Origin of the sequence: Exiguobacterium sp. s192, from assembly GCF_018618795.1 — a bacterium.
Taxonomy (GTDB): Bacteria; Bacillota; Bacilli; order Exiguobacteriales; family Exiguobacteriaceae; genus Exiguobacterium_A; species Exiguobacterium_A undae.
Genome location: NZ_JACSMS010000005.1, coordinates 57,672 through 173,014, shown reverse-complemented (window position 1 = coordinate 173,014; position 115,343 = coordinate 57,672). Strand labels below are relative to the sequence as shown.

The following is a 115,343-nucleotide window of genomic DNA, read 5'->3' as shown; positions in this document are numbered from 1 at the left end:
TGCGAAAAAACAAACGCCCGTCAAATTGTACGTCAATGGTGACTTGGCAGGATTGACGATTGAAGGAGCAACGGCATTCGGAACGGATCAATCCAAAATTTTCTTCGCCGATGCAGGACTTGCTTCAACTTTCTTAGAAGAGAATGCAGACCGGATTACTGAAGTGCACGTCGAATACGACCGTCGCAACAGTGCCGTTCCAATGCTCGATACACGTCATTTGAATGCCCGGATCGAACCAGGTTCATGGATTCGTGATCATGTCGTCATCGGCGACAATGCGGTCATCATGATGGGGGCAATCATTAATATCGGTGCATCGATCGGAGATGGTACAATGATTGATATGAACGCCGTCGTTGGTGCACGCGGAACGATTGGTAAAAACGTTCATGTAGGTGCCGGTGCAGTGGTCGCTGGGGTCCTTGAACCACCTTCAAAAACACCGGTCATCATTGAAGATGGTGTCTTGATCGGAGCGAACGCCGTTATTTTGGAAGGTGTCCGCGTCGGAAAAGATGCCGTCGTCGCAGCGGGCAGTGTCGTCACAGAAGACGTTCCTGCCGGTAGCGTAGTTGCTGGTACACCAGCACGCGTGATCAAACAGAAAGACGAAAAAACAGCAGAAAAGACGCAACTCGTGGATGATTTACGTTCACTCTGATTGACGTCTAAGAGGAGGAAAACACATGGCAGTGGATACACAGTATGGTGAAGCGATTTGGTTAGACGGGGTTTTTCATGATCCAAAAGAAGCAAATACGAGCGTCATGTCACATGCGATCCATTATGGAAGTGGATTCTTTGAAGGAATCCGTGCGTATGCGACACCGGATGGTCCGGCGATTTTCCAATTGACGGAACACATTGAACGTCTGTTCCGGAGTTGTGCTTTTTATCACGTGACGATTCCTTATACAGTGGAAGAACTCGTCCAAGCGACGATTGATCTTGTCGCCAAAAACGGCTTTGAATCTTGTTACATTCGCCCATTTGTTTTCCTCGGTACACCGTGGCAGGCACTGATGGCAAAAGATACGACGGTTCACGTCGGGATTTCTTGTTGGGAGCTCGGTGAGTACTTTGATAAAGGTGCCGGCATCCGTGCGAAGGTCGCTTCATACCGTCGCGTTTCGTCCACGATGATGCCGATGCAAGCAAAAGCTGCCGCCAACTACATGAACTCGCAACTCTTAAAAGGGGAAGCACTTCGTGATGGATTTGATGAGGCGATTGCCCTTGATATGAACGGAAATGTCAGTGAAGCGAGTGTCGCCAACTTGTTTATGTTGAAAAACGGCACGATTTATACGCCTTCACTCGACTGTTCGGTTCTTGACGGTATCACACGTCAAGTCATCATGCGTCTTGCGCAGGATCAAGGGTATCCGGTCGTCGAACGTCATATCGGTCGTGATGAGTTATACGTCGCAGACGAAATCTTCTTGACGGGTACAGCTGCAGAAATCACTAGTGTCGGTGAAATTGATCATATCGTCATCAACGGCGGAACACGGGCTGTCGCAGATGAGTTACTTGGTCTTTACCGTCAAGCGGTCTCGGGTCAATTGCCACAATATGCGGCATGGTTGACTTACGTGACACCTGCCATCGCAGAATAATGAGTTCACGAACTGTCGTTACAATCGATCGGGAAGCGGTGCGACATAACGTCGCATCGGTTTTCGCCCGGTCCAATAAGCAGATTTTTGCCGTGGTCAAAAACAATGCGTATAACTTAGGAATGATTGAGATGGTCGCCACATTGATGGAAGCCGGTGTCCGGCATTTCGCAGTGGCAGAAGTCTACGAAGCAATTGAAATCAAAACGAATTTTCCAGACAGTTATGTCCTGGCGATGAATCCGGCGTCGCATTTTAAAGAAGTCCGGTTGCATGGAGTAGCACTTGGAATTCCTTCACTCGACTGGCTGAAACGTCATCAGGCTGAGTTATCAGGAATTGAACTTCATCTAAAAATAAATGTCGGGATGAACCGTTTTGGTGTCAGTTCGCTTGAAGAAGCGTTAGCGGTACTTGAGACAGTGCGCGAACAGGAACTTATCCTGACGGGGCTCTACACGCATTTTCCACTGGCGGATGAGCCGGGAGCCGATCATGATGGTCAGGTCGAACGATTCCTCGAAATCGGCGGACCATTACGTGCGGAACATGACTTTACGTATCTGCATGCAGAAAATAGCGCGACGATCGTCAAACATGATCCACGTCTCGCTTTTTGTAACTATGTCCGCCCCGGTATTTTCTTGTTCGGTTACTCACCGATTGAAAAAATGGACTGGCTCGTGCCATCCCTCCGGATGACGACGGAAGTCGTTGAGATTCGTCAAGTGGAGGCAGGGGAACACGTTGGCTATGGTACGTCGTATACGGCGCCGGAAGTAATTCGTGTCGCTGTTCTGCCGGTTGGATACGGAGACGGGGTCGTCCGCGGACGCTCATCGCTTCCGGTCATCATCAACGGGAAAAGATATCCGATCATCAGCAAATTGTTCATGAGTCATACATTCATCGCCATCGATTCGACGGTTCAAATCGGTGACAAAGTTGTACTGTACGGGGACGGCATCGAAATCGATGATATCACCCGGACTGGCACAGCCAATAATTCGGAGCAGATGTGTGCCCGTTCGTGGCGTTTGACACATCGTTATTTATAAGGGGGAATCCAGATGTACGGAAGCCAATATTTGACGGAACAAGAGAATGAATTACAAATCGATGGTGTGGCGGCAACGGCGCTTGCGAAACAATACGGGACACCGCTTTATGTCATGGCAGAGCGTGAATTGACAGACCGTCTGGCGACCGTACGGGATGCCTTTTTAGAAAAATATCCGAATACGTATGCCTCGTTTGCTTCTAAAGCGTTGACGATTGGTGCCGTATATCAGCAAGTCGTCAAGCACGGCCTTGGAATCGATGTCGTAACGGGCGGCGAACTGTTTATTGCCCGCAAAGCGGGTGTACCGGCTGAACGGATCTATTTCCACGGCTCGAACAAGTCGACACAGGATTTACGTTATGCCGTCGAAGAAGGTGTCGGTAAGATTGTCATCGACCATTACGGCGAAATCGCCCAACTCAATCAGATTGCCGCAGAAGCGTGTCAAACGGTCCACGTCCTGATTCGGATCGTGCCGCAAGTCATTGGTGGGGCTCATACGAAAATTCAGACCGGTGGTGTCGATACAAAGTTCGGTTTTTCAACGCATGATGAGTCGTATCTGGAAGCGGTGGAAGCCGTTTTAGCAGCGGAACATCTGGTCTTACTCGGCATTCATTGTCACGTCGGTTCGCAAATTCAAGAGATTGAACTGTTTGAACGGACAGCCCGGACGATGATGGGGTTTGTCGAAACGATTCGTGAACGGACGGCGTTCGTCGCAAGTGAAGTCAATCTTGGCGGCGGATTCGGAATTGCCTACACGCAAGCGGATCAACCACTTGATTTTGAACAGACGATGGAGCGGGTGATGGCGATTATCGACGAAGAGACGTCCCGTCTCGCCATCGATCGTCCACGAATCGGCATTGAGCCGGGACGTTGGGTCGTCGCGAATGCAGGAACGACCCTGTATACCGTCGGGGCAATCAAAGAAGTACAAGGTGTTCGAACGTATTTGTCCGTCGACGGCGGAATGGCGGACAACATCCGTCCTGCTTTATACGGAGCAGTGTACGAAACGGTCATCGCCAATCGAATCCAGGGAGAGACACGTCACGTGACAGTTGTTGGTGCAGCGTGTGAATCAGGAGATTTGGTCGCTGAGTCAGCTGACCTAGCGGAACCGGTCAGTGGAGATACACTGGCTGTGTTCGGAACAGGTGCCTACAACTATTCGATGGCGAGCAACTACAACCAATTTTTACGACCGGCTGTTGTTTTCGTCAACGCCGGGGAGTCCCGTGAAGTCGTGCGTCGACAGACTTATGCCGACTTGATCCAGTGTGATTTGGGACTGGAAAACATTCCATCCTCTTAAAAAACCAAAAACACCTTCGTCTTTAACGGACGAAGGTGTTTTTTAGTTATTTCGGAATGACAAGGACTTGTCCCACCGAAATCAAATTGACATTGGTGATTTTGTTGGCACTGGCGAGAGCGGTAACGGTGACACCATATTTCGTTGCGATGGAATATAACGTATCTCCAGCCTTCACCGTATAAGTGACGGTCGCAGGTGGAGGTGTAGTGCCCGGGATGACGAGAACTTGACCAACGTTAATCAGATTATAGTTCGTGATATTGTTGGCTTTCGCAAGAGCTGAAACGCTGACATTGTATAGATTAGCAATTTTGTACAGGGTATCACCTGATTTAACGGTATAGGTTTTACTGCCGCTTGGAGGAAGTTGCAGTAATTCAGAAATCGTGACGAATTTGTAGCCCTTCGCTTTAAGTTGCGAAATCATAGAAGGGAGAGCAACTGGAGTACCCGGCGCCCCTACACCGGTGTGCATCAAGACGATTGAGCCAGGTACGACGTTCGGCACGACACGCGCCAGGATGGCGGTCGAACTGATGCCTTTCCAGTCTGTCGTGTCGATGTTCCATTGAATCGTTTTGGTGTAACCGGCATTTCCGACGGCAGCGAGGACGGCACTGTTGCTGGCACCAAACGGCGCACGGAAAATCGGTTTAGTCGTCCGGCCGGTCAGTGATTTGATCAATGTCTCGGTTTTGGACAATTCGCTTGTCATCTGTGATGCAGTTAACTTCGTAAAATCGGGGTGCGTGTAAGAGTGATTCCCGAGTTGATGCGTCGGGGTGGCGGTCGCAATGTTTTTGATCAGTTGAGGGTGATTGTTCGCCCCTGCGCCGGTCAAGAAGAAGGTTGCTTTGACGTTGTTACTTTTTAAGATACTGAGAATCTTCGTGATATTGCCACCATCTGAACCGTCATCAAACGTCAGTGCGACGACTTTACTCGTCGTCGATCCTTTCGTGACAAATGTCGAACTCGCTGCATCTGCTGTCAAACCATAACTGAAGAAAGGAAAAAGCGACATTAACACAATCATGATGATCCGAATCCACTTGCTGTGCATGTGTAGTTCGCCTCCTTTTTCTCGGATGACTCTGCCTCGTCTGCCTCTACTTATCTATTACCCTTTCTCAGCAAAAAAATTAAAAAAGAGGGAAATAATTCCCGATTTTTTACGGGTTCAAACTGAAAAAAATAAAATAATTGTTTAATCATGAAATGAACAGGGAAAACATGGTATATGGAAATAGTAAAAGGAGTGGAATATGGATGATTGAATTTAAAAACGTTGGGAAGCAGTTTAAAGATAACGTTGTCTTAAAAGGCTTGACCCTCGAAATTAAAGAGGGCGAACTGGTCGTCTTCATCGGACCCAGTGGTTGTGGAAAAACAACGTCTCTTAAAATGATCAACCGATTGATTGAACCTTCATCAGGTACGATTTTAGTGAACGGAAAAGACATCATGAAAACCGATACGATTGAATTACGTCGTCACATGGGATACGTCATTCAACAAACGGGTTTATTCCCGCATATGACGGTTCGGGAAAACATTCAATTGATTGCCGGTCTTGAAGGGAAAGATCATGATCAGATGGACCTCCGGACGGAAGAGTTACTTCAGATGGTTGGTCTCGATCCAAAACAATTTATTGATCGTTATCCGAGTGAACTCAGTGGTGGCCAACAGCAACGTGTCGGTTTTGCCCGGGCGTTGATGAATGATCCGGACGTCATCTTAATGGATGAACCGTTCAGTGCCCTTGACCCCGTAACCCGCAATGACCTCCAAGAAGAGTTATTTAATCTCCAAGAAGAAGTGAAAAAAACGATTGTATTCGTCACCCACGATATGGATGAAGCGATTAAATTAGCTGATCGGATTTGTATCATGCGTGATGGGGAAATCGTTCAATTCGATACACCGGAAGAAATCCTGCGTCACCCTAAAGATGAATACGTCGAATCATTTATTGGAAAAAATAAGATTTGGAGCAGTCCGGCGTTCATCAAAGCAGAAGACATCATGATTGAAGATCCTGTCTCAATCAGCGGGAAGCGTACGCTGTTGCAAGGCATTGAAATCATGCGTGGACGGAAGGTCGATAGTCTGTTGATTACGGACCGTGACCGGATTTTGCAAGGAATCGTCAAATTGAAGAATATTCAAACGGCACCGGATAAAGGGATTCGGATTGAAGACGTCATGGAAGGGGAACTTGTAGCGGTTGATGAGCAGGATTCGTTACTGGATGTGTTGGAAGTCATGAACCATGAAGAAACAGGTTATCTGCCGGTCACCAATAAAGCCGGTCAATTACGTGGACTGATTACAAGAAGTAGCTTACTTTCCGTCTTGAGTGAGCAGTTCATTCAGGAGGAGGAAGCACAATGAATGGATTTTTTGATTATGTACAAAACAATACCGGTCAGATTTTTGACCTCTTACTCGAACACTTACAACTGACCGTATTTGCTGTCGTCATTGCTGTTGTCTTAGGGATTCCGATTGGGATTTTGATCACACGGTATCAACGGTTTGCCAAACCCGTACTTGCGTTGACGAGTGTTGTCCAAGCTGTTCCGAGTCTTGCGTTACTCGGATTCTTGATTCCGTTCATCGGGATCGGTTCAACACCAGCGATCATCATGGTCGTCTTGTATTCACTTCTCCCGATTGTCAAAAATACGTACACTGGTTTATCAAGCATTCCAGGAGATATGCTTGAAGCAGCAAAAGGAATCGGGCTGACTGAACGCCAAGTTTTAGGAAAGGTTCAAATTCCGCTTGCTTTACCCATCATGATGGCTGGAATTCGGATCTCCGCCGTGACGGCTGTTGGTCTGATGACGATTTCTGCCTTCATCGGTGCCGGTGGACTCGGTTATCTCGTCTTCTCGGGTATCCAAACTGTCGATAACAACCAAATCCTTGCCGGAGCAATTCCTGCCGGTATCTTAGCCCTTGCGATCGACTTCATCGTCAGTCGAATCGAATATTCTGTTGCGCCAAACGGAATTCAGCTGGCAGACGGTCGAATTAAAAATAAAGCCCGTAAACGCCGGAAAGCGATGTCATCCGGAAAGAAAATTGCGATTGTGAGTATCATTTTCCTGTTGATTGGCGGAACGGTCGCGTACTCGTTCTTAAAAACCGATAAGATTGTCATCGGGTCAAAAAACTTTACGGAACAATTGATTTTAGGAAACATGCTGGCAGACTTGATTGAGGAGAAAACCGATCTCGAAGTCGAACGCCAACTCAATCTAGGTGGGACGAAAGTTGCCTACGGCGCTTTAGAAACGGGTGAGATTGATGCCTATGTCGAGTATACAGGCACGTTGTTGATTGATGTCTTGAAACAAGATGTCGAGACGGATCCGAACGCCGTTTATGAAAAGGTCAGCAAAATGATTCCTGAGAAAAGTCAGGTCGATGTTCTCGATTCAATTGGTTTTAATAACACGTATGCATTAGCAATGACAAAAGAAGATATTGAAAAGTATGACTTAAAAACGGTATCCGATATGGCAGCGGTCAGTAATCGTCTTATCCTCGGATCGACGATCGAATTTGCGAACCGTGAAGATGGATACCTCGGATTGAAAGAGCAATATCCTGATATGAATTTCCAAGATGTTCAACCGGTTGACGGTGGTCTTCGTTATACTGCGTTAACCAATGGAAAAACAAATGTCATCGATAGTTTCTCGACCGACGGCTTGTTGAAGAAATTTGATTTAACGGTCCTTGAGGATGATAAGGAGTTTTTCCCACCGTACTATGCAGTCCCGATTGTGCGTCAAGAAACACTGGAAGAGCATCCGGAACTGAAAGAAGTCTTGAATCTGTTGAAGGATAAAATCACAGATGAAAAGATGCAAGAACTGAACTTTAAAGCGGATGTCGAAAAAGAACGTCCGGAAGATGTCGCACGTGACTTCTTGATTGAAGAAGGTCTCATTAAAAAGTAAAAAAGAGAAAAATTTAAAAAAGAGAGCCGAGGCGGGAATCCGCTTCGGCTCTTTGTTATGCGCGCTGACGCGCTATATCGGTTTGGAAAATAGGTAATCCTGATTAGATCATTATTTTTTGATTCGACTAGCGAGCCAAGCGCGAACTGTACTTTGCTGGATCATACAAGTTCTTCCTCTCTTGATTGAATTGTTCCTAAGCTCAAGGATTTTTGCTCGGCATCACTAATGATACGTGCTTGAAGCTCTTCCGTCAACCAATCTGTTTCCTGTTCCAGTAAAGTAGGTAAACCGTAACTTGGATTGTTCGTCGATGAAAACAGCTCAACCATTAACCGTTCTTCGAATAATGGAGTCATTTCAAATCCCCCTCAGTCTCGATTCATGTCTTACACCTGTAGTGTAATCGATGGATGTAAACCATGTAGCAGGGAATTGTTAAAAACAGGCGAACTTTGTAAGCGTTTTCACAATGTCGTCAAATCTTCTTGAATCGGCTCACATTCCGCAGCGTACTGTTGTCCACGTTTCACATATTTTCGAATGGTCCGTTCCATGATAAACCGGTCATGGTCATTGATTTCGCGTACGACTTTAGCCGGTACCCCCATGACCATTGAGTTTGGCGGGATGATCATCTTCGGAGGAACGACGCTTCCGGCAGCGACAAACGACCCGCTCCCGATTTCGGCTTCATCGAGAATCGTTGCGGACATACCGATTAAAGCACCCTGACGGATAATCCCGCCGTGAATCATCGCCATATGCCCAATCGTGACATCATTTTCAATAATGGTCGGGTACCCTTCATACTGGTGAATCATCGATCCATCCTGAATATTGACGCGTTCGCCGATGGTGATCGGTCCTTCGTCGCCACGGATGACCGTATTGAACCAAACCGTTGAATCTTTCCCGATCTCGACTTCACCGATGACTTTTGCCCCGTCGGCTACATAGACACTCGAATCGACGTTCGGGACAAGTTGACCTACACGATATTTCATGTGGATTCCTCGCTTTCACTTTTAAATGTACGTTTTCATCTTGACTTGTCGAAAAATAAATTGCAACTGCTTACACACTAATTGTAAGATGGTAAAAATACCGTTCACAACAGGAGGAAACAGGATGGATCAAACAGTTCGGGCACGACTTATCGCGATTGCTGCAAAAAAAGAAAAAGCAGCGGTCGTCTATCAAGGCATTCAAGTCATCGATGTGATGACGCGTGAAACCTATCAGGCGGATGTCGCAGTGGATTCCGGCTACATTGTTGCCGTCGGCGACGGATATGAAGGGCTGGAGACAATCGACGGGAGCGGAAAGTTTATCGCGCCAAGTTTCATCGATGGACATGTCCATATCGAATCGTCAATGGTAACACCAAGTGAATATGAACAGGCGATTTTACCGCTCGGTGTGACGACCGTCATCGCAGACCCGCATGAGATTGCGAACGTGAAGGGGGCGGACGGTCTGCAATTCATGTTAGACGATGCGGAAGGACTGGCGCTGGACGTCCGGATGATGTTACCAAGCTGTGTGCCCGCGACTTCATTTGAGCACGCAGGCGCGTCACTTGATGCTAAATCACTTGAGCCGTTCCTTCATCATCCCGGTGTGCATGGTTTGGGGGAAGTCATGGATTATCCGGCAGTCGAACGGGCTGATGCGGATATGCTGAAAAAAATTGAACAGATTGAAGCCGCCGGTAAACTGGTGGATGGGCATGCCGCAGGACTCGGAGCACGTGAATTGAACATCTACGGTGTCGCCGGCATCCGGACGGATCATGAGTCCGTCAGTAAGCAGGATGCGATTGAACGCGCGCGTCGTGGGTTGTACGTCGAAGTACGAGAAGGATCAGCTGCCCGGAATCTAAAAGAGGTGCTCGACGCCGTTACAGAAAGTAATGCGAGTCGATTTTTATTTTGTACGGACGATAAACATCTCGACGATACGTTACGCGAAGGAACGATCGACTATAATATCCGCTATGCCATCAAGCATGGCATCAAACGGGAAACCGCCTATGCGATGGCTTCTCTTCATGCCGCCAACGCGTATCAACTAAACGACCGGGGAGCCATCGTACCGGGTCGTCGTGCCGACTACGTCATTTTAAGTGATGCCGATCAAGTGACAATCACTGAAGTATTCGTCAAAGGCCAACAGGTTGTGCGGAACGGGAAAACGATTATTGCATCTGAAAAGAAACTTGTTCCATCCACACTGCGTGGGGAACTGAAAACAAAGCCGATTACCGACACTGTGTTTGAGTTGGTTTTGGAAGAAGCGCGGGCACATGTCATCGGAATCATTCCCAAAAGTATCGTCACTGAACATTTGATTTTAGATGTACCCTTACAGGACGGAAAATTCGTCGCTGTGCCCGAACAGGACTTGTTGAAGATTGCTGTCATCGAACGCCATAATGCGACCAATTTTTCGGCAGTCGGCATCGTCAAAGGTTTTGGTATGAAGCGTGGGGCGATTGCCGCAACCGTTGCCCATGACTCGCATAACCTCGTCGTAGTGGGGACGTCTGATGCCGAGATGAAACTGGCTGCGGAACGTCTTGTCAAAGCAGGAGGAGGCGTCATCGCGGTGAATGGAACAGATATCTTGGCGGAGCTGCCGCTTGAGATTGCCGGCTTGATGACGAGTCGACCATTCCAGGAAGTCGGCGACACACTCGAAGCGCTGAACGACGCGCTTGATGTTCTCGAAGCAGATCGTTCGTTTAATCCTTACTTGACGATGTCGTTTCTTTGCTTGCCGGTCATTCCGAATTTGAAATTGACGGACAGTGGGTTGTTTGATGTGAAGACGTTCCAACATATTTCCGTTCAAGCTTGATTCATAGGTAAAGTCCATCGACTGGACTTTACCTTTTCTTAATAGTTTTCCGGTTGAATCATTATTTGATCCTTGTTATAGTAGGTCTTATCATCTTGATGAAAAGCGCTGATTTTTTGAAACCTTCAGCGACTATTTTCGTAAAGAAGAGTATAGAAACTAATGATTAGGAAAGGACAGATTTAATGGATAAGTCATATTTTGAAGGTCACGAACAGCTGATTTCTGATGTTTACCGTTCCTTTATCGATCGGTTCCATGAGTTACCGACGAATCGCCGGACGAAACGTCAGTTGCGTAATCTTGCGTTTTCGGTCATTCGCCAAGCGGGTCCGACCTATCAGGAACGCACCGTCTTGTACGCATTCTTTGCCGAATTTTTCCGCGCCGTCGAAGAAGGACAGCGGGAAGAAATCGAGTTTTACAAACAAATCGCACAGTAAAGACCCCGACGGCTCCGGCAGAAGGGGTCTTTGTTGTATAGAAAAACCGGTAATCAAGGAGACCTCGATTACCGGCAGAAATCCTCTTATTTAACTTCCATCCATTTGAAGCTCATATCTGCTCCGAATGGGTGACGGTATAATTTGTCGATGTTCGCCCGTTGCAAGTACGCTTCACCTTTTTGGTAGATTGGCGCAATCGCATAGTCGTCTGCTAAGAGCATCTTTTCAGCTTCCTGGAGAGTCGACCAACGTTTCGCTTCATCTGGCTCCGCTTTCGCATCTTTGATCATCTTGTCGAACTCTTTGTTCGAATACTCCATCCGGTTAAAGCTTCCGTCCGTTAACCACATATCGAGGAACGTCATTGGATCCTGGTAGTCAGGTCCCCAACCGGCAGCTGAGATATCGTAATCTCCTTTCGCCTCAAGATCCAAGAAGTTTTTGAACGGCTGTTGTTTGATGTTGATTGTCAGACCCGGTAAGTTCTTCTCAAGGTCACCTTTTAAGAACTCAGAAACCTTTTTGAAGGCATCTTCGTCACGTGACAACATGTCCACTTCGACTGTTTTGACACCAAGTTCTTTTAAGCCGGCATCCCAAGCTTTTTTCGCTTCGGTTGCATCAAAGCTCTGAAGATCCGGATATTTTTCACGGAAGTCTTCACCGTCCGGTGTGAACGTAAAGTCTTTGGCAACGATAAAGTTCGCAGGTTTTGAACCATCGTTTAAGATGACATCCGTGATGCCTTGTTTCTCAAAACCGAGTGCCAACGCTTTTCGGATGTTTTCGTTTTTGAGCGCTTTATTTTTCTGGTTGAAACGCAGGAAGTTGATCCGAGCATCCGGACGTGTCTTATAATCTTCCGACTGCTCGTACTGCGAAACGAATTCCGAAGTGATCGGGGCGAAGTCGACGTCTTTTGACTCGAACAAGTTAACGCCAGTCGAGATTTCCTTGACGACCTTCACATCGATTTTTTCCATTTTAACGTTTGCTTTATCCCAGTAATCCGGGTTCTTTTTGTATGTCCATCCTGCGTTTGACTGCCATTTATCGAGGATGAATGGTCCGTTGAAGATCATCGATTCGACGTTCGTTGCGAACTTATCACCTTTGTCTTCAACAAATGATTGCTTCAGCGGTAAGTAAGTAGGGAAGCTTGTTAAGCCTAGGAAATAAGGTGCTGGAGCTTCCAGTTGAACTTCGAGTGTTTGATCGTCAACTTTTTTGACACCAAGTGAATCCAGTTCCGCTTCACCGGCTAAGATTTTGTTGGCATTTTTCAAATCTTGAAGGATGTACGCATACTCAGCTCCTGTTTCTGGGTTGAGGGCGCGTTTCCAAGAATAGATGAAATCGTCCGCCGTAACAGCCGAACCATCCGACCATTTCGCATCTTTCCGGAGTTTGAATGTATAAGTTTTCTTATCATCGGATACTTCAACACTTTCCGCGATACCTGGAGTCGGTTTATTTTCTCCATCGAGACGGTACAGCCCTTCAAAGACGTTGTTTGTGACGATGATGGATGTCGAGTCTGTAGTTTTTGTTGGATCAAGTTGTGGGACATCCGTCGTCGAGACGAGTGTCACTTCTTGTTTCTTCTCTTTTGATGAAGAAGAATTTCCATCTGATTCATTACCTTGGCCACAAGCTGCTACTGCGAGCAACGCCGCGCTGGATAAACCAGCGAAAGCGATCTTAGTGTGTTTCTTCATTTGAAAGATGACCCCCCGATTTAATTTAAAATAATTTCAGAAAAGTGTGAACATAATGTAAATTTAAGTGAAAACGAATGAAAATGCAACACAAATTTTCTGACAATTCTTATTGATCAAGGTCTATATGCTCAATTCCGAGTGATTTCAAGTAGTCATAAAGTATGAAAATCGTTAATTTATGAGGGGAATACATCCGTAATGTCAGCTGTTGCGGATGACCGCGTAACCGGATGTTCGTAATGCGAATACCTTGTTGTTCCAAAGCTTCTTTAATCTGTTGGGCGTCCGTTTTGTTTGATAACGTCAAGTGAGCAACAATCACATTTGCTTCGAAGCGACTATTGTTGAAACGTTTCATGATCCAAGTGATGCCTTCTAAAGAAAAAAATAGAAATAGGACTAAGAATGTTGCTTCTAAGATGAATCCTGCGCCTACAGCAATTCCGATTCCGCTTGAAGCCCAGATGATGGCCGCTGTAGTCAGGCCGCTGACGATATCGTGCGGACGTCTTAAAATCACTCCTGCTCCAATAAAACCGATTCCGGCGACGACTTGAGCGACAAGTCGCATCGGGTCCATTTGAACGTTCGGAGCAATCGTGCTGTAAAGAACTACAGATTTAATGGAAACGATGGTTAACAGGCAACTGATCAGGGTAATTACGAGGCTAGTACGTATACCAACTGGCTTATTTTTAATTTCACGTTCAAAACCGATGATGATTCCAAATACTGCAGCAATCATTAATTTTAAGAAATCTTCCAGTTGGAACGAATGGATCCAATTCATGATGAACAAATCCTTTCTTTACATTAGTTCTGATTTTGTTATAATGAATTTTGTGTCTTTCGAATGAATATACGTTTGATATGAATAGATATACAGAATTAAAAGGACGTGTTTGATAATGAATCAACAAAAAATTGGCTTTTTTGCACTGGCTGCCATGGTTATCGGCTCGATGGTCGGTGGAGGTGCCTTTAACCTCCCGGGAGCAATGGCTCAAAAAGCAAGTGCGGGTCCCATCTTAATCGGGTGGAGTATCACCGGTCTTGGAATGATCATGTTGGCACTTGTGTTTCAACACCTTGCGAACAGCAAACCGGAACTGGAGGGTGGAATCTACGCGTATGCGCGTGAAGGATTCGGGCGTTTTATCGGTTTCAACAGTGCCTGGGGATACTGGGTATCGGCTTGGATCGGGACGGTCGCCAACATTACGTTAGTCTTTAATGCACTCAGTTACTTTTTCCCGATTTTCTCATCGGAAAATCGTTTATTTTTACTGGCGATGAGCGTTGTCGTCGTCTTGGGATTATTCTTTATCGTCTCCAGTGGGATTAAGGAAGCGACACTTGTCAATTTAATCACGACAATCGCAAAACTGGTGCCGATCTTGATTTTCATCCTGTTGGTTGCGATCGCCTTTAATGTGAAGACGTTTAATCTCGATTTTTGGGGAGAAGGAACGGAGCTTGGGAGCATCTTTACACAAGTCAAAGGCACGATGCTCGTCACGCTGTGGGCTTTCGTCGGAATCGAAGGAGCGGTCGTCCTGTCGACGCGCGCGAAAAAACGGAGTGATGTCGGAAAGGCGACGGTCATGGGACTTGTCGGTGTACTCGTCATCTATATCTTAATTTCTGTCTTGTCGCTTGGTGTCTTGAGTCAAGGACAATTGGCGGGTCTGCAAGAACCGACGATGGCGTATGTGTTGGAAGCGGCAATCGGCCCGTTTGGTGCGACGTTGATCATGATCGGGTTAATCATTTCCTTGTCAGGCGCCTTGTTAGGTTGGACGATTCTTGCTTCTGAAATTTCTTATTTGGTGGCGAAAGATGGTGCGTTTCCGAAATTCTTCGCGAAAACCAATCGGAAAGGGGCGCCGGTCGGTGCCTTGTTGATTACACAAATCGCGACGCAACTCGTGGCGGGCATCGCCTTGTTCTCGGCTCAAACCTATCTGGTTCTGTCGAGCATTGCCGGTATTTGTGCCTTGTTGCCTTACTTGTTGTCAGCCATCTACAGCGTTCGCTTCTCAAAAGCCGAGCGCAACAAAAAAATGCTGATTTTCTCAACGATTGCCGCGTTGTATTCCCTTTGGTTGGTCTATGCTTCCGGGATCTGGTATATCGTGATCGCAGCTCTCGTCTATGCGCCGGGTATCATTGCTTATTTGATGGCCGAGCGGGAACAAAAACGCGGCGGTATGTCGCGTTACGAACTTATTGCCAGCGGTGTACTCGTGATTTTAGCAGCAGTTGCCGTCTACGGGATGGTCGGTGGACAAATTCAATTGTGACGCAATCGAAAAATACTAACGAACGCCCTCATCCAATACGGTTGAGGGCGTTAATCTGTTTGCTGAAGGAACACGATTTTATTGCGCCGCGTCACCGAACCGGGCGGCCACTTCGTCGGCGGATAACGGCTCTGCGAAGATGAAGCCCTGCATTTGCTGGCAATCCGTCTTTTCTAAATAGTGCAGAGCACTTGACGTCTCGACGCCTTCAGCGACAAGGTTCAAGTTCAAGTTCCGACCAAGCTGGATGATTGAATCCAACAAACCGTTTTCACCTAAGTCGATGCCGTCGATAAACACTTTATCAATCTTGAGTTCATCAATCGGGAACGCCCGAAGATACTGTAAGGAAGAGTAACCTGTCCCGAAATCATCAATTGACAGGCGGAAACCCAATGATTTGATCAATTGCATCCGTTCGATGGTCCGCTGCGTTTGGAGAATGGCGATGTTCTCCGTCATCTCCAGAGTGACAAACCGCGGATGAATTTTTTTCTCAGCCACGACATGTTGCAATGTCCGGACAAAAGAGTCGCTTTGGAACTGGTGAGGTGAAATATTGATGGCCATCGTCAAGTCAGGTGAAATCTGTTGATGCCACTTGGCCAATTGATCACACGCCTCGAGTACGACCCAGTTGTTAATCGGCGTAATCAAAGCCGCTTCTTCAGCAAGGGGGATGAATTCATCAGGCGGGATGCTACCAAGTGCTTTGTGATCCCAACGCAGTAAGGCTTCAAATCCATCAACATGTTTGGTTTTTAAATTGATGATTGGTTGGTAAGCCAGGTGTAATGCTTCATCTTCGAGTGCGGTAAAAAGTGACCGTTCGAGCTGAAGTTTTCGTGTGAACTGTTCGTCCATTTCGTGAGTCAGATATTGAATCGTTCCGGTGCCGACCGTTTTCCCGGAATATAACGCCATTTCAGAACGGCGATATAAATCTTCCAGTGATTTTGCTTGAGACGGATAAACCGTGATGCCGAACGTACACGAAATAATCAAGGAATGTCCATTGATGTAATAGGGACGTTGTAAAATCTGTTGTAATTTCCGAGCGTATTGAAATAAAGAGTTACGATCTGTCACGGTAACGAGTAATCCAAACAAGTCACTTGTCGGATGGAAGGTCAACATCCGTTCCGCATGTTGAGAAAGGCGGGTCGCAAGCGATTGAAGCAGTTGATCACCTACATGCGTCCCGAACGAATCATTGATGACTTTAAAGCGGTCGATATCAAATAAAATGAGAGCAATCGGATCCGTCTCCGTCGCGTGTGTAAACAGAGCATCCCCTTCGCGAAGAAAACCGCGCCGATTTAACAGATGCGTCATCTCATTGTGATGGACAAGAAAATCAAGTTCTTGTTCGAGTTGTTCGGTTTCTGTGATGTCGGTTCCGATGAAGATATGTTGGAAACGGACACCGTTCACATCATAAATCGGGATTAGTGTCGCCTGTAAAATCTTTTCACCCGTGTCATTGGTTTGAAGCGGTAATTTACCTGACCAGGCTTTTCTGTTCTTAATTTGCGAACGGATTTCCGCTACCGCCTCTGCTGAAGGATTTAATAATTTCGTCCACGGCTGGTCGAGCAACATCCGGGGACAAAATCCGGTTACATCTGTCATGTTAGCATTGGAATACTTGATCGTTCCACGCGCATCAAAAACAAGCACACAGGCAATCTGATCAAACGCGTAACGCAAGTCCATCAATCCTTGAAACAAGGGTTTACTTCCTAATGACGCATTAGAGGTAGGAAGGTTACAGAAGAAGGCACCGGATATTTGATCTTGTGCGTCAAACAGGGGCGAGACAACCAATGTCGATGTCGTGCGTTCCCCTGATTTGTGCAAGAAAGTCGTATTAGAAAGTTGGATGGTTTGACGGCGCTCCAAAAAAGAGTGCCAAATTTGTTGACTGAAAGCGGCATCTTCTGGTTCAACGAGAGGAATCGTGAGACCTAAAATATCTTCAGCCTTCCACCCCCAGAAGGATTCAGCGGCTTCATTCCACGAATGGACGGTTAAATCCACGTTTAAAATGAATGCGGGTAAAGGAAATCCTTGCATGACGATCTCATAGGAATCAATGGTCGAACGATCCATTACAGGCGCACACTCCTTTTAGTTATCCGAGTTGACGGTTCACTTGTCTTGTCTATTCCCAATATATTCAATTCTCAAGCAAAGAAATCCTGTATTTCGATTGAAGATTATTCGTGATAATCTGTTATAATCATTTTGAAAGCGTTTTCTAAGTGAAGGGGGAATTATTTATGAACCAAACAGAAAAAATCATCACACAAACAGAGAAGTTCGGAGCACACAATTATCATCCGCTTCCAATCGTCATTTCGGAAGCCGAAGGGGTCTTTGTCAAAGATCCGGAAGGACGACAGTATATGGATATGCTCAGTGCCTATTCAGCGGTCAACCAAGGACACCGTCATCCAAAAATCATCGATGCCTTAAAACGTCAAGCGGATAAAATTACGCTGACATCACGTGCGTTCCATAACGATCAGCTAGGGTTTTTCTATGAAAAAGTGGCACAATTGACTGGCAAAGACATGGTGTTACCGATGAATACAGGGGCAGAGGCTGTCGAAACGGCAGTCAAGGCGTCGCGCCGCTGGGCATATGAAGTCAAACAAATCCCGGGTGATGCAGAAATCATCGTCTGTGAGGGAAATTTCCACGGACGGACGATGACAGCGGTCTCGATGTCGACAGAAGCGGAGTATCAACGTGGTTTCGGTCCACTCTTACCGGGCATCAAAACGATTCCGTACGGCGATCTCGAAGCTTTAAAAGGGGCAATCACAGAAAATACAGCGGCCTTCATCGTCGAACCGATCCAAGGTGAAGCAGGAATTCTGATTCCGTATGAAGGATTCCTAAAAGACGCACAAGATGTCTGTAAGGAACACAATGTATTGCTCGTCTCAGATGAAATTCAATCGGGGCTCGGTCGCTCAGGAAAATGGTTCGCATCCGACTGGGATGAAGTCACACCTGATATGTATATCTTAGGTAAGGCACTTGGTGGTGGTGTGTTCCCGATTTCTTGTGTTGCTGCGAATCGCGATATCCTGAATGTGTTTAATCCGGGATCACACGGTTCAACCTTTGGTGGTAATCCGTTGGCTTGTGCGGTATCCGTCGCTTCACTGGAAGTATTGGAAGAAGAGAAATTACCGGAACGTTCATTAGAACTGGGAACGTATTTCATGAACCGTCTGAAAGAAATCGATAATCCGTTAATCAAGGATGTCCGGGGACGTGGTTTGTTTATCGGCGTCGAGTTGACGGAAGCGGCGCGTCCGTATTGTGAAGCGTTAAAAGAAAAAGGATTGCTGTGTAAAGAAACACACGATACGGTCATCCGATTTGCACCACCACTCGTCATTACAAAAGAAGAATTGGATTGGGCATTTGAACGAATTGAACAAGTGCTTGGCATTTCCGTCGCCCAATAAAAACAAACTCTCTGCAGGAAACTGCAGGGAGTTTTAGGTTTGATTCTGTCTGATCTGGGAACATACTATTATGCGGTTAAAAAATAGGGGGTAATGAATATGTCAAACGATAGCGGATTAAACAAAAAAGTCGATGGTCTAGTTGATAAAGTTGCCGGTAAAGCGAAAGAAGCGCTTGGGAAAGCAACAGGAGATAAATCAACAGAACGCGAAGGTAAAAAAGATCAATTTAAAGGCGACGCGAAAAAAACAGTCGGGAACGTTCAACAAAATCTTGACGATACAAACCGTCGTTAATTGATACGTACAAGGTCCCTTACACAAGGGATCTTTTTTTATTTTAAAAATTTGTATAAAGGTCTAGTCATTTAGATGTGTATGTGGAATAATAATAAGTGTTAAAGCGTTTTCATCGTCATGTCATTATTTGTTTTTATTTAGAAAGGATGAAGTATATGTTGCAGTTTTTACAACGAATCGGTAAAGCGTTAATGCTACCGATCGCCGTTCTACCGGCCGCAGGAATTGTCCTTCGACTTGGTTCAGCGGATATGTTGGACATTCCGCTGATGGTGGCAGCCGGCGGAGCGATCTTTGATAACCTTCCGCTGATTTTTGCGATTGGTGTAGCGATCGGTTTATCGATTGACGCAAGCGGGGCAGCCGGTTTAGCCGGAGCCGTCGGTTACTTGGTTTTAAAGACCGGTGTCGACTCCATGAACAAGGATTATTCGGATGCCCAGATTCAGGCAAAGTATGACGCGATTGCCGCCATTGTCAATGATTCCTCGACCAAAGTCGACGGAGCCACCTTGACGTCCATTGCGAATCAGGCGACGTTAGGTTCGATGGTCAACATGGCCGTCTTCGGCGGAATCATTGCCGGTATCGTCGCCGGACTGTTATACAACCGGTTCTATAATATCAAATTACCGGATTGGTTGGCTTTCTTTGGTGGACGTCGTTTCGTTCCGATCGTCACATCAGCAGCGATGTTGGTCTTGGCGTTTATCTTCGGTTACTTATGGCCGTTCATTGAAGACGGCATTAACAATGCAGGAGAGTGGATGGTCAGCCTCGGAGCAGGTGGAGCCGCACTGTTTGGTTTCTTCAACCGTCTGTTGATTCCTGTTGGTCTGCACCATGTCTTAAATAATATTTTCTGGTTTGTTTTTGGTTCGTATGAAAAAGCAGACGGAACAATTGCGAACGGGGATATTGCCCGCTTCTTCGCAGGCGATCCGACAGCTGGAATCTATCAAGCCGGCTTTTTCCCGATCATGATGTTTGCCTTGCCGGCAGCGGCAGCAGCCATGGTCATGGCTGCCCGCAAAGAGAACCGGAAAGCAGTCGCAGGGGCAATGATTGGTTTGGGATTAACGTCGTTCTTAACGGGAATCACAGAGCCGATCGAGTTTTCATTCATGTTCTTGTCACCTGTGCTGTATGTCATCCATGCGGTCTTGACAGGGGTTTCGATGGCGGTCGTCAACCTGCTCGGTATTCTGCACGGCTTCTCCTTCTCGGCAGGATTCATCGATTATGTCTTAAACTTTGGAATCGCAACGAAACCGTTATTGTTACTTCTGGTTGGTCTCGCGTTCGCGGTCATCTACTACTTCCTGTTCTACTTCATGATCACGAAGTTTGATCTGAAGACACCAGGTCGTGAAGATGAGACGCTCGTCACAGACGCCGGACTTGTAGCAGACGTTTCGGATGATAAGTACGAGCAACAAGCAGCCCGGATTTTTGCAGGGTTACAAGGGACGGAGAACGTGACGGCGATTGATAACTGTGCGACACGTCTTCGTCTACAAGTAAAAGATGCAAGCATCATCGACGAAGCGGCAATCAAAGCAGCGGGTGCGAAAGGTGTCATGAAGATGGGGGCGAAAAATGTCCAGATCATCATTGGTACGGATGTTGAATTTGTCGCAGATGCCATGAAACGACAAAAATGATCATAAAAAAACGGCCTTTCCTGATTCGTCAGGAAAGGTCGTTTTGGCGTTGGCCGGACGTGTTGGCTTGCTTGAGGCTGCTGACATAGATGGGATAAAAGATCCCGATCAGGATGATGACGATCCCGATCCATTGTGAAGCCGCGAGGTGTTCCCCTAAAATCAGGACTGAACAGATGACCGCTGTCGGCAGTTCCGCTGCGCCGAGCAACGAAACACTTGCCGGACTGAGGTGAGGTGCTCCGGCAGCAAACAGCAGTGGCGGCAAAACTAAAGCAAAGAGGCCGAGTGGGAGAGCGTACCAAATCAATCCCTGTTCAAAGTTCGCTGTCGTTAAGAACGTCGTCGGTGGATACATGATCATCACAAACAATAAACCGCCCGTCATCATGTAAAAGCTCTTTTTGATGACCGGGACGTGATTCGCGACACGACCGCTTGCGAGCAGGAAGATCGAGAAACTGACAGCCGCGCCGAGTCCGAACAACGTTCCCCGAAGATCAAGGGCACTGGAATAAGCGGCACTGGCTAAGATAGCTCCGCCAATCAACAATAGGGCGGATAGGAAATGCGGACGTGACGGAAGACGTCTTGTCAGAAGTGAATCAATGACGACTCCAATCCATGTGAATTGGAACAGCAGGATAATGGCGACAGAAGCGGAAACGGTTTGCAGACTTTGATAATACAGATATCCGGTGGTTCCGCTGGAAATCCCGATTGCCATCAAGGTAAACGCAGTAGCGGGAGACAATCGTAAATTTTTGGTCAATAAGGCTAAGATGAAAATCATCAGCCAGCCAAAAAAGAACTGACTGCCGGAAACAGCGGCAGAGTCGAAACCAGCGCTGTAAGCCAGCTTGACAATGGTCGATAAGACGCCGTAACTGATGGCGCCGATTAGGACAAAAAGTGTTGCTTTTGAACGGTTCATACAGATTCCTCCATGTTTTAGAACGCACAAAAAAGGTTGCAACGGGGCCTTGTCCAGGTTTTTTGGACAGGGTTTGGTTGCAACCTGTGTGAGTTATTTAATGTTGAGTCCAGCCTTGTCATAAAAGGTCGGCTTTAATTCATTGTAACGGACTGTCAATTGATTAAACGTCTTTAAAGCGTCTGTCGCTTGACGAGAAGTCCGGTTTAAATCGGCTGTTGCTTCATCAATCTTAACGAAATTTGGTTTTTCGGTCAAGTAGGAAAGCACTTTCTTTTCAGAGGCGATCGCCGCTTCGTAACGTTTCAAAAAGGTATTAAAGGCTTTTTTTCGCTGATCAAAAATGTCCAGTAACGCCGTCCCATCTTTTTTGGCAGCAGCCGGTAAGGTCGCTATTTCATCCGCCAATTCCTGTCGATCGAACTCTTCGAACGCACGGCTCCGGACTTTTTGTTCTTGTTTTAATAGATCAACCCGTTCTTGATTCAAAGCAGACAATTCATCACGTTCATTTTGAGCACGTTTGATGTCGTCGGCTCCAGCCTCTAACACTGCCTGATACGTGTTAACAGAAACTTCATCTTGTCGTGTTCGTTGTTCTGCGATGGTTTCCGCTTTTTGTTCGAGCTGAGCTTGATCTTCTAACCGGTCGTAAATCGAGGAAGCCGGATCAGTCGAACATGCACTGAGTAGAAGGATGCTGAGACCGGTCAAACCACTAGCTAAAAACATCCGTTTTTTCATTATCGTAGCTCCTTACAGATTTGGGTATTTCGCAAAATTATAGGGAATATGGAAGTCTTCATCATAAATCGAGAATTGATAACCTTTTTTCTTGAGACCTGCAATGATTGCCGGTAATGCGCGCAACGTTTGCGGTTGTTCGTGTAACAGGATGATTTCGACGGGATCTTCCGCCCGATCAATGACTGTTTTAGCAACTTCCTTGGCGCTGTCCTTGTAGTACCAATCCATTGAATCGATTGACCAGTCCCAGACCCGAAGATTTGATTGTTCCATTTCTTTCGCAATTGATTTGGTGATCCCGGGAGACGAGCCGTACGGCGGACGTGTAAGGACAGGCGTTTTACTGGTCAGTTGCTTGATTTGTTTTTGAACACGCAACATTTCGGGAACATATTGCTTCTTTTCATATAACGTATCGTAGTCGTGCGTTTCACTGTGTAATCCGATGTAGTGACCGTCATTTGACATCGTACGCACCACTTCCGGTTGCTGATCGATGTTAGGACCGATCAAAAAGAACGTTGCTTTGGCGTTTTGTTCCTTTAAGGACTGTAAAATATCTGACGTCAATGCTGTCGGACCATCTTCAAAAGTCAGGTAAGCCACTTTTTTGGTAATGCCGTTCCATTTTTCGACACGCGCTTTGTCGAGATTTGCAACCGGGACCTCACTTAATGACTGCACGGACTTTACGGCAGTTTGCTGTTGGTTTGAACTGAGGTATTGATAAATGACATAACCGCCGATCGGAAGTAACAGAAGGGCTAGAAAAATAAAAAGCTTCGCAAGATATTTTCGTTTTTGTTTACGTTGTCTTGGACCAAGTCCGATTGGATTACCTGAGTTGTATGAGTCCATCGATGTCTGAGCTCCTTTGCGGAAAATCTTATGAGTTAACTGTAACATTTTGTCTATTTCATTTGTAACAAAAATATTACAAAAAGATGACTGGGAGGTCTGTTTTTTGAAAAAACTCATTTTAAATAGAAGAAGGGTGTTTTTCTGTATGAAAACAGGATCGATGGATCGGCATTCATGTGAGGTGTCGCATCACAAATCAGACGAATTGGTGTCGTTATTTTACAGATCGGCACTATCAAGACATGTAGAGGAAGTACGACGAGGAGAGAGAATACTTGATTAAGAATCGGAAAGGAGCGTTGTTCATTTGCAAGCGTCATACCGTCAGCTCATTTCGTATGTAAGTGAGATCAAGGATCGGAATCACAGTAGTGCCGCTGCGTTGCTTGTCATGCAGCATGACAACATTATTCTTGAGCATTATGAAGGGTTTCATTCCAATGAGAACTCGAGCCCGATTCATGTAAATTCCATGTTCAATATCGCTTCCGCCCGTAAAAGTTACCTGGCATTCGCCATCGGCTTCGCCTTGTATGAAAAGAAAATCCACAGTCTTGACGATTTGATCTCACACTATTTGAATACGTATGATACGGGGGTCGTTCAAGGTACGACCATTCGCCATCTGGTCACACATTCGCATGGATTGAATGAACGAGCTGACGGATCAATTTACAGGGAGTTTGCTGCTGGTGAAGGGTGGGCCTATCGTGGAATCAATGTCAAAATCATGACCGAACTTTTTAAGCATCTTTATGGGTATGATTTCCCTCGACTGTTAGAAGAGCGGATTTTTGTTCCGTTAGGGTTTAAGTACACCGAATGGTCGACGGCGGTTTCGGACACTTTAGTTAAAGTCATCGATGATCCTGAACATGCGGCAGATTTTCAGCTTTATCCTTTTGCTGACGGAATAGGTTCAAATCTGCATACCACCGCAAGAGAATTGGCCATATGGGGAAACCTGCACCTGAATATGGGACGACATCAAGGGATTCAAGTAGTCCCGGAAGAAGTCATTCGACTTTGTACATCCATTCAAAATCTGCAGTATGAGGATGCACGACTTCCCGACAATGGATTGTTTTGGTATGTACAAGACGAAGCAAAGGACAGAAGTGAGATCGGAGAACATGTGCAAAAGGGGGCTTATCAAATTCTTGGAAACACAGGTCCACTTTTACTTGTCGTACCAGAACAACAACTTGTTGTAGTGAGGATGTACAACAAACGGTATAACTACGGCGGCAGCAACTATCTGCATTATCTGCGTGAATTCAGCAATCTGGCTTCGGAGACCTTTACATTCCATTAATCATCAAACAGTTGTCCGTAGTGAAAAATTAAACGATTCATCATTCGCACATAGAAAAAAGAAGAGCGGACGCATCGTGGCGTCCGCTCTTCTTTTTCGTGCTATCCCTCTTAATGTTCCGTTACTGCACACTCATCGCACTCTGTTTTATACGATTCACACTGTTCGTCCATTTCTTTTCCGCAATGTGAACAGGTTTTGACGGGAAGTTGGCGGTAAAATTCTGGAGACGTCTCTTGATACAGGGGTTGTTCCATGATTATATTCCTCCTCTTAGTCCTCGTTGTGTCAGTGGGTAGCACTTGAATAATTTTATTGTACTAGTACAGTCTGTTAATGTCAATTATTGTTTTATAACAGAGGGCAGTTAAACAAGTCTTGTCATATGACAGCTGACACAGAGGATGATACGATAACAAAGTAAACAGATGTATTTTAAGGGGGATTATCATGAATCAAACATTAACCGAAACACTATCACTTTTGACAGAACGCCGATCAGTTCGTCATTACGACGAAACTTTTACGCTTTCGCAAACAGAAGTCGAGGAACTGATTGAATTGACGACAGCTGCACCAAGTGCCTGGAACTTGCAACACTGGCATTTCTTAGCATTCCATTCAGAAGAAGCGAAACAACAACTGGCTCCGATTGCTTATAATCAACCGGCCGTCAGTTCCTCTTCAGTCGTCATTGCAGTGCTCGGGGATCTGCAGGCAAACCGGAACTACAATCCCGTATACGGACCGGCAGTCGAGGCGGGCGGAATGACAGAAGACCTGTTTGATTCCATTAAAGGACAAGTAGAGGGAGCTTATCAAAGCGAAGCCTACGCCCGGGATGCAGCGATGTCGAATGCGAGCCTGGCTGCGATGCAACTTATGTTGGTTGCGGAAGCGAAGGGATTATCGACGCTCGCAATGGGTGGCTTCAACCATCAAGCCTTTACGGATACGTTCATCACGGATGAGCGTTATGTGCCCGTCATGTTGATTGCTGTTGGTAAAGCAGTTGAAAATGCGAAAAAACGTCCGACACTCCGATTACCGGTTGATCAGGTCACAACGATCTTATAACAGGAGACGGGACTGAAAAAAGCCTGTATTTCTTGATGCGTGGTATGCTTCAGTCCCGTTTCTCGTTCTTTTTCATATTTTTTTAGAAAAGTACTTGTCAGATTGTTAGTTTCTTGCTATATTAATACATGTCCTAGCAAGTACATAACGTACTGCATCATGATTCTGTAGCTCAGCTGGGAGAGCGCTACCTTGACAGGGTAGAGGTCGCTGGTTCGAGCCCAGTCAGAATCATACCAAAAAGCCCGTTCATCCTTTGATGAGCGGGCTTTTTTTAATTATTTGCCTGAAGTTCATTCTCTGTGACCCATTTATGATTCTTAACAGTTTTTCCACCCGACGTCGGCTTAAAATCAACCATATAGACTGTCGTCTGTTCAGCACTGTCGATTGTAGCTTCAGCACCGTCCATTCCTTTCATATGATCAGCGGCAAGTGTCACGTCGTCTCCCTTACTTAAAGTCGAAGCAGGGACAGGATCGAGTTCTTCCTGGATGATCCATTTATGATTGGTGACTTTTTTTCCGCCGGTCGTTGGCGTATAACTGACCGCATAGACCGTTGTGTCGAAGGCATCGACGACCGTTCCTTTCGCACCATCCATCCCTTGCATATGATCAGAGGCAAGAATGACTTTACTGTTATCCTCGAACTTCGGATTTTCAGCTTGTTTGATTCCTTCTGGAACTTTTCCGTCACTTGAATGCATCATTCCATCATGTGAGCTGCTTTTATCGGCGTCATGCATGTCGTGCGAACCGGAGGAATCAGAGTCGGTTCCACAAGCGCCGAGACCTAAAACGGCAGTGAGAGCCAGTGTTGTAACAAACAGTTGTTTCTTCATGTGTCTACCTCCTGTATGAATCTGATTACATTACGACTATACCCGTTGCGTGTGCAAAAACCGTGCAGAAAGCGTGACGATTTGTATTTCCTGTGTCCTGACATACATTTTCGAATCAAAAATCCTTATACTTAGCAGAAGGAAGATAAGGAGGGGGAGTATGCGGCATATTTCTCATTACATCGGTCTGCTGTTTTTAACAGCGCTCTTTCTGATAGGGAGTATTCTTTTTAGTACGTTGTATTTGAATCTTGTGAATCAACGTACCGATGAAGTGTTGTCCGGATTATTGAATCGCGGAAATACGCATCGAGACGTTTTGGAGAAATCATTTGATCAAGAAACAATCGATCACGTCAGTTTAATGGAATCTGCTTCTGAATTTACTGTCGTCGTGACCGATCAAAAGGGAAAAATCCTGAAATCTTCCAATCGTTTAACGGAAGAAATGAAAACAGAATTGACGCATACTGAATTTCAAGATCAACGAAAGGATTTAGTGCTACAGACGCCGACGGAGCATGGAAACTTTTTGATGACGGATAGTCCGATCACCGTTGCGGGCAGTCATCGCGGGCATGTTTTTATGTTTGCTCCTGAAAGATTGATTCAACAAGTCGTCAAACCGTTGCAGCAACAGTTCATTCAGGTAGGAATCATCGCGGTTCTTCTATCACTGGTCACTGTAGCGCTCTGTACACGTTTAATCTCGAAACCGCTCATTAACATGGAACGGGCGACCGCAAAGTTGAGGGACGGAAACCTGGAAGTGGATTTACCGATTGAGCGTTCAGATGAACTGGGTGCATTGGCACGATCCATTACCCAACTGGCAAAAGATCTCGACTACGTAAACCGTGAACGCACAGAATTTTTAGCACACATCTCGCATGAATTGCGAACGCCACTGACGTATGTCAAAGGGTACGCTGATATCTTGAGTCGTCCCGATTTGCCCGACTCTGAAAAAACAATGTATCTGTCCATTATCAAGGAAGAAAGTAATCACCTCAGCCAACTGATCGAACAATTGATGTTACTTGCTCGTCTGGACGAAAATCAATTTTCGATAGATCGTTTGCCGCTTGCACTTGACGAGGTGATTTTATCGATTGCCGAAAAAATGAGACCGGCGATTGAAGAAAAGGGACTGCGTTTTGTGGTGTCAGGTCATCCTGTAACTGTGATCGGAGACAAAATCCGGCTTGGTCAAGTCCTGTTAAATTTGTTGGATAACGCACGGAAATACACGGAAGTCGGTCAAATTGAAGTAGAGTACGGAAAAAATACCGCTGGAGCATATTTTCTGGTGAGGGACACGGGAATGGGAATTTCGGCAGAGGCGTTGCCGCATGTGAAAAAGCGATTGTACCGGAGTGAACCATCCCGTTCCAGAAGCCATGGTGGATCGGGTCTCGGGTTAACGATTGCGACGGCAATCGTCCAAGCGCATGATGCGACACTCGACATAAAAAGCGAATGGCATGCCGGGACATGCGTCACAGTTCAATGGAAGGCGTGAAAAAATGGCACGAATATTAATCGTAGATGATGAACCACGGATGCTTCAATTGATGAAGTTATATCTGGCACCTTATGGGCATACCTGTCATTTGGTCGATTCAGCCCAAAAAGCGTTAGAGCTTGTTCGAACCGTACCGATCGACTTGGCCTTGTTGGATGTCATGATGCCTGAAATGGATGGATGGATATTATGCCAAAAAATCCGACGGGTTGCTGATTTTCCAATCATCATGGTGACGGCACGTAATCAAAAAGAGGACATTTTACGAGGTCATGAAGTAGGGGCAGATGACTACGTCGCGAAACCGATCCATGAAGGAGAACTACTGGCACGTATCGAACTATTGATTGGTCGAGTCAAACAGGAACAAGAGACATTTCATGGATTGTCTTATGATGTTGCTGCGTACCGTTGTGAATTCAACCAGCAAAAAATTCTCCTGACCAAAACGGAATTTCAACTGTTGGGGAAATTGCTCGGCTCGAAGAATCGTATTTTATCGAGAGAGCAGCTCGTCCTTTCACTGTGGGGAGATGATCAATCAATCGAACCCCGAACCATCGATTCACATATCCGCCACCTGCGCGAAAAATTACGCCGTGCCGGGTTTCCAATCGATGTTCATTTAGAGACGGTTCGTGGAGTGGGGTATCGATTGCTCGAAACAACAACTGAGAGTTGAGAAGGGAGACACCATGACAACCATCTATTTAGTAAGGCATGCTCATTCAACCTATTCACCGGACGAAAAAGCACGACCTTTATCCAAGCGGGGCATGGCTGACGCCAAACAACTGATTTCACTTTTTCGAGAGGTTCAACCGGATTACATCTATGCGAGTCCGTACCGGCGGGCAATCGAAACCGTTCAACCGGTAGCGGAACATTATGGACTGCCGATCGAGGAGGCGGAAGCATTTCAAGAACGATTACTGGCTCCCGGTCAATTGGATGATTTTCAGCAAGCTGTCGAGTACGTCTGGAATCACCCGGACAAAAATCCATACGGCGGAGAATCAAACGACATTGCACAGCACCGTGTTCTTGCAGGTGCGCAGCAGTTGGTCAGGAAACACACAAATGAGACAGTTGTCGTCGGGACACACGGGAATATCATGGTGTTGTCGATGCAACATTTTGATCCGGCATACGATTATTCTTTTTGGTCGCGTTTAGCGATGCCAGCCGTTTATCGTTTAGTATTTGACGGCGAGACATGTCTTCAAATCGAAGAAGTATCCCTAGCTTCATCATCAAAATAAAAACAGGAGATCATCCCTCGTAAGGGACGGTCTCCTGTTTTAGTAGTTATCACGCTTTGACGGGATTTTCATGTTTCTGGATTAAATCAGCCGTGAGCTGACCAGACAATGTGACCATCGGTACGCCTCCGCCCGGATGCGTCGATCCACCGACAAAATAGAGCCCTTCATACAGATCACTTTTCGAAGGGATTTTGAATCCACCATTCTTTTTCCGGTCGGCAGCCACTCCATAAATGGAGCCGCCATTTGGACCGTACAACGATTGTAAATCTTCCGGTGTGAAACGGTATTCGAACTCGATCGCTTCCCGTAAATCGGTTACCCCCATGCGTTCCAACTTGTCGAGAACAACTTCGCGGTAAGCATCCCAATCGGTTTCTCCACCTTGTTTCGTCAGAGGCGGAACGTGTGTCAGGACAAACAAGTTATCCTTTCCTTCTGGCGCCTGCGAAGCATCGGATTTAGACGAAACACCGACATAAATCGTTGGATCTTCCGGTGGTACACCGTCCTTGAACATTTGCGCGAATTCACGCTCCGGATCGTCGGAGAAGAAGAAGTTATGATGTTTTAAGTCTTTGTATTCGCGATTGACACCAAGGAGGAGAACAAGACCTGAGACAGATGGGACAAACGATTGATTTAGTTTTTTAGCCTGTTTCGGTCCTTTTTTGTCAGCAACGAGACGCTGATACGTCGGAATGACTTCAAGATTCGACACGACGACGTCAGCCGGATAGAAAGTACCGTCTTTTGCTTCCACGCCAACCGCGCGTTTTCCTTCCGTGACGACCCGCTCAACCGGTGTGTTGACGTGAACCGTCACACGAAGCTCATCAAGGACGGTTTTCATCGCACGGGCAATATTGTACATGCCGCCTTTGACGTAATAGATGCCGAGCCCCATCTGAACATAAATCATTTGATTGAAGACAGCAGGTGCTTCGTACGGGTTAGATCCGACGTACATGACCATATAGTTGAACAACTGTTCGAGATACTTGTTATTGAGATGTTTTTTTGTACCACTTGCAACAGTATTAAGTGGATCCATCTTCAGTAGTTCCGACATCGTATGGTATTTTTTTAAGTCTTTTAAATCTTCGAGACTATATTTATAAAAGCTGTCTAAGCAGAGATCATACATTTTTTTCGAATAGCTGAACAGTTCGACGAAGTCAGCTTGATCAGAGACTTTTTTAAACTCTTCGAGCATCCCCGGCAAGTCACCTTTGACATCGAGCTGTGTACCGTCTTCGAAAAATGTCCGCCATTGCGGTTCGATTCGTTCAATTTCTAAGTAATCGTCCAGGCGACGATGCACACTCGTAAAGAGTTGTTCGAGCACCCAAGGCATTGTCAAGATGGATGGACCGGTATCAAAGGTAAACCCTTGACCGCTCCGTTGGTTCAACTTCCCGCCAACATTTCCATTTTGCTCAAGCATCGTGACGTTGTATCCGTCTCCTGCGAGGCGAATTGCGGCGGACATACCTGCTAAACCTGCTCCAATGACTACAGCTTGTTTTTTCAAAAAAATCACATCTCCTTATGTGTTAGTAAATGAACGGAATTAATCGTTTTCTTTTACGTGCCCATGCAGTGTAAGCCGGTCCGAAGCCTTCTGTTAACAGCCGTTCTTCGATTCGAATGCGATGTAATAAAGCAAAAAACATCAGCACTGTCGCGAATAACGTCAATATCACGTTTCCGAAGTACAGGGGAAAGCCGGCCGTGATGAAAAGTAAACCGGTGTAAAGCGGGTGGCGTAAGGCACGATAAGGACCTGTACTGACGAGTTGATCTCCCGGATTGACTGCAACGTGACGGGTAAATTGATGTTTCAGATGATAAATTCCCCAATAACGCAACAGAACCCCAATACTTAAGAAGGTGAGTCCGATTTGTTGTAATAGGACGGATGGTTCTGATCTGCTGAACAAAATGGACAACAGAATCGTAACGACTAAAGTAGCCAAAATGGAGTAAAAACTTCGTCGTTCTTCAAGTGGAGACGGTTCTTTCTGCCGGTTTCGAAAAAGAAACAGTTCGAGCAACCAAAATACGGAGACGGCGATGAATACCCCATCTAAAATGGTCATGAAGATTCGCCCCCTTGACTGATGCCAATCATTATTCAAAGAAAACGCATACAACCGATATTTACCCGAACCAGACGAGATTCAATCATCGAGAACGCATTCATTTGAATAAAACAGGGAATTAATTCATTTTGATTACACCATGAACAAAAAATGGTGACGTCTTGAAATGAATGTTATTCTAAAATCAAAGATTCATTACCCTGTTCTTGAAAAAAGGAGTTTATACGAACCATGAAAAAGATGAAACAAACGGTGCTCGTTTTATTAGCAGTCGTCACGTCAACGGTCAGCTTTTCTCTCGCGGCAGAAGCTTCGAGTTACCGTCAAGCGAAAACACCCCTTAACCTGCGGGCCGGTGCATCGACGGAAAAAGCGGTCGTCACGGTCATTCCGACGGGCGTCTATGTAAACGAGATCAGCCGACTCGGAACCTGGTCGAAAGTACGGTATGGAACGAAGACAGGCTATGCCAGCTCAAAATATTTACTGACCGATCAACAAATCGGCGGATTACGCATCGGTAAGACGTTGATCGTCAATCCGAATTACCCACTTCGTTCATCATACGCTCCCGGCGAGAGTACGGTGGCGCGAGCTGCCTTTGAAAAGATGAGGCTCGCTGCCAAAAAAGAAAAAATCACTCTGGTTGCATTCAGTACATACCGTTCGTATGCCTATCAAAAAGCCCTCTTTGACAAGTATGTGGCACGGGATGGTTTTGAAAAAGCAAGTACGTACAGTGCACAACCCGGGAAAAGTGAGCATCAGACAGGACTTGGTTTTGATATCGGCGGAGCAGACTCTTCCAAATATGCGAAGTTCAGCTTCTCGAGTACAAAAGAGGCAAAATGGCTGGCTGCGAATGCCCACCGTTACGGGTTCCATCTCCGCTATCCGCTCGGTAAAGAATCATGGACCGGCTATACGTATGAAAGCTGGCATTTTCGTTATGTCGGGGCGACGCTTGCTGCCCAGTTGAAGGTGAGCGGCTTGACGATGGAAGAATACTACAAGTTGGAACCGGGGAAACCGATGACGCCGTAACAGGTTTCGTTTCAAGCGACGAATGGTAAATAAATGGTGTGTCACTCATCGTCAACAGTTGCGGTCTGTCTTGTGTGAAAGAGGTGGAAGCTGTGGCTAAAAAAGAAGAGAAGCATCATATCATTACCTTTACATTCGAAGAAGAGGCGACATCGTATCAAGTGTTCAGTGAACTCAAAAAGTATCACGCTAACGGTCAAGTTGATTTTGAACAAATCGCTGTTATTAAACGAAGTGAAAGCGGAGCGTTTTCGTTTGAAGATGCGGTTGATTTAAGTGGCTCCAATAAAGCCTTCAAAGGTTCCTTAATTGGGATGGCTGTCGGGATTCTTGGAGGACCGTTCGGCATTCTGTTAGGCTCGATGACAGGAATGTTGATTGGCGGCTCGAAGGATTTAAAAGAAAATCAAGCTGTCCAGGAAACGTTTAAACGCACACTCGGTGTGATTCCACCCGGAAAAACAGGAATCATTGCGATTGGTGAAGAATTTGAATCGTCTGTACTGGACGGTCTTGTCGCTAAGCATAACGGAACGATTGATCGAACCGATGAAGTACTCGAAAAATAAATAAAAAAATCCTTCCCTCATGAATGAGAGAAGGATTTTTTGTTAGGACTGACGTTCTTTTTTCACTTTTTTGAAGAAGAACAGTTCGTAGACGACAGGGACGATGATCAACGTCAAGAGCGTTGAAGTCGTTAATCCACCGATGACCGTCAAGGCGAGACCTTTTGAAATCAATGTGCCGGATGACGTAGTGAGTGCCAGCGGAACAAGGGCCATGATGGTTGCGAATGCTGTCATTAAGATTGGGCGAAGTCGTGTTTTACCGGCTTCGATCAACGATTCGCGGATTGGTAAACCACGTGTGACATTCTGTCCAATCCGGTCGACGAGTACGATGGCATTGGTCGTTACGATACCGATGAGCATCAAGAAACCAATCATAACACTGACGGATAACGGCTCGTTTGCCAAGAACAAGGTGACGAGTGAGCCGATCGGAACGAAGATGAGCGATGACAAGATGATGAACGGAATCCGTGCTTTTCCGAACGTGATCAGCATCGTCAAGTAGACAAGTCCGATAGCGACGACGATGGCAATACCAAGCGATTGGAAGATTTCGACTGTATCGTCGTTTCCGCCACCACTCGTTAACGAGACACCGTCTGGCAAGTCGATTTTTTCGACGTCTGCTTTGACGTCGCTTGAAACCGTTTGGACGTTATCGCCCTTCACTTGTCCAGAAACACGTGCGTACACTTTTCCATCCAGTTTCTGAATCGACGTGAATGTCTCGACTTCGTTTACTGTTGCGACATCTTTTAAGGAGACAGGACCAGCTGCCGAGAACAATTGTACGTTTTCAAGATCTGCTTTTGATGTCAAATCTTCTTGGTAAGACAATTGAACGTTTTGGTCTTTATCGTCGAGGTTAAGCGTTCCTACGGTAACCGGTTTGGTTTGATCGTTGACCGTACCAAGAATCTGGAAGCCGGATAAACCACGATCACTTGCTTTTTCAGAATCAATCTCAACGAGGAACTGTTTCTGTTTCTCGCTGAAGTTATTCGTGACGTATTTCAAATCGTTGTTTTTAGTCATGTTATCTTCAACGAGTTTTGCTGCTTGTTGTAACGCTTCAAGATCCGTTGAGAATAGGTCGACGTCGACATTGTTGTTCGATGGCGGACCACCTGTCGAAAGTTCAGCGATACTGATTTTAACATCAACGTCGTCTTCTTTCGCAATGTCTTCCATCTGTGTTTCGAGCGACTTGATCGTCTGTTCGACATCAGCGCCGTCTTTTAGATTCAAGAAGTAACTTGCTTTGTTATCAAGACGCAGACCTGTCGTGAAATCACGGGCACCGACTGAAGTCGTGACATCCGCAATCGCGTCTTCCTGGTCGAACATCTTTTCCATGTTAAGCGAAACATCACTTGTTTTCTCAAGAGACGTTGCAGCGGGAAGTTCAAGCGAAGCCGTCAATGTTTTGGAAGCTTCGTTTGGAATGAACGTAAACCCGAGTTGCGGCACGATCGCAAGCGAACCGCCAAGCAATAGGAATGAAACGACGAGAATGATCGCTTTATGCGACAGTGATTTTTCAATCAGTTTTCCGTACCAACGTTGCAAGGCACCTTCTTTTTCTTCAGCAGGTACTTTTTTGAAGGCAAATTTCGCTAAGATCGGTACAATCGTGATCGCAACGAGAAGCGAAGCGAGCAACGAGAAGATGATCGTCAAGGCGAATGGCAGGAAGAACTTCCCTGTAATACCACCGACAAAACCGATTGGTAAAAAGACAACGACGGTCGTCAAGGTAGAAGACGTGATTGCTTTTAAGATCTCTTTCGTCGATTGCTCGATGATTTCATTCGTCATACCTGAATCTGATTTTCGGACCCGTCGGAAGATATTTTCAATGACAACGATACTATCATCGACGACACGACCGACCGCAACCGCCATACCACCAAGGGTCATGATATTTAACGAGATGTCCTGCCAGTTCAAGAAGATCGCCGCAATTAAAATCGACAGCGGGATTGAGACGATGGCAATGATGGTCGCCCGGATGTTTCGTAAGAAGAGGAGGACGGCAAGAGAAGCAAACAAGGCACCGAGTAATCCTTCTTTTACGAGAGTGGCAACCGATTCCTCAATATCTTTAGCTGAATCGATTCCAATCGTATAATCGATTTGATCATCGTATTTGTTCAAGATGTTTGTGACACCATCTGCAATTTCAACAGTGTTGGCATCTTGTTTTTTCGTGATGGCCATCGATAACGAATCTTTTAAATTGTAACGTGTTTTTTCACTTTGCTCGGAAACGGCTTCGATTTCTGCGATATCTCCGAGACGGATTGGTTCTGCTGGTTCTGCTTCTTCTGGTGCACCTGTTGCACCCGGTGCTCCGGCTTCTGAACCGGATCCTCCTGCAGGAGGACCTGATGGGGCGCCTGTTGCCGGACTTGACGCAACAGTAGATGTCAGCTGAAGATTTTTTAACTTATCTAAGTTTTCCAGCTTTTCTTCGACCCGAATCGGGATTTTTGAATCACCTTCTGCAAGTTGACCAGACGGGAACGATACGTATTTGGCATTGATTTGTTCTTTGATGCTGGTTAACGACAAGCCGGCAGCGGTCGCCTTATCATTGTCGACAGTGATTTGAACGAGGTCGTCTTTGTAACCACCAACGGAAACACTGTTGATGCCGGGAATTTTATTGAGTTCTGGTTCGATTTCATCCTTTAATAAGGATTCAATTTCTTTTCCATCTTTACTAAAGAAGGAAATGTTGTAGATCGGGAACGATCCGAATGAAAAACGATTTAACTTTGTTGTTGCTTCTTCCGGAAGATTTGCATCTTGGATGGCAGCATCAATTTGTTGCTCGACCTTGTCCATATCCGTATCAAATGGGAATTCGATATTGATGATCCCGATACTTTCATAGGCAGAGCTTGTAATTTTGGTGGAGCCTTCGACTCCTTTGAGTGCGGTTTCCAGTTTTGAGACGACTTGTTTGTCGACATCATCTGGGGATGCACCTGGATAAACGGCTTCTACTGAAATTTGAGGAAATTCGATTTCAGGAAACTGATCTACTTTGAGTTGAGTAAACGAATACACGCCGCCTAAAATTAAAAGAATGGCAATAATAAACACGGCAACTGAGTTCTTCAAACTAAATCTTGTTAAAAAATTCAACGGGTACCCCTCCTTTATTTTATATGTGCTTATTTACATAGTAGAGGACGGAGGAAAACCCTGCAACTTTGAACTGTTGCCGCAGAAGAAAAAAAATAAAAGAAAATCATAAAAAATACTTTACACATTTCGATATGTTGCTATAATAAACATATACCCAGTACGACATCACATGATTCTGTAGCTCAGCTGGGAGAGCGCTACCTTGACAGGGTAGAGGTCGCTGGTTCGAGCCCAGTCAGAATCATACCAAAATCCCGTTCATCTTTTGATGAACGGGATTTTTTTTGTATAAAAAAGCTATTCCTTCATTAACAATGAAAGGAATAGCAACTGAGCCTTATTGGATCTCTAAACGAAGATCGCCCATTTTTGTCCAACCGGCCATCGTCGTCATCCGGTAAAAGACGAGCGTCAAAATACCGGGAAGAAGCACGCCGGTTGCGAAAAAGACAAGGAAGGCATTGAATCCTTGATTGACGAAGATGTTGAGCGGCGCAATCATTGAGTTTAGACCAAGTCCCGCTAATTCGTAGGGTACTTCTAGTGAGAGAACAAGTGTCGCGATCGGCGCTGAAATCATGGCAGCCAAGAACGGAGCGACGACAAGTCGTGGATTTTTGACGATATTTGGGAACTGGACTTTTGGTGTGACGAAGAAAGAAGCAATCAATCCACCGGGATCGGTCTGACGATATGCCATCAACGTAAAGCCGACGAACTGGGCGGAGCAGCCGATCAAGGCGGCAGCACTGGCGACGGGATCGAGCTGAAGAGCAATCGCGAGTGCAGCAGATGAAGCAGGTGACATCAATAAGACACTAAAAATAAGGGCGATGACAAGTGATGTCGCGATTGGAGAAGATTCGACGGATGTCGTGACCATAGCACTGAATCGTGTTAATAAAGGTGTCGTAACAGCAGCGGCAGCGATGCCTGTCACACCACCGGCAAGAACGGCGCTGACGGGAATGACCATCATATCGAATTTGGTTTTTCCGGTCATCCGTTTACCGACGAATACGGCGACGGCAGCAGCGAGCAATGCACTGATTGGTTGACCCGGCACGAGGACAAGTCCGGCGTCCGTTGGCTGAAGTGCCGCTCCGCCAATCGTTGCGGCAATCATGGCACTGAATAAAACAAGTGTATTCCCGCCAAGTTGATAAGCGATGCCGGCTCCAAGAGCAGGTGCGAGCAGGACCTTGGCAACACCGCCAATCGTCAACAGCATCTCAATATGTAACAAGTTGCCGAACGTTTCAATCAATAATCCTACTCCTAACGTCACCAAGACGGCATTCGCCATACCGGCAGACACTTTCACCATTCGATCCATCGCATATTCCTTCAACTCACTCATCCTCTCTCTTTTTCGTTTTGCCATTAAAAAAACCTATCCGGTATCGGATAGGCGCCATCATTCCTGCGGGCGCCTCATTCGATGCATCGAAAGGAGGGCCCAAAATCAATTCCGAAATGTAATCGGAAAGGTTTCAGTCCCTCGAGCATAGAATAATCAGTCGGCCTGCAGTTTGGTGTAAAGACATAAAGGTGTTCTCCTCTCCGTGAATTTTTCTAAGCCTAACATGGCTAAAAATAATAATCAATATTTTCTGACAATTTATTTTTCATGAATTTTTCGCATGAAACAAGGGGAAAGACAGGAATGGCGTTAAATTAGTAATGGAGGCGTTTACATGAAATTTGCAGTAATTACAGATATTCACGGCAATGCAACGGCATTAGAAGCAGTTTTAAAAAGAATAACGGAAGAAACAGGCGTCTTAGAAATTTTCTGTCTCGGAGATTTGATTGGTATCGGACCACAAACGAATGAAGTCATCGAAATTGTGCGATCGACACCACAAATGACGACCATCAGCGGGAATCATGACGAGAATGTCCTTGCGTTGATACATGGTCAAAAATATCCGGATAGTTACCGTCATGCGAAAAACCATCATCAATGGATTGCCGATCAGTTAACCTCGGACAATCAACGTTTTTTGGAGCAGCTCTCAAGAACCGTCCGAAAGACATTTTCGAAACAGGAAGCATTGTTTACACATTATGCGTATCTGGATGAACAGAAGCCCATCGGAGAGGAACCATTGGCGGAAGCGGTTGACGGAACAGAACAATCCTTGCCAAATCTGTTTAAAGGACACCAGGCGAGCCTGATTTGTTTTGGACACCATCATCCGGAACAAGTCATCCGGGCAGAGGGCGTAACGTACTTAAACCCGGGAGCGCTCGGCTGTCAGCCGGAAGCTGTGGCACCATTCGCCTTAGTCGAGCGGAGCGGCGGAGAGTGGAAGGTGGATGTCATTGAAGTGGAGTATGATGACCGACCGTACTTAGAAGCGTTTAATGCGGCACCGATGCCAGAAAAAGAACTGTTGCGTAAACTTTTTTTAGGTGGGAGAACATGACAAAATGACCCGCACAAAAAGTTACGGGTCGTTTCGTCAGGAACGCTTGTATTATAAAAAGCGACTTACCAGAACAAGAGTCAAAGGGATACCAATCAGTAGAATCCCGATGACCCGCTTCGCCCGGCTTCGTTTCCACTGAAAAGCAAGTGCGAGAAAAGGGGATGCAAGAAATCCGATAAATAAGGTGATTAACGTCAAAATAAAAAATAGAAAATCTGTTTTAGAACTGGTACGGGTGTAAGCTTTCCACATATCAAAAAGCGAAACAACGACGTAGACCAGTAAAGCTAACGTAAAGAGAAGATTGGACAGTAAAAGTTGAGACAAATAAAACACTCCATTCAGGTACGATTGGGAATCGATAACGCAAAAATAGCCTCTCAATTTATTGAGAGGCTATTTTATTATAACAACTTTAACATCGCTTGGCTGATTGTTTTCAAATCGAGTGGCGGGCCGATCAACGGCCATTCAGAAATCAACGCAATATAGGTCTTGAACAGTAAGAAAGCCGTCACTTCGACCGGAACTTCCGGAGAACGTTGCTCGAGTTCTAAACGTGTCTCGAGCAAGTTCTTGATGTACTCGACGATATGCTGCTCAATCCGTACGCGCAACTCAAACATTTCCTGTAATTTTAAAGTGTGTGTCTCTTGGGTGATTTGCAGAATGAACAAATGTTGCTGTTGATGATTGACGATCGCATCAATCATCGCCTGTTTGTTCTCTTCGACAGAAGCTGTTTTTGTATAGGCATTCTCAGCTTCGGCCTTCATTTCTTGCAGGACACGTGTAACAAGCGATTCAAATAAATCGAGTTTACTTTCAAATAATTGATAGACGGTCGGCTTACCGACGTGAGCGCGTTTTGCGATCCGTTCAATCGTCGTTCCTTTATAACCCAGTTCAGAAAAACAAGCCATTGCCGCATCTAAAATCAAATGTTCCTTATCAGACAGTGTCATGGCGTTTTCTCGCTTTCGTCGAAAGTAGGATCCGTTTCCCGCCTAAAGCACCAGCAAAGCTGATCGCAAGGGCGGAGAATAGAATCAAACCAAGTACCTGACCGTTTGAAATAAGTGTGTCCGTCACACCGATGCCGAGTGCTTCCCGGAAACCGGTCACCGAGTAGGTCATCGGAAGGAAGCGGTGAATCGCCTGGAAGAAGCTTGGTGTCATTTCGACCGGGAATGTTCCGCCACTGCCGCCGATTTGCAGTAACAGCAGTAAGAAAGCACTGAATTGGCCGACACGACCGAAGAGCATCGTTAAAGTAAACAGCAGTGTGATGAACGTCATCCCGGTCAATGCAGCAAAGCCGTACAGGGCAGGAGTGCTTGCGACGTCAGCATCCAGAACGTAGACGATGGCGGCGGAAGCAGCAATTCCCTGCAAGGCGCCGATCGGTAAGACAAGCGATAATTTCCCGACAAGGAAACGCCATGTCAATGTTTCTCCGTGTTCCGGACGGATTTGATAGACCGACGAGAACATTAAGGCACCGGCAAATAACGCAATGCTGAGAATATAGGCTGCCAGACCAGAACCATAGTTGTTGACGGTCGAATAGTCATGTTCTTTTAAGACAACCGGTTCAGCGAGCATATTGTCCCGTTCGTTGGACGGCTTGACGGTAGCATCCTTAGCGCCCTTACCGAGCTCTGTTTTTAAGGTGTTAGCACCGTCGACGAGTTTTGAGTTCCCGTCCGCGAGACGGGAAGCACCGTCTGTTAATTGTCCTGCACCGGATGACAGAGAAACTGCACCGTCAGATAATTGACCAAGTGCTGATGTCAATTTGCCGGATGCCGTGCTCGCATCATTTGTACCGGTTGCAATTTTTTGTGCACCAGCCGTCAGCTGTGTGCTTCCTTCGGCTGCTTTATGAACACCGTCAGTATAGGTGGTCAAGCCTTGAGTGAGCGAGTTTTGTCCTTGTTCTAAGCTTTTAGCTCCAGTGAGCAGTTGAGCTTGTCCTTGTTCCAAACGTTTTGAACCGGCAAGCAGCTCTGCTAAACCACCATCCAGTTGCGAGACACCGGATGCAATTTCTTGTCCACCAACCGCCAGTTGATTAATTTTATCTGTGGCGTCATTAGCTGCAGCAAGACTTGCATCAAGTGCGGTTTCTTGTTGCGATAGATTTTGTACATCTTGTTCCATGGTTGCAATGGATGCAAGTAACGCATTTTTTTCTTCTTCAGATAAAGTTTCGGAAGCCGAAATGACACCTTTGATTTTAGCGACATTGGCTTCAATCGCTTCACGACGTGCACTTAAGTCTGTTTTTAACGTCGCAGCTGCATTGTTTAAGTCTGTAATCGTCGCATTGACCTCTTGCGCTTTATCGTTTAGTTGATTAAGGCCAGCAGTAAATTTCGGCAGGTTATTGTCGAGCTTCGATGCTCCGGCAGAAGCCGTCTCAAGACCTTGGCGAAGTTCAGTCGTTCCACCGGAAGCTGTTTCGATGCCTTGACGCAGTTTAGTCGATCCTGCCTGCAGATCTGTTGATCCTTTAATCAGTTTGGCGCTGTTGTCATCAAGTTGGTTCAGACCACTTGATAGTTCACCGGACTTTTCTGCGAGCGTTTGTGTTCCATCAGTAAGTGTGTTCAAACCGGTTGAGATTTGAGCAGAACCCTCATTCGCTTTCGTTAAATTCGTTGATAGAGTATTAGTTCCGCTCGTCAGTTTTCCGAGGTTGGTCGTAAGCGTCTTGGCGCCGTCTGTCGTTTTTTTGGCACCGTCCTCGAGTTTAGCAGAACCTTCCGAAGCATCTTCGAATCCTTTAGCGATTTTTTTTAGTGATCCAAAAATCGCGCTACTGTATTGTTTGGTTACGGATTTACGGATTTTTTCATTTAACTGTTTAGCAGCGGCACTTGAAATTTGAGTACCGGAATAGTTTTTTGCTGGATTGAGATAATACTCCAACTCGATTTTTTTCGGATGATCGTCCAGTAAAGTCGTTGCGTTATGCGAAAACTTCTTTGGGATGACGACTGTCATGTAAATATCCCCGGAGCGCAATTGTTTTGCGGCTTCTTTACGGGACAGATACTGCCAATCAAAATCGTTGTTTTTTTTCAGCTTTTTGACGAATTGATCCCCGATATCAATTTTTTCGCCTTCAAATTTCGTCGCCTTGTCTTCGTTGACAATGGCTACTTTAATGTTCTCTGTTTGACCGTACGGATCCCAGAACGCAGATAAAAAGATCGAATTGTAAAGGAACGGCACAAGGATGAGAGCAAGAATCACGATAATCATCATCGGGCTTTTTAATTTTTTCCATTCTGAGCGAAACATAAATCAGATCTCCTTCTTGAAACTAAAAACTAATTTGAGTTTCTGGTTTTGATGAGATTTACTTTACGCCTTTTAAAAGTGGAATGCAACTACTTAAGCAAATGAATTGCTGAGCAAGAGAACTGTTTCCTGTTTGTAATCATTAAGAACAGAAAACATCAAAAAACTCCCTTCACCAAAGTGAGGGAGTGATCATGATTCAGTGATTAGTTGGCAGTCATGGGATCAACAAAATTTTGCCGGTACTTTGCCGGCTCTCGAGGTAATCGTGCGCCCGTCGACCATCGGAAAGCGCAAAAAGTGTAGGGGAAGCGAGTTGTAATTGATCTGATGCAATCCAACTGAATAATTCGCCGGCGCGGCGAATCCGTTCTTCCCGAGTCGTCAAGACATTCCAAAGGTCGCCACCCGTCAACGTTTTGGAACTGTCCATCAACAAGCGGGGATCGACGGCGACAGGATCGCCACCCGCCATACCGTAAAAGACAACTGTCCCGTGGATTTTTGTTGCCCGGAAGCTTTCCATCAGCGTGGAACCGACAGACTCATAAACAACATCAGCCCCTCGTTGATGCGTCAGCGTGAGAATCTGTTCAACCCAATCGTCTGCATACAGGAGCACATGCTCACAGCCATTTTGTTTCGCGATGTCTGCTTTTTCCGTCGAGGATGTCAGACCGATTGGAACCGCACCGCGTAACCGGACGATTTGTGTCAACAGTTGCCCGACACCACCAGCTGCTGCATGAATCAACACCAGATCACGCGGGTGGATGTCATAACTGTCCCGTGTCAAATAGTGCGCGGTCAATCCTTGTAATAAGATCGAAGCAGCTGTTTCATAAGAAATCGAATCCGGTAACGGAATGACTTTATCAAATGGTGCCGCGACGAACTCGGCATTGGCATTTGGAACATCGGCGAAGGCGACCCGTTGACCAATCTGCAAATCCGATACAGCGTCTCCAAGTTTGGTAATGATACCTGCCCCTTCATATCCTAACAGATAGGGTGGTGTTCCCTCTAAATGATAATTTCCTTTGCGACGGTAGATGTCGGCAAAATTCAGACCGATGGCTTTCATCTCAATCAATACTTCATTCGGTCGAAGTTCAGGCGTCGGATGTTCTTGATAGGTCAGGACACTGGAATCTCCGAAGGAGCGAAACGTAAGAGCCTTCATAGGTACACTTCCTTTTTAGTAGTTGTCAGAAGTAGTATAATTCACTCAAACAGAAAATCCTTTTGATATGCGTTACAGTTAGGAAAAGAAGGTGGGAAAAAATGAAAAAAATCATGCTTGGCGGTATTCACTTTTATCAGAAAGTGATTTCACCGATGAAACCGGCGACGTGCCGATTTTATCCGACGTGTTCTCATTACGGGAAAGAAGCAATCGAAAAACACGGCGCCATTAAAGGCGGCTATTTAACGACCCGACGATTGATGAGGTGTCAGCCGTTTCATCCGGGTGGTCTTGATTTTGTGCCGGAGACCTTTGACTGGAAGGCACCGGTACAACGCGAAAATCCGGCAGAACAACAAAAGTAATTGGAAAAGGAGTCTGAACTCGGCATCCACTCGAGTCCAGACTCCTTTTTATAAAGGCAAAAACGTTTTAAAGATCACCTGTTAAAAATTGTGCTTTGCCGAGACCAAAGCTCCAATCTGCAGCGTCATTTTCAACAATGGAAACCATTAAATCACTTGGCGCCAATCCGCATACCGCTTCTAGCCGCTCAGCGAGTAAACGGTAGAGTGCCTGTTTCTTTTCCTCGGTTCGTGTCTTACTCGTCACACTGATCAGGACGACACGATTCGTTCGTGTGAGTCCAAGACCGGTATCTTGGATGACCATTTCGTTTGCTTTGTGGGTATGAACGATTTGATAGCGGTCCCGTTCCGGCACATCAAACGCTTCGAGCATCGCTTCATGTGCTGTATCGAGTAATAACTTTAATTCTTCATCCGAGCGTCCTTCGATGACATCAAAACGAAGTAATGGCATTGTACATCTTCCTTTCATATGTAGAAGTACGGGAGAACCCGTACTTCATGTCGTAAGATGATTATCTTATTCGAAAAATGGTTTGTATTGACGGCGTTCGTGCATGACAGATAACCATTGTACCGTCGAGAACTCTTCGAGGACCCATTCTCCGTTAAAGCGGCCAAGCCCAGAATCTTTTTCGCCGCCAAACGGCATGTGTGGCTCATCGTTAACCGACTGATCGTTGATGTGGATCATGCCTGTTTCAACTTGAAGCGCAAATTCTGTTGCCCGTTCAATAGAAGAACCGTGAACAGCACCACTTAATCCATAAGGAAGTGAGTTGGCCAGTTCCAGTGCTTCTGCATCATCTTTGAATGGAATGATGACAGCGACCGGTCCGAAGATTTCGTTTTTAGCGAGCGGCATATCATTTGTAACACCAGTGACGACAGTAGGTGCGATGACGTTACCGTCTGCTTCACCGCCGACACGAACTGTTGCACCAGCAGCTTTTGTTTTTTCGATTTCTTCCATGATGCGATCAACTTGCGATTGGTTGATCAGTGGACCAACTTGTGTCCGACCGTTTGAAGGGTCACCAAACTGAAGTTCTTTGACTCGAGCGACATATTTTTCGACGAATTCATCGTGAATCGATTGAGCAACGAGAATTCGGTTCGTTGACATACAGATTTGACCTTGGTGATAGAATTTGCTGTAAACAGCGGATTCGACCGCACGATCTAAATCTGCATCATCAAGAACGACGAAGACGTTGTTTCCACCGAGTTCAAGAGCAGTTTTTTTCAAGTGTTTCCCGGCCAGTTCACCGATATGGCGGCCCACTTCCGTTGAACCTGTAAAGGAAATCAAACGTGGGACCGGGTGCTCGACGATGGAATCGCCGATTTCTGATCCGCGACCGACGATGACGTTTAAGACACCTTTCGGAAGACCCGCTTTTTCGAAGAGACTTGCAAAGATCAAGCCGCCTGATACCGGTGTATCGGTTGCCGGTTTAACGACGACCGCGTTTCCGATTGCGATAGCCGTAGCGATCGAACGGATGGCGAGGTGGAACGGGAAGTTCCAAGGACTGATGATACCGATGACACCAAGTGCTTTCCGGTAAATCCGGTTTTCTTTGCCCGGAACGACAGATGGACGAATTTCTCCGTGCATCCGCAACGGGAATGTGGCGGCTTCTTTAACGATCAAGACAGATGCGAGAAACTCGCCTTCTGCTTTAATCCGTGTACTGCCGGATTCTTTGATCAGCCAGTCGATGATTGTTTCTTTTTCTTCGTACATGACTTTTAAGAACTGTTCGATGAGTCCTTGGCGTTTCAATGCCGGAACTTTCGCCCACTCTTTTTGCGCGACTTTCGCAGATTGATAAGCATCATCCAAGTCGTCGTTGTTTGCTGCTGAAATCTCAAATAATGTTTCACCTGTGAAGGGATTTGTGTTTGTCATATTGCTGTCACTTGCGCCTTTGCGCCACTGACCGTTAATAAAAATCTTCGTGAAATCTGTATGGATTGTTGATTCTGTTTGCTGTTGCATGGATATTCATCTCCAATTCGTTTTTGATAACAGTTAAGTTATTCACGTTATGTGGAGAAGTAAAACACAAACTTACACTTTCACAAAATGAATTGACTCGGCAAGTTTTAAAAAGATAAATCGAACACGTTTTACTAGATGAAGAAACAGGAATTAAAAAATATAGCGGTATATTTAAGAGTGGAGTGATTGAGGCATGCAGAAGTTGAAGTTATTGTATCGAGAGACAAATTGGTGGTGGCCTCTCCTGTATGGTGTGGGGGGAGCGCTTTTGACCGCGTTGGTCCTGGTCATCGATTTATATGCAAAAGAGCTGTTCCCGAAGGATTGGAAAACAACACTCGGGCTGGCACAAACCATCCACAGCGCTGTATTTACGGGCTTACTGACGATGATGACATTCACGTTCTCGACGATTTTAGTTGTCCTGACGACCTATTCATCCCAATTTTCACCCCGGACTTTACCGAATTTCATTGAGAACCGGCAAGTCCAACACATCTTTGGAATTTTTATCGGGACCGTCACCTATTCGATCACGATGCTGTTTTTCATGCGGCCTTCGCTAAAGGACAGCGTCGTTGCCTCGGCTGTTGCGGTCATCGTCGTCTTGATTGCCATCATTGCGTTTGTTGCTTTCGTCCACATCGTCAGTCAGTCGATCAGGGTGACGACATTACTCGATCGCCTGCATGAAGAAGGATGTACACTGATTACCGAACACATCGATGCCATCAAAGAAGGGGACTATCAACTGGTATCGAGTCAGGAAGAGTCTTACCCCTTCTATGTGACAGCCGCGCAAACGGGTTATTTACAAGCCATCGATTATGATGTCGTAATGAAATCGGGTCAACGGGTGACAATCGATGTTGCGATCGGAAGTTACGTCACACAAGGACAGCGCATCGGCAGTGCCGCTCAACAAGAAGTGGAACAGGGAATCATCATCGGACCGACTCGCTCAGCTCAACAGGACTTTCCATTTGTTATCCAAAAGCTGACGGAAGTAGCACTTCGGGCGATTTCACCCGGTATCAACGATCCAAACACGGCACGTCATGCGTTGCGGCAAATCGGAGATTTGTTGAGACGCTACACCGTCTTGCAGGACGGGGATTTGTTGGTGACCGGAGAAGGGACTGTTACGGTCAATCGATTAGCGTTTTCAGACTTCCTTTATCTGACGTTTTACCAACTGAGACATTACGGTGAAGAAGATATTTCAGTCCTTGCGACGATGCTTGAAGCCCTTGAAATCATGAAACGGGATGCCCTGCCGGAACATAAGGCGAGCATTGACCGATTCATTCCGTTTGTTTGTTCGGAAGTGAACTGGTCCGCGTTAAATGAGTGGGATCGTCGACATCTGGAACAGGCACAGGAAAAAGCTCTTTTATGAAACCTGAAGAAGACACTGAACGTAATAGAAAAAGGAAAGAAATCAGAAAGTAGGAGATTGGCATGACGACCTTATTGTGGATTTTAATTGCATTATGTTTTTTAGCGGCCTTCGCCGGGCTTGTGTATCCTGTCATACCAAGTGCACCATTACTCATCGTCGGATTTTTAATTTACGGATTTGGATTCAGCTTTACGGAACTGACCGTCAGCTTTTGGATCATCCAGACAGTGTTTATCGTCTTGCTCTTTACCTTGGATTATCTGGTCAGCTCGTATACCGTCGACCGGCGTGGAGGATCACAGGCGGCAAAGATTGCAACGACCGTTGGTTTGATTACAGGACCGTTTATCATCCCGGGAATCGGTCTGCTGATTTTCCCGTTTGTGTTTGCCATCTTGACCGAAAAAATCATCAGTAAAAAGACATGGAAAGATTCGGTTTCCATCGGGATCGGAACGGTGCTCGGAATTCTCTCGAGTGCTTTACTGAAAGGGATTGCGATGTTGTTGATGATTGTTGTGTTTATCATGTACGTCGTCTAAACGAAAAGAAGATTTGCCTGCAAGTACACATTTTGCAAGAGTTCCGTTATAGTATGAATATGAAAAAGTAGAGAAGCTTGTTACTTAAAACAGGCTTCTTTTTGATGGAGAAGACCGGCATAATGCATGCCGGCTTAATTAAATGGAGGTGAATCCCCTTAGTTTGGGGAAACGATTGGACAGTACACACGCAGTGGAGACATTCGATACAACAACGATTATCATTCGGCTTTTGATCATTGCACTATTAATTGTGTTGACCGCATTTTTTGTCGCAGCAGAATTTTCGGTTGTCAAGATGAGGATGTCCCGAATCGATCAATTGATCACAGAAGGCAGTAAGACCGCAAAGACGGCGAAAAAATTAGTGGAGAACCTCGACTATTATCTGTCTGCCTGTCAGCTCGGGATCACCGTGACGGCACTTGGTTTAGGATGGTTAGGCGAATCGACGGTAGGGGCTATTCTTGAGATGCTCTTCAAGGAAATTGAACTTCCGCAATCCGTTTCAACCGTCGTTTCGTTCACTTTGGCATTTTCCGTCGTAACGTTTTTACACGTCGTCCTCGGCGAACTTGCACCTAAGTCATTGGCGATTCAAAAGACGGAAGCCATCACGATGTTACTGGCACCACCACTCTACTGGTTCGGTAAAGTGATGAAACCGGTCATCTGGTTATTAAACGGATCGGCCCGTGTATTCTTACGTTTGTTTGGTGTCGAACCGGCCGGACATGAAGATGCCCATTCGGAAGAAGAAATCAAAATCATCATGACACAAAGCTATAAGAGCGGTGAAATCAATCAAACCGAATTGTCTTACATGCAGAACATCTTTTCTTTTGACGAACGAATCGCAAAGGACATCATGTTGCCACGGACGGATTTGATCACCATTTCAAATGACGCATCGATGCAGGATATCATCGCCTTGGTCGAAGAATATCAGTTCACGCGATATCCTGTCGCGGAAGAAGGCGACAAGGATAAAATTCTTGGCTTCATCAATGCGAAACAATTGTTTACGGATCATATGGCAAACAAAGGCAAGGCGTTGAGCTATTATGTGCACAATTTACCGATTGTTTCGGAATACTCCCCATTGCAGGACGCCATGCTGAAAATGCAAGTCGAACGGACACCGATGGCTCTTGTCATCGATGAGTACGGTGGGACAGCCGGTGTCATCACGATGGAAGATATACTGGAAGAAATCGTCGGCGAAATCCGGGATGAATTTGACAAAGATGAAAAAGCCGACATCGAACAGATCCATGAACGGTTGTATCGGATTTCTGGTCGTGTCTTGATTGATGATTTAAACGAACGTTTTAATCTCGGAATCGAGGAAGAAGATATCGATACGATCGGTGGATGGGTGATGGCACAAGATACGGAAGTATCAAGTGGACAGGAGTTCCGTTACAAAAACCATACGGTCAAAGTGATGGAGGTCGACAATCATCAGGTGAAATCGATTTATCTCCAATTACCGGAGAAAGAACCGGTGACGGAAGACATCGTCTGAACAAAAAAAGGTTGCGCGCATGCGTAGCCTTTTTTGTTCGCTTCAAGATATTTGATTGTTTATTCTCATGCTGACAGTGGTATTACTGTTTATGTGGCCAAAACATGCTACTAAAAATTAGCTGATAAAGGGGTTCTTATTCATGACGAAAACAATTCTTACTTCACGCGCAACTGCAGTAGGGGGACGCGATGGAAAGGTCGCCTCTGACGATAACGTAATTAATTTAGATCTCGTAATGCCTGGTACAAAAGGCAAAGAAAATATACCAACATCGAATCCGGAACAATTATTTGCGGCCGGATATGCGGCTTGTTTTGATGGAGCCTTTAACTTAATGGCACGTCAAGATAAAAAGCGAGTAGAAACACGTACGAATTCTGAAGTCAGCCTCATCGAGGACGAAGAAGCGGGCGGCGTAAAAATCGCAGCGAAACTTGTCGTTGAAGTGGTTGGAGTAACAGAAGAAGAAGCAAAAGATTTACTCGAGAAAACACACCAGTTTTGCCCTTACTCAAAAGCAACACGCGGCAACATTGATGTTGACTTATCGGTAAAAGTAGTAGAGTCCTTAGGCAACTGATTTTGTCTTGAAGAGGGAGGAAAGCAAAATGGCTCCAAAAGAAACCGATCGACCAAATGAGAAGTTCGAAGACGAACGAAAACGTTTGACGGACAAGGAGCAGGAGCTTTCTCCTGAACAACAAGAAGAAGTGTTGAAGGGGAAAGATCAGATGCCAGACGATCCGGTATCACCTAGAGATCGTGGCATTGACAAATAATTTAACGATTACTTTTGGGGGATGGATAAAATGAGTAAAAAAGTAGCAGTCGTACTTGCCGATCATTTTGAAGATGTCGAATTCACTGGACCTGTCGATGCCTTAAAAGAAGCGGGGCATGAAGTGACAGTCATCGGAACAGAAAAAGGTGCAGAATTAGTCGGGAAACAAGAGGAAGCAAAAGTCACAGTTGATGTAACCATTGATGAGACTTCTTCTTCAGACTTTGACGCATTATTGATTCCGGGTGGTTTTTCACCGGATCTACTCCGTGAAGACGATCGTTTCGTCACATTTACGGAAGAATTTGATTCATCGAAAAAGCCAATCTTCTCGATCTGTCATGGTCCACAATTGATGATTAACGCAAAAATCGTCAAGGGACGTAAAATGACAGGCTATAAATCGATTCGAGTTGACTTGGAGAATGCGGGCGTAACGTTTGAAGACGAAGAAGTCGTTGTCGACGATAACTTCGTGTCCAGTCGTCAACCGGACGACATCCCAGCGTTTAACCGTGAAATGTTAGCAAAATTGTCTTAAAAAATGTTCAAACAAAACGAGCGTCTAGACCTTAAAAAGTCTAGACGCTCGTTTTTTTAGTTTTCCGGATAATCGCACAGCTCTGTGATCACACCATGAGAATGACGGGGATCCATATAAATCAGTCGTCGTCCGAGTGGTGTCGTTCGATACGTATCTTCTAAGAACGTAATCCCGCGTTCCTTGGCTTCTTGAATGGCTTGATCTAAATCATCAACGCGATAAGCGATATGGTGAACCCCTTTTCCACGTTGTTTTAAGAATCGGGCAATCGGGCTTTCAGGACTTGTTGGTGTCAACAGTTCGATGTGGGCATCCTCAAAGGCGATGACAGCGATATTTGAGGCAACACCTGGAGTTGGGTTCGAGTATTCACGAATCAATGTCCCGCCTAAGATAGTAGTATAAAACGTAATGGCTTCTTGCATGTCGCGAACGGCAATACCGGTATGATCTAAATGCATAACTAGTTCCTCCTTTACTTCCATAGTCTTAGTGTGTCAAACTCTTCCACAACACGCAACGACGAGGAACCAATCTAGATATTACCAAGACCCGAAAAGAGAACTTATTAAAATTGACATATCACTGAAATATAATAGAGGTAAAATGAATGCTATAATCAAAAACGTTCTTATAATTTTTAAAAACTATTATGAAATTTAAATAAAACTATCGAATTATTTATATAAACTACACAGAAAAAGAGGGATTACTACATGAAAAAAACGTTCGCGTCGCTCATCGTTTCCGCACTTGTCCTTTCATCAACTCCTCATTTTGCATCAGCAGATGATTTAAGTGAACAAAAAGCCAAAAACGAACAAAAGCAACAAGAAAACTCTAAAACTCAGAAAAAGTTAGAATCCTCCGTTAATCAAGAAGGTCAAAAAATCTCAAAAACACAACAAGAAGTGAATCGTTTAGATCAAGCATTAAACGAAAAAATGTTTGCCGTTGAAGCAAAAGATCGTCAGATCAAAGCAACGGAAGCTGAAATTGTTGAACTGGGAAAACAGATCGAGAAGTATAAAGCAAAACTGAAAAAACAAGAAAAATTATTGGGTGACCGTTTACGCGTCATGCAGGAAAATGACGGAAACTCAATTAAATGGGAAGAAGTCATCTTCGGTTCTAAAGACGTAGGCGATCTCGTCAGCCGTGTTTTGGCAGGAAAATCGATTTCACAACAAGATGATAAGATGATCACTGATTACCAAAACACGCAGAAAAAATTAGCAGCTGCTCAACAAGAGCTAAAGGATAAAAAAGCAAAACTAGTGACAGAAAAACAAGAACTGAAACGTCAACAAGCAGAACTTGAACAACAAATCAAAGAACGTAACCAACGTTTGAAAGAACTCAGAAAACAGAAAAAGAAATTTGAAACACAATTGATGGACGCTAAAGAAGTTCAACAAATCTTGATTGCACAGGAACAAGCGATTGCAGCGGAAAAAGCAGCACGCGAACGTGAAGCGCGAATCGAGAAGGAACGTCAAGCTCAAGCAGCACGGGAAGCCAAAGCACGTGCGGAAGCTCAAGCGGCACAAGCGGCAGCAGAACAAGCGGCGGCAGAGCAACAGGCGGCTGAAGCAGCGGCAGCAAAAGCAGCAGCTGAAGCTAAAGCGAATCAGAAATCGTCGGCACCTGCGACAAATTCAACGAAACAATCTGCACCAGCCGTAACAGTACCAAAAGCAACGCCAGCACCGACACCGGAACCGGCACCTGCTCCATCATCATCTTCTCTGTTCATTCATCCAACAAGTGGATCAATCACACAAGGATATGGTTCAGCGAATGGTTCAAACGGCTACTCGTTCCACAACGGAATTGACTTTGGTGCACCAGTCGGAACACCAATCGTTGCAGCAGCAACGGGGACTGTCATTACAGCATCAAGTGGTGGACCATACGGAAACCACGTCATGATCGCACACCAGTTAAATGGAAAAACGTATACGACAGTGTATGCCCATATGAGTTCATTAAATGCTCGTGCAGGACAACGTGTCAGTCAAGGGGAACAAATTGGAGCCCTTGGTAGCACAGGGAATTCAACAGGTCCTCACCTGCACTTCGAGATTCACGTAGGTGGATACAGCTACAGTGCTTCCGGTCCAGCAAATACAGTTAATCCAATGTCTATGTTATAAAAATTCACAGAAATCCTTGCTTCGGCAAGGGTTTCTTTTTTTATGCGGTTTGCTGTCAGACGTTAATATGACAAAAAAACGTTTTCACTTGAAACACAAATGAAACGTTACTGAAACTATCGCGGTGCTATAATCAATCTCAGAGAGAAATACTTCGAATTAAATGCTTTTCAAATAAGAAATTATACATAAGTGAGGAAACCATACATGTTAAAAAAATTACTTTCAACGGTATTATTCGGAACATTACTGTTTACAAGTGTACCGATTTCAGGACATGCTGCGACGATTAAAGAGAAAAAATCGCAAAATGCAGCAGAACAGCGCAAGCTGGAAAAAGCCATCAAAAAACAGGAAGCTAAAATATCCAGCGAACAACAAGAAATTAACAAGATTGATGCTGCGATTAATGAAAACATCTTCCGGATTTCGGAAAAAAATAAGCAAATTCGTCAGTTGAATGTGCAAATCGAAGATCTTGAACAAGAGATTATTCGTTATGAAGAAATGTTAGCCAAGCAAGAGGAATTGCTAGGAGATCGGTTACGGGTTCTTCAAGAAAATGATGGGAATTCAATTAAATGGGAAGAAGTCATTTTTGGTTCAAAAAACTTAGGGGACCTGTTCAGTCGTGTCATGGCAGGAAAAAAGATCGCTGAACAAGATGATAAGATGATCGTGTCGTATTTGGAAACACAAGAAAAATTAGCTGAAGCAAAAGCTGAACTTGTTACGAAAAAAGCAGAACGTGTTCAAGAAAAAGAAGCTCTGCTCGTTCAAAAGAAACAGCTCAAACAGCAGATGAAAGAGCGAAGTGCAACGTTGAAAAAGCTGCGTAAAGGGAAAGTGAAATTTACGACAGAGCTACTCGATGCAAAAGAATTACAAGCGACACTGGAAGCACAAGAACGTGCCATTGCGGCAGCGAAAGCCGCAGCGAAAGCAGCGGCAGAAAAAGCGGCGGCTGAACAAGCGGCGGCTGAACAAGCAGCAGCTGAACAAGCCTCAAAAACAGCGGCTGACACGACACGTAAGTCGACTGGAAAAGCAGACAGTCCTGCACCGGTCGTCAGTGTGCCTGCTGGATCGGCGAAGTTTATTCGACCGGCAGCAGGTGGTGTCTCACAAGGCTTCGGACCAGCAAGTGGTGTAAATGGGTATACATTCCATAATGGAGTCGACATCAGTGGTCCTGTCGGTTCGCCGATTCGCGCAGCAGCAGCAGGAACGGTCATTACAGCCGGAAGTGGCGGACCATACGGAAATCATGTCATGATTTCACACTTCCTGGATGGACAAGTGTATACGACGGTTTATGCGCATATGAATTCGTTATCCGTCGGGGCGGGTCAAACCGTATCACAAGGACAATCACTCGGAACACTTGGAAGCACAGGAAATTCGACAGGTCCACACCTTCACTTTGAGTTACATGTTGGTGGATACCAGTATAGTGCGACAGGACCGGCGAATACGGTCAATCCTCTCGGATATTTCTAAAAACGGGCTTCGGCTCGTTTTTTTTTTATGGCTGTGCTACAGTGAAAAAGAATATTATTACGAGCAACTAGGGGAGCTGGAGGAGTCCGGCTGAGAGGAAAACCATTCTGTTTTCGACCCTGTCACCTGAACTGGATAATACCAGCGTAGGAAAGTTGAGATCGAAGACATGAAAGTATCGTCCGGTGTAACCGGTCGTTCATGGCGTCGTCTGCTTTTTTACAGCGGACGGCGCTTTTTGTTTTGTCGTCCGTTTTCTCTCCTTAGATTTGCTCACACGAAAGTGAGGAAACGATATGAAACATGTACTGACGATTGCAGGATCTGATTCCGGTGGTGGAGCGGGAATTCAGGCAGATTTAAAAACATTCTCCGCCCTTGGTGTCTACGGTATGAGTGTCATTACAGCAATCACTGCCCAAAATACGTTAGGGGTCCAGGCGGTTGAAGATGTGTCGCCGGCGCTCGTCGAGGCACAACTCACCTCGATTTTTTCAGATATTCGTGTGGATGCCGTCAAAATCGGGATGGTCTCGAATCAAGAAACCATCCACGTCATCGCGCAACAACTCAAACACTGCCGAGTTCCGATCATTTTAGATCCGGTCATGGTCGCGAAAGGCGGGCACGATTTACTGCAGACGGATGCGAAGCAGGCATTGATGGAGGAACTGTTACCGCTCGCGACACTCGTGACACCCAATATTCCGGAAATCGAGCGGATGATCGGTTACCCGGTTCAATCGATCGAGGAAATGCGGCAGGCCACAATTGAGCTGTCTAAACAACGGGTGGACTCTGTTTTGCTGAAAGGCGGACATTTGGAAGGGCAGCAAGCCACGGATCTTTTATATACACAAGGTCAACACCATTTCTTTGAGCAGGAGCGTCTGGATCGTCTGCATACACACGGGACAGGGTGTACGTTGTCCGCAGCGATTGCAGCACGCCTTGCATTAGGAGACTCGCTTACCGACAGTGTAGCCCATGCCAAGCGGTACGTGACGGAAGCGATTCGTCATGGTTTTGCGCTTGGTCACGGGATTGGACCGACTCATCACTTTTATGAATTCTGGAGGGAAAATCATGTTACGAACCATTGAGGAAAAAAAACCATTGATCCATCATTTAACGAATACCGTGACCATTAATGATTGTGCCAATATGACACTTGCACTCGGCGGATCTCCTGTCATGGCGGACGATTTGTTAGAAGTTGAAGAGATGGTGGCACTTGCCGATGCCGTCGTGATCAACACAGGGACGTTGAGTCCTGCGATGCGCGAGGCGCAATTGTTGGCAGGGAAAACCGCCAACCGTTTAGGAAAACCGGTCATTTTAGATCCAGTCGGAGCAGGTGCGACTACTTTACGAACGGATTTTATGAAGGAACTGATGCAACAGATTCAATTTACGGTGATTAAAGGAAATGCTTCAGAAATCAAAACGTTACTTGGGCAGGCGACGACAACAAAGGGAGTCGACGTCGCCGAAGGAGAATCGCTGGATTTTCATGCAGTCCGGGCGTTTGCAGCCGAATCCAATCAAGTCATCGTGGTCACAGGACCGGTTGACTTCGTGACGGACGGACAGCACGAGCTTCATCTTGATGTCGGAACGAAACGGCTGGGTCAAGTGACGGGGACGGGATGTATGACAGCTTCTTTGATTGCGACGCTGTTAGGGGCCGGTTATGCACGTTTTGAAGCTGCTGCTTTAGGAACCTATTTGATGGGGAAAGCCGGAGAGCAGGCGGATGAGAAAAAAGGAATCGGCGATTTTCGGACCGGTTTGTTTAATGCCGTCAGCTTGATGACAGAGGAGACACTCCGGGAGGTGCACTTTAATGAAGCCTGATTATTTAGTGTATGCCGTGACGGATCCGCGTCTTCAATCCAGATCCCGACTGGTCGAAGCAGTGGAAGCGACGATCAAGGGCGGGGCGACGATTGTTCAATTGCGGGAAAAAGAAGCCTCCGGAAAGGAATTTCTAGAAGCGGCCGCTCAACTGAAAATACTCGCGGACCGGTACAGGGTTCCGCTTATCATCAACGACCGGATTGATATCGCGCAGCTCGTGCAGGCAGGACTGCACATCGGGCAGGAAGATATTCCGTTATCCGAAGCCCGTCGACTCTTGCCGACCGCTACAATCGGTGTCTCGGTCTCGACAGTCGAACAAGCCATCTCGGCTGAACAAAACGGGGCGGATTATCTTGGTGTCGGTTCGCTTTTCCCGACTGCAACTAAAAACGACGCGACGTTCATGTCGAAAGAGACATTGCATGCAATCCGGCAAGCGGTTGAGCTTCCGTTGGTCGGGATCGGTGGCATCACGCTGGAAAATATTTCAGAAGTAGGGGCGGCAGTGGATGGATTTGCCGTCGTCTCCGCATTATTTGCCCAACCGGATGTCGAACGGGCGACAAGAGAATTTAAAGAAGCCGCCAAACAGGTGCATCAGAGCGTTTCAGACAGGGTATAATCACCTGAAGAGGTGATGTACGTGAAATGGCAGTCTATTCGATTTCGGGGACGCTGGATTCGATACAGAATCGAACCACAAATCATTCGGGTCGATAATCGTGGGAAATATCATTTAGGGGCAGTATTGTTTCCGTTTCCCAATCGTTATTCTTATCAATTAGCCGTCCTGTTAAAAAATAAATATCAACAACGGTATAAGCGATCGTTATTCATTCAAACAAGCTCCATTGCGACAGAGATTTGGGGTCATACCCATCTGGATATTTACTACCGGATCATGTTGTGTCTACCGCTACCCAAACTGTTACGGAGACGATACCGGGAACGGTTGATGAGTACAGGCATCATCGATATTGGTGTTCGGGCCGTCGATAACAACCGGATTGTCTGGGATATCGGAAATTTTTTAGGGGGCTGGCTCTTTTACTCGATCACGAGACGAAATCACCATAAACGATGATTTCGCACGTGCATCAGCCGTCGTTGCAAACAGAAAGGGTGATTCAGCTCTTCTGACCAAAAGCTCATGCTTGATTTCATTTGCTTGCAATTGAGGCAAAACGATGGTGCAATTGGAAGGAAAGAGGTGATGACAATGGAAGCACCCCGTTGTGAAACGATTGCCATTGATGCGAAACGCGCCAAAGAAATCGAGCAGGTCGTCGATACGATTCCGACGCTCGAAATCGGAAAACTGTTTAAAGTCTTATCCGACGCAACGCGGTTACGGATTGCGTACGCTTTAACCGTTGAGGACGAACTGTGCGTTTGTGACGTCTCGGCTTCAGTCGACTGTTCGATTGCAACCGCTTCTCACCATCTGCGGACCTTGCTGAAACAAGGATTGGTCAAATATAGAAAAGAAGGAAAAGTTGTTTATTATTCACTTGATGACTACCATGTCTCCTCTCTTGTTCATTTGGCGATGGAGCACGTCAATGAGGGTAAAGCGACATCCTAAAAAAATACGTATCGAATATGCCATGAAAAGAAAGGCGTATCCGATACGTGTTTTTTGTTTTAAGAAGCGGTTTTGGAACGATGAAAGACGATGATAGTCGTCGCAACAAGTAAAAAGGCTAAGATTGATAAACTGAAACACATTCGTTTGTATTCTGTCGTCATCTCCGTTGTCAGTTCCAGTTTTTGCTCCAATTCACCATATAACTTGTCTTTTATTTGCGAAAGATCTTCGAGTATTGTTTGGGTCGTTTGCGTCGTTTGCTTCGCCAATCTTTTGGCGGCTTGCGGGTTATCTTGTTCATAGACGGTAAAGACTTTTTCGATTTCCGCTTCCCACGCATCGTTTCGCATCAGTAAATCCTTGACGGCTCCCGGCGTTTGATTCGAAGCGTTGAGCAATCGGCGTAAATCATGAGCTTTTGAAGTAGAAAAATAATACTGTTCGATGTACCGGTCATCTTCATACAGGAGAAGACCTCGGACGGCATTAGCCCGATCCCGATTATGTTCAATTAATTGATCGACTTGTTGAATTGTCGGAATATCTTGCGTATGCATACCTTCAGTCATGTTCGAAATGGTTTGGTATCCACTTAAGGCATAAATTAATGGAATGGAAGCAAACAGACTGATGATAAGAATGAGAATAATACGTTGGCGCCAAAGCTGATTCATGTAATCCGTCCTTTTTCAGTAAATCGTCATGTCATTAGCTTAACCACTATTTCCCAAAAAGTGAAGGATTCTGCAAAAAATATGGAACATTTTCTGATGACTTGCGTATTATACACAAAAAACCGTCGCAACTCATAGTTACGACGATTGAAGTACATAAGGATTGTTAAAATGAATACGAATGTTCCTTGTAGTTTCCAAAAACAGTATGAATTTCTGAGAAGGTCACAAAAGCGTTGGATTCCACAGAAGAGACAATCTCTTGGAGCTTGAGAATCTCGTTGTTTTGTACGACGACATAAACCATCTTTTTTGTCCGTTTCGAGTACCCGCCACGGGCATCAAGAATCGTTACGCCCCGACCGAGTTCTTTCGTGATGACTTCATTGATTTCATCCGCTTTTTCACATATGATAATGCACTGTTTTGAGGCTGAATAGAAACTGTAGACAGTTTGGAGTGCTTTGGCACGAACGAAGCTCATGATTAAAGCGTACATGACGTGTTTCAAGTCGAATACGAACCAAACCAGAATATAAATCACCAAGTCTTGCATTAAAAATATACGGGGAAGCGGCCAGTTATGAAAACGAGCATAGAAAAATTTCCCTAGGATATCAAGCCCGCCTGTCGAGGCGCCACCAAAGAAAATCAAGGCCATCGCAAGGCCGGAAACGAGTCCTGCGAAAATCGAGGCGACAAGAGGATCATTTAGAGATTCAGGGACAATTTGTGTCGGAATCCAATCGATTAAAAAAGAGGATACAAGAACAATGATTCCGGATAAAAACATGAATCGTTTTCTTAAGAATCGAAAACCAAGTAAAAAGAGAGGAATGTTCAATACGAGCTGGGTTAATCCAATTGGTGTATGAAACAGTTCTTGTGCAATCAGTGTAATTCCCATGATACCACCGGAACCGATATCGTTTGGTGATAACAGTAAGCTGATGTATAAAGAGTACAACAGCGTTCCAATCAAGAGGAAGCCAATTTTTTCCGTCCGTTTTTTCTTTGCAGGTTGTTTAGTTTTCATTGTGATTGATGAGAAATCTCATGCTCCTCCTCTAAAAAAAGTATCTGCCTGCAAGAGTACGCTGATATTCGGATAAATTCAACCCCTGATTTGAAAAAATCAGTAGAACGTTTGGAATTTCGAGAAGGGAGACGGTTCGTCTTGAAAAAAATCATCCTTGTCCTCCTTTGTATCGGGATTGGACTGTCGAGTGGCTCTTTGTTTGTCCTGAAACAGGAAAAACCTCCGGAAGAAGAGGGGTGGAAAGATGGTCGCGTAGTCGTGCGACATGTCGGAACATCGGTATCGAATACAGCTGCCATTCAGGAATTGATTCAACAACTTCCGTTCTCAGATGCACTTGACAACGTGTCGATTGACGGATCATCCGTCCAGATGTCTTATCGTGTGACCGGACAGGAGCGCATCGATTGGACAGGCATGAACACGGAGAATATCACACGTGACAGCCAGTCTTTTTTGGGAAGCCGACTGTCAAAGTTGATCATGCATCATACGTTGGCTCTTTTTCTCAGCATTTCAGATCTGGTGGAGTTAGAGATTCAATACAGTGATCCGTTCACGCGTATCGTGTTCAGCGTAGATCGCCCAAGGATTGAAGCCTACACGCCACAAGACATTGATCGAGCCACTTCGTCCTCGGACCGCTTCAATCGGGTCGTCGTCGAAGACTATATTCTCGTGGATTCAAGACGATTGGTATTTTTAGAAAAGTTCGCGGACTCCTTAAAAATCATTCCTGAAAAGTAGTTGTATCTAGCAAGAAAAAGCATTTTTCACAAACTTGACACAATGGTATCGTTTTCATCTCGTTCTTTCAATAAAACAGTAAATAAGGTCTATTCATCACTTGAACATCTTATAAGATGGAAGTATGATAATAAATGAACAGACATTGTGAAGTGTTGAACAAGAGAAAGCGAGGTTTCTACGATGAACGAGGTAGAAGCATTAGAAGGATTAAGAAAAAAAGCCGTCAAATCGACGCAAATGTTACAGATGCGTCCACTCGAATATTTGGTTCGTGCGATGCTGGCAGGCGTTTTCATTGGTTTTGCAATCATATTTACACTTAAAGCAATCAACGGTTTATATTTGAACGAATCACCGGTCACGACACTTGTTGGCGGATTGACGTTTGGTGTTGCCCTTGTTTTAATTGTTTACGGTGGAGCTGAGCTGTTTACGGGCAATACGATGTATTTTACGACAGCGACGATGCGTGGGTTCACTTCAAAAATGGATACGTTTAAAGTATGGACACTTTGTTTCATCGGAAACGGTCTTGGGGGTCTGGCATTCGCCTTACTGTTTTCACAAACCGGCATCATTCAAGAACTTGGTATGAATAACTGGTTGTTTGCAGTGTCTGAAACGAAGATTCACCATACGACATGGGAAATCTTCACGCGCGCCATCTTTTGTAACTGGATGGTCTGTCTAGCGATTTTCATTCCGAAAAACATGAAAAATGAGTTGGCTCAGATCATGATGATGATGATTTTGGTAGCTGTATTCTTTGCTTCTGGATTTGATCACGTTATTGCGAATATGGCTCTGTTCTCACTTGCTTTAGTCGTACCACACCCTGAAGCGATTTCATTCGCCGGCGCAATCCACAATCTAGTTCCAGCCTTGCTCGGTAACATCGTTGGTGGAGCTGTCTTCATGGGGATGGTCTACACATGGTTGAACAAATCGAAATTAGAAGTGGATCAATCAAATCAACAAGCAGCAACGATTAACATCGCTTCAAAACAAAAAGCATAATATCGTACAGACGATGAAGCCTATACAAAAATGGACCTGACGGTTAGCCGTCGGGTCCATTTTTTGCTGTGTGTATGCAGTCATGTTCTTTAGTGACCAAAATCTGCTGTCTTTATTCGAGGTGTTGAAAACGATCGACGTCCGCCGCCAGTTCCTCGTAGATGGCTTCGACGATTTGAGCATCGTCAAACAAACCTAAGATGTTTTCATCCGGTAAGGCATCAACGGGAGACGTGAAATAGAGAACTGCCGTCAATAAGAGTTGTTCTTGTTCGGGTTGCATCTCAAAACGTTTGTGAGATAAAGCGCGTAACATGTCCAGCAACTGTTTGAGTTGGAAATAGAGCACGAGTTCGGCTTCACGTTCGATATCCGAACCGTCTTCTGATGCGAGATCAGTCGTCAATCGTGCCAATCCGAGTTCACCTTGAATCAATAAATCTTCCTGTGCTTGTGTATTACCGACAGCTGCTAATGCTTGCCGGTGAAAATAGGTATACGCGGATTTAAAATCGCCTGGTGTAAATTCCATCATCAACACTCCTTCTGTATCTCTAGTTTCACCTTATTTCTTGCAAAATTGCAACTATTTCGTGAAAATAAGAGTAATAGTTGAAAGGGGATTACATAATGCCGACTCAAGAACAGTTAAAAAAATATGCCGCACTTGCGGTGCGAACAGGCGTCAACCTGCAAGCAGGCCAACAACTCGAAATTCGTGCGGGAATCGAAAATGCACCACTCGTCCGTGAAATCACACGTGTTGCCTACGAAGTAGGTGCGTCAAACGTTTACGTCCAATGGTCTGATGACGAAATGACGAAGATTCGTTACTTCGATGCACCGGAAGATTCATTTGATGTATTCCCACAATGGCTGACTGCCCGTTTTGATCAGTTGGCTGAAGAAAAAACAGCCTTTTTATCCGTCGTCAGCGAAGATCCGGATTTATTGAACGGAGTCGAATCGAGTCGGATTGCAAGAGCGAACAAAGCAGCAGGTGTCGCGTTAGCCAACTGGCGTAAATTCGTCATGAGTGATAACGTTAGCTGGTGTGTCATTGCTGCGCCGTCAGAAGCTTGGGCGGCTAAGGTATTCCCGGACTCCGAACGAGCAGTAGAAGACCTGTGGGATGCTATCTTGAAGGCGACACGTGTCGACCAAGACAACCCAGTCGCTGCTTGGGAACAACATGATGTCAACTTGCGGACAAAAGCAACTTTCCTGACGGAGAAGAAATATAAAAAATTACACTACACTTCACCTGGAACAGAATTGACGATCGAATTACCGGAACGTCATGTGTGGCTCGGTGGCGGTGGTCCAAACGCAGACGGAGTCGACTTTATCGCGAACCTGCCGACGGAAGAAGTCTTCACGTTACCGAACAAGACGGGTGTCAACGGTCATGTTTCGAGTACGAAACCGCTCAGCTACAGCGGAAACTTGATTGATGAGTTCACGTTATGGTTTGAAGACGGGAAGATTGTCAAAGCCGAGGCGAAACAAGGGCAGGCAGCGCTGGATGAGTTGATTTCATTGGATGAAGGCGCACGTTATCTCGGTGAAGTGGCCCTCGTGCCACATCATTCACCAATTTCAGACTCGGGTATTTTATTCTACAATACGTTGTTTGATGAAAATGCTTCTTGTCACTTGGCCATCGGTCGTGCGTACTCGACGTGTCTTGAAAATGGACCGAGTTTATCAAACGAAGAATTGGCTGAGCAAGGTGCCAACGATTCGATGACCCATGTCGACTTCATGATCGGTTCAGCAGGTTTGTCGATTGACGGCGAACTGGCGGACGGAACACGTGAACCCGTCATGCGTGAAGGAAACTGGGCGATTTAAAGTCTCGATGCATAAGAAAACAGGGAGTAGACGATCACACGATCTGTCTGCTCCCTGTTTTGAGTTGGTGGTTATAATTCTTCGCCGATGATTTTCACTTCAGGTTCGAGCAGGATGCCGAACTTTTCTTGGACGGTTTCTTGCACGTGGCGAATGAGTGAAATATAGTCCGTTGCCGTCGCATCTTTGATGTTGACGATGAATCCGGCGTGTTTTTGAGAGACTTCGGCGCCACCGATCCGCGCCCCTTGCAAGCCACTGTCTTGGATTAATTTCCCGGCAAAATACCCTTCGGGACGTTTAAAGACGCTGCCGCAAGACGGATATTCAAGCGGTTGTTTCGTTTCACGTTTGTGCGTCAAATCATCCATCATCTCTTTGATTAATGTCGGATCACCTTCTGTAAGTGAAAACCGTCCTTCTAAAATGATGTACTCTTTTTTCGAGAAACAGCTGGTCCGATATCCGAGTTCAAGCTCTTCGTGTGAAATGTTCAACAGTTCGCCTTTTCGTGTCAAGACGGTTGCACTGTGGAGGCAATCTTTTACTTCCCCACCGTAAGCACCGGCATTCATGATGAGCGCTCCCCCGATTGTCCCTGGGATACCGCACGCAAATTCCAGACCACTCAGGGCGTGATCGTAAGCCACACGTGAAGCCTGAATAATTGCAGCACCACTTTGGGCAACGAGCTCGTGTCCTTCGACCGAAATGTCAGTTAGTTTCTCGAACGACAGAACGATCCCGCGAATACCACCGTCGCGGACGACAAGATTCGAGCCGTTTCCGAGCATCGTCAAGGGGAGGTTATTTTCATATGCGAATCGGACAGCGAATGCTGTCTCTTCATATGTCGACGGGATGAGGAACAGGTCCGCTAATCCACCCATCTTTGTGTACGTATGATATTTTAACGGTTCATTGATCAAAACAGCTTCTTTTGCAATACCTTCATATAATCCAGCTAATAATTGCTCAGTCATCATTTCTCAGTCCTTTTTCATAAATTCCATTCAGCTAAAAAGCGCTCAAAATATATTTTACACTAATTCAGTGTTTGATGTTCAACATACAGTTCCCAAAATACAGAGTTGACAGGTAAAAAGCAAGTCGTTCTAGAAGAATGTCATCGAATAGTCATGCAGCCACCGTGGTATTCTCCGAAAGAACACAACGGGATGAAGCATGAATCAAAGAAAAAAGGGGAAAAAAATAAAAAACCAGCTCAAATGAGGATAGGGGGATTTAACATGGAAAGTGAACGGTTAAGAATGCGGCCATTCTCAGAGGCAGACTACACATTTTACAAAACGCTTGTCCAAAATGAACTCGTTATGCGTTATATCAACGGGGGAGTCGCGTTGGATGACGCAGAAGCTCAGATTTGGTTTGAGCGACAATTCGAACGGTACGAAGATGAACGACAAACCGGTTTTTTACTGTTAGAGAAAAAGGAAACGCGAGAAGCTGTCGGTTTTGCCGGTCTTGTGCTTCAAGAAGTGGATGGAGTAGAGGAGTTAGAAGTCGGATATTGGTTAACACCGATCCACTGGAAAGTCGGGTATGGTCGCGAAGCCGCCAACCGCTTGATGCGTGAAGCCTTTGAGCGAGGGAATGACCGGTTGATTTCCATCATTCATCCAGAAAATACGTCTTCGCAAAACGTAGCCCGGGCGAACGGGTTACAATGGGAAAAAGAAACAGTGTTCAAAGGGGTTCCTGTCGTCATCTATTCCTGTCGACTCTCCCGTCTGTTTAGAGGATGACAGATTAAAAGCTAAAGGAGCGAGTCATGTATGTATCAAACCAAGTTGGTTTCATTTAATGAGTTGGATGGTGCGAGCCTATACCAATTGTTAAAGCTGAGAACAGACATTTTTGTCGTCGAACAAAACTGCCCATACCCGGAACTGGACAACCGGGATCAAGCATCGTTGCATGGTCTGGCGTATGAAAATGACACATTGATTGGTTGCCTGCGGATCCTTCCGAGAAATCAAGCCGGAGCAGTTGCCATTGGACGAGTTGCCGTACATGCTGATTACCGTTCGAACGGCATAGCAAGAAAGCTGCTCAACGAAGCGATTGAATCGATTCAAGAGCAGGGCGAAATCTTGATTGACTTGCAGGCACAAGCCCATTTAAAGGAATTTTATGCTTCGTTCGGATTCGAAGAAAAGTCAGAAGTTTATTTGGAAGATGGAATTCCGCATCTCGATATGCAAATGCGGATTGAAGAAGTTTCGAAAAGACTTCAGGAATAGAGGAGACAAACCGATGATGATAGCAGGAAGAAGTCTATTCGGAGGTGAGTCAGTCATTGAAAAAAGTACTGGTCATTCTCGCACTAAGTTTGATCGGCGTCTTATCGTTTGCAGTCGGCATTTCGTACGCCGAACTCCAAAGCAGCCAACGCCGTTCGGAAGAACAGTTAGCTAAGGTACTTCAAACACGACACGACATTAGTAAAACGTCACTTCTTGAAGTTAAGGCGTCCTTTTCATTGAAGCATCGACAAGTCATCACAGTTCGTTTACGTGGAGAACCTGCTGTTACGTATGAATTCATTCAACCTAAACAACAAATCGAGTATATCGGTTCGGTCGGAACAAGTGTCGAAAAGACTGGCAAGCAAGATGAAGCCTTTCGAAATTCACACTTAAAGGTGAGTGAAAACTAAAAATCCTGGTGTGTTCTTGAAGTAAAGAACCATCAGGATTTTTTTGAGCCTTTCAAGAAGAACTGATATTGCGTACACTACTAGGAGAGATACTATTCAGGAGGTAGGCGTATTTATGAAACGATTTGTTAAAAATGAAGCAGTTGGTCTTGCAATAGAAGCCTTTCGAACACTGGATCGGGAGAATTTTTATACATACAATCAGCAATTGGCGCCGGAAGAACGCCGGGCACTCAATTTCATCAGCCGAGCGGTTGCTCTTCAGTCAATCGAACATTTATCTTTGGCGCTTGAAACCCATCAACCGGTCGTGGAGTTGGATCGGATTTTCCTGGGATTAGCAAATACGGAAACAGGAACAATCTTGTTGGAAAACTTGCTCACCTACGGCGTAGATCCGAATCAGTTAGTCGTGATTGATGGTCACCGTTCGCTCGTCCGGCAACCATTGGCGTTCCCGGTCGGACTATACGGCGTTTATGATCACGAATTATTTGATCTGGCTGTCAAAAACGGTTTAGATCTTGCGTACACGACGACATTACAACGGAGTGATCATTTTTTGGAAACGCATGAAATCAACACACTCGACATCGTTCTGTTGCTTACCCATACGGTGGAACTGGATGAACAGAGTCTCGTTGCATTCGACAGACCGACGACCGTCGGTTTAGTCGAACGCTTGCACCGTTCGAATGCAAAGAGTCTCAAGTATATCGTCGATCAAACGAATTATGATGTTTCTTTTCAATACGCGAAACACTACCCACTGTTTTACGCAATCGTTGGTCGTCAAACGGATCTGTTTGAACAAATGCTCCAAGATGCATTAAAACAACCGCATCATGAAGCGATTATCAAGGATGCTTTGCTGGCTTTTCATAATTATCAGCCGGGACTGGCAACGAGTCTGGGTGGGGTCTATCAAGAAAGCCTATTCGAGATGGGGCATCAGTTGAAGACGCATGCGAAGGTAGATTTTAATCAGCTGGATGATCAATATGTATTGCCGGAGTATCTGGAACTTGTAGAACAGTTACGTCGTTAAGGACACCGTGTCACAAGAGTAACGATGCCAGTGGGAAAAGATTTGAAGATCACAAAAGAGTGCAGGTTGATAAAGACGAAGCGCCTCTTGATGCGCTGAAAAGCAATAGACTTCGAAAGAGAGAATATTCTTTTTCCGGAGCTTGGCCTGAAACGTATCTAAAATACGTCGACCATATCCTTGATTCTTGAGCTGGGGCAGACATGCCATTTCAAGAAGGCGAACCGTTTGTTTATGTGTTTGAATGACGATGGTTCCGATGACTGTTTTTTGATCATAGACGAGATAAGGCAGAGCACCCTGATCGATTAAGTAATTCAAGTGTTCGAGCTCGTAGGAAAAAAGAAAATCGGAAGTGCGAACCGCATCATTTCGGATGTTTAAAAAAAGATGACGGTTCCGCAGTGTAAGGGGCTTGAACTGAACAGAGGGGACACGTTCATGCGTCAGACCGATTAAGCGGAATTGTTCACTGGACAGTACATAACCGAGCGTCGTCCAGGTCGATACAAGTCCGAAATCGTGTGGTGGGATGATTTGTACATCGATGTGTTTGGGTGAATAAGAAAGTGCCTTGAAATGAACATCGTGTGCAAGATCACGAAATGCCTGTAGGTTGGTGTAAGCCGCATTGAGTATTTGGACGGAGTTTTCAAAAACGTGGAGCCCGATTGTCGCGCAGACCGTATCCTCTTCCCAGATGGTCCATTGCTGATGTTCAGCCGGTGGGGGAGTGATGACCGGAGGGAAAAAGCGATTGTTTTGCAATAACTGATGAACGAGACGACGTTGGTAATGGGACAACTGCCCATAAGGTAAGATGTGCACAACATACACGTCCTTTCATAAAGATGGTGCAAAGTAAATTCAGTATACAAAAAAGTATAGATATAATATGGTTTTATTTTGAAATATAAGGAAAAATATAAGGTGGTGATTACATCGTGAAAAAAAGTTTAATGGCACTAGGATTCTTGTTTTTCTTGGTTGGAATTCCATCGGTTCACGCACAGGAGTTAGAGAAAAATGAAATAAGTGTCCGTGAGTCGCCGACGTATGGGAACTACGGAACAGTCGATGAAATCATTACCGATCAAAAAGAGCCGACCTATGACGGATTTGATTCGCCAAATGACATGGCCTTCCTGTTTGCCTGCATCGCATTGCTTGCGACGGTGGGTCTCGGGATTGTCAATGCGACGGACTAAACAAAAAGGCGCGTTCTCTCTAAATAACTTAGAGGAAACGTGCCTTTTTTGATGCGGAAGGATTAAAAATGAATGTGTTTTCTCCGGCCAACCCGTTCAATCCGGTCATGTTCTTCGTTTAATCCGGCTTGCTCGAGTAAATCAAGGTAATAGCGAAACGGCGTCGAACGATGCGAAAAATAAGGAATATATTCTGTGAATAACATCGCTTCTGCCCGTTCGAGTTCGCGTAAGGCAATCAAGGCATGAAGCTCGGCAAAACGGATTTCTTGGTACAGTAACAGGACATCGGCATCGATTCGAACTTTCATCTGCAGTTTTTTAGCGTGTGCATTTAGCAAAGCGACGTAGGCTTCCCGTTCTGAAGCGTTTGTGCAATGTGTGAGCACGGCAAGGAAAAGGTCACTCCGTTCCGTGTCGACATCAATCGGCACCTTGACGGCGGTGTAGATAGCCCGTTGCATCCATGTTTGGTCCTTGGACTCGAGTTTATAATAGCCGACCAGTTCTTCAAATAATTCAACCTGAGTGACTTTGATGAGTCGAAAGGGGTCATTGCTCAAAAAGAGAGGTTCCTCGCCTGCAGCTGAAGAGAGGAGGAAAAAGAATTCCTCAAACGCAACACGCGTGCCGTTTTTACGACCGATGTAATGGCGTAAATGTTTGAGCAAACGTTTGGCGGTGATGTACCAGTTTTTTTGTTCACGGACCGAAACCAGTTTATTGGGTTCTAGATACTGAAGATCATAAGCGAGTTGAATGAACTGATCCGTCTGTTCGATCGTTTGTTCGATTGTTGGTTGTTCCTGTTCTTTTTGAAGATTTTTGTATTTAGCGAATTGAGCCAACATTAAATCCAGTTCTTTTTCTTCGATGACTTGTTTGGGGAGTTGGCGATAGATTTCTACGATGATGTCGCGAAGGGTCGTATCGCCATATTGTTCGAGTAAAAGACGTAGTTTACGAATTCTCATAATCGCCCTCCTTCGACAAAAAAGACACAATACTTCTCTTATCCCTTTCCCGCTTTTTTTAGAAGTTAATCGATAGGATCAAGAACGAAAGCGATTTTATGTGTAAAACCCGAACGTCTTTCATTTGCACTTTCAGGAGATGTTTGCCTATCGTTAAGAGAATCATTAATTCAAGGGAGCGATTATTCATGAACGAAACCATTCAACATTTACTTAATCACCGGTCCATCCGTAAATTCAAGCCGCATCAACTTGATCAGGAAACGATTGAAATCTTAATCCGTTCCGCACAGGCGGCGTCTACTTCCTCTTACCAACAAGCCTATGCGATCATTGGTGTGGAAGAAGAAAATCTTAAACAACAACTGGTCGAAGTCGCGAGCGGACAGACGTACGTCGCTGACAACAGTTACTTTTTCGTCTTTTGCATCGATTACCATAAGCATGTGCTTGCGGCCGAACTTGCATCTGGTTCAGTTGATCAAACCGTCGAAACGACAGAGGCCTTGATTGTAGGTGCCGTCGATGCCGGACTGGCGGCTCAAAATCTCGTAGTTGCGGCAGAATCATTAGGATACGGGACGGTTTATATCGGTTCATTACGAAATGACGCTGCTAAAGTGAGTGAATTGCTCGCGTTGCCAAGTCATGTCGTACCGCTGTTTGGAGTTGCCGTCGGCATTCCGGATCAACAGCCCGGGAAAAAACCCCGCCTTCCGATGGATGCGGTCTTCCACCGAAATACGTATACTGATGACGACACGATGCGTCAGTTGCTGTCCCAATACGAAAAAGAAACATCGTCTTATTACGGCGAGCGGACAGACGGGCGTCGGACAGAAGGCTGGGTGAACCAAATGGCTGCTTCGATGAAGGACCCGAAACGGACGTATTTGCGTCACTTTTTACAGGAAAAGCACTTATCGCGCGATTAAAACGGAGGTAACCTATGGAAGAGTTTCATTCAGGGCGTTCACGGTTAGAGCGAAAACGTCAGGAAGAGTTACGTGAACAGGAAGAAAAGAATCAAGAGATTCATCAACAACCGGAAGAAAAGTTGTCCGCCCGTCAACGTTATTTAGATGAACCGTCGGAAGCGGATCAAAAACGTCAATCCTCTCCGAAAAAAACGTCAAATAAGCAACGTCTTTCATCCGGTTTTGGAAGCATTATGCGTTCAGGAGGCAAAATGGCGGGGCTTGTCCAACATCGCTTGAGTCAACGCCGTTCGTCACGGAGCCGGCGGACCGAGCAACCGGTTCGCGAAAAAACATCAGACCAACGCTTGAAAAAACAACCGGTTCAAAAAAAGAAGCGTCGTTTCAAATCCAAGCTGATCGGTTTGCTGCTGATTGTTTTAATTGGTCTTATCCTATTTGCCTCACAACCCTTTACGTTTTTATTGATCGGAAGTGATGCACGACCGGGTGAATCGTTGCGCGGTTCCAGATCAGATTCCTTGTCCGTCATGCAGTTTGTTCCGCTCTCCCGGACGATCCAATTGACGTCGATTCCCCGTGATACGTACACACCGATTGCTTGCGAAGACGGGAAAAAAGATAAAATCACGCATGCCTTCGCTTACGGGGGAGAAGATTGCACCAGCAGTGCCGTCGGCGGATTGCTGGAACAAGACATCGACAGTAAGATTGTCATCTCGTTCGACAGCTTCATCGGCTTGATTGACGAAATTGGCGGGATTGATCTCGTGTCGACCGGTACGTTCAGTGAACAAGATGCGAGTGGAAAAGCCAATCAGTATGCTTTCCAAAAAGGGAAAGAATATCACATGGATGGCGCGATGGCGTTAGCCTATTCACGCCACCGGAAAACGGATACCGACGTGGCCCGGGCGAACCGTCAATCGGAAGTCATTCAAGCTGTCGCGACAGACTTGATGAAACCAACCGGCTGGTCGAGTATTCCTGCTGCGAACCGTTATATGAAAGAAGAAATGAACCTGGATGTCAGCGTCCGACAAATGATGACAGCAGGTCTGTCGCTGGCGTTACTTTCCAAACGGGAGCACCTGGAAGTCGAGGGTGTCAGTGAGCGGCTGAACGGGATTTTCTATGATTTCCCGAAGGAAAAAGAATTAGCGGAACTCCGTGCCAAACTGGAGACGACGTTTTACGGGACACTAAAAAACGATTAATTCTTCAAAAAGGGTTTGTTCTTTCTCGAACAGTGGAATTTACTAAAGGTGACTAATCTATCGAGGAGGGACCTATCATATGAAAGTATTAGTTGTAGGTGCATCAGGTACAATCGGAGCTCGTGTCGTCAAGTCGCTAGCCAAAGGTCATCAAGTCACTGTCATCGTCCGGCATCAGCACTTAGTCGAACGATTTGAGAAACTGGGTGTCAAGGCGCATTACGTCGACATCGAAACAGAACTCGAAAAGGTCATCGAACATGGAGTTTCGGGGCAGGATGCTGTCATTTGTGCAGCGACGGCCGGTGTTGACGGAGAAGCAACCGAAATCGAGTTGCTCGACCGGACGGTTGCTCTGAAAACGATTGATGCTGCGAAAAAGGCGCGTGTTCGTCATTTCGTCCTCCTCAGTGCATACGGCGCTGACCGCCCGAATCAATTTAAAAAAGACATGTATCCTTTCTACGCGGCAAAAAATGCGGCGGAAGAACAGATCGAGCATAGCGGACTCACTTATACCATCATCTGTCCCGTGAATATCGTGGATGGTGAAGGACGCGGATTGATTGAAGCGGACGAAGATTTAAAAGATGTCAAAGAAGCTACGATCTCTGAAACGGATGTCGCGTCGATTCTAGTCGCAGCTGTCGACAACCGAGCCGTGTTTAACCGCCGTCTCGAAGTCAAGCAAGGGAAGACGGCATTGAATGAAGCGCTTGGCGGAGATGAAGCGGTTGGAAGCGTCAAAGATAACCGCCAAGTCAAAAAACAATTGCCACGATACAATTAAGCAGATGATTGGAACAAAATCTCATAAAATATAGATGGCAAGGCAAGTGTCCGATTCCGATTCAGGGATTCGGACACTTTTTTTGTAACAAATGTAGCGAAAGATTCTGCTACACTGAATACATAGAGGAGTGAAGATATCAGTGAAAAAATATGTTTTTTATCTAGTGATAGCGGTCGTCCTTTCAGGCATTGCCTACACCAGCTACAACGCCTATCAAACCAAACAAGACCAACAACAGATTCAAGCAAAACAACAGGCGGAAGGCGGACTCGAAACAGGAATGAAAGCGCCGGACCTCGAAATAGAACAAGACGGTCAACCGATTCGTTTATCTGACTTGACGGATCAGCTCATCGTCATTAATTTTTGGGCAACCTGGTGTCCGCCCTGCCGGCAGGAAATTCCGGAATTGAACGCCTTTTCTGAGTCGACGTCCATTCCGGTATACGGCATCAACGTGACGACATCCGAAAGACGACTGACCGATGTCGAAGAGTTTTTAAAGAAAACCCCCGTGGACTATCCGGTACTTTACGATACGAAAGGGCAGTCGGAGAAAGAGTACCGGCTTCTCGCGATGCCTGCGACCTATCTGATTGACGAAACAGGCACGATTGTCGGGAAACATGTCGGACCGGTCACGGAAGAAATGTTGAAAGAGATGGTGCAGAAGATCGGAGGATAAAACATGGAGCTGTCTTGTGGGGCCTGTACGTATCACCAAATCATTGAAGTCGGACAGCAAGAAGAATGGAAGGCATTCCCGTCCATGCTGACATACGGCATGGGAAACTACACGTCAGCGTTGCCGTTTTTATTCGTACCACCGTATCAGGAACCGCTTGTGAGCCGCCAAAAAATCACAGATTCCATGCGCGCTTATATCATCAAGACCTATCATGCACACATCGATGAAATCGAAGAGGGATGGGTGCCGCATCAATATGATTTGTTTCAATGCCCGTGTTGTCTCCGTATCTCGACGCATTTCTGGTGTGCCCTGTTTCTGAAAACGGAAATCATCGAACCGGTGCATCAATGTGAACACGACGGTTCGAAACTAAGACGACTTTCGTTATCGGATATCCATCACATTCAGTGTCCACAATGTTCCAACAGGGAACTTCAAATCCGTTAAACACCAAAAAAGCCATCTGTAGGTAAGGAAGGACTGAAGAAGACAAGTGTGTCTACTAGTCAATTCTTATCACCAGAAGGCTTTTTTACGTATCAACCCATTTGCCGAAACGAAAACGTTTGAAAGGAAGATTGACTAGAGCTGGATGCGTCAATCGAGTAACTTGTACCATCAAATAAAATTGTATCACCAAGTCGTGCTTCAGTCGGCAAATAACGACGGGGAATAAAACTAGATCCATTCTCCCAGAGAAGAACAGCATATTTGCCATCAAGCCGTTCTAATGTGCCACGTTTGATCATAATCGAACTCCTCCTACAAATTACACCGAAAGCATCTCCTGAAGCAGGGTGCACGTTTCTCTCTCTCGATTCGCTGTAATTTTTTTTATCTTATGTTTGGTATATTCCCATTTCACTTTAGATTTACACATCTTTCTCGACAATCGTTGCATTCTGTAGAGTTTTTGTAAAAGCAATTAAAAAAAGAGTAAAACTGAATACACAGTTTTACTCGAAAAAATACGACCGGAATACAGATTAAGCCACCAGATCCTGTGCCGGTTTTTTAGTGGGGCGGGTAAAGGCGAGCAGGAACGTAAAGAACGGCGACAACAACAAGAAGAACGCGAACGGAACGTACGCTGTCACGGGAACACCAAGTGTTGATGCGAAAAAGGCACCTGAGACGCCCCACGGGATTAACGGATTGACGAGTGTACCGCCATCCTCCAGTGCACGAGACAAGAAGCGAAGATCAATCGAACGATCCTCAAAAATCTTTTTGAACGCTTGTCCGGGCAACAAGATGGACAAGTATTGTTCGCCGGCCATGATGTTGACACCGATCGAAGCAAGGGCAGCAGATGAGATGATGCTGCCGTCCCGTTTCAGTTTCGAAACAGTTTTCTCGATGATGACATCGATGACGCCGATGCCTCGGAGGACACCCCCAAAAGCCAATGCAAGCATGACGAGGGAAACAGACCACATCATCGATTGCAGACCACCTTTACTGATGATGCTGGCGACGGTTTGATTTTCTGTTTCTAACTGCAATCCGTTTTGGATGACACTCATCCATTGGCCGATATTCCAGTTGCCTTGTGTGAGACCTGTTAAGAGAAGACCACTCAAAACACCGGCAATCAACGTCGGAACGACAGGCGTTTTACGCAAAGCAAGAATCATCACAAGGAGCGGGGAAAGCAGTGTCCAAGGTGATAATTGGAATAACCGTGCCAACTCTTGTTGGGTCGATCCGATCGTTTCTGCATCGATTGAACCGTTCCCCCGTCCGAAAATAAAGAACAGGATGAAGGTGATGGTAATGGCGGGAACCGTTGTCCCCATCATGAAACGGATGTGATCAAACACGGAAACATTGACGATGCCGGGTGCAAAATTTGTCGTATCCGATAACGGAGACATCTTATCCCCGAAACAAGCACCGCTGATGATCGCACCTGCGGCGAGTGCCGGATTGACACCAAGCGCGACGGCGATTCCCATCAAGGCAACGCCGACGGTTCCAATCGTCGTAAACGAACTTCCGGTAAACGTTGAGACAATCATCGTGATGATCAAAGCACTTGGTGCGAACCAGGTGGCGGATAAGGTCTCGAGTCCGAAATGAAGCAGTGTCGGGACGGCCCCGCTCATCATCCAGACAGCAATCGTCATTCCGACGAGCAACATGATCAAAATCGGTTTGATGGCTTCACGAATGCCGTTGATCATATGTTGTTCGAGTGTTTCATAACCGAAGCCGCGAAAGGCAGCGTAAACTGTCACAAAAATTAAGCTGGATAAGATGGCAAGATGCGGTTCGGCTTTGGCGCCGAATAAAACGGATAATAAAATAATGATACTGATTCCTAGGATAGCTGCGGATTCACGAAAGGACATGCGCATGCTTCCACCTCCCTGTTTCTATAATGCGTTTATGCTTGTTTGCTTTTATGTGTGAAAGTAAAATGTGGAACAGTTGCTATGTTATCGAAGATGCGCCGGTTCGTCAACTGTTTGGATTTTAATTAAAAATAAAAAATAAAGCAAAATGTGACGATTTTTTGTCGTAAACGCTTTCTTTTTTGCCGGAAATCTTGCACAATAAGAAATAAGAGATGTCTATTTTGTGAACAGGGGGAGAATACATATGTTTACTGCAATTTTTGTAGTGGTCATCGCGTTAATGGGAGCAAGTGTTTTTGGAATCGATCATCTCGTCGCACAGCGTGCAGAAAAACGATAATCATTTAAAAAAAGGCTTTGATCAGTCACATCAGTTTTGATGTCATTGATCAAAGCCTTTTTTGTCGTTCTGAATAATATATAAATAAAAATACAGTTGACAGTATAATTATGCATATGTTTAAATCGGTTTATCATTTATTTCAAAGGAGTTCCTCAGATGAGATGTACGATTGTTGGCGCAACAGGATATGCTGCGATTGAACTTATACGGTTGATTGAGCTTCATCCTCAGCTGGAAATCGTTTCGCTGATCAGTGATTCGAAAACAGATGAGAAGATAGAACGATTATACAGCTTCATGAATAAAAATCAGTATCCCGTCTTAACGGAATTTTCGATGGCCCATATTAAGGAGGTCGAAACGGATCTTCTGTTTCTCGCAACACCGAGCGGTATATCGACGGAATACCTCAAACAATTGACCGAGTGGGACGGGAAGACAATCGATTTGAGCGGAGACCTGCGTCTCGAGAAAACATTGTATGAGGCGTGGTATGCACACGACGCCATCGATTCATCCATTCAGGCACAAGCCACATATGGATTGACCGAGTGGAAGCGGGAAGACATCAAAAACAGTCGGTTGGTGGCGAACCCGGGATGTTACGCCACAGCAATCTTGTTAGGTTTACTGCCCCTGCTTGAGCAACAGATGATTGATCCGAATCAGATTATCATCCACGCCAGCTCCGGACTATCCGGTGCCGGAAAAACGTTGACGGAACAAACACACCATGTGCGATCGAATGAAAATGTTCGGATGTACAAACAGAATCGTCATCAGCACATTCCGGAAGTCGAGTCCGTCGTCGAAGAAATCACCGGTCAAAAGGTCGTTGTATCCCTTGCAACCTATCTGGTCCCGCTGAATCGAGGAATCATGGCAACGATGACGTTACAACCGCTTGTCGAGAAGACAGAGCATGAATGGCAAGCCTGGTTCAGCGAGCGATACCAACAGGAGTCGTTCATTCGAATCAATCAGGCGGATCCGGAAATCAGATCGGCTGCCGGCAGTAACTATTGTGATCTATCCGTGTATCTGGACACGAGGACAGGACGGCTGACGGTTGTATCCGTACTCGATAATATGCAAAAAGGTGCTGCGGGACAGGCGATTCAAAATGCCAATGTCATGAGTGGGTATGACGAAACACTCGGACTGACACAACAGCCATTCTTTATATAGAAGGGACCATGAATATGTTAAATGTACAAGTGACACCAGTATTGACGGTAACGACACCAAAAGGATTTAAGGCAACGGGGATCCATGTCGGGTTGAGACGCAAACGAAAGGATTTGGCACTTCTGTTGTGTGAAGGCGGTGCGGCTGCGGCGGCTGTCTATACGACGAATCAAATCCAAGCAGCTCCGATCACCGTGACGAAAGAAGCGATGGCGGCGTCAGGCGGAAAAGTGCATGCGGTTTTGGTCAACAGTGGAAATGCCAATGCCTGTACAGGCGAACTGGGATTAACCCATGCCTATGCTTCACAACAAGCTGTTGCCGAGCAATTTCAATTGGCACCGGAACATGTCGTCATTGCCTCGACCGGCATCATCGGTCAACCGCTTCCGATTGATACGTTACTTCAAGGCATCGAACAACTGAAACCTGATACGAAAGAGCCCCAGGCGGAAGACTTTGCGGCCGCTATCCTGACGACGGACACGGGGACTAAAACGGCCGGACGACAAATCCTGCTGAACGGGGATGTCGTATCGGTGTGCGGTGTTGCTAAAGGGTCCGGCATGATTCATCCGAACATGGCGACAATGCTTGGATTTTTGACGACAGATGCTTCGATTGACAGCGTGTTTCTCCAAGAGGTCTTAAAAACAGCCGTCAATCGGACGTTCAACTGCATCACGGTGGACGGAGACAGTTCGACGAATGACATGGTGATGATTCTCGCGAGCGGAGCGGCACAAGCTCAACCGATCGAACGGGATTCAACAGAAGCCGAACAGTTCCAACAGGCCGTCGAGTCTGTCTGTCAGGACTTGGCGAAACAAATCGCACGGGACGGTGAAGGGGCAACAAAACTGATTGAAGTCAAGGTCAATGGGACAAACGAGGAACTGCTTGCCCGAAAGATTGCCAAACAAATCGTAGGTTCTTCGCTCGTGAAAACAGCGATTTTCGGAGAAGATGCGAACTGGGGACGTATCGTTGCTGCAATCGGCAGTATCGATGAACCGATTGATGTCAGTCAGATTGATATCCGGATCGGCTCCCAAGCCGTCCTCCGCCAAAGCATGCCGGTCTGGTTTGACGAGACGGTAGCGTCTGCTGAGCTTGCGGCAGATGTCGTTCAAATCGAAGTCGATTTGAATCAGGGGACAAAAAGCGGACACGCTTTCGGATGTGACTTAACGTACGACTACATTAAAATCAATGCGAGTTACCGGACATGACGAAACGAAAGTTAATCAAACTCGGTGGCAGTGTATTGGAGCAACTGGATCCCCGTTATTACGAGGAATGGTCCGAATGGTTGAAAGCGAACAACGAATTGATTTTCATGCATGGTGGTGGACCGGCCTTATCTGCCTACTGCCAACAGTTACAGATTGAATCCATCTTCGAACAAGGGGTCCGGGTCACGACAGATGACGTTTTGCTCGGGGCGGAACGTGTACTCGGAGGCGAAGTGCAGTCTAAAATCGTCTACCAGTTGAATCAACAGGCGTTACCTGCCGTCGGATTGACAGGCATCGACGGCGCGAGCATTCGGGGAGAACGGCAGCCTGACGTTGGTGCGGTCGGACACGTCGTACACGTCGAAGAAAAGCTGTTTCAGACGCTCATGCAAACGGGATTCATTCCGGTCGTTACATCATTGATCACCGGTTCTGAAGGGACGTTGAACTGTAACGGAGATACGTGTGCTGTCGCGTTAGCCACCGCTCTGGCAGTGGATGAGTTTGAATTGTTGACCGATGTGACCGGCATCAAGCTAAACGGTCGGATGCAATCAGAAGTGACCATCTCCGATTTGGAAGCGGGACTCGCATCGACCGAAATTAACGGAGGAATGATTCCGAAGTCGATGGCTGTCATCGAAGCGGCAAAACAGGGAATCAAGCATGTCCGGATTCGATTCGGGCAAGATGTGACTAGTCCTGGAACTCAAGTGAAGGAGGAGAACAATGAGCGCATTACTACCGACGTATCAGCGTCATGACATTGAGTTGATTGAGGGCTCGGGATCGTTTGTGACGGATACGAAAGGACAAAGCTATCTGGATTTCACGATGGGTATTGCAGTCTGTAACACAGGACACCGTCATCCATTTGTTCAACAACGAGTAACGGAACAACTCGGGAAACTGTGGCATACCTCGAACTTGTTCATCAGCAGTAAGCAAGAACGTGTCGCTGAGCTGTTGACAAAAGATAGTCACCTCAGTCACGTCTTCTTTTGCAACAGCGGGACAGAGGCGAACGAAGGAGCCTTTAAGCTGATTCGGAAATGGACACAAAAAACGGAGATCCTGACATTCAGTCAATCATTCCACGGTCGAACATTCGCGATGATGGGAGCGACGGGGCAAGAGAAGATCAAAGACGGTTTTGGAACGATGGTTCCAGATTTTAAGCATCTCACCTTCAATGATTTTGCGAGCCTTGAGATGATTAGTGAGCAGACGGCTGCGGTATGGCTCGAGGTCATCCAAGGAGAAGGCGGTGTGGTCCCGGCCGATCATGAATGGCTACAGGCTTTGATGGAACAAACGAAAAAATATGACGTCAAGGTGGTCGTCGATGAAGTCCAGACCGGAATCGGACGAACGGGATCACGATATGCCTTTGAACAAACGCCGCTAAAACCGGATATTATCACCGTCGCCAAAGGACTCGGAAGCGGTTTTCCGGTCGGAGCACTCATCACGACAGCTGAGGCGGCAACGGTTTTCACACCGGGGACACACGGTTCAACATTTGGTGGAAATCCGCTCGCCATGACAGCGGCAGAAGCGACACTTGAATTGTTGCTTCCGGACGAGCAAATGCAACAGGTGCAGAACAAAGGGAAGTATCTGATGGCACAGTTAAGTGAATTGCCAGGAACGATGGTTCGGGAAGTGCGTGGCCGTGGACTGATGATCGGGATTGAATGTCATCAAGCCGTCGCACCGTTGATTCAAGCGCTTCAGCAAACCGGACTGCTCGTTGTCAGTGCAGGACCGAACGTCATTCGATTATTACCGTCACTATTCGTCACGAAGTCAGAACTGGATCTGGCAATCGAAAAAATCAAATCAGTATGCCAACAGGAGGTCATGATGTGAAAACAGCAGGAACATTACAACTGGCAGATGGACAGGTGTATCCCGGGGAACTGACCGGAACGGCATCGGTTCAAGGAGAGGTTGTCTTTTTTACCGGCATGACCGGTTACCAGGAAGTGTTGACCGATCCTTCCTATCGTGGACAGATTATCGTCTTTACCTATCCGTTGATCGGACAATACGGTGTTTCTGCGGCGGATTCAGAAAGTCAGCAGATTCAAGTAGCGGGTGTCGTCGTTCAGACGCTTACGAATAACGGAACCAAATCGGATTTGGCCGACTGGTTGGCAGCATCCGACATTCCTGTCCTCAGTCAAGTTGATACCCGTGCTCTCGTCCATCACCTGCGTACCTACGGCGATCAAGTCGGCTCCATCGGGCTGAACGATCAATCGTCTTCACACCCGTCGGATTTGATTGCAACGGTTTCGACAAAAACGCATCAGGTTCATGAGACGGATCAAGCGGACGGACACGTGGTCTGCCTGGACTACGGTGTGAAAAAATCGATGATTGACGCGCTCAATGCGCGCCGAATGAAAGTGACGGTCGTTCCGTTTGATACTCCGAAATCGGTGATTGAGGAATTAAAACCGGATGGATTACTCTTCTCCAATGGACCGGGAGACCCGGTGCAACTCGATCACCTGACTGCCGACATCAAACAACTGGCATTATCGTACCCGACGCTCGGCATCTGTATGGGACATCAAATCATTGCCAAAGCCTTTGGGTGTCAAATCGAGAAGCAACATCACGGTCACCGCGGGGCGAATCATCCGGTCCGGGAACTCGCGACAGGACGTGTTTTCATGACTTCACAAAATCATGGCTATGTCGTTCAAACGACGAGTGTCGAAGCGTCTGAACTTGTTCCTGCTTATCAACATATCAATGATGGTTCAATCGAAGGTCTGCTCCATCCGGCTTATCCGATTTTGACCGTCCAGTTCCACCCGGAAGCCCATCCCGGACCTGTCGAAGCGATGGTGATTTTTGATCAATTTGTAGCAAATATTTTGAAACAGGAGGTAGCGTATGCAAGATCATAAAAAAGTTCTGGTCATCGGATCGGGTCCGATCGTGATCGGACAAGCAGCGGAATTTGACTATTCTGGGACACAGGCATGTCAGACACTTCGGGAAGCGGGATGCGAGGTCATGTTGATGAATTCGAATCCGGCTACGATCATGACGGATCCGTCGACGGCGGACCATATCTATATCGAAGCGATGACCCTTGAGAAGGCCACTGCCATCATCCAACGTGAACGTCCCACCCACCTGCTCGCGACGGTCGGCGGACAAACGGCCCTGAATCTGGCACTATCGCTCGAAGAAGCCGGTGTGCTCGATCAATATCAAGTGGAACTGCTCGGCACATCACTCGAAACGATTCGCGATGGCGAAGACCGCGAACGTTTTAAACAGCGGATGCTTGAACTGAATCAACCACTCCCGACGAGTCAGACGATCGAAACATTGGCTGAACTGGAGGAGTTCATGGAAACGTGTGGTGTTCCACTGGTCATTCGTCCGGCCTTTACGTTAGGGGGAACGGGCGGCGGGATCGCCAAGACAAAAGCAGAAGCCCGTCTGCTTGCGGCAAACGGATTACAGGCGAGTCCGATTTCACAATGTCTCGTCGAAGCCAGCATTGCCGGTTATAAAGAAGTGGAGTACGAAGTGATGCGTGATGCGTTTGATACGACGATTATCGTCTGTAATATGGAAAATATTGATCCGGTGGGTGTGCATACCGGCGATTCGGTTGTATTTGCGCCCATTCAATCGATTTCTGACCAGATGAATCAACAGCTCCGAACGGCAGCACGAGAAATCGTCTCCGCCCTCGGGGTCGTCGGAGGGTGTAACATCCAATTTGCGATTCATCCGACCGAACAAACGTATTATGTCATCGAGGTGAATCCGCGGGTCAGCCGTTCTTCGGCCCTCGCCTCGAAAGCAACGGGTTATCCAATCGCGAAACTTGCGACCCGTCTTGCTCTTGGCGAACGTTTAGATGACTGCATCAATCCCGTGACGAAGGAGACGATGGCAAGTTTTGAACCTACAATGGACTACGTAACAGCCAAAGTCCCGTGTTTTCCGTTTGATCTCTTCCCGGAAAGCGACCGCAGCCTCGGAACCCAGATGAAGGCGACCGGCGAAAGTATGGCAATGGGGAAGACGCTTGAAGAGGCTTTACAAAAAGCATGGCGTGGTGCAGGGATTGAACAGAATCCACTTTATCCGACTTGGATGAAGCAAGCCGACACGACGGTACTCTGGCATGAAGTAGAACAGATCACGGATCGCCGTCTGCTTGCGTTGCTTGCGTTACTGGATCGAAAAGAAACGACCTTGCAACAGATTGTCGAATTGACGCAGATTCAACCGCTGTTCATTACGATCCTCGAACGACTGTTAACGATTCAAGATACATTGGATCTGACGTCGGAAGAGTCGCTCTTAACAGCAAAACGGCATGGGTTTACTGACCAACAAATCGCTGGTGTACTGGGTGTGTCAGTGGAATCGGTGCAAGGTCAGCGTCAAGGATTCGGGATACAGCCGGCATTTCAAATGATTGACACGTGTGCTGCTGAATTTTCAAGTCCGACACCTTATTTTTACGGCAGTTGGTCAGGACGGACAGAGGTCACGCCATCCAATCATAAAAAGGTCGCCGTCCTTGGGGCGGGTCCGATTCGCATCGGACAAGGGATCGAGTTTGATTATTGTTCGGTGCATGCCGTTCGGGCGCTTCAACACAGCGGATATGAAACGATCATGATCAACAACAATCCGGAAACGGTTTCGACGGATTTTGAAGTCGCCGACCGGTTGTATGTGGAACCGTTGACGATTGAAGACGTCGTTCATGTACTCGAGGCAGAGAACTGTCAAGACGTCTTGGTGCAGTTTGGCGGACAGACGGCGATTGCCTTGGCCGCTGAACTGGAACAACGTGGCTATCATCTGCTCGGCACGACGGCAGATACGATTGATGAAATGGAAAATCGTGAACGGTTTTATCAATTTTTAGACCGACTGGATATCGCACACATTCCCGGTCAAGAGGTCACGAACGAGGAAGAATTGAATTCGGTCATCATGCAACTCGGTTATCCGCTGATGATCCGTCCGTCGTATGTCATCGGCGGGAAGGGCATGCATCGCTTGAAAACAGCCGCTGATTTAGAGGCGTTGTTACCTGAACTGGCATTTCCGATTTTAGTCGATGCCTATATCGAGGGGAAAGAGTTCGAAGTGGACTGCATCTCTGACGGGACAATGACATATGTTCCGATCATCATGGAACAGATTGAAGCTGCAGGTGTCCATTCCGGAGATTCGACGATGATCTTGCCGCCGGTTTCAGCGACGCAGGCATTGCAGGATGAGATCGAAGCGATTGCGCAGGCCATCGGACAACAGCTGGCGTATAAAGGAGCCTTTAACATTCAGTTCGTCGTCAAAGATCAAAGCCTGTATGTCTTAGAAATCAACCCCCGTGCTTCCCGGACATTACCGATTGTCGCTAAAGTCACGGGTCAACCGTTACTCGAATGGGCAGTCCAGGCAGCGAGCGGACAACGTGTTCATGCGTTACCGGCCAAACGGACGAGTTTACCGTTTCATGCGGTGAAGACGCCGGTTTTCTCGACGTTGAAGTTACGTCATGTGGACCCGATGACAGGACCCGTCATGCGGTCTACCGGGGAAACGTTGCAGTGGACGACAAACGGATTGGCGAAAGAACGTTTTGCGCATGATGAGACAACAAAAACGTTGCTGACGACACGAACGTTGCACATCGCCGGTAAAGGGACAGAAGGATGGACGGATGCCGTACCGCTAGACGATGGAACGGATTTTGACCAGTGTCGTGTCTTCTTCTCGATCAGCGAGGACGAACAAGCACAACGTGCCCTGGCTCTGACGAAGGGAGCCATCGTCATTACCGAACAACACCTTGCGCAGTATTTCGACAGCGTGGAGGAGGCGGATATGTTGCCTGTCAAACCATTAGCAGAATGGACGACACGAAAGGAGTTAATCCAATGACGAACACAAAACAGCAGTTACAGCATTTATTGACGCTCGAAGAATTGACAGCGGAAGGATTAACCGAGTTATTGGAGTTGGCGAAAGCGGTCAAACAGACGCCGGCGACATATAAAGAGGCACTGAGTGGAAAAAAAGTAGCGTTGTTGTTCGAAAAGGCCTCTACCCGGACACGGATTTCGTTTGAAGTCGGGGTCATCGAGTTGGGTGGCCATCCCATCGTCTTGAACGGATCAGATATGCAAATCGGACGAGGAGAGTCGTTAAGCGACACGATACAAGTGATGAGTCGGTATGTCGATGCGCTGATGATTCGGACGTTTTCACATGAGACGGTGAAAACGTTAGCGGAGCACGGAACGATTCCAATCATCAATGGATTGACGGATTTACATCACCCGTGCCAAGTCTTAGCGGATTTACTCACGATTGAAGAACATTTCGGAAAACGAGCCGGGAAAGTACTGACCTATATCGGGGACGGAAACAACATGGCTCACTCGTTGTTAATTGGCGGGGCTTTAAGTGGAATGACAGTCCGGATTTGCAGTCCAGCCGCGTATGCACCGGACGCAACGATTGTCGCCGAGGCGAACCGCTTGGCGCAAGCAACAGGCGGGAAAATCGAACAGTACACGGATCCGGTTCAAGCCGCAACGGGAGCGGATATCATCTACAGTGATGTCTTTGCGAGTATGGGGCAGGAAGAGGAGACGGCGCAACGACTGGCGGCGTTCTCAGGCTATCAAGTCAATCAACCGTTGCTGGATGTGGCCGCTGCCGACGTCATCTTCCTCCATTGTCTCCCGGCACACCGGGGAGAAGAAGTGACAGCAGAAGTTATTGATGGTCCACATTCTGTTGTATTTGATCAAGCAGAAAATCGTCTGCATGCCCAAAAAGCCTTGATGTTGGAATTAATCGGGACCACACCGTGACAAAAAGAGACAGTGTCCATTGCTTCAGAAGCGGTGGACGCTGTCTCTTTTTTAGTCATACTGTCGCCGAGCGAGTTGTTCGGATTGTTCTTTCTTGACTTGGCGCTTGTTTTTTTCGTGTAAGCGGCTCATGAAAGATGTCCGTTGCCAAGACGGAGACCAGTTCGATTCCTTTCCGGCACGCAAGGCTAAGATATAGTCATAGCTGAGATGAAGGCGTTCAATCATTTCAGTCCGGACGTCACAAATATGACCATGACCGGGAATCAGTAACTTGATTTCATATTCATAGATAAAGGATTCGAGCAATTCGAGCGTCGTCAAATATTCGTTGGAATCATGTTCAATCAACGGAATTTCAACATCGGACGCATAATCGCCGCAGACCAGAAGGTGGAGCGGCATGACGACAAAGGACAGATGCGTCGCTTCGTGACCGGGTGTCAGGAAAAAAATCAGCTTGGTTTTACCGATTGTCAAAGTGGTTTCTGATTCATCGATGACATGGGTGATGTTCGGAAACAAGACCGGGGATTCGATGTAATATTCATCATTAAAATTCTGGACTTCTTCCAGCGCGGCGGCTTGATCGACATCGATGAACCGACGAGAGGCAATCGCAATCGCATCTTTGAAAGCGTAAGCACCTAATATGTGATCGAAATGGGCGTGCGTATAAACGATATAAAGAGGACGGTCGTGCCGGATGATTTCGACGTCCCGGCGAATCGTGGCGATTTCGTCCGGTAGCCAGCCTGGATCAACGACAATCAGACAGTCGGGTGTTTCAATCAACGTCGAAGTCGTTTTCATTAACGTGCTTTGATAGACCGTTACACCGGGCATCTTCATCTGAATCATAAGACTCCTCCTCATTCCTAAGTAGAAACTTTTATACCGGACTATACCCAAAAAGATGCGCCCTGTATCGCGAAGGACAAAAAAAGACGATTCGCATCGCGCGAATCGTCTTCCCCTCGAGAGGGTTATAAAAGTCGTTGACCTATGTGTCGTTGACCTATGTTATGTCATAAATTGGAGCGGGTGAAGAGAATCGAACTCTCATCATCAGCTTGGAAGGCTGAGGTTTTACCACTAAACTACACCCGCAAAAGTTGCTCAATAAAGTTGCTACATGAGATATAGTAGCATAGCAAAGAACAGATATCCATAACTTTTAGAAAAAAAGTCAATAGTTTTGATTTTTCCAGACGGATTGAACAGGGCTCTTGTAGCTCAAAAAACACCCGTCGAGCATTAAAGAGCGGCTGTTCTTTGGGTACGCCAACCACAATCGACACGAGGTGCTGCCTGTCATCGATCTCGTTCGAAGATTTCACCGTTTGAAACGGACGACACCCGAATCTTGTGATTCCAATCGTGCGCAGTTAAAGTGTACAATAACAATAGCTAAATCGTTTACATGAGCTTCCTGCGACGAGCATGAATGCCCGAGGATGGAAAGAGGAGCGAATGACTGGTGAACAAAGTTCGAGTTTGGAGCGAACAGGCGATGGGAAAAGGATGGAGGGCGACCTGTCATCATCAAATCGATCGTTATCGCTTCATGACAGGAGAGTGGTTTCTGAACACAAGCTTACTTGCCTTTTCAATCGAACAGGATGCGGATATGTTACCGGACGTGCTTCCGAACGAATTGAATATCCCGCTGGTATCGGAACGGATGAAACAGACATTGGAACGGTTGACTCCGTTTTCTGTACAATGTCTTCGGGTCCAGTTGAAGACGCGGTCGGGATTAAGCAATTACTATCTCATCAATATACTAGCGGTAAGACGGGTGGAGCATTTACATAAGACAAATATTTTCCGCACCATTCGGAAGAGACAGGTCTATTTCATGACGGAGCGGATCATCAGTGAGTCGCTTGGTCCCCACCACATCTTGCGAGATGAACGGACGGATCGTATTTTCCTTTCGGACACGCTAGCACGGTATTTGGAACAACTGACCGTGACAGGAGTACATTTTGGCGAGATAAATCGAATGGAGGAAATTATATGAAACATTACACGGTCGATAATTGGATTACTCTTGAATATCCACAGACGTTTGAATACCAGGAAGAGGAAACGTTCGTTAGTTTTTATTCGACGGAAGAAAATGCGATGGGCACCTTACAGTTGTCGATTTATGAGTCGGATGCAGAAGAACTGACACCGTTTGAAGCGGCTGAACAAGAAATCAATTTGTTGGTAGAAGAGTTTGGCATTGAATTGACGGGACCTCTTGAAGCGCGTCGGAATACACCAAAAGAAGCCTTGCTTGCTGTTGATGGAAAAGAAGAAGATGTGTTTATCCGCATCTTTGCCTACTCCGACGGCGAACGTCTTGTGCTGTTGACTTATTCTGCTGATCGAGAGTCATTGGAATTAGAAGAAATCGAAACGATGATCCGTTCATTGAGCTGGATCCATTGATCAAAAAGGAGTCACCCTCTAAGCGATAGAGGATGACTCCTTTTTTTGATTATGGGTGTCCTTGTCTCCGGACAGAAGAAGGAAGACGGGATCCAACCTGTTTATTCAGCCAGCCCGCAATATCCGCGAAGACACGAATCCGCTCAAATTCGTGAAACAGTTCATGGCGCAATCCGCGATAGACGGTGAGTTGAACACCTTCAACACGAACCCGGTTATAGGCGTCGAACAAGGTATGAATCCCTTTTCCGTCAAAGGCGACGGGATCATCTTCACCGGCAATCAGTAACAACGGAAGATGCCGCGGATGCTGATAAAGATAAGACAGGGAGTTTACGGCTTTTGTGGCAGAAAGCAATTCATGAAAGAATCCAAGTGTCACAGTTTGACCAGACAGTACGTCTTCATCATAACGCATGACCGACTGCGGGTCGGACGATAACCAGGCATTTGGCGACAAGGCCGGGAAGAAGCGTAAGTTGTAGCGGCCAAAAACCAATTTACTCATGCCTTCCGCCGGGTGCTGCGCCGATGTTTGCTCGATCAATTGCCGAACGATTTTTTTACTGATATTCCCGAGTATTCCGCTGTCGGTCGGGGGACCGCTGGCAATAACACCAGCCAGTTCGTGACCGAGTGTTTGTCCAAGGCGTCTTGAAATCAGCGAACCGAAGCTGTGACCAAATGCAAAAATCGGTAAGTCCGGATAGCGGTCTTTAATGTCGTAAACCAATTCTTCCGCATCTTGAACCAACTGATCAAACCCTTGATTTGGTTCTAAGTGACCCAACTGAGGAGCCTGAGCACCAAAACAGCGTAAATCCGGGATGACGGTGTGATAGTGATGGGCATACAGAAACTCGGCAAATTCCTGGTAACGTTCCCCGTGTTCCATCATGCCGTGAAAAACGATGACGACACCTTTAGGCGCACTTGCTTCCAAAAGATGCATGTTCGTCGTATGACCGTCAGATGCAATCCAGTGTGTATGATCGATTGTCATGTATATCATCCTTCCTTGATTAAGAAAGCCCGAATATCGTTCCATCTTCAGAAATTCCCATCGTATTAGCCGCCGGTATTTTCGGTAAACCCGGCATGGTTAATACATTCCCGGTCAAGGCGACGATGAATCCCGCCCCGATCGCCGGTCTGATTTCGCGGACCGTAATCATAAACCCTTCGACTCGTCCGTACTTAGTCGGATCATCCGTCAATGAAAACGGCGTTTTTGCCATACAAATCGGCAAATGGCCAAGTCCTTGATCCGTGCAACGTTCCAGTTCACGCAATGCTTTTTCCTCGAAATGGACTCCGGCTGCACCATAGACACGCATCGCAATCCGCTCGATTTTTTGAGTGAGCGGTAAATCGGTTGGATAAAGAGGCGTGAACTGGCTGTCTTCTTCGAGTGCTTCGAAAACCTGTTCGACCAACGTTTCTCCACCGGCTCCACCTTGACTGAATACTTCACTTTCCGCAACGCGGATTTTTCGTTCGCGACACCAGTCGAGTACGGTCTGACGTTCCGTTTCTGTATCGCTTGAAAAACGATTTAAGGCTACGACCGCCGGAACACCAAACAAATCCATTGTCTCGACGTGTTTTTCGAGCAAAGCGAGTCCTTCGACCAAGGCAGATAGGTTTTCTTCAGCCAACTGGTCTTTTGCGACACCACCATGCATTTTTAACGCACGGACGGTGGCAACGAGAACGACGGCATCAGGATGTAAATTGCCGATTCGTGACTTGATGTTAAAGAATTTTTCAGCGCCAAGATCAGCGCCGAAGCCGGCTTCTGTCACGACATAATCGCTCAGCTTGAGAGCCGTTCGCGTTGCAATCAGCGAATTACAACCATGGGCGATGTTTGCGAACGGTCCGCCGTGAATCAAGGCCGGCGTCCCTTCGACGGTCTGTACCAAATTTGGACGGAATGCCTCTTTTAAGAGCAATGTCGCAGCACCGGAAGCCTGGATATCCTTGACGGTCACCGGCTGTTGCTCGTACGAGTGAGCGACGACAATCCGGCTGATTCGGTCCTCCAGATCAGCAATCGAGTCGGCGAGACAAAGGACCGCCATGATTTCTGATGCAACGGTGATGTCGAAGCCGTCTTGACGCGGAATACCATGAGCCGCTCCACCGAGTCCGATCGTGATGTTGCGTAACGCCCGGTCATTCAGGTCGAGGACACGTTTCCATGTGATGCGACGCGGATCGATCCGCAAATCATTGCCTTGATGAAGATGATTGTCGAGCAGAGCGCTGATTGTGTTGTGGGCCGAGGTAATAGCATGCATGTCACCTGTGAAATGCAGGTTGATTTCTTCCATCGGCAACACTTGGCTGTAGCCGCCGCCGCAAGCGCCGCCCTTTAATCCCATCGTGGGTCCGAGCGACGGTTCCCGCAGACAAATCATCGTTTTGTGCTTGAGCCGGTGCAATGCCTGACCAAGTCCGACCGTCACCGTTGATTTTCCTTCACCGGCAGCCGTTGGATTGATGGCTGTGACGAGAATCAATTTTCCGTCGGCATTCGTTGCCAACCGTTCGGCTAGCCCATCCGTCAACTTCGCCTTGTACTTTCCGTACGAGTCATAATCTGCGTCCGTCAGCCCGATTTGACGGGCGATTTCAGAAATAGGTTGTAAAGTCGTTTGTTGGGCAATCTCTAGATCAGAACGAATGGTTTTCTCCATGGCATAATCTTCCTCTCAAGATGAAATTCTTTATATTTCTTTATAGTAGCTCATTCGAAAGGGTCGCGCCAAATAATCGTTCAATATTTTCCACCCAATGTGTCAAATGGTTGCGTTTTCATTTTGTGGAAAATTCCGTACGCTTAGGACAGAGGAGGGATGAGCAATGGCAGTAAGCAATAAGAAAAAAGTAAAACGCGGACTCGAGTTTTGGATGTTCGTCGGACCCGTCTTTCTGGTTTTCGCGGTAATTGTTCTCGTACCTTTTTTTAACGGTGTCATGTATTCGTTCACGGATTGGAACGGAATTACAGGTGAATTGAATTGGATTGGATTCGACAATTATGTACGCCTCTTTACGGTCGATGACCAATTCCAGCAGTCATTTTGGTTGACGACGAAATATACAGTTGTTGCCGTGATTCTGACGAATCTAGTCGGCTTCCTGTTAGCGTTTTTACTCACACAAAACATTCGGACCCGTAACTTTTTACGGACAATTTTCTTCATGCCGAACTTGATCGGCGGCTTGATTTTAGGATTCGTTTGGCAGTTCATTTATGTTAAAGGATTTGCATCGATCGGAGAGCTGACAGGTTGGAGTTTATTTGAACTTCCCTGGCTTGGTGACGCCCAGACCGGATTTTGGGGCATTGTCATCGTTTCGATCTGGCAAGGTGGCGGTTATATCATGGTCATCTACATTGCCGCCCTTCAAAATGTCCCGCAGGAACTGATTGAGGCCGCAAAAATCGATGGCGCGAACCGCCTATCGACGTTACGTAACATCACGATTCCGCTGATCATGCCATCGGTGACGATCTGTCTGTTCCTGACGATTTCATGGTCGTTCAAATTATTTGATACGAACTTATCGCTGACGAACGGTGGACCGTTTAAATCAACCGAGATGCTCGCACTGAATATCTATAAAGAATCGTTTACGAACAACAACCTTGGTCTTGGTTCGGCCAAAGCGATCATCTTCTTTGTGGTCGTCGCAGCGATTACCGTAACTCAGGTCTACTTGACGAAAAAACGGGAGGTGGAAGCATGAGTACCGCGCAACCTTTACCGAAACCAGAACTGAAGCCGGAACAACCGGCACCGAAAAAACGGGGCCGTTACTCGGTGCGACTCGGAACTGTCGAAATCGCCGCCTTGCTGATGGGCTTACTGTATATGATTCCATTTTATTATGTCATTTCGAACTCGTTTAAGACGCAAGGTGATATTTTTACGAATACGTCAGGACTTCCAAAAGAATGGATCACCTCGAACTATACGGATGCCTGGGAAGCGATGAATTTTGGAAAAGTGTTCTTGAACTCTGTCATCATTACTGTCGGGGCGAATGCCGTCATCGTCATTTTTTGTTCGATGGCTGCCTGGAAGCTGGTTCGGACGAAAACCCGGTTATCGACAATCATCTTTTTCCTGTTTGTCGCCGCGATGATCATTCCGTTCCAGTCGATCATGATTCCGTTATCCAAGTTATCGGGTGACTTGGGGTTACAAAACAGTTATTGGGGCTTGATTCTCATGTATCTTGGTTTTGGATCCGGGTTGTCGATTTTCTTGTACCACGGCTTCATGAAATCGATTCCGGAAGAAATCGAAGAGGCAGCAATCATTGACGGCTGTTCCCAGTGGGGCGTGTTTTGGCGCATCGTGTTCCCGTTGCTCAAACCGATCACGGTGACAATCGTCATCTTAAACACACTATGGATTTGGAATGATTTCCTGTTGCCGTCGCTGATGTTGCGTGACGTCGAACTGCGGACGATTCCGCTCGCCACGTTCTACTTCTTCGGTCAGTATACAAAACAATGGGATTTGGCCTTGGCGGGACTGATCCTCGGTATCATTCCGCTGTTATTATTCTTCTTCGCGATGCAAAAGCAAATTATTCAGGGAATTACGAGTGGTTCAATCAAATAAATTGTAAGCGCGTTCTCGCTTCTGCGGGAACGTTTTTCTTTAGATTAGCTAATCTGATTAGTCAGATTATTTTATTTTTTTTTGAAAAAAGGGCTTTTCAAACACTTGTTGCATGGTGTACGATGTTCTCAATTCAATTGTAACAACGACGTTGAAGGGAAGAGTAACATCTTGTAAAACCGGATTAGCGAGCTGGGGACGGTGAGAGCCCAGTCGGAAACAAGTTGCGAAGAACATCCCGGAGTCGCTACCCGAACACACGAGTCAGTAGGCGTAGCCGGAGTTGCCTGTCCGTTATCATATGGCCGAAGATTGAGATGATAATTGATCATCAGTCTTTTGAGTGAGCAGCTGAGCTGTTAACATGGGTGGTACCGCGGAACCGAGTCTTTCGTCCCATATTCTTGGGAGAGAAGGGCTCTTTTTTATGGCTTCTTTTTCAAACACACAATTGAGGAGGAAGAATACCATGACAACACTCGTATCGATGAAACAGACACAGGAAGCAATCACACTCGTAAAAAAACGCTTTGAGGAGCAATTCTCAACACAACTCGGATTAACACGCGTCGAAGCACCTTTATTCGTTGAAAGCACACTCGGAGTCAACGATCACCTCAACGGAATCGAACGCGTCATCCGTTTTGATGCGCTTGATCATCAGGCTGAACTTGAAATCGTTCAATCTCTCGCGAAGTGGAAACGTCAAGCACTCCATACGTACGGATTCGCAAAAGGCGAAGGATTATACACGCTGATGCATGCGATTCGTCGCGATGAAGTCTTGGACGCGACCCACTCGATTCATGTCGACCAATGGGATTGGGAGCGGATCATCTCGAAGGAAGAACGGACGATCGATTACTTGCAGACGACAGTACGGGCCATCTATCAATCGATTCATCAAGTAGAGCGTGAAGTCGAAGAACAGTTCGGAATCGAGGCCATCTTGCCGGAGACGATTCACTTTATGACGACACAAGAGCTCGAAGATGCATACCCGACCCTTTCTACAAAAGAGCGGGAGACGGAAGTGACGAAAGAATATGGTGCGGTCTTCTTGATGCAGATCGGCGGTGCGCTGGCATCCGGAGAAAAACATGATGGTCGAGCAGCTGACTACGATGACTGGACACTCAACGGTGATATTTTAGTCCACCATCCGGAAATCGGAGCATTTGAACTTTCATCAATGGGCATTCGTGTCGACCGTGAAACGTTACTGGCACAAATCGAGACGACTGGGGAACATGCGAAACTTGATTTCCCGTTCCATCAAGGCGTATTGGAAGAAAAGCTCCCGTTAACGATTGGTGGAGGCATCGGGCAATCACGTATGGCGATGTTCTTGTTGAAGAAACGTCATATCGGTGAAGTTCAAGCGTCGGTCTGGTCAGAAGAGACACGGACTGCTTATCGTGAGCAAGGCGTACACCTGTTGTAAAAACGAGTGATTCACACATAAATCATAGAAACAAGCGATGTTCGCGCCAGTAATGGTGATGAACATCGCTTTTTTTCATGATGAAAGTAGGTTCATGAGACCTCAGACGGAGGGAAGACGTGTAAAAGTAAGGTATAATGGGGATAACAACTAATAAGAAAGAGGTGAAGACATGTCAGCGATACTCATTACGGGATTAGTGTTTGCCTTACTTTTTGTAGTTTTTCTTTGGTTCAACATCAAAGGACTTCGAACGATGTGGCGTGATTACAAACGAACAGGATCGATGATGGCGCTTGGATTCTTTATCGTCGGAATCATCGGAATCTTCACAGGTGTCTGGACGACCCTTGTCGTCATTATTTATTATCTTCTTCGTCCTGCACGAGGCTGATTTAGAGGAGTGGTTGGATGTTAGAATGGTTATTCTCAGCCGGAGAGTCGAATCTCTGGCTGTTTTTAGGAATCATGATTATCGGGCTCGGAACCGAGTTGATCCCGGCTGAAGTGGGATTACCGTTACTTGGCCTCTATGTCTCAAACGGGACACTAGGATGGACAGCAGCCGTCCTGATTGGATTTGTCGGCAGTTTGATGGGCGCCACATTGTTTTATTTTCTTGGTCGCTACGCCGGACGTCCAATCTTAATCCGTTACGGAAAATGGTTGATGATTAAAGAACGGGAAATTGTTCAGGGGGAACGGATTGTCTCGAAGTATGGTTCCTGGTCAGCGTTATTTGGCCGCTTTTTCCCTGTTGTGCGTTCCGTCGTCTCCATTCCGTGCGGCTTGTTCAATCTGTCTTTTAAACGGTACTTACTTGCATCGAGTCTAGGGTTGTTTCCCGTGTCGTTTTTCTATGTCTGGTTGGGCGAAAAGTTTGGGGTCGAACGGGCGGAATCGATGCTCAAGGGATTAGAACAAGAGTTATGGTGGATTCTCGGAATCATCGTCATCGGGATTGTGGGATACATTTTGTATCGTCGATTAAAAGCAAAACGGTGAGTGTAGATCACAAAAAAAGGACGAATCGTCGATCGATTCGTCCTTTTTGTCATGAGGTTTTCGGGAATAAAAAGCGTTTCAGCGTTTTGATCCGGTGTTTCGGTGTTAATAGAAGCAATTGATCGCGTCCTTCAAAAACCGTATCTCCCCGCGGCGTGATGATTTGATCATTACGAATGATGGCGGTGATCAAAAATTCCTGCGGCAGATCAATGTCTGAGATGGCTTGTCCGACAAACGGATGCGAGTTCGGAATCGTCAGTTCAATGATTTCAGCATTCGGTTTACCAATCGACATGAACTCAATGACGGTTTGAATGGTCGAAGAACCGGTCTCATTTAACTGAAGGCGATCCGCCAAGAAGGTGAGCATGCTCCCTTGGATCAATGTTGACAGAAGAACGGTAAAGAAGACGATATTGAAAATCATACCGGCGTTCTCGATTCCGGCAACCAGTGGATACGTCGCCAGGATGATCGGAACCGCACCTTTTAAACCGGCAAAGGAGATAAACACTTTTTCCTGCCATGAGTATTTAAAAGGAAGCAGGCTGAGCCAGACCGAGACCGGACGTGCAATGAAAATCAGAATCAGGGCCAACGCGATGGATGACAGGATGACCTGAGGATCGAGCAACTGTTTCGGGAAGACAAGTAACCCGAGAACAATGAACATACCGATTTGGGCAAGATGCGCCATACTCATCGTAAAGCGGACAAGCGTCTGGCGATAAACCAGTTCATGGTTGCTGATATAGATGGCTGTCACGTAGACCGCCAAGAAACCACTGGCATGAATCGTATCGGCAAGACCAAAGGAAAGAAAGGCAAAAGACATCAAGAGAATCGGATAAAAGCTGGATGAACTTAAATCAATCCGGTTCAGCAACGTCGATGCGACCCAGCCGATCAATAATCCGAGCAGTAAACCAATCACCATTTCCCAAACGAGTGAAGACAAGCCGGAAAGAAGCGAAGCTTCCTTCGGATTCGTCACGAACTCGAGGAATAGGACGGTCAGAAAAACAGCCATCGGGTCATTGGTACCGGATTCGACTTCCAGCGTCGAACCGACTTTCCGCCGAACGGATTGTCCGCTGAGCACGGAGAAGATGGCAGCAGCATCGGTGGAACCGACAATGGCCCCTAGTAAAAAGGCATTTGCCCAACTGAAGCCAAGAATATAGTGAGAGGCGACAGCTACGATTGTCGTAGCGATAAAAACACCGAATGTTGCCAGGGAGAGAGACGGAGCGAGTTCGGTTTTTACCTCTTTCCAGACCGTCTGCAGTCCCCCCTCAAATAAAATGATGATTAAAGCGACAGTACCAAGCAATTGTGCCAACTCGGCATCGTCAAAACGGATGAATCCGGTAATGTCACTGCCGGCGATCATGCCGAGTGCGATGAAAATCAACAGGGCCGGGATGTTGAGGCGACTCGATAGCTTAGTCGTCCAGACGGCAGTAAACAGCAGTAAACCAATCAATAAAATCGTGAATTGTAAGGACATTGCATCAAACTCCTTCATTAAATAACATTCTTTCCTTTATCATACACTAATCCCGAGTTTTTCTGTCGGGTAACGATTGTTCAATATTTTCCACCGCACCGGACAAAATTATCTATTTTTATTGCAAGCGTTTTCATTTATTGTAAAAGCGTAGCACGATTATCAACTCGAAATCAGGGAGGTATCCGAATGCGTAAACGTAAATGGGCAGCACTACCAGTTGTGACGACGGCGATGGTCGTAGCACTTGCAGCGTGTGGCGGTGGAACACTCAATAGTGATGACTCAAAGGACAGTGGCTCTTCCAAAGATGGCAAGACCCTCAACGTATTCCAATTTAAAGCTGAAATCGCAAAAGACATGGAAAAGATGGCGAAGGATTACGAAAAAGAAACCGGCGTAAAAGTCGTCGTTCAAACGGTCGGCGGCGGATCAGACTATGGAGCAGCGTTAAAATCGCAGTTCGCTTCAGGTAACGAACCGGACGTCTTCAACAATGGTGGATTCACGGAAGCTAAAACCTGGCAAGATAAATTAGAAGATTTATCCGACGAAAAATGGGTCAGTGATTTGACGGATTTATCAAAAGAGCCGATGACAATTGACGGAAAGCTGTACGGCATGCCGATGAATCTGGAAGGATACGGTTTCATTTACAATAAAGAAATCTTCAAAAAAGCCGGAATTACAGAGTTACCGAAAACATTGACTGAACTCACGGAAGCATCGGAAAAACTTAAAGCAGACGGTGTCACACCGTTCTCAATCGGATATGGAGAGTGGTGGATCCTTGGAAACCACTTGCTGAACATTCCGGTGGCGCAACAAGATGATCCGGATCAATTCATTGCCGATCTGAATGCTGGAAAAGGAAAATTTGAAGACAACAAACAGTTCAAAGAATTCATGAACTTGTTTGACTTGACGATTAAATACGGCAATAAAAATCCACTGACAACGGATTACAATACACAGGTTTCGCAATTTGCTGAAGGAAAAACAGCGATGATCCAACAAGGGAACTGGGCACAACAACTGATTACGGATGTTAATCCAGATATCGAGATGGGCTTCATTCCGATGCCGATCAATGATGACAAAGAAAAAATGGACCGTCTTCCTGTTGGTGTTCCAAACAACTGGGTCGTCAATAAAAACTCGAAAAATAAAGAAGAAGGTAAAAAATTCTTGGAGTGGATGGCGACATCTGAAACAGGAAAAGATTATATGGTCAACAAATTCAAGTTCATTCCTGCCTTCAAATCGATTGAAGCCGCTGATCTTGGACCGTTGGCAGATGATATCATCAAGTATTCAAAAGAAGATAAAACAATTTCATGGAACTGGTTCAAATATCCGGACGGTGCTGTAAACGAAATGGGTGCAATCATGCAGGCATATGTCGGTAAGCAGAAGACGTCGGAAGAAATGTTGCAAGACTTTACGAAGACATGGGAGAAAATGAAGAAGTAAAACAAAAACGTGCTGTTCCCGAATCATCGGGAGCAACACGTTTTTTCTTAGTGCAAGAAGAACAATTGAATGAAAAATAGAACGGCGAACACATAAATCAAAGCATGGACACGCTGTTTTTGAACAGCCTTCATGATGGGATAGATGATAAATCCAAAGGCGATTCCTGTTGCGATGCTTCCGGAAAGCGGCATGATGACGATGATCATGAACGCTGTAAAGGCTTCGCCGAAATCATCCCAATTGATCTGTTTGATGTTTTGAAGCATCAATGCTCCTACAAGCATCAATGCAGGTGCCGTGATGGCAGGAACAGCTGAAATCGACTGAACGATTGGACCGAAGACCGCAGCAAGAGCGAATAAGAGACCCACCGTAACGGATGTTAATCCAGTCCGTCCACCGGCTGCAACGCCGGAAGCCGATTCAACATAAGCCGTAGTAGGACTTGTCCCGAACATTGATCCGACGACCATGGCAGTCGAGTCGGATAACAGGGCACGCTCACTGTTTTTTAAAGAGCCGTCTTTTTCGATCAAGCCGGCTTGTTCGCCAACGGCAACCATTGTTCCGGTTGTATCAAACATCGTGACGAGCACAAAGGAAAGGACACCGCCGAACAGTCCATATTGAATGACGTCTTGCACAGCAGAGAAAGGATTGGCGACAAGAATACCTTCCGGCAACGTCGGCAAAGCAATCAGCGTCTTCGAAAACGTCAATTCTCCACTCAAGAACGCAAGCAGTCCGGCCAATAGCATGGCGTACAGCAAACCACCCGGAACTCGTTTAAGTGTTAAGACAGCAGCTACAAGCAGACCAATCAAGGTAATCATGGCCTCTGGTGAAGTCAGGGAACCGATTGTCATCAACGTCGCCGGATCTGCGACGAGAATACCAGACATCTTTAAGCCGAGCGAAGCGATGAATAAACCAATCCCGCCGGTGATCGCTAACTTCAAGGTCGCTGGAATGACCTCGATGAGTTTAGTCCGCAACGGGGACAAGGACAGCAACAGAAAAATGATTCCGGCGACAAACACGACAGACAATGCAGTTTGATACGGAATCTTTTCTCCGATGACCAGTGTATACGTGAAATAGGCGTTCAGCCCCATGCCCGGGGCGACGGCGATTGGTAGATTCGCATAAAATCCCATCAGTAATGTCCCGACAAGTGTCGCGATGATGGTCGCCGAGAACGCTTGATCTTGCGGAATACCTGCTTCCGACAAGATCGTCGGATTGACGAAAAGAATATAAGCCATGGTGATGAACGTAATGAAACCAGCTTGGATTTCGCGTTTGGCTGTTGTATTGTGTTCGGAAAGTTTGAACATGAGTCAGAAACCACCTTAATCTCAAAAAGTTTGTTAAAAACGAACATTAACGATGTTATAGCAATATTCATTCGGAATCAAGTGTTGTTTTTCAGAAAAGGTAATTTAAGAAGAATGGTGACACAGACAAACAAATAAAAGACATACATGTAAGCGGATACAGCTGTGCTATACTACTTATTAGAAGAAAAAGGATGGGAGGGACGATGGTGAAAAGCATCCGGACACGTTTGATTCGACTAGTCGTTTTAGCGATTCTGATACCCACAACGCTTGCTACGTCAGCTTCTTACCTTTACGTCCGCCATCAAAACGTTGCCCAGGCTGAACGCTCGAGTTTGAACACCTTAAAAAGAGGGAGCAACCAAATCAGTCATTATATGGAAGATGTCCGTCGGTTACCGACAAGTTTGTACGCCAATCGTTCTTTGATCAACATCATGAATGTCGGTGCCGATGCGGAGCTGAGTGAATCGGAAGGTGTGATTTCACGGGCGTTGCTCGGATTGTTTTTATCCAAACAAGACATTGAACAACTTCATTTCGTGATTTTAAAAGGGAACTCGGAATACTCGGTCTACAACATGAAGACATCCAGTCGCGGGAAATTTGATTGGTTACAGGAAACCGATTATTTTCGGTTGATGAAACAACGGAATGGATGGCTGATTGATCCTGCGCACCGTATTGCAGCCTATAATACGCATACGATGATTTTGGATGAACAGGAAGTCGTCAGTTTCCGTTACCGGATCGACCGGGTGGAAACGGATGAGCCGCTTGGCTTTTTATCCGTCGATATTCCAACCAGTGTATTTGAGCGGCAACTGCAGTTGTTTGAAAGTTTTCCGGGAGAATCACTTTGGCTGATGAGCGGCAACCGTTTGATTGCGAAAACGGGAAACACGCTTCCGGTTACGAGTGAACGGTTTACGGGAGACAGTGGAAGTATGCGGGTCGGAGATTCCTTTGTCGTTTATGCCAAGACGAAAACACAAGGTGTCCCGATCACGTTAGTGAAGACGACACCGTATGCTACAGTCATTAAAGGTGCAAATGAAACGGCGCTCATCCTGATGTTGATCGGTGGGGTATCGTTGATTCTAATGATCATTGCGGCGAGTCTCGTGGCTCTTGAGATTACGAAACCGATCAAACAACTGACAGCAAATGTCTGGCGTGTTGAACAAGGGGATCTGTCCGCCCGATTCGTTGCGACGACGAATGATGAGATTGGATTGCTGAACCGGCAATTCCAGCGGATGATTCAACGGATCGATCGATTGATCAAGCGGGAGTACCGTCTTGCGCTTGAGAATCGGACAAACGAGTTGCGTGCCCTGCAATCCCAGCTCAACCCGCATTTTTTATTTAATGCGTTGCAATCGATCGGTACGACGACATTACAAGGCGATCGAAAAATCGCCTACCGTTCCATTACGGGACTGTCCCAGATGATGCGCTACTCGATGAACAACGAGCAAACGATTGTGACCTTAAAACAAGAAGTCGACCATCTGCAGTCTTATATGCGTCTGCAACAACAACGGTTTCCGGATCGTTTTCGGTATATCGTCGATGTTCCGTGGCATATGAATCCAATCGAAGTTCCGAAAATGATTTTACAACCTTTTGCTGAAAACTATTTCAAACACGCTTTTAATCAACAAACGGATGCGACGGAAAACTATTTGGCTTATAAAGTCAGAAGTGACGGGGACCAGCTGATCATTCAAGTCGAAAACAGCGGTCCCGTCATGGAACCGGCCGTCCTTGAAACGATTGACCAAACGATGCGGATGCACAGGCGACCAGAAGATCAACAGACATCCGGAATCGGGCTGCACAATATTTATGAACGTTTACTTATCTTTTATGGGGATCAGGCGAGCATGATGCTCCAATCTCCGTCAGAAGGTGGATTTAGAATCGTCATTCGAATTCCGGTTGAACAGGAGGAACTATGATGAATGTATTGATTGTAGACGATGAAAAACATGTGCGGGATGCAGTGAAGTTGCTCGGCGAATGGGATACGTGGCAGGTTGACAACATCTTTGAAGCGGACGACGGGACGATGGCCAAACGTTTCTTGGATCAAGAAAAAATCGATTTGATGTTAACCGACGTCGAAATGCCTGGACTCGATGGTTTAAGTTTACTCGAATGGACAAAAAATCATCATCCAAAGGTCGTCACGATCGTACTGACAGGGTATGATGATTATACGTATATGCGTCGTGCGATTTTACATCAATCCTTTGATTACTTACTAAAGCCGATCGACCCGGACATCTTAAACGATGCACTTGCTCGGGCGATGGAATTAATTTGTCCCGTTCAAGAACAGGGTGAGGCGATTGATCAGATTGCAAAGTATATTGCGACACATTATGCGGAAGAACTAACGCTTCAACTCATGAGTGAACGCTTTTATCTCAGTCGGGAATACATTTCGAGACGGTTCAAGCAACGTTTCTCTGTCAATCTGTCCGACTATATCCAAACGATTCGTTTAAATCGTGCCAAGGAATTGTTAGGTGATACGGATGCCCGGATTTATGAGATTGCGCTCGAAGTCGGTTATCAAGATGATAAATATTTTCGGAAAGTGTTTAAAAAGCAGTTTGGGATGACCCCAAACGAGTTCAGAGAGTTGTTGTCTGTTTAGTCGATATTTCAAGGAGGAATCGTACATGAGCGTACACATTAACGCAGCAGAAGGTCAGATTGCAGAAACAGTTTTACTTCCGGGAGATCCATTACGTGCCAAATACATTGCGGAGACGTTTTTAGAGGACGTCGTTCTGTATAACGAAGTCCGTGGGATGTACGGTTTTACAGGAACATACAAAGGTAAAAAAGTATCGGTTCAAGGAACAGGGATGGGTGTACCGTCCATGTCGATTTATGCCAATGAATTGATTCAATCGTACGGCGCGAAAAACCTTATTCGTGTCGGGACAGCCGGCGGTATTACGCCAGACGTCAAAGTCCGTGACGTCGTCATCGCGATGAGTGCTTCACACGACATGGCACAAAACCGTGTCCGTTTCAATGGACTTGATTATGCACCAACAGCATCATTTGATTTGTTGCATAAGGCCTACACGACAGCAAAAGAACACGGTATCGATGCGAAAGTCGGTCAAATCTTCACGACGGATCAATTTTATCAAGATGACTTCCATCACTTCAAAAAATGGGCGGACTTCGGATGTCTCGCGATCGAGATGGAAGCGGCAGGTCTTTATACACTTGCAGCAAAACACAAAGTCAATGCGTTGACGATCTTGACGATTTCAGATCACCTGTTGACAGGAGAAGAAACGACATCGGAAGAACGTCAAACGACATTCAATGATATGATGAAAGTAGCACTTGAAACAGCGATTCAACTGTAAACGGAAGGCGGAGATAGAACTCTCCGCTTTTTTTATTTGCTCGAACAGCTATGGTAGAATGGAGAAGAAGAAATGAGTGAGAAAATAAGGGGGAACAGTTGATGGAATTGACGGCAACGGCATCAGATGTAGCAAGCCATATCGGAACACAACGAACGTTTTTCAAGACGGGCGCAACGCGGAGTATCGCCTTCAGATTAAGCATGTTGACGTTTTTGAAGCAAGCGATTGAAACACATGAAGAAGCGATCTATGAAGCGTTAAAAATCGATTTGAATAAAGGACGCCAAGATGCGTTTACGACGGAAATCGGATTCGTCTACGGTGAAATCAATCGGATGGAGAAACAGTTGCGTCGCCTTGCGAAGCCGCGTCGTGTCGGAACACCATTGTTGCACTTCGGATCAAAAAGTGAAATCCGGTTTGAGCCTTACGGGAATGTTCTCGTCATCGCACCGTGGAACTATCCGTTCCAACTCGCGCTTGCCCCGGTCGTTGGAGCAATCGCGGCCGGAAATACGATCGTTCTAAAACCGTCCGAGTTGACGCCAAACGTTTCGCGGGTATTACGGGAAGTATTTGAAACGGCATTCCATCAACGTTTTGGTTTGGTCATCGAAGGTGATGCCGACGTCAGCGCGGCCGTGTTGGAAGAAAAATTTGATTATATCTTCTTTACCGGTTCGACACGCGTCGGGAAAATCGTGCACCAAGCGGCTGCCAAACACCTCACACCGGTTACCCTTGAACTGGGCGGAAAGTCACCGACAATCGTCCATAAAGACGCGGATTTACGCCTTGCGGCAAAACGGATTGCTTGGGGAAAATGGTTGAACGCCGGGCAAACGTGTATCGCACCGGACTATGTATTGGTTCATCAAGACGTCCAGGAAACCTTTTTACGTCTCATCGAAGAAGAAGCCTTCTCCCAATTCGGAAACGGTGTCGGTGTCGGGTCGTATGTCAAGATCGTCTCGGATAGTCACCTCGAAAGGCTGACAGGTTACTTGGAGCAAGGGGATATTCAATTTGGTGGACAAGTCGACCCGGAAACAAGAAAGATGGCACCGACGGTCATGACAAATGTTTCTGCCGATTCAAAGCTGATGCAGGAAGAAATTTTTGGTCCAATCTTACCGGTTCTTGTCTATGAAGAAATCGAAGACGTCATCACATTCGTCACCGAACGTGACAAGCCGCTTGCGCTTTACTTATTCACTGAAAATGAATTCGTCAAAGAGCGTGTCTTGAGCCGGGTCTCCTTCGGAGGCGGATGTGTGAACGATACGTTGATGCATGTCGCTCAGCACAATTTACCGTTTGGTGGAGTCGGAGCAAGCGGGATCGGCGGTTATCACGGCAAGTATAGTTTTGAAACGTTCAGTCACCGCAAAGGGCTTGTCCATAATACGACGAAGTTTGATTTGCCTTTCCGGTACATGCGTTCAAATACTGATTCCAAATGGATGCGCTTTTTGTTATGATGATTGAGGTTTGTTAAATACGAAGTTCTAGAATAAGTAAATTTTGTTGAAATAAGGAGTATGCGTTTTGAAACGTCAATTACGTCAGTGGATTAGAAAAGTCAAACTAATTGAAGCGGTATTGCATCTCATGATGCGGTTGTTTGCCTGTCTGCCGGTTCGTAAAAATCGAATATTGTTCGAAAGTTTTTTGGGGAAACAGTACAGTGATAATCCACGTGCGATTTATGAAGCCTTCCAACAGGAACATCCGGAATTCGAATTGCTGTTCAGTAAAGACCGCCGGAGTACGTTTGACGATTCCGCGGTTCAAACGGTGGATCGGATGACGATTCGTTGGATTTATCTGCTCGCGACATCACGGGTCTGGATTTCGAACAGTCGGTTGCCATCCTGGTTATACAAGCGAAGCGGGACAATCTATTTACAGACATGGCACGGAACACCGTTGAAGAGATTGGCGCTCGACATGGATGATGTTCAGATGGCGAATACGACGACAGAACGATACAAACGTGATTTTGCGCGCGAGGCGGCGAAGTGGGACCTGTTGATTTCACCGAATGCGTATTCAAGTGACATCTTCAGACGGGCGTTTGATTTTACAGGAGAGTTACTTGAAATCGGTTATCCGCGGAATGATCTGTTCTATCAGACGGACCGGCATCCGGAAATCCTTGAACGTGTCTACTCCCGTTACCAAATCGAACGGAGTAAAAAAATTATTCTGTACGCGCCGACTTGGCGGGATAATGAGTACGCGGCACAAGGCTCCTATTCCTTTACGCTCCCGTTTTCGCTCGAACAGTTTGAAAAACGGTTTGGAGCGGAGTACACGCTGTTGATTCGGATGCATTATTTGGTGGCGGATCAGGTTGATACGTCAGCGTATCCGTCTGTCCATAATGCATCGGATTATCCGGATATCTCCGACCTATACATCGCGGCGGATGCGATGATTACCGATTATTCTTCTGTTATGTTTGATTATGCGCACTTGAAACGTCCGATGATCTTTTACACGTATGACTTAGAACATTACCGGGATCGATTGCGCGGATTTTATTTCGATTTCGAGCAAGAAGCGCCGGGACCACTTGTATTACAAGAAGAACGATTATTTGAAGAAATGAATCGGTTGTCCGAATGGAAGAGCCGATACGGCGTCCGTTTTGCGACATTCGATCAGAAGTTTTGTCAATGGGATGACGGAACAGCTTCTCGGCAAGCATGCAACCGAATCCTGCAACTCGCCAGCAATCAGCATAAAGGAGAATCATCATGAAAAAAGTCATCACGTACGGAACATTTGATTTATTACACTGGGGACACATCAATATCCTCAAACGGGCAAAAGAGATGGGCGATTATTTAGTGGTGGCGATTTCTACAGATGAGTTTAACCGCTTAAAGCACAAGGAATCGTACCATAGTTTTGAAAACCGTAAATTGATTTTGGAATCGATCCGGTATGTGGACGAAGTCATTGCTGAAAACAATTGGGATCAAAAAATCAGTGATGTACAAGAACACCAAATCGATACGTTTGTCATGGGCGACGACTGGAAGGGTGAATTTGACTTCCTGAAAGAGTATTGTGAAGTCGTATATCTCAGTCGGACGGAAGGCATTTCGACAAGCCAAATTAAAACTGAATTAGGAAACGGTTAAGAAACAACAAGACCACACGATATGTGCGGTCTTTCTTCTTGGAAGGACGGGATTAACGTGAGAGAGAGTATCGTGCAAATCTATTTGCTACTTTTTCGGATCTTCTATCGTATCTTCTGTTTGTTACCCGTGAAGCCGGTAACGCTCTTTTGGGTCACATACGGTGATAATGTAAAACCGATTAATGATGCACTCCTGACGGGATTTCCGAAAGAAAAACGTTATTTGATTTACGATAGAAAGTTCGTGAAGTATCCAGAAAGCTGGTCGACCGAACGGATTTTGCCGTACCGCAGACTTCGTTTCATTCGATTGGCTTATTTACTGGCGACGTCTAAACATGTCTTCATCGATAATTACATCGGTGAGTTCAGTGTCGCACCGATTCGAAAAGGAACACAACGGGTGCAACTTTGGCACGCAGCGGGTACGTTAAAGAAATTCGGATTGACGTCTGCCCGAAGCTTGATCGTATCCAAACCGATTCTTCAACGCTTTAAACGTGTTTATCAGCGGTACGGGGACTTCATCGTCCCGGGAGAGTCATGTGCCGAGCAGTTCATGGCACCACATGATTTAAAGAAAAGCGTATTTAAATCATTTGGTGTCCCACGGACGGATTATTGGTTTAATGAGCAGCACGAATCCATTAAAGAAGAGCTCCAAAGTGCCTATGCAAGAGAGGATCGTCGCATTTTATTATATGCTCCGACCTACCGCGAGTATAACGGGATGGAAGGGCAGACGGTTCGTCAGCTCGAACAGCTGACTGATCGTGGATGGACGATTCTCGTGAAGTTACATCCGACGGTTCGGACGATGTTTACGCACAAGAAAACACATGTTCATTTCGTCACCGATGAGTTTTCCATCAATGATTATCTATTGATTACAGACGTCCTTGTCACTGATTATTCTTCGATTCCGTTTGAAAGTTGCCTTCTCGGCATTCCGACGATCCTTTATACACCCGATCTCGATACGTATCGGCAAATTCCGGGGATTGTTGATTCGTATCCGAATCCGTTACCTGTCATGTCTACGACACAATTTGACGGTGTGCTGAACTGGATTGATTCCGATACAGCTCTACAGGAAAGCCGGAGGGCGATGGAACAATTCAAGACGCTCTGGTATACGGAACAACCGGGACAAGCGACAAGCAGAATTATCAACCATTACTATCAAAAAACGATTTAAGTGTTCTTGCTGAGACCTTAAATCGTTTTTTTATTTAAAATAAATTGTGAAAAGGTGAACAATGTTTGACAATCTTTTGAAAAAACGCCTTTCTGACGTGTGATGTTCTATACTAAGGTCAGAAGGAATCAAGGAAAGGAGAATGCGGAATGCTTGCTTGCGGAACGACAGAAGCGAACACGTTTGTCTTATCGACAGAGACCCGGATGATACTGGAGGACTTCATGACAGAAGTGACTTTCAAAAAAGATTCCATCGTTTGTTGGGAAGGGGAGTTAAACGATAAACTGTTTTACGTGAAGCAAGGAGGCGTCAAACTGTCGAAGCTGACGAAAAAAGGCAGTCCTTTGATGATGTTTTTATATTTCAAAGGGGACCTGTTTGGCGAGTTTGATGTCGGAGAAGCATTCCCCAGCTCCTACAGCGTGGAAACGATGGAAGACAGTGTACTCGGTGTGATTGCAAAGAGTAAACTGGAGGAATTAATGAAGCAGGACGGTGTGTTCGCGCTGGAAATCATGCGTTGGCAGGCATTGATGCGTAAGCAGTCCGAAACGAAGTTACGGGACCTGCTGCTGTTCGGAAAACAAGGGGCACTCGCCTCGACCTTACTTCGGTTGATTGCAATGAACGGAAAACAAGTCGGAGAAGATTATGTCCTGTCAAAACGTCCATCCGACAGTGAACTGGGTCAATTGATCGGAGCACCGCGTGAAACCGTCAACCGGATGTTTTCTCAATGGAAAAAAGAGAAGGTCATTTCATCCACGACAACTAAAATTATCGTTCATGATGCCAAATATCTGAGAGATTTATGCCATTGTGAAGGATGCCCGGTCGGTGTTTGCCGGATCTAAAGATGCAACCAATCCCCTTGTCTTTAAGACAAGGGGATTTTTTTGTGCATACAGATCCAGTATGTGAACTTTGTGTGTGTTTTTCAAAGCGAAACAGCGAAATTGTCACAAATGATGTGATCTTTATCACGGTCTCGGACCGTGTGGCTTTTCTAAAATGAAGATACGACATCAAGTTAAAAAAGAAGGGGGTACAGCAAAATGAACATAAAACCAGAATCAAACTTACATGGGACACTCGTCGCCGTTTTTATCGTCGCCGGAGTCATCATCGGGATGTGGGGATCCATTTTTCTATTATTCAGTTCCAGATAAGGAGGAAAGACAATGCATATTCATCGCTTAGAGAAAATTTGGCTGGGGTTTGGTTGCGTCATGTTGGCCGTCTTTTTAGGCATCATCGGTGTTTCAGCATTCGCATCCGGAAATCAACCGCCATCTGATGCGACACTGATCGATCCGACGCAAGTTGATCAGACAAAACCGTTTGATAAACCGGGTCTGAAAAAGATTGACGACAACAAATATGAAGCGGTCATGGTATCGCAAGCCTTTCAATTCACCCCACAAGATATGGTGATCAAAAAAGGGGCAACCGTTAATTTTCTGGTGACCTCAAAAGACGTCGTTCACGGGTTTGAGATTGTGAAGACCAACGTCAACATGATGGTGGTACCCGGTCATATCAACTCGATCGAGTACACCTTTAAAAAGGCAGGCGATTATTTGATTGTCTGTAACGAATATTGCGGTACGGCACACCATATGATGTCGACAAAAATTAAGGTGGTGGACTAAATGAATGCCATTTCCCAAAAACTAAAAGAATTTGAGATGGAGCGCGGACTGCCGGCGACAGAAATCGGTCTAAAGGAAGCGAAACTGGCCTTTGCACACGTCAGCTTTTCTCTTGTCGCCTTGTTGATCGGTGGATTATGCGGATTGTTACAAACGCTTGTCCGGACAGGTGTCATTCCGGAAATTGCAGGAGTCGGGTATTATGAATTACTGACGGCCCACGGATTGATGTTAGCGATTGTGTTTACGACCTTATTTATTTTTGGATTATTGTTTTCATTTTTAGGACAGTCGTTTGGTCGTTTTGAAGAGTTTCCGAGACGGCTCGGTTGGGTCGGTTTTTGGTTCATGATGCTTGGTGTCGTACTCGTCACATGGATGGTACTGGCGGGTGAGGCATCCGTGTTGTATACGTTCTATGCACCGTTAAAAGCACATCCGGTCTTTTATATCGGACTTGTCATCTTCGTCGTCGGAACATGGATTTCTTCGGCAGCGATGTTCCGGATGTATGCGGATTATAAGCGGGAGCATACAGGTGTTCATCCGCCGCTGCAGGCATACATGAGCATCATGACGGTATTATTGTGGGTGGTCGCGACACTTGGTGTCGCCGCGACGATTTTATTCCAACTCTTGCCGTTGTCACTTGGTTGGACCGATAAGGTCGGGATTGAGTTATCGCGGACGCTCTTTTGGTACTTTGGACATCCGCTTGTGTATTTTTGGTTACTTCCGGCGTACATCGTTTGGTATACCGTAATCCCAAAAATCGTCGGCGGAAAGATTTTTTCAGATGCGTTGGCCCGGATGTCCTTTTTACTGTTTTTACTGTTTTCCTTCCCGGTCGGTTTTCACCATCAATTGCTGGAACCGGGGATATCGGCTTTTTGGAAATACATCCAAGTCGTGTTGACGTTTCTTGTCATCATTCCGTCCTTGATGACGGCGTTTTCGATGTTTGCGACTTTTGAACTGGCAGGGCGGCGTCAAGGCGCAACCGGACTGTTCGGCTGGATCAAGAAGATGCCGTACCGAGACGTCCGTTTCTTGGCTCCTTTTGTCGGAATGTTATTTTTCATCCCGGCTGGAGCGGGGGGAGTCATCAATGCGTCGCATCAATTAAACATCGTTGTCCACAATACACTTTGGGTCACCGGTCACTTTCATATTACGGTCGGAGCGGCCGTTGCCTTAACGTTTTTTGGAACAGCCTATTGGCTCGTACCATTACTGCGAGGACGGACGTTGACGAAACGAATCAATCGCATCGGACTGATTCAGACGGCGACGTGGACCATCGGTATGCTCTTTATGTCGACCGCGATGCATATTTCGGGTCTGCTCGGTAACCCGAGACGGACCGGTCCGGCCGCGTACTTTAAAGATTCACTGGTTGCCGACTGGATTCCGTATCACGTTGCGATGGCGATCGGCGGAACAATTTTGTTTATCTCGATTCTGTTGTTCCTGTTCGCCATGTTCCAGCTCGCTTTCCGTGCTCCAAAAGGTGTCGAAGCGTTTCCGGTTGCGGAAACAGAAGAAGCAGCGATGCAGACGCCACTTTTCTTTGAGAATTGGAAGTTGTGGATTTTTGTGACCTTTGCTTTGATTGCGTTTGCTTATACCGTTCCGATTTGGCATATGATTGAAAATGCACCGCCGGGGGCACCCGGATGGAAATTATGGTAAGCCGCTTCAAACGACAAACGACCGGGTTCCTCTGGCATACAGGGGAATCCGGTCGTTTTCGTTGAGGATAAGAGCAATGATAAGTATAAGAAAAATGCTGAAGATTATTTGACGATCCCGTGTTTAAAAGCATAGACGACGGCTTGCGTCCGGTCCACGACATCAAGCTTCGATAAAATGTTCGAAACGTGTGTTTTGACCGTCTTTAATGAGATGAAGAGTTCATCGGCGATTTCCTGATTCGCCATACCACGGGCCATCAGTTGCAGGACTTCCTGCTCGCGCTCTGTCAGATCATCATGAAGATGGCTGGTCGGTTTTCGTAATCGTTCCATCATTTTACCGGTCACCTGAGCAGCCATGACGGATTGACCACTTGCCGTTTTGCGGATGGCTTCCGCAATCTCGAAGGCGCTGGCTGTTTTTAAGACGTAACTCATTGCGCCGGCTTCGATGACCGGATACACTTTCTCATCATCCAAAAAGCTTGTAACGACAAGAATTTTTGCGTCCGGCCACTCTTTGCGGATCAAGCGTGTTCCCTCAACACCGTCGACCGGTTCCATGACTAAATCCATTAAAATCACATCAGGGCGATGTGCCAAGGCAAGTTCCGCTCCGACTTGCCCGTCCGATGCTTCCGCGACGACCTCGATATCTGGCTGTGTCGATAAAAAAGCGGATACACCTGCACGAACCATTTCATGATCATCGACTAATAACACACGTATCATACTTGCACCATCCGATCTTTTCTTAATTTTACTTCAATTTGAGTTCCTTGTCCCGGAACACTGACGAGGCGAATCGTTCCACCCATCTCAGCTGTCCGTTCCCGCATCGAATTGATTCCGTAAGAAGCGAGTTTTTTCTCATCGACGACGAAGCCGACACCGTCATCATTCATGCTTAAGATGACCGTATCATTAAATTGACGCAACTCGATATCCATATGTGACGCTTTCGCATGGCGTAACGCGTTGGTCAACCCTTCTTGGACGATCCGGAACAGTTCATTCTCAATCGGACGGGGGAGTTCGATGGCTTCGAGCTTCCAGCTCAACTCAGTGGACTGCTTCCTAGATAATTCTTCCAACAGTTGCGTTAATCCTTGTTGGAGGGTCATGCCTTCCAGTTCGACCGGGCGTAACTGTAACAACAGGGAACGCATTTCGGACTGAGCGGTCTGGGCCATCGTTTCGACCAAATCGATTTGTTTCGCAGCGGTTTCAGGTTGAGTCAGAATCGTCTGTTTCGCGGCTGTCGTCATCATCGAAATCGCATACAGCTGCTGGGAGACGGAGTCGTGCAAATCACGGGCAAGCCGTTTTCGTTCCTCCGTGATGGCCTGAACGCGGACTTGCTCAATGTGTTGCGGGCGGGTGCTGATTTTTTGAACGGTTTCGACCTGCTCGTCAATCCGTTTGCCGATGCGGGACAGACGTGTCAACGTGTGGAAGTAAGGACCATTCACGATCGTGACTTCTTTTCCTTGCTCCAGTTCGATGATGGCAGTCGTGACTTTTTTAAAATCACGGCGCAAAAAGAAGTAGTGGATACTTCCGATTGCTAACGGCAATAAGAGCGATAAGCCGACGACCAGCAGGAAAACGGGAAAGTCCTGTTGACGGACGAAAAGTACATGCCAATCAACTTGGCGTGTACTTAAAAACAATAACGTCGTCATCACGGCAGTCAAAAAACCGGTCATGACTTGGAGCGCGATGACACCAAGCGGGAATTGATCACGTTTCATATGGAAGTCACCTCGACATTTCCGATACCAAGCATGACGTGAATCCGGACTTTTCGGGTCGCTTCATCATATTCAGGCGCCCGGTACTGGATTCGGCGGTTAAAGAACGTCGGAATACGTCGGACATCTGTTTTGACACTGCCGAACCCGATTGACGTATCGAGTGTATAGTCGTAACCGGACGGCAATAAAATCCGGACGTCTCCGACGACACCACTGACGACGATTAACGTTTCGCCTTCCGGGACATAGGCGTGTGTCAAGTCGATTTCTAAATCGCGGACGATGAACTGTTCGCTCAAATCTTTTAAGACATACGGAAGTTCTTGTTGTGTCGCAAATGAATAGGCGGGTTGAATCTTAATGCCTTCTTCTTCATAGAGACTCGGTGAAATCTTAGAGAAGAAAAATTCCCGGACGGAGTGGCGGGTCACGAGAATGATTCCGAGATACAGCAGGATTCCGGCAATGACGAATCCGATTGCTGCTGAACTGAGGACGACACCGGCTAAGATGATGGTACCCACGACATAAAACAAGATAGCCAGTTTTTCATGATTTCTTTTTCGGAAATGAATGCCGACATAATACAGCAAGAACGGGAAAAGAACCCCGAATAACACATTTCCTGCACCTGTCATCAAATCATAAAAGAGTCCGAGGGCGAACAGGATCGACACGTAGCCGACTAATTGTTTTGTACTTAATCGTCGCACGGGCAATCTCCTTCCTGACATGACAAAGGGAGGCAACAATGCCTCCTTCGTCCGAATACTTATTTTTGGAAACGACGTTCGAGATCGGCAATCCGGGCATCGATATCATCTTCTGCGATAGGAGCTTCCTCTACCTTCGTTTCAGTTTCCTCTGTTGTGAATGGATGTGCTTCTTGTTTAATAGTAGCATTTGGTTCACGTTCTAGCACCTGGTTCATCTTCGATTTTAAATTCGAGACGTTTTCACGCATCATCCATTCGTACCGTTTGTTTTGTAAATCTTCGAGTTTCAGTTTTAATTCAAGTGCTTCCCGCTCAAGTTCGTTTAATTCGCGTTTCGTCTCTTCGATCAGTTCTTCGAAGAAGCGGAATTGTTCGCCGTAGTGCTTCGACTCGATGGCAGCCCGTTCGGCAAGCTCTTGTTCGCCTGCTTCTTTGGCGATTTCGACCTGCGTAAAGCGTTTGTCTGCCAACTCTTTAGCTTCATCTTGTTTATGTGTCAGTTCGACAAGCAACGTCCGCTGACGTTCAAGTAAACGATCAATTTCTTTTAAATCCGACTCAGTCGTCCGAATGTGGCGGACCAGCTTCTTAGCCGGCGCTTCCCCTTGATCGGCCGCTTTTTTTACTTCCGTCATCATTTGGTTCGCAAACTCGTTTAATTGATCAAATACATTTTTCATGAAAAATTCCTCCTTGGATGTTAGGTCAGCAAAATGTTTGGCAGTGATGTACTGTCTGCGTGTCAGCGTTTCTGATCGAGGTCTTTCCAATCGGCTTCAAAGTGGGTCGAAGTGGTTGGACGACGGCGGGCAAACAATTGATTTAAATCGACGCGTTGCATTTTCATACGCATGTATCCGATGTAAAGTCCCAGTGCGGCAGCGATTCCGACGACAGCCCAAATGTTCGACAAGGCAAGACCGATTCCGAGTGCAGCGAGTAATCCGAATCCGATTTTTGCGAAAATTTTTGATGTTTGGACAAACTTACTGATGGCATAAAATGCGAGGAGCGCACCGAGCCCGAGTCCGATCATGTGCGGTAATGTACCGATGACGACAGCGAGAAGGGCGAGACCGGCAAGTGCCATCAAGACCTGTTTTCCTTTTGATTGCTTCATGATGAAGCCTCCTTTTTCTTGATACTCTTATCTTAAGGGAAGACGCAGAGAGGCACGACGCCCTTCGGACCGTACTTGTCTCCGACTTGAGGCGGAGTGTGAAGGTCTGACTTCCACAGCTTCGCTAGGTCCGGTCCGTATAATATGGTAAAATTCGACTAACAGAAACGAGAGGAGTGGTGTTTGATGAGTGCAACTAGCCACGTAACAGATCACATTACCGGAGTACAGGGAGGGGTTTCCCTCCCTTAAAATCAGAGGAGGAAACCATTTGAACGAATGGGGTAAAGTACCGACAGACAAGGTCGGAACAACTGAACAACTAGGACGTGTCACGGCGGTCTTCCAAAAGCAGTACCGCGTGATGACGGCTGATGGGGAAACATTAAGCGAATTGTCGGGAAGGATACGTTTTGATGCATTGACGAAAGCCGAACTGCCGGCAGTCGGCGATTGGGTGATTCAGACTGAGCGAGAAGCTGGAAAAGGACGAATCGAACGTGTCCTTCCGCGGACCTCACAATTTTCCCGAAAGGCAGCCGGGACGGAGACCGAAGAACAAATTATTTGTGCGAACGTTGATGTGGCATTACTCGTCATGGCGTTTGGACACGATTTCAACGTCCGTCGCCTGGAACGGTATTTGACGCTTGCTTGGGAGGCGGGGGTCACACCACTCATCGTTTTAACGAAAAAAAGTTTAATCGATTCAGTGGACGATTCACTTTCCGAGATTGAAGCCATCGCCTTCGGAACATCCTATTTTGCCGTTGACTCGCTGACGGGAGACGGGCTGGGTGCGTTACAGGAAGTATTGCAACCCAATGAGACGATTGTGTTGGTCGGATCGTCCGGTGTCGGAAAATCAACACTCGTTAATGCCTTGGCAGGAGAACAGCTGATGGAAACGGGCGGCGTTCGGGAGGACGATGAGCGCGGACGTCATACGACGACACACCGGGAATTAAAACGGTTGTCGAGTGGCTTGTTACTCGTCGATACACCGGGTATGCGTGAACTTGGATTATGGGATGGAAACGAAGGGCTGGCATCGACGTTTTCAGACATCGAGACGCTGGCAGAGTCCTGCCGTTTCCGCGACTGTCAGCACGGCGAAGAACCAGGCTGTGCGGTGCACGCCGCTTTGGCGAACGGAAGCTTGTCGCACGAGCGTTGGGAAAGTTTTCTGAAGTTGCAACGCGAGGTGGCATATGCGGAACGAAAACAAAATGTCGCTATGCAGGCAGCGGAAAAAGAGAAGTGGAAGAAGATCCACAAGCAGGCACAGGCCCGGACGAAACTAAAATATCAAAAACGCTGATGTGAGTTAACATCACAAACGAACGACGCCCTTCTGATTAAACAGAGAGGCGTCGTTCGTTTTGTAAAAATAGATAAAGGATTTAATCCTGATCAAAATGAATCGTTCCCGTCAATTCATCGAGACGTCTTAAATCGTCCTGGATCGCTTGAATGTCACTTGGTTGTTGTTCCCGGAGTAGCTTCGTTCCGACAGGTTGGACGGCAGCTTCTTGATCTAGCAGGATTGTCCGGTTCGAGAGTCGGTCATTGAAGTAACGATCGTGCGAAACGAACAACAGTTCACCCGGAAAGACATCGAGAGCCGCCTCGATTTGTTCGCGGGTCGTTAAATCCAAGTAGTTGGTCGGTTCATCCAAAATCAACAGACGGGCACCGGAAAAATAGAGCCGTAAGAAGGCGATTCGGCATCGCTCGCCCATGCTCGCTGCGTTAATGGGTTGATAGACACGGTCACGCCGAAATAAAAAACAGGCGAGAAGTGTCCGCGCATCGGTTTCGGTAATCGTTGTCTCTTCCATCAAAGCGTCCAACAGGGAACCGGAAGTCGGCAAATTCGAAAGTGCCTGAGAAAAATAGCCGGTCGTCAGGGACGGATGACGTGTGATGGTTCCGTGAGTCGGATTCAGTTCACCTTGAATCAGACGGAGCAGCGTCGTTTTTCCGGAACCGTTCCGACCGATGACGGCAATCCGGTCTCCTTGCTGGATGGAGAAGGTCAGCTGTTTCAATAGTGGGAGACTCGCGTAAGAAAAGGAAACGGCGTTCAATGAAAGCAACTGCTTGGCTGCAAAGGATGCGGCTTCAAACGCGACATGAACGGACGGTGCCGCTTCTGGTTTGGCAACCCGTTGATCCAGCACCTGTTCAAGCTGTTTTTCTTTTGCTTTGAACTTTTTAGCTTGTTTGGCTGCCTTTTTCTTGGCGTATGGATCTCGTTCACTTGCATGGGCGACAGCTTGTTGATGCCAGTTTTGGTATTGATGGATCATCCGCTTCAGTTCCTTGCGTGTTTTTTCCTGTTTTTCATATTCGCGTTCCTGGGTCAGGCGTTCCTGTTCTTTTTGCTGGCGATACGTTTGGTAGTTGCCTTTATAACGTGTTGCGAGACTCGGTGTCAGCTCAATGACGGCATCGGCCG

At 46.3% G+C, this 115,343-nt stretch carries 114 protein-coding genes, 3 tRNA genes, 1 riboswitch and 1 other annotated feature (2 of these 119 cut by a window edge); of the genes, 76 read left to right on the top strand and 41 right to left on the bottom strand.

Annotation, left to right across the window (positions count from 1 at the left end; genetic code table 11):
- The 4 genes in view from dapD to lysA are tightly spaced (at most 25 nt apart) and all read left to right on the top strand, a layout consistent with a single transcriptional unit that may run on beyond the window.
- On the top strand, window positions 1-664 hold the 3' portion of the coding sequence (gene dapD, locus KNP87_RS10580) for a 2,3,4,5-tetrahydropyridine-2,6-dicarboxylate N-acetyltransferase (RefSeq protein WP_026833934.1). Its footprint begins 44 nt before the window's first position; only the last 664 of its 708 coding nucleotides appear in the window; its start codon lies off the left edge, out of view; it ends in the stop codon at window positions 662-664.
- A gap of 25 nt (window positions 665-689) precedes the next feature.
- Window positions 690-1,622 carry a branched-chain amino acid transaminase gene (locus KNP87_RS10575; RefSeq protein WP_028106967.1) on the top strand — a complete coding sequence of 311 codons (933 nt, stop codon included), beginning with the start codon at window positions 690-692 and terminating at the stop codon, window positions 1,620-1,622.
- Window positions 1,622-2,680 carry an alanine racemase gene (gene alr, locus KNP87_RS10570; RefSeq protein ID WP_214721624.1) on the top strand — a complete coding sequence of 353 codons (1,059 nt, stop codon included), beginning with the start codon at window positions 1,622-1,624 and terminating at the stop codon, window positions 2,678-2,680. Before KNP87_RS10575 ends, alr begins: the two co-directional genes overlap by 1 nt.
- A 12-nt stretch (window positions 2,681-2,692) precedes the next feature.
- Window positions 2,693-4,006 (top strand): diaminopimelate decarboxylase, encoded by a 1,314-nt coding sequence (lysA, locus tag KNP87_RS10565; protein ID WP_214721623.1) that lies wholly within the window; start codon window positions 2,693-2,695, stop codon window positions 4,004-4,006.
- A 46-nt stretch (window positions 4,007-4,052) separates the two neighbouring features.
- Here lysA and KNP87_RS10560 read toward each other — a convergent pair whose 3' ends face one another.
- A complete protein-coding gene (locus KNP87_RS10560; RefSeq protein WP_119923672.1) occupies window positions 4,053-5,072 on the bottom strand; it encodes a LysM peptidoglycan-binding domain-containing protein in 1,020 nt (339 codons plus the stop codon).
- 206 nt (window positions 5,073-5,278) lie between these two features.
- Between KNP87_RS10560 and KNP87_RS10555 the strand changes: the two genes are divergently transcribed.
- Complete coding sequence (locus KNP87_RS10555) at window positions 5,279-6,406, top strand: ABC transporter ATP-binding protein (RefSeq protein WP_026833929.1); 1,128 nt, start codon at window positions 5,279-5,281, stop codon at window positions 6,404-6,406.
- Entirely contained in the window at window positions 6,403-7,986 is a 1,584-nt protein-coding gene (locus KNP87_RS10550) for an ABC transporter permease/substrate-binding protein (protein WP_214721622.1), read from the top strand. The genes KNP87_RS10555 and KNP87_RS10550 overlap by 4 nt, the downstream gene beginning before the upstream one ends.
- Window positions 7,987-8,147: 161 nt before the next feature.
- On the opposite strand, the gene KNP87_RS10545 is transcribed toward KNP87_RS10550, so the two are convergent.
- Both KNP87_RS10545 and KNP87_RS10540 read right to left on the bottom strand, forming a co-directional pair.
- Window positions 8,148-8,345 (bottom strand): hypothetical protein, encoded by a 198-nt coding sequence (locus tag KNP87_RS10545; RefSeq protein ID WP_214721621.1) that lies wholly within the window; start codon window positions 8,343-8,345, stop codon window positions 8,148-8,150.
- Between the two features lie 108 nt (window positions 8,346-8,453).
- On the bottom strand, window positions 8,454-8,993 hold the full coding sequence (locus KNP87_RS10540) for a gamma carbonic anhydrase family protein (protein WP_214721620.1): 540 nt from the start codon (window positions 8,991-8,993) through the stop codon (window positions 8,454-8,456).
- A gap of 124 nt (window positions 8,994-9,117) precedes the next feature.
- Between KNP87_RS10540 and ade the strand changes: the two genes are divergently transcribed.
- Both ade and KNP87_RS10530 read left to right on the top strand, forming a co-directional pair.
- Window positions 9,118-10,848, top strand: a complete 1,731-nt coding sequence (gene ade / locus KNP87_RS10535) for an adenine deaminase (protein WP_214721619.1) — start codon at window positions 9,118-9,120, stop codon at window positions 10,846-10,848.
- 185 nt (window positions 10,849-11,033) lie between these two features.
- Window positions 11,034-11,291, top strand: a complete 258-nt coding sequence (locus KNP87_RS10530) for a hypothetical protein (RefSeq protein WP_026833924.1) — start codon at window positions 11,034-11,036, stop codon at window positions 11,289-11,291.
- A gap of 86 nt (window positions 11,292-11,377) precedes the next feature.
- Here KNP87_RS10530 and KNP87_RS10525 read toward each other — a convergent pair whose 3' ends face one another.
- On the bottom strand, window positions 11,378-13,012 hold the full coding sequence (locus KNP87_RS10525; RefSeq protein ID WP_214721618.1) for a peptide ABC transporter substrate-binding protein: 1,635 nt from the start codon (window positions 13,010-13,012) through the stop codon (window positions 11,378-11,380).
- Window positions 13,013-13,121: 109 nt separating this feature from the next.
- A complete protein-coding gene (locus KNP87_RS10520; RefSeq protein ID WP_214721617.1) occupies window positions 13,122-13,805 on the bottom strand; it encodes an MgtC/SapB family protein in 684 nt (227 codons plus the stop codon).
- A 115-nt stretch (window positions 13,806-13,920) separates the two neighbouring features.
- Here KNP87_RS10520 and KNP87_RS10515 point away from each other — a divergent pair, with 115 nt between their 5' ends.
- Window positions 13,921-15,318, top strand: coding sequence for a basic amino acid/polyamine antiporter (locus tag KNP87_RS10515; RefSeq protein ID WP_214721658.1), 1,398 nt, complete (start codon window positions 13,921-13,923; stop codon window positions 15,316-15,318).
- 78 nt (window positions 15,319-15,396) lie between these two features.
- Here the strand turns inward: KNP87_RS10515 and KNP87_RS10510 are convergent, their stop codons facing one another.
- The gene (locus KNP87_RS10510) at window positions 15,397-17,430 is read right to left on the bottom strand and encodes a sensor domain-containing protein (protein ID WP_214721616.1); all 2,034 of its coding nucleotides are present in this window, start codon (window positions 17,428-17,430) and stop codon (window positions 15,397-15,399) included.
- A gap of 170 nt (window positions 17,431-17,600) precedes the next feature.
- Here KNP87_RS10510 and KNP87_RS10505 point away from each other — a divergent pair, with 170 nt between their 5' ends.
- From KNP87_RS10505 to nagE, 3 genes are all read left to right on the top strand, one after another.
- Complete coding sequence (locus KNP87_RS10505; RefSeq protein ID WP_214721615.1) at window positions 17,601-18,803, top strand: ornithine--oxo-acid transaminase; 1,203 nt, start codon at window positions 17,601-17,603, stop codon at window positions 18,801-18,803.
- A 99-nt stretch (window positions 18,804-18,902) separates the two neighbouring features.
- The gene (locus KNP87_RS10500; protein ID WP_214721614.1) at window positions 18,903-19,100 is read left to right on the top strand and encodes a CsbD family protein; all 198 of its coding nucleotides are present in this window, start codon (window positions 18,903-18,905) and stop codon (window positions 19,098-19,100) included.
- A gap of 158 nt (window positions 19,101-19,258) precedes the next feature.
- The gene (gene nagE, locus KNP87_RS10495) at window positions 19,259-20,767 is read left to right on the top strand and encodes an N-acetylglucosamine-specific PTS transporter subunit IIBC (protein ID WP_214721657.1); all 1,509 of its coding nucleotides are present in this window, start codon (window positions 19,259-19,261) and stop codon (window positions 20,765-20,767) included.
- Between the two features lie 28 nt (window positions 20,768-20,795).
- Here the strand turns inward: nagE and KNP87_RS10490 are convergent, their stop codons facing one another.
- The 3 genes from KNP87_RS10490 to KNP87_RS10480 form a co-directional block, all read right to left on the bottom strand.
- Window positions 20,796-21,701 (bottom strand): EamA family transporter, encoded by a 906-nt coding sequence (locus KNP87_RS10490; RefSeq protein ID WP_214721613.1) that lies wholly within the window; start codon window positions 21,699-21,701, stop codon window positions 20,796-20,798.
- A 93-nt stretch (window positions 21,702-21,794) separates the two neighbouring features.
- On the bottom strand, window positions 21,795-22,445 hold the full coding sequence (locus tag KNP87_RS10485) for a YkyA family protein (RefSeq protein WP_251135548.1): 651 nt from the start codon (window positions 22,443-22,445) through the stop codon (window positions 21,795-21,797).
- Window positions 22,446-22,457: 12 nt separating this feature from the next.
- Window positions 22,458-23,306, bottom strand: coding sequence for a polysaccharide deacetylase family protein (locus tag KNP87_RS10480; RefSeq protein ID WP_251135547.1), 849 nt, complete (start codon window positions 23,304-23,306; stop codon window positions 22,458-22,460).
- A gap of 310 nt (window positions 23,307-23,616) precedes the next feature.
- Here KNP87_RS10480 and KNP87_RS10475 point away from each other — a divergent pair, with 310 nt between their 5' ends.
- Window positions 23,617-24,624, top strand: coding sequence for a serine hydrolase domain-containing protein (locus tag KNP87_RS10475; protein ID WP_214721611.1), 1,008 nt, complete (start codon window positions 23,617-23,619; stop codon window positions 24,622-24,624).
- A gap of 110 nt (window positions 24,625-24,734) precedes the next feature.
- On the opposite strand, the gene yhfH is transcribed toward KNP87_RS10475, so the two are convergent.
- Complete coding sequence (gene yhfH, locus KNP87_RS10470) at window positions 24,735-24,881, bottom strand: protein YhfH (protein ID WP_251135546.1); 147 nt, start codon at window positions 24,879-24,881, stop codon at window positions 24,735-24,737.
- Between the two features lie 193 nt (window positions 24,882-25,074).
- Between yhfH and KNP87_RS10465 the strand changes: the two genes are divergently transcribed.
- Both KNP87_RS10465 and KNP87_RS10460 read left to right on the top strand, forming a co-directional pair.
- Window positions 25,075-25,701 carry a nitroreductase family protein gene (locus tag KNP87_RS10465; protein WP_026833912.1) on the top strand — a complete coding sequence of 209 codons (627 nt, stop codon included), beginning with the start codon at window positions 25,075-25,077 and terminating at the stop codon, window positions 25,699-25,701.
- 161 nt (window positions 25,702-25,862) lie between these two features.
- A tRNA-Val gene (locus tag KNP87_RS10460) sits at window positions 25,863-25,935 on the top strand.
- 40 nt (window positions 25,936-25,975) lie between these two features.
- Here the strand turns inward: KNP87_RS10460 and KNP87_RS10455 are convergent.
- Window positions 25,976-26,545: a YdhK family protein gene (locus KNP87_RS10455; RefSeq protein ID WP_214721610.1), complete on the bottom strand. Its 570-nt coding sequence runs from the start codon at window positions 26,543-26,545 to the stop codon at window positions 25,976-25,978.
- Between the two features lie 160 nt (window positions 26,546-26,705).
- Between KNP87_RS10455 and KNP87_RS10450 the strand changes: the two genes are divergently transcribed.
- From KNP87_RS10450 to KNP87_RS10440, 3 genes are read left to right on the top strand one after another with little or no spacing between them, the layout of a single operon-like run.
- Complete coding sequence (locus KNP87_RS10450; protein ID WP_214721609.1) at window positions 26,706-28,067, top strand: sensor histidine kinase; 1,362 nt, start codon at window positions 26,706-26,708, stop codon at window positions 28,065-28,067.
- A gap of 4 nt (window positions 28,068-28,071) precedes the next feature.
- Complete coding sequence (locus tag KNP87_RS10445) at window positions 28,072-28,752, top strand: response regulator transcription factor (protein ID WP_214721608.1); 681 nt, start codon at window positions 28,072-28,074, stop codon at window positions 28,750-28,752.
- Between the two features lie 13 nt (window positions 28,753-28,765).
- Complete coding sequence (locus KNP87_RS10440; protein ID WP_214721607.1) at window positions 28,766-29,332, top strand: histidine phosphatase family protein; 567 nt, start codon at window positions 28,766-28,768, stop codon at window positions 29,330-29,332.
- 49 nt (window positions 29,333-29,381) lie between these two features.
- Here KNP87_RS10440 and KNP87_RS10435 read toward each other — a convergent pair whose 3' ends face one another.
- Together KNP87_RS10435 and KNP87_RS10430 are read right to left on the bottom strand one after the other, a co-directional pair.
- Window positions 29,382-30,869, bottom strand: a complete 1,488-nt coding sequence (locus tag KNP87_RS10435; RefSeq protein ID WP_214721606.1) for a phytoene desaturase family protein — start codon at window positions 30,867-30,869, stop codon at window positions 29,382-29,384.
- A gap of 22 nt (window positions 30,870-30,891) precedes the next feature.
- On the bottom strand, window positions 30,892-31,437 hold the full coding sequence (locus tag KNP87_RS10430; RefSeq protein ID WP_214721605.1) for a methyltransferase family protein: 546 nt from the start codon (window positions 31,435-31,437) through the stop codon (window positions 30,892-30,894).
- 234 nt (window positions 31,438-31,671) lie between these two features.
- Between KNP87_RS10430 and KNP87_RS10425 the strand changes: the two genes are divergently transcribed.
- Window positions 31,672-32,484: a D-alanyl-D-alanine carboxypeptidase family protein gene (locus tag KNP87_RS10425; RefSeq protein ID WP_214721604.1), complete on the top strand. Its 813-nt coding sequence runs from the start codon at window positions 31,672-31,674 to the stop codon at window positions 32,482-32,484.
- Window positions 32,485-32,576: 92 nt separating this feature from the next.
- Window positions 32,577-33,053, top strand: a complete 477-nt coding sequence (locus KNP87_RS10420) for a DUF456 domain-containing protein (RefSeq protein ID WP_214721603.1) — start codon at window positions 32,577-32,579, stop codon at window positions 33,051-33,053.
- 42 nt (window positions 33,054-33,095) lie between these two features.
- On the opposite strand, the gene KNP87_RS10415 is transcribed toward KNP87_RS10420, so the two are convergent.
- A complete protein-coding gene (locus KNP87_RS10415; RefSeq protein ID WP_214721602.1) occupies window positions 33,096-36,212 on the bottom strand; it encodes an efflux RND transporter permease subunit in 3,117 nt (1,038 codons plus the stop codon).
- Between the two features lie 174 nt (window positions 36,213-36,386).
- On the opposite strand from KNP87_RS10415, the gene KNP87_RS10410 reads away from it, so the two are divergent.
- Window positions 36,387-36,459: transfer RNA gene (locus tag KNP87_RS10410), tRNA-Val, on the top strand.
- Between the two features lie 93 nt (window positions 36,460-36,552).
- Here KNP87_RS10410 and KNP87_RS10405 read toward each other — a convergent pair.
- Window positions 36,553-37,575 (bottom strand): PTS sugar transporter subunit IIC, encoded by a 1,023-nt coding sequence (locus KNP87_RS10405; protein WP_214721601.1) that lies wholly within the window; start codon window positions 37,573-37,575, stop codon window positions 36,553-36,555.
- A 337-nt stretch (window positions 37,576-37,912) separates the two neighbouring features.
- On the opposite strand from KNP87_RS10405, the gene KNP87_RS10400 reads away from it, so the two are divergent.
- Window positions 37,913-38,647, top strand: a complete 735-nt coding sequence (locus tag KNP87_RS10400) for a metallophosphoesterase family protein (RefSeq protein ID WP_214721600.1) — start codon at window positions 37,913-37,915, stop codon at window positions 38,645-38,647.
- A gap of 407 nt (window positions 38,648-39,054) precedes the next feature.
- On the opposite strand, the gene KNP87_RS10395 is transcribed toward KNP87_RS10400, so the two are convergent.
- The 3 genes from KNP87_RS10395 to KNP87_RS10385 form a co-directional block, all read right to left on the bottom strand.
- Window positions 39,055-39,615, bottom strand: coding sequence for a TetR/AcrR family transcriptional regulator (locus KNP87_RS10395; RefSeq protein ID WP_026833899.1), 561 nt, complete (start codon window positions 39,613-39,615; stop codon window positions 39,055-39,057).
- Window positions 39,602-41,959: a YhgE/Pip domain-containing protein gene (locus KNP87_RS10390; RefSeq protein ID WP_214721599.1), complete on the bottom strand. Its 2,358-nt coding sequence runs from the start codon at window positions 41,957-41,959 to the stop codon at window positions 39,602-39,604. The genes KNP87_RS10395 and KNP87_RS10390 overlap by 14 nt, the downstream gene beginning before the upstream one ends.
- Window positions 41,960-42,176: 217 nt before the next feature.
- Complete coding sequence (locus tag KNP87_RS10385) at window positions 42,177-43,142, bottom strand: quinone oxidoreductase family protein (protein WP_214721598.1); 966 nt, start codon at window positions 43,140-43,142, stop codon at window positions 42,177-42,179.
- A 101-nt stretch (window positions 43,143-43,243) separates the two neighbouring features.
- On the opposite strand from KNP87_RS10385, the gene yidD reads away from it, so the two are divergent.
- Window positions 43,244-43,510: a membrane protein insertion efficiency factor YidD gene (yidD, locus tag KNP87_RS10380; protein WP_131504273.1), complete on the top strand. Its 267-nt coding sequence runs from the start codon at window positions 43,244-43,246 to the stop codon at window positions 43,508-43,510.
- 67 nt (window positions 43,511-43,577) lie between these two features.
- Here the strand turns inward: yidD and KNP87_RS10375 are convergent, their stop codons facing one another.
- Both KNP87_RS10375 and KNP87_RS10370 read right to left on the bottom strand, forming a co-directional pair.
- The gene (locus tag KNP87_RS10375; protein WP_026833895.1) at window positions 43,578-43,967 is read right to left on the bottom strand and encodes a tautomerase family protein; all 390 of its coding nucleotides are present in this window, start codon (window positions 43,965-43,967) and stop codon (window positions 43,578-43,580) included.
- A gap of 66 nt (window positions 43,968-44,033) precedes the next feature.
- Window positions 44,034-45,518: an aldehyde dehydrogenase family protein gene (locus tag KNP87_RS10370; protein WP_081776051.1), complete on the bottom strand. Its 1,485-nt coding sequence runs from the start codon at window positions 45,516-45,518 to the stop codon at window positions 44,034-44,036.
- Window positions 45,519-45,714: 196 nt separating this feature from the next.
- Between KNP87_RS10370 and KNP87_RS10365 the strand changes: the two genes are divergently transcribed.
- The 6 genes from KNP87_RS10365 (at window position 45,715) to KNP87_RS10340 (ending at window position 50,318) form a co-directional block, all read left to right on the top strand.
- The gene (locus KNP87_RS10365) at window positions 45,715-46,920 is read left to right on the top strand and encodes a DUF2254 domain-containing protein (protein ID WP_214721597.1); all 1,206 of its coding nucleotides are present in this window, start codon (window positions 45,715-45,717) and stop codon (window positions 46,918-46,920) included.
- Between the two features lie 62 nt (window positions 46,921-46,982).
- Window positions 46,983-47,465 (top strand): DUF456 domain-containing protein, encoded by a 483-nt coding sequence (locus KNP87_RS10360; RefSeq protein ID WP_026833892.1) that lies wholly within the window; start codon window positions 46,983-46,985, stop codon window positions 47,463-47,465.
- Window positions 47,466-47,607: 142 nt separating this feature from the next.
- Entirely contained in the window at window positions 47,608-48,993 is a 1,386-nt protein-coding gene (locus KNP87_RS10355; RefSeq protein ID WP_026833891.1) for a hemolysin family protein, read from the top strand.
- 142 nt (window positions 48,994-49,135) lie between these two features.
- Window positions 49,136-49,576: an Ohr family peroxiredoxin gene (locus KNP87_RS10350; RefSeq protein WP_214721596.1), complete on the top strand. Its 441-nt coding sequence runs from the start codon at window positions 49,136-49,138 to the stop codon at window positions 49,574-49,576.
- Window positions 49,577-49,604: 28 nt separating this feature from the next.
- The gene (locus KNP87_RS10345) at window positions 49,605-49,775 is read left to right on the top strand and encodes a hypothetical protein (RefSeq protein WP_214721595.1); all 171 of its coding nucleotides are present in this window, start codon (window positions 49,605-49,607) and stop codon (window positions 49,773-49,775) included.
- 30 nt (window positions 49,776-49,805) lie between these two features.
- Complete coding sequence (locus KNP87_RS10340) at window positions 49,806-50,318, top strand: type 1 glutamine amidotransferase domain-containing protein (protein ID WP_214721594.1); 513 nt, start codon at window positions 49,806-49,808, stop codon at window positions 50,316-50,318.
- A gap of 56 nt (window positions 50,319-50,374) precedes the next feature.
- Here KNP87_RS10340 and KNP87_RS10335 read toward each other — a convergent pair whose 3' ends face one another.
- Entirely contained in the window at window positions 50,375-50,782 is a 408-nt protein-coding gene (locus KNP87_RS10335; protein ID WP_119923689.1) for a VOC family protein, read from the bottom strand.
- A gap of 255 nt (window positions 50,783-51,037) precedes the next feature.
- Between KNP87_RS10335 and KNP87_RS10330 the strand changes: the two genes are divergently transcribed.
- From KNP87_RS10330 to KNP87_RS10300, 7 genes are all read left to right on the top strand, one after another.
- On the top strand, window positions 51,038-52,477 hold the full coding sequence (locus tag KNP87_RS10330; protein WP_214721593.1) for a murein hydrolase activator EnvC family protein: 1,440 nt from the start codon (window positions 51,038-51,040) through the stop codon (window positions 52,475-52,477).
- Between the two features lie 207 nt (window positions 52,478-52,684).
- On the top strand, window positions 52,685-53,977 hold the full coding sequence (locus KNP87_RS10325; protein WP_214721592.1) for a murein hydrolase activator EnvC family protein: 1,293 nt from the start codon (window positions 52,685-52,687) through the stop codon (window positions 53,975-53,977).
- Between the two features lie 59 nt (window positions 53,978-54,036).
- Window positions 54,037-54,147, top strand: a riboswitch (TPP riboswitch).
- 126 nt (window positions 54,148-54,273) lie between these two features.
- The gene (thiD, locus tag KNP87_RS10320) at window positions 54,274-55,080 is read left to right on the top strand and encodes a bifunctional hydroxymethylpyrimidine kinase/phosphomethylpyrimidine kinase (RefSeq protein WP_026833885.1); all 807 of its coding nucleotides are present in this window, start codon (window positions 54,274-54,276) and stop codon (window positions 55,078-55,080) included.
- Complete coding sequence (thiM, locus tag KNP87_RS10315) at window positions 55,064-55,834, top strand: hydroxyethylthiazole kinase (RefSeq protein ID WP_214721591.1); 771 nt, start codon at window positions 55,064-55,066, stop codon at window positions 55,832-55,834. The genes thiD and thiM overlap by 17 nt, the downstream gene beginning before the upstream one ends.
- Complete coding sequence (gene thiE, locus KNP87_RS10310) at window positions 55,824-56,462, top strand: thiamine phosphate synthase (protein ID WP_214721590.1); 639 nt, start codon at window positions 55,824-55,826, stop codon at window positions 56,460-56,462. Before thiM ends, thiE begins: the two co-directional genes overlap by 11 nt.
- 21 nt (window positions 56,463-56,483) lie before the next feature.
- Window positions 56,484-56,924 (top strand): hypothetical protein, encoded by a 441-nt coding sequence (locus KNP87_RS10305; RefSeq protein WP_214721589.1) that lies wholly within the window; start codon window positions 56,484-56,486, stop codon window positions 56,922-56,924.
- A gap of 135 nt (window positions 56,925-57,059) precedes the next feature.
- On the top strand, window positions 57,060-57,425 hold the full coding sequence (locus KNP87_RS10300; RefSeq protein WP_214721588.1) for an ArsR/SmtB family transcription factor: 366 nt from the start codon (window positions 57,060-57,062) through the stop codon (window positions 57,423-57,425).
- A gap of 59 nt (window positions 57,426-57,484) precedes the next feature.
- Here KNP87_RS10300 and KNP87_RS10295 read toward each other — a convergent pair whose 3' ends face one another.
- Together KNP87_RS10295 and KNP87_RS10290 are read right to left on the bottom strand one after the other, a co-directional pair.
- Window positions 57,485-58,102: a CHASE3 domain-containing protein gene (locus tag KNP87_RS10295; protein ID WP_214721587.1), complete on the bottom strand. Its 618-nt coding sequence runs from the start codon at window positions 58,100-58,102 to the stop codon at window positions 57,485-57,487.
- Window positions 58,103-58,268: 166 nt separating this feature from the next.
- Entirely contained in the window at window positions 58,269-59,138 is an 870-nt protein-coding gene (locus KNP87_RS10290; protein WP_026833879.1) for a YitT family protein, read from the bottom strand.
- Window positions 59,139-59,279: 141 nt separating this feature from the next.
- On the opposite strand from KNP87_RS10290, the gene KNP87_RS10285 reads away from it, so the two are divergent.
- Window positions 59,280-59,888, top strand: a complete 609-nt coding sequence (locus KNP87_RS10285; RefSeq protein WP_214721586.1) for a hypothetical protein — start codon at window positions 59,280-59,282, stop codon at window positions 59,886-59,888.
- A 183-nt stretch (window positions 59,889-60,071) separates the two neighbouring features.
- Window positions 60,072-60,908, top strand: a complete 837-nt coding sequence (locus tag KNP87_RS10280; RefSeq protein ID WP_026833877.1) for a formate/nitrite transporter family protein — start codon at window positions 60,072-60,074, stop codon at window positions 60,906-60,908.
- 112 nt (window positions 60,909-61,020) lie between these two features.
- Here the strand turns inward: KNP87_RS10280 and KNP87_RS10275 are convergent, their stop codons facing one another.
- On the bottom strand, window positions 61,021-61,440 hold the full coding sequence (locus KNP87_RS10275) for a DUF1232 domain-containing protein (RefSeq protein WP_233550698.1): 420 nt from the start codon (window positions 61,438-61,440) through the stop codon (window positions 61,021-61,023).
- Between the two features lie 98 nt (window positions 61,441-61,538).
- On the opposite strand from KNP87_RS10275, the gene KNP87_RS10270 reads away from it, so the two are divergent.
- On the top strand, window positions 61,539-62,762 hold the full coding sequence (locus tag KNP87_RS10270) for an aminopeptidase (protein ID WP_214721585.1): 1,224 nt from the start codon (window positions 61,539-61,541) through the stop codon (window positions 62,760-62,762).
- Window positions 62,763-62,833: 71 nt separating this feature from the next.
- Here the strand turns inward: KNP87_RS10270 and murB are convergent, their stop codons facing one another.
- Entirely contained in the window at window positions 62,834-63,748 is a 915-nt protein-coding gene (murB, locus tag KNP87_RS10265) for a UDP-N-acetylmuramate dehydrogenase (RefSeq protein ID WP_214721584.1), read from the bottom strand.
- 264 nt (window positions 63,749-64,012) lie between these two features.
- On the opposite strand from murB, the gene KNP87_RS10260 reads away from it, so the two are divergent.
- From KNP87_RS10260 to KNP87_RS10245, 4 genes are all read left to right on the top strand, one after another.
- Window positions 64,013-64,528 carry a GNAT family N-acetyltransferase gene (locus tag KNP87_RS10260; RefSeq protein ID WP_214721583.1) on the top strand — a complete coding sequence of 172 codons (516 nt, stop codon included), beginning with the start codon at window positions 64,013-64,015 and terminating at the stop codon, window positions 64,526-64,528.
- A gap of 30 nt (window positions 64,529-64,558) precedes the next feature.
- Entirely contained in the window at window positions 64,559-65,026 is a 468-nt protein-coding gene (locus tag KNP87_RS10255) for a GNAT family N-acetyltransferase (RefSeq protein ID WP_214721582.1), read from the top strand.
- A gap of 56 nt (window positions 65,027-65,082) precedes the next feature.
- Window positions 65,083-65,442 carry a hypothetical protein gene (locus tag KNP87_RS10250; protein ID WP_026833871.1) on the top strand — a complete coding sequence of 120 codons (360 nt, stop codon included), beginning with the start codon at window positions 65,083-65,085 and terminating at the stop codon, window positions 65,440-65,442.
- A 115-nt stretch (window positions 65,443-65,557) separates the two neighbouring features.
- The gene (locus tag KNP87_RS10245) at window positions 65,558-66,490 is read left to right on the top strand and encodes a hypothetical protein (protein WP_214721581.1); all 933 of its coding nucleotides are present in this window, start codon (window positions 65,558-65,560) and stop codon (window positions 66,488-66,490) included.
- On the opposite strand, the gene KNP87_RS10240 is transcribed toward KNP87_RS10245, so the two are convergent.
- Window positions 66,479-67,318 (bottom strand): GNAT family N-acetyltransferase, encoded by an 840-nt coding sequence (locus KNP87_RS10240; protein WP_214721580.1) that lies wholly within the window; start codon window positions 67,316-67,318, stop codon window positions 66,479-66,481. The two genes, KNP87_RS10245 and KNP87_RS10240, sit on opposite strands and share 12 nt — an antisense overlap.
- A 116-nt stretch (window positions 67,319-67,434) precedes the next feature.
- On the opposite strand from KNP87_RS10240, the gene KNP87_RS10235 reads away from it, so the two are divergent.
- A complete protein-coding gene (locus KNP87_RS10235; protein WP_214721579.1) occupies window positions 67,435-67,698 on the top strand; it encodes a hypothetical protein in 264 nt (87 codons plus the stop codon).
- A 62-nt stretch (window positions 67,699-67,760) separates the two neighbouring features.
- Here KNP87_RS10235 and KNP87_RS10230 read toward each other — a convergent pair whose 3' ends face one another.
- On the bottom strand, window positions 67,761-68,672 hold the full coding sequence (locus KNP87_RS10230; protein ID WP_028106930.1) for a hypothetical protein: 912 nt from the start codon (window positions 68,670-68,672) through the stop codon (window positions 67,761-67,763).
- A gap of 188 nt (window positions 68,673-68,860) precedes the next feature.
- Between KNP87_RS10230 and nfsA the strand changes: the two genes are divergently transcribed.
- The 5 genes from nfsA (at window position 68,861) to KNP87_RS10205 (ending at window position 72,758) form a co-directional block, all read left to right on the top strand.
- Window positions 68,861-69,607: an oxygen-insensitive NADPH nitroreductase gene (gene nfsA / locus KNP87_RS10225; protein WP_214721578.1), complete on the top strand. Its 747-nt coding sequence runs from the start codon at window positions 68,861-68,863 to the stop codon at window positions 69,605-69,607.
- A gap of 14 nt (window positions 69,608-69,621) precedes the next feature.
- Window positions 69,622-70,827, top strand: coding sequence for an LCP family protein (locus tag KNP87_RS10220; RefSeq protein ID WP_251135544.1), 1,206 nt, complete (start codon window positions 69,622-69,624; stop codon window positions 70,825-70,827).
- A gap of 79 nt (window positions 70,828-70,906) precedes the next feature.
- Window positions 70,907-71,617: an SDR family oxidoreductase gene (locus tag KNP87_RS10215; RefSeq protein ID WP_026833864.1), complete on the top strand. Its 711-nt coding sequence runs from the start codon at window positions 70,907-70,909 to the stop codon at window positions 71,615-71,617.
- A 142-nt stretch (window positions 71,618-71,759) separates the two neighbouring features.
- On the top strand, window positions 71,760-72,305 hold the full coding sequence (locus KNP87_RS10210) for a TlpA family protein disulfide reductase (protein ID WP_119923704.1): 546 nt from the start codon (window positions 71,760-71,762) through the stop codon (window positions 72,303-72,305).
- Window positions 72,306-72,308: 3 nt separating this feature from the next.
- Window positions 72,309-72,758 (top strand): hypothetical protein, encoded by a 450-nt coding sequence (locus tag KNP87_RS10205; RefSeq protein WP_214721577.1) that lies wholly within the window; start codon window positions 72,309-72,311, stop codon window positions 72,756-72,758.
- Between the two features lie 92 nt (window positions 72,759-72,850).
- Here KNP87_RS10205 and KNP87_RS10200 read toward each other — a convergent pair whose 3' ends face one another.
- Window positions 72,851-73,060, bottom strand: a complete 210-nt coding sequence (locus KNP87_RS10200) for a DUF3006 family protein (protein WP_119923706.1) — start codon at window positions 73,058-73,060, stop codon at window positions 72,851-72,853.
- 237 nt (window positions 73,061-73,297) lie between these two features.
- Window positions 73,298-74,671, bottom strand: a complete 1,374-nt coding sequence (gene nhaC / locus KNP87_RS10195; protein ID WP_214721576.1) for a Na+/H+ antiporter NhaC — start codon at window positions 74,669-74,671, stop codon at window positions 73,298-73,300.
- Window positions 74,672-75,170: 499 nt separating this feature from the next.
- On the opposite strand from nhaC, the gene argC reads away from it, so the two are divergent.
- From argC to argF, 7 genes are read left to right on the top strand one after another with little or no spacing between them, the layout of a single operon-like run.
- Window positions 75,171-76,202, top strand: a complete 1,032-nt coding sequence (gene argC, locus KNP87_RS10190) for an N-acetyl-gamma-glutamyl-phosphate reductase (RefSeq protein ID WP_028106927.1) — start codon at window positions 75,171-75,173, stop codon at window positions 76,200-76,202.
- Window positions 76,203-76,216: 14 nt separating this feature from the next.
- Entirely contained in the window at window positions 76,217-77,434 is a 1,218-nt protein-coding gene (gene argJ / locus KNP87_RS10185) for a bifunctional glutamate N-acetyltransferase/amino-acid acetyltransferase ArgJ (protein ID WP_214721575.1), read from the top strand.
- On the top strand, window positions 77,431-78,204 hold the full coding sequence (gene argB / locus KNP87_RS10180) for an acetylglutamate kinase (protein WP_214721574.1): 774 nt from the start codon (window positions 77,431-77,433) through the stop codon (window positions 78,202-78,204). The genes argJ and argB overlap by 4 nt, the downstream gene beginning before the upstream one ends.
- A complete protein-coding gene (locus KNP87_RS10175) occupies window positions 78,170-79,312 on the top strand; it encodes an acetylornithine transaminase (RefSeq protein ID WP_214721573.1) in 1,143 nt (380 codons plus the stop codon). Before argB ends, KNP87_RS10175 begins: the two co-directional genes overlap by 35 nt.
- Window positions 79,309-80,364, top strand: a complete 1,056-nt coding sequence (locus KNP87_RS10170) for a carbamoyl phosphate synthase small subunit (RefSeq protein WP_214721572.1) — start codon at window positions 79,309-79,311, stop codon at window positions 80,362-80,364. Before KNP87_RS10175 ends, KNP87_RS10170 begins: the two co-directional genes overlap by 4 nt.
- Entirely contained in the window at window positions 80,351-83,383 is a 3,033-nt protein-coding gene (carB, locus tag KNP87_RS10165) for a carbamoyl-phosphate synthase (glutamine-hydrolyzing) large subunit (RefSeq protein WP_214721571.1), read from the top strand. The genes KNP87_RS10170 and carB overlap by 14 nt, the downstream gene beginning before the upstream one ends.
- On the top strand, window positions 83,380-84,321 hold the full coding sequence (gene argF, locus KNP87_RS10160; RefSeq protein ID WP_026833853.1) for an ornithine carbamoyltransferase: 942 nt from the start codon (window positions 83,380-83,382) through the stop codon (window positions 84,319-84,321). Before carB ends, argF begins: the two co-directional genes overlap by 4 nt.
- Window positions 84,322-84,372: 51 nt before the next feature.
- On the opposite strand, the gene KNP87_RS10155 is transcribed toward argF, so the two are convergent.
- Window positions 84,373-85,182, bottom strand: a complete 810-nt coding sequence (locus tag KNP87_RS10155; RefSeq protein WP_026833852.1) for an MBL fold metallo-hydrolase — start codon at window positions 85,180-85,182, stop codon at window positions 84,373-84,375.
- Between the two features lie 175 nt (window positions 85,183-85,357).
- Window positions 85,358-85,431: transfer RNA gene (locus KNP87_RS10150), tRNA-Gly, on the bottom strand.
- A 370-nt stretch (window positions 85,432-85,801) separates the two neighbouring features.
- Here KNP87_RS10150 and KNP87_RS10145 point away from each other — a divergent pair.
- Entirely contained in the window at window positions 85,802-86,347 is a 546-nt protein-coding gene (locus tag KNP87_RS10145) for an imm11 family protein (protein WP_233550700.1), read from the top strand.
- On the top strand, window positions 86,344-86,763 hold the full coding sequence (locus tag KNP87_RS10140; RefSeq protein WP_026833850.1) for a hypothetical protein: 420 nt from the start codon (window positions 86,344-86,346) through the stop codon (window positions 86,761-86,763). The genes KNP87_RS10145 and KNP87_RS10140 overlap by 4 nt, the downstream gene beginning before the upstream one ends.
- Window positions 86,764-86,812: 49 nt before the next feature.
- On the opposite strand, the gene KNP87_RS10135 is transcribed toward KNP87_RS10140, so the two are convergent.
- Together KNP87_RS10135 and KNP87_RS10130 are read right to left on the bottom strand one after the other, a co-directional pair.
- Window positions 86,813-87,766 (bottom strand): alpha/beta fold hydrolase, encoded by a 954-nt coding sequence (locus tag KNP87_RS10135; RefSeq protein ID WP_081776050.1) that lies wholly within the window; start codon window positions 87,764-87,766, stop codon window positions 86,813-86,815.
- A gap of 19 nt (window positions 87,767-87,785) precedes the next feature.
- Complete coding sequence (locus KNP87_RS10130) at window positions 87,786-89,465, bottom strand: formate--tetrahydrofolate ligase (protein WP_214721570.1); 1,680 nt, start codon at window positions 89,463-89,465, stop codon at window positions 87,786-87,788.
- Between the two features lie 166 nt (window positions 89,466-89,631).
- Between KNP87_RS10130 and KNP87_RS10125 the strand changes: the two genes are divergently transcribed.
- The 5 genes from KNP87_RS10125 (at window position 89,632) to KNP87_RS10105 (ending at window position 93,855) form a co-directional block, all read left to right on the top strand.
- Window positions 89,632-90,522, top strand: a complete 891-nt coding sequence (locus tag KNP87_RS10125) for a carbohydrate ABC transporter permease (RefSeq protein WP_026833847.1) — start codon at window positions 89,632-89,634, stop codon at window positions 90,520-90,522.
- Window positions 90,519-91,406, top strand: a complete 888-nt coding sequence (locus tag KNP87_RS10120; protein WP_035387674.1) for a carbohydrate ABC transporter permease — start codon at window positions 90,519-90,521, stop codon at window positions 91,404-91,406. The genes KNP87_RS10125 and KNP87_RS10120 overlap by 4 nt, the downstream gene beginning before the upstream one ends.
- Before the next feature lie 142 nt (window positions 91,407-91,548).
- Window positions 91,549-91,808 (top strand) — a binding site (T-box leader).
- Window positions 91,809-91,875: 67 nt separating this feature from the next.
- Window positions 91,876-92,850 carry an aspartate--ammonia ligase gene (gene asnA, locus KNP87_RS10115; RefSeq protein ID WP_026833845.1) on the top strand — a complete coding sequence of 325 codons (975 nt, stop codon included), beginning with the start codon at window positions 91,876-91,878 and terminating at the stop codon, window positions 92,848-92,850.
- Between the two features lie 172 nt (window positions 92,851-93,022).
- Window positions 93,023-93,244, top strand: coding sequence for a hypothetical protein (locus tag KNP87_RS10110; protein WP_014969583.1), 222 nt, complete (start codon window positions 93,023-93,025; stop codon window positions 93,242-93,244).
- A 17-nt stretch (window positions 93,245-93,261) separates the two neighbouring features.
- Complete coding sequence (locus tag KNP87_RS10105) at window positions 93,262-93,855, top strand: DedA family protein (protein WP_026833844.1); 594 nt, start codon at window positions 93,262-93,264, stop codon at window positions 93,853-93,855.
- 49 nt (window positions 93,856-93,904) lie between these two features.
- On the opposite strand, the gene KNP87_RS10100 is transcribed toward KNP87_RS10105, so the two are convergent.
- The gene (locus KNP87_RS10100) at window positions 93,905-95,368 is read right to left on the bottom strand and encodes a potassium/proton antiporter (RefSeq protein ID WP_214721569.1); all 1,464 of its coding nucleotides are present in this window, start codon (window positions 95,366-95,368) and stop codon (window positions 93,905-93,907) included.
- Between the two features lie 189 nt (window positions 95,369-95,557).
- Between KNP87_RS10100 and KNP87_RS10095 the strand changes: the two genes are divergently transcribed.
- Entirely contained in the window at window positions 95,558-96,841 is a 1,284-nt protein-coding gene (locus tag KNP87_RS10095; RefSeq protein WP_026833842.1) for an ABC transporter substrate-binding protein, read from the top strand.
- A 47-nt stretch (window positions 96,842-96,888) separates the two neighbouring features.
- Here the strand turns inward: KNP87_RS10095 and KNP87_RS10090 are convergent, their stop codons facing one another.
- Window positions 96,889-98,181 carry an NCS2 family permease gene (locus KNP87_RS10090; protein ID WP_214721568.1) on the bottom strand — a complete coding sequence of 431 codons (1,293 nt, stop codon included), beginning with the start codon at window positions 98,179-98,181 and terminating at the stop codon, window positions 96,889-96,891.
- 206 nt (window positions 98,182-98,387) lie between these two features.
- On the opposite strand from KNP87_RS10090, the gene KNP87_RS10085 reads away from it, so the two are divergent.
- The 11 genes from KNP87_RS10085 (at window position 98,388) to KNP87_RS10035 (ending at window position 109,287) form a co-directional block, all read left to right on the top strand.
- Complete coding sequence (locus KNP87_RS10085; RefSeq protein ID WP_251135543.1) at window positions 98,388-100,148, top strand: cache domain-containing sensor histidine kinase; 1,761 nt, start codon at window positions 98,388-98,390, stop codon at window positions 100,146-100,148.
- Window positions 100,148-100,852 (top strand): response regulator transcription factor, encoded by a 705-nt coding sequence (locus KNP87_RS10080; protein WP_251135542.1) that lies wholly within the window; start codon window positions 100,148-100,150, stop codon window positions 100,850-100,852. The genes KNP87_RS10085 and KNP87_RS10080 overlap by 1 nt, the downstream gene beginning before the upstream one ends.
- 25 nt (window positions 100,853-100,877) lie before the next feature.
- Entirely contained in the window at window positions 100,878-101,585 is a 708-nt protein-coding gene (deoD, locus tag KNP87_RS10075; protein ID WP_026833838.1) for a purine-nucleoside phosphorylase, read from the top strand.
- A 101-nt stretch (window positions 101,586-101,686) separates the two neighbouring features.
- Window positions 101,687-103,069, top strand: coding sequence for an aldehyde dehydrogenase (locus tag KNP87_RS10070; protein ID WP_026833837.1), 1,383 nt, complete (start codon window positions 101,687-101,689; stop codon window positions 103,067-103,069).
- Between the two features lie 67 nt (window positions 103,070-103,136).
- Window positions 103,137-104,354 (top strand): CDP-glycerol glycerophosphotransferase family protein, encoded by a 1,218-nt coding sequence (locus KNP87_RS10065; protein WP_214721566.1) that lies wholly within the window; start codon window positions 103,137-103,139, stop codon window positions 104,352-104,354.
- Entirely contained in the window at window positions 104,351-104,740 is a 390-nt protein-coding gene (tagD, locus tag KNP87_RS10060; RefSeq protein WP_028106910.1) for a glycerol-3-phosphate cytidylyltransferase, read from the top strand. The genes KNP87_RS10065 and tagD overlap by 4 nt, the downstream gene beginning before the upstream one ends.
- 129 nt (window positions 104,741-104,869) lie before the next feature.
- Window positions 104,870-105,940: a CDP-glycerol glycerophosphotransferase family protein gene (locus tag KNP87_RS10055; protein WP_353049368.1), complete on the top strand. Its 1,071-nt coding sequence runs from the start codon at window positions 104,870-104,872 to the stop codon at window positions 105,938-105,940.
- Between the two features lie 149 nt (window positions 105,941-106,089).
- On the top strand, window positions 106,090-106,797 hold the full coding sequence (locus KNP87_RS10050; protein WP_026833833.1) for a Crp/Fnr family transcriptional regulator: 708 nt from the start codon (window positions 106,090-106,092) through the stop codon (window positions 106,795-106,797).
- A 201-nt stretch (window positions 106,798-106,998) separates the two neighbouring features.
- Window positions 106,999-107,112, top strand: coding sequence for a cytochrome C oxidase subunit II (locus KNP87_RS10045; protein WP_119923719.1), 114 nt, complete (start codon window positions 106,999-107,001; stop codon window positions 107,110-107,112).
- 12 nt (window positions 107,113-107,124) lie between these two features.
- Window positions 107,125-107,595 (top strand): cytochrome c oxidase subunit II, encoded by a 471-nt coding sequence (locus tag KNP87_RS10040; RefSeq protein ID WP_026833832.1) that lies wholly within the window; start codon window positions 107,125-107,127, stop codon window positions 107,593-107,595.
- The gene (locus KNP87_RS10035; protein ID WP_214721565.1) at window positions 107,596-109,287 is read left to right on the top strand and encodes a b(o/a)3-type cytochrome-c oxidase subunit 1; all 1,692 of its coding nucleotides are present in this window, start codon (window positions 107,596-107,598) and stop codon (window positions 109,285-109,287) included. It begins immediately after the preceding gene.
- A 104-nt stretch (window positions 109,288-109,391) separates the two neighbouring features.
- Here KNP87_RS10035 and KNP87_RS10030 read toward each other — a convergent pair whose 3' ends face one another.
- From KNP87_RS10030 to KNP87_RS10010, 5 genes are all read right to left on the bottom strand, one after another.
- The gene (locus tag KNP87_RS10030) at window positions 109,392-110,021 is read right to left on the bottom strand and encodes a response regulator (protein WP_026833830.1); all 630 of its coding nucleotides are present in this window, start codon (window positions 110,019-110,021) and stop codon (window positions 109,392-109,394) included.
- Window positions 110,018-111,043, bottom strand: a complete 1,026-nt coding sequence (locus KNP87_RS10025; protein ID WP_035387671.1) for a sensor histidine kinase — start codon at window positions 111,041-111,043, stop codon at window positions 110,018-110,020. The genes KNP87_RS10030 and KNP87_RS10025 overlap by 4 nt, the downstream gene beginning before the upstream one ends.
- The gene (liaF, locus tag KNP87_RS10020) at window positions 111,040-111,759 is read right to left on the bottom strand and encodes a cell wall-active antibiotics response protein LiaF (protein ID WP_026833828.1); all 720 of its coding nucleotides are present in this window, start codon (window positions 111,757-111,759) and stop codon (window positions 111,040-111,042) included. The genes KNP87_RS10025 and liaF overlap by 4 nt, the downstream gene beginning before the upstream one ends.
- A 59-nt stretch (window positions 111,760-111,818) precedes the next feature.
- A complete protein-coding gene (locus KNP87_RS10015) occupies window positions 111,819-112,442 on the bottom strand; it encodes a PspA/IM30 family protein (RefSeq protein WP_026833827.1) in 624 nt (207 codons plus the stop codon).
- 62 nt (window positions 112,443-112,504) lie between these two features.
- Complete coding sequence (locus KNP87_RS10010) at window positions 112,505-112,882, bottom strand: lmo0954 family membrane protein (RefSeq protein ID WP_214721564.1); 378 nt, start codon at window positions 112,880-112,882, stop codon at window positions 112,505-112,507.
- A 271-nt stretch (window positions 112,883-113,153) separates the two neighbouring features.
- Here KNP87_RS10010 and rsgA point away from each other — a divergent pair, with 271 nt between their 5' ends.
- Complete coding sequence (rsgA, locus tag KNP87_RS10005) at window positions 113,154-114,203, top strand: ribosome small subunit-dependent GTPase A (protein WP_214721563.1); 1,050 nt, start codon at window positions 113,154-113,156, stop codon at window positions 114,201-114,203.
- An 82-nt stretch (window positions 114,204-114,285) separates the two neighbouring features.
- On the opposite strand, the gene abc-f is transcribed toward rsgA, so the two are convergent.
- A protein-coding gene (abc-f, locus tag KNP87_RS10000; protein ID WP_214721562.1) for a ribosomal protection-like ABC-F family protein crosses the window boundary here: on the bottom strand, window positions 114,286-115,343 show its 3' portion. It continues 619 nt past the right edge of the window; 1,058 of the gene's 1,677 nt are visible here — the last part of the coding sequence; its start codon lies off the right edge, out of view; its stop codon occupies window positions 114,286-114,288.

What these genes read in the sequence shown, in the direction of transcription:
- KNP87_RS10575 (WP_028106967.1), top strand. Translation starts at nt 690, where the DNA reads ATGGCAGTGGATACACAGTATGGTGAAGCGATTTGGTTAGACGGGGTT.
- alr (WP_214721624.1), top strand. Translation starts at nt 1,622, where the DNA reads ATGAGTTCACGAACTGTCGTTACAATCGATCGGGAAGCGGTGCGACAT.
- lysA (WP_214721623.1), top strand. Translation starts at nt 2,693, where the DNA reads ATGTACGGAAGCCAATATTTGACGGAACAAGAGAATGAATTACAAATC.
- KNP87_RS10560 (WP_119923672.1), bottom strand. Translation starts at nt 5,072, where the DNA reads ATGCACAGCAAGTGGATTCGGATCATCATGATTGTGTTAATGTCGCTT.
- KNP87_RS10555 (WP_026833929.1), top strand. Translation starts at nt 5,279, where the DNA reads ATGATTGAATTTAAAAACGTTGGGAAGCAGTTTAAAGATAACGTTGTC.
- KNP87_RS10550 (WP_214721622.1), top strand. Translation starts at nt 6,403, where the DNA reads ATGAATGGATTTTTTGATTATGTACAAAACAATACCGGTCAGATTTTT.
- KNP87_RS10545 (WP_214721621.1), bottom strand. Translation starts at nt 8,345, where the DNA reads ATGACTCCATTATTCGAAGAACGGTTAATGGTTGAGCTGTTTTCATCG.
- KNP87_RS10540 (WP_214721620.1), bottom strand. Translation starts at nt 8,993, where the DNA reads ATGAAATATCGTGTAGGTCAACTTGTCCCGAACGTCGATTCGAGTGTC.
- ade (WP_214721619.1), top strand. Translation starts at nt 9,118, where the DNA reads ATGGATCAAACAGTTCGGGCACGACTTATCGCGATTGCTGCAAAAAAA.
- KNP87_RS10530 (WP_026833924.1), top strand. Translation starts at nt 11,034, where the DNA reads ATGGATAAGTCATATTTTGAAGGTCACGAACAGCTGATTTCTGATGTT.
- KNP87_RS10525 (WP_214721618.1), bottom strand. Translation starts at nt 13,012, where the DNA reads ATGAAGAAACACACTAAGATCGCTTTCGCTGGTTTATCCAGCGCGGCG.
- KNP87_RS10520 (WP_214721617.1), bottom strand. Translation starts at nt 13,805, where the DNA reads ATGAATTGGATCCATTCGTTCCAACTGGAAGATTTCTTAAAATTAATG.
- KNP87_RS10510 (WP_214721616.1), bottom strand. Translation starts at nt 17,430, where the DNA reads ATGGATCGTTCGACCATTGATTCCTATGAGATCGTCATGCAAGGATTT.
- KNP87_RS10505 (WP_214721615.1), top strand. Translation starts at nt 17,601, where the DNA reads ATGAACCAAACAGAAAAAATCATCACACAAACAGAGAAGTTCGGAGCA.
- KNP87_RS10500 (WP_214721614.1), top strand. Translation starts at nt 18,903, where the DNA reads ATGTCAAACGATAGCGGATTAAACAAAAAAGTCGATGGTCTAGTTGAT.
- nagE (WP_214721657.1), top strand. Translation starts at nt 19,259, where the DNA reads ATGTTGCAGTTTTTACAACGAATCGGTAAAGCGTTAATGCTACCGATC.
- KNP87_RS10490 (WP_214721613.1), bottom strand. Translation starts at nt 21,701, where the DNA reads ATGAACCGTTCAAAAGCAACACTTTTTGTCCTAATCGGCGCCATCAGT.
- KNP87_RS10485 (WP_251135548.1), bottom strand. Translation starts at nt 22,445, where the DNA reads ATGAAAAAACGGATGTTTTTAGCTAGTGGTTTGACCGGTCTCAGCATC.
- KNP87_RS10480 (WP_251135547.1), bottom strand. Translation starts at nt 23,306, where the DNA reads ATGGACTCATACAACTCAGGTAATCCAATCGGACTTGGTCCAAGACAA.
- yhfH (WP_251135546.1), bottom strand. Translation starts at nt 24,881, where the DNA reads ATGGAACAACCCCTGTATCAAGAGACGTCTCCAGAATTTTACCGCCAA.
- KNP87_RS10465 (WP_026833912.1), top strand. Translation starts at nt 25,075, where the DNA reads ATGAATCAAACATTAACCGAAACACTATCACTTTTGACAGAACGCCGA.
- KNP87_RS10455 (WP_214721610.1), bottom strand. Translation starts at nt 26,545, where the DNA reads ATGAAGAAACAACTGTTTGTTACAACACTGGCTCTCACTGCCGTTTTA.
- KNP87_RS10450 (WP_214721609.1), top strand. Translation starts at nt 26,706, where the DNA reads ATGCGGCATATTTCTCATTACATCGGTCTGCTGTTTTTAACAGCGCTC.
- KNP87_RS10445 (WP_214721608.1), top strand. Translation starts at nt 28,072, where the DNA reads ATGGCACGAATATTAATCGTAGATGATGAACCACGGATGCTTCAATTG.
- KNP87_RS10440 (WP_214721607.1), top strand. Translation starts at nt 28,766, where the DNA reads ATGACAACCATCTATTTAGTAAGGCATGCTCATTCAACCTATTCACCG.
- KNP87_RS10430 (WP_214721605.1), bottom strand. Translation starts at nt 31,437, where the DNA reads ATGACCATTTTAGATGGGGTATTCATCGCCGTCTCCGTATTTTGGTTG.
- KNP87_RS10425 (WP_214721604.1), top strand. Translation starts at nt 31,672, where the DNA reads ATGAAAAAGATGAAACAAACGGTGCTCGTTTTATTAGCAGTCGTCACG.
- KNP87_RS10405 (WP_214721601.1), bottom strand. Translation starts at nt 37,575, where the DNA reads ATGAGTGAGTTGAAGGAATATGCGATGGATCGAATGGTGAAAGTGTCT.
- KNP87_RS10400 (WP_214721600.1), top strand. Translation starts at nt 37,913, where the DNA reads ATGAAATTTGCAGTAATTACAGATATTCACGGCAATGCAACGGCATTA.
- KNP87_RS10395 (WP_026833899.1), bottom strand. Translation starts at nt 39,615, where the DNA reads ATGACACTGTCTGATAAGGAACATTTGATTTTAGATGCGGCAATGGCT.
- KNP87_RS10390 (WP_214721599.1), bottom strand. Translation starts at nt 41,959, where the DNA reads ATGTTTCGCTCAGAATGGAAAAAATTAAAAAGCCCGATGATGATTATC.
- KNP87_RS10385 (WP_214721598.1), bottom strand. Translation starts at nt 43,142, where the DNA reads ATGAAGGCTCTTACGTTTCGCTCCTTCGGAGATTCCAGTGTCCTGACC.
- yidD (WP_131504273.1), top strand. Translation starts at nt 43,244, where the DNA reads ATGAAAAAAATCATGCTTGGCGGTATTCACTTTTATCAGAAAGTGATT.
- KNP87_RS10375 (WP_026833895.1), bottom strand. Translation starts at nt 43,967, where the DNA reads ATGCCATTACTTCGTTTTGATGTCATCGAAGGACGCTCGGATGAAGAA.
- KNP87_RS10370 (WP_081776051.1), bottom strand. Translation starts at nt 45,518, where the DNA reads ATGCAACAGCAAACAGAATCAACAATCCATACAGATTTCACGAAGATT.
- KNP87_RS10365 (WP_214721597.1), top strand. Translation starts at nt 45,715, where the DNA reads ATGCAGAAGTTGAAGTTATTGTATCGAGAGACAAATTGGTGGTGGCCT.
- KNP87_RS10360 (WP_026833892.1), top strand. Translation starts at nt 46,983, where the DNA reads ATGACGACCTTATTGTGGATTTTAATTGCATTATGTTTTTTAGCGGCC.
- KNP87_RS10355 (WP_026833891.1), top strand. Translation starts at nt 47,608, where the DNA reads ATGGAGGTGAATCCCCTTAGTTTGGGGAAACGATTGGACAGTACACAC.
- KNP87_RS10350 (WP_214721596.1), top strand. Translation starts at nt 49,136, where the DNA reads ATGACGAAAACAATTCTTACTTCACGCGCAACTGCAGTAGGGGGACGC.
- KNP87_RS10345 (WP_214721595.1), top strand. Translation starts at nt 49,605, where the DNA reads ATGGCTCCAAAAGAAACCGATCGACCAAATGAGAAGTTCGAAGACGAA.
- KNP87_RS10340 (WP_214721594.1), top strand. Translation starts at nt 49,806, where the DNA reads ATGAGTAAAAAAGTAGCAGTCGTACTTGCCGATCATTTTGAAGATGTC.
- KNP87_RS10335 (WP_119923689.1), bottom strand. Translation starts at nt 50,782, where the DNA reads ATGCATTTAGATCATACCGGTATTGCCGTTCGCGACATGCAAGAAGCC.
- KNP87_RS10330 (WP_214721593.1), top strand. Translation starts at nt 51,038, where the DNA reads ATGAAAAAAACGTTCGCGTCGCTCATCGTTTCCGCACTTGTCCTTTCA.
- KNP87_RS10325 (WP_214721592.1), top strand. Translation starts at nt 52,685, where the DNA reads ATGTTAAAAAAATTACTTTCAACGGTATTATTCGGAACATTACTGTTT.
- thiD (WP_026833885.1), top strand. Translation starts at nt 54,274, where the DNA reads ATGAAACATGTACTGACGATTGCAGGATCTGATTCCGGTGGTGGAGCG.
- thiM (WP_214721591.1), top strand. Translation starts at nt 55,064, where the DNA reads ATGTTACGAACCATTGAGGAAAAAAAACCATTGATCCATCATTTAACG.
- thiE (WP_214721590.1), top strand. Translation starts at nt 55,824, where the DNA reads ATGAAGCCTGATTATTTAGTGTATGCCGTGACGGATCCGCGTCTTCAA.
- KNP87_RS10300 (WP_214721588.1), top strand. Translation starts at nt 57,060, where the DNA reads ATGGAAGCACCCCGTTGTGAAACGATTGCCATTGATGCGAAACGCGCC.
- KNP87_RS10295 (WP_214721587.1), bottom strand. Translation starts at nt 58,102, where the DNA reads ATGAATCAGCTTTGGCGCCAACGTATTATTCTCATTCTTATCATCAGT.
- KNP87_RS10290 (WP_026833879.1), bottom strand. Translation starts at nt 59,138, where the DNA reads ATGAAAACTAAACAACCTGCAAAGAAAAAACGGACGGAAAAAATTGGC.
- KNP87_RS10280 (WP_026833877.1), top strand. Translation starts at nt 60,072, where the DNA reads ATGAACGAGGTAGAAGCATTAGAAGGATTAAGAAAAAAAGCCGTCAAA.
- KNP87_RS10275 (WP_233550698.1), bottom strand. Translation starts at nt 61,440, where the DNA reads ATGGAATTTACACCAGGCGATTTTAAATCCGCGTATACCTATTTTCAC.
- KNP87_RS10270 (WP_214721585.1), top strand. Translation starts at nt 61,539, where the DNA reads ATGCCGACTCAAGAACAGTTAAAAAAATATGCCGCACTTGCGGTGCGA.
- murB (WP_214721584.1), bottom strand. Translation starts at nt 63,748, where the DNA reads ATGATGACTGAGCAATTATTAGCTGGATTATATGAAGGTATTGCAAAA.
- KNP87_RS10260 (WP_214721583.1), top strand. Translation starts at nt 64,013, where the DNA reads ATGGAAAGTGAACGGTTAAGAATGCGGCCATTCTCAGAGGCAGACTAC.
- KNP87_RS10255 (WP_214721582.1), top strand. Translation starts at nt 64,559, where the DNA reads ATGTATCAAACCAAGTTGGTTTCATTTAATGAGTTGGATGGTGCGAGC.
- KNP87_RS10245 (WP_214721581.1), top strand. Translation starts at nt 65,558, where the DNA reads ATGAAACGATTTGTTAAAAATGAAGCAGTTGGTCTTGCAATAGAAGCC.
- KNP87_RS10230 (WP_028106930.1), bottom strand. Translation starts at nt 68,672, where the DNA reads ATGAGAATTCGTAAACTACGTCTTTTACTCGAACAATATGGCGATACG.
- nfsA (WP_214721578.1), top strand. Translation starts at nt 68,861, where the DNA reads ATGAACGAAACCATTCAACATTTACTTAATCACCGGTCCATCCGTAAA.
- KNP87_RS10220 (WP_251135544.1), top strand. Translation starts at nt 69,622, where the DNA reads ATGGAAGAGTTTCATTCAGGGCGTTCACGGTTAGAGCGAAAACGTCAG.
- KNP87_RS10215 (WP_026833864.1), top strand. Translation starts at nt 70,907, where the DNA reads ATGAAAGTATTAGTTGTAGGTGCATCAGGTACAATCGGAGCTCGTGTC.
- KNP87_RS10205 (WP_214721577.1), top strand. Translation starts at nt 72,309, where the DNA reads ATGGAGCTGTCTTGTGGGGCCTGTACGTATCACCAAATCATTGAAGTC.
- KNP87_RS10200 (WP_119923706.1), bottom strand. Translation starts at nt 73,060, where the DNA reads ATGATCAAACGTGGCACATTAGAACGGCTTGATGGCAAATATGCTGTT.
- nhaC (WP_214721576.1), bottom strand. Translation starts at nt 74,671, where the DNA reads ATGCGCATGTCCTTTCGTGAATCCGCAGCTATCCTAGGAATCAGTATC.
- argC (WP_028106927.1), top strand. Translation starts at nt 75,171, where the DNA reads ATGAGATGTACGATTGTTGGCGCAACAGGATATGCTGCGATTGAACTT.
- argJ (WP_214721575.1), top strand. Translation starts at nt 76,217, where the DNA reads ATGTTAAATGTACAAGTGACACCAGTATTGACGGTAACGACACCAAAA.
- argB (WP_214721574.1), top strand. Translation starts at nt 77,431, where the DNA reads ATGACGAAACGAAAGTTAATCAAACTCGGTGGCAGTGTATTGGAGCAA.
- KNP87_RS10175 (WP_214721573.1), top strand. Translation starts at nt 78,170, where the DNA reads ATGAGCGCATTACTACCGACGTATCAGCGTCATGACATTGAGTTGATT.
- carB (WP_214721571.1), top strand. Translation starts at nt 80,351, where the DNA reads ATGCAAGATCATAAAAAAGTTCTGGTCATCGGATCGGGTCCGATCGTG.
- argF (WP_026833853.1), top strand. Translation starts at nt 83,380, where the DNA reads ATGACGAACACAAAACAGCAGTTACAGCATTTATTGACGCTCGAAGAA.
- KNP87_RS10155 (WP_026833852.1), bottom strand. Translation starts at nt 85,182, where the DNA reads ATGATTCAGATGAAGATGCCCGGTGTAACGGTCTATCAAAGCACGTTA.
- KNP87_RS10140 (WP_026833850.1), top strand. Translation starts at nt 86,344, where the DNA reads ATGAAACATTACACGGTCGATAATTGGATTACTCTTGAATATCCACAG.
- KNP87_RS10135 (WP_081776050.1), bottom strand. Translation starts at nt 87,766, where the DNA reads ATGACAATCGATCATACACACTGGATTGCATCTGACGGTCATACGACG.
- KNP87_RS10130 (WP_214721570.1), bottom strand. Translation starts at nt 89,465, where the DNA reads ATGGAGAAAACCATTCGTTCTGATCTAGAGATTGCCCAACAAACGACT.
- KNP87_RS10125 (WP_026833847.1), top strand. Translation starts at nt 89,632, where the DNA reads ATGGCAGTAAGCAATAAGAAAAAAGTAAAACGCGGACTCGAGTTTTGG.
- KNP87_RS10120 (WP_035387674.1), top strand. Translation starts at nt 90,519, where the DNA reads ATGAGTACCGCGCAACCTTTACCGAAACCAGAACTGAAGCCGGAACAA.
- asnA (WP_026833845.1), top strand. Translation starts at nt 91,876, where the DNA reads ATGACAACACTCGTATCGATGAAACAGACACAGGAAGCAATCACACTC.
- KNP87_RS10110 (WP_014969583.1), top strand. Translation starts at nt 93,023, where the DNA reads ATGTCAGCGATACTCATTACGGGATTAGTGTTTGCCTTACTTTTTGTA.
- KNP87_RS10105 (WP_026833844.1), top strand. Translation starts at nt 93,262, where the DNA reads ATGTTAGAATGGTTATTCTCAGCCGGAGAGTCGAATCTCTGGCTGTTT.
- KNP87_RS10100 (WP_214721569.1), bottom strand. Translation starts at nt 95,368, where the DNA reads ATGTCCTTACAATTCACGATTTTATTGATTGGTTTACTGCTGTTTACT.
- KNP87_RS10095 (WP_026833842.1), top strand. Translation starts at nt 95,558, where the DNA reads ATGCGTAAACGTAAATGGGCAGCACTACCAGTTGTGACGACGGCGATG.
- KNP87_RS10090 (WP_214721568.1), bottom strand. Translation starts at nt 98,181, where the DNA reads ATGTTCAAACTTTCCGAACACAATACAACAGCCAAACGCGAAATCCAA.
- KNP87_RS10085 (WP_251135543.1), top strand. Translation starts at nt 98,388, where the DNA reads ATGGTGAAAAGCATCCGGACACGTTTGATTCGACTAGTCGTTTTAGCG.
- KNP87_RS10080 (WP_251135542.1), top strand. Translation starts at nt 100,148, where the DNA reads ATGAATGTATTGATTGTAGACGATGAAAAACATGTGCGGGATGCAGTG.
- deoD (WP_026833838.1), top strand. Translation starts at nt 100,878, where the DNA reads ATGAGCGTACACATTAACGCAGCAGAAGGTCAGATTGCAGAAACAGTT.
- KNP87_RS10070 (WP_026833837.1), top strand. Translation starts at nt 101,687, where the DNA reads ATGGAATTGACGGCAACGGCATCAGATGTAGCAAGCCATATCGGAACA.
- tagD (WP_028106910.1), top strand. Translation starts at nt 104,351, where the DNA reads ATGAAAAAAGTCATCACGTACGGAACATTTGATTTATTACACTGGGGA.
- KNP87_RS10050 (WP_026833833.1), top strand. Translation starts at nt 106,090, where the DNA reads ATGCTTGCTTGCGGAACGACAGAAGCGAACACGTTTGTCTTATCGACA.
- KNP87_RS10045 (WP_119923719.1), top strand. Translation starts at nt 106,999, where the DNA reads ATGAACATAAAACCAGAATCAAACTTACATGGGACACTCGTCGCCGTT.
- KNP87_RS10040 (WP_026833832.1), top strand. Translation starts at nt 107,125, where the DNA reads ATGCATATTCATCGCTTAGAGAAAATTTGGCTGGGGTTTGGTTGCGTC.
- KNP87_RS10035 (WP_214721565.1), top strand. Translation starts at nt 107,596, where the DNA reads ATGAATGCCATTTCCCAAAAACTAAAAGAATTTGAGATGGAGCGCGGA.
- KNP87_RS10030 (WP_026833830.1), bottom strand. Translation starts at nt 110,021, where the DNA reads ATGATACGTGTGTTATTAGTCGATGATCATGAAATGGTTCGTGCAGGT.
- KNP87_RS10025 (WP_035387671.1), bottom strand. Translation starts at nt 111,043, where the DNA reads ATGAAACGTGATCAATTCCCGCTTGGTGTCATCGCGCTCCAAGTCATG.
- KNP87_RS10015 (WP_026833827.1), bottom strand. Translation starts at nt 112,442, where the DNA reads ATGAAAAATGTATTTGATCAATTAAACGAGTTTGCGAACCAAATGATG.
- KNP87_RS10010 (WP_214721564.1), bottom strand. Translation starts at nt 112,882, where the DNA reads ATGAAGCAATCAAAAGGAAAACAGGTCTTGATGGCACTTGCCGGTCTC.